The sequence below is a fragment of the Nitrospirota bacterium genome, assembly GCA_016207885.1.
Taxonomy (GTDB): domain Bacteria; phylum Nitrospirota; class Thermodesulfovibrionia; order UBA6902; family UBA6902; genus JACQZG01.
This window is the reverse complement of sequence record JACQZE010000005.1, coordinates 230,686-314,176: the sequence shown is the minus strand read 5'-3', so window position 1 is coordinate 314,176 and position 83,491 is coordinate 230,686. Positions and strand designations below refer to the sequence as shown.

The 83,491-nt window shown below is 46.3% G+C and carries 76 protein-coding genes and 2 pseudogenes; 29 read left to right on the top strand and 49 right to left on the bottom strand.

Features of this window, described 5'->3' with window-relative positions; all coding sequences use genetic code 11:
• Positions 1-94: 94 nt before the first annotated feature.
• Both HY807_05420 and HY807_05415 read left to right on the top strand, forming a co-directional pair.
• A pseudogene (locus HY807_05420) lies at positions 95-905 on the top strand (ThiF family adenylyltransferase).
• Positions 902-1,357, top strand: coding sequence for a hypothetical protein (locus tag HY807_05415; protein MBI4825844.1), 456 nt, complete (start codon positions 902-904; stop codon positions 1,355-1,357). Before HY807_05420 ends, HY807_05415 begins: the two are co-directional and overlap by 4 nt.
• Before the next feature lie 53 nt (positions 1,358-1,410).
• On the opposite strand, the gene HY807_05410 is transcribed toward HY807_05415, so the two are convergent.
• From HY807_05410 to rpmH, 8 genes are all read right to left on the bottom strand, one after another.
• Positions 1,411-2,232, bottom strand: coding sequence for a hypothetical protein (locus HY807_05410; protein ID MBI4825843.1), 822 nt, complete (start codon positions 2,230-2,232; stop codon positions 1,411-1,413).
• 3 nt (positions 2,233-2,235) lie between these two features.
• Positions 2,236-3,129, bottom strand: coding sequence for a DUF488 domain-containing protein (locus HY807_05405; GenBank protein ID MBI4825842.1), 894 nt, complete (start codon positions 3,127-3,129; stop codon positions 2,236-2,238).
• 73 nt (positions 3,130-3,202) lie between these two features.
• Positions 3,203-4,063 carry a cation transporter gene (locus HY807_05400; protein MBI4825841.1) on the bottom strand — a complete coding sequence of 287 codons (861 nt, stop codon included), beginning with the start codon at positions 4,061-4,063 and terminating at the stop codon, positions 3,203-3,205.
• Positions 4,064-4,093: 30 nt separating this feature from the next.
• Positions 4,094-5,467: a tRNA uridine-5-carboxymethylaminomethyl(34) synthesis GTPase MnmE gene (gene mnmE / locus HY807_05395; GenBank protein ID MBI4825840.1), complete on the bottom strand. Its 1,374-nt coding sequence runs from the start codon at positions 5,465-5,467 to the stop codon at positions 4,094-4,096.
• A gap of 31 nt (positions 5,468-5,498) precedes the next feature.
• Positions 5,499-5,702, bottom strand: a complete 204-nt coding sequence (locus HY807_05390; protein ID MBI4825839.1) for a hypothetical protein — start codon at positions 5,700-5,702, stop codon at positions 5,499-5,501.
• Between the two features lie 31 nt (positions 5,703-5,733).
• Positions 5,734-7,272: a membrane protein insertase YidC gene (gene yidC / locus HY807_05385; GenBank protein ID MBI4825838.1), complete on the bottom strand. Its 1,539-nt coding sequence runs from the start codon at positions 7,270-7,272 to the stop codon at positions 5,734-5,736.
• Between the two features lie 51 nt (positions 7,273-7,323).
• On the bottom strand, positions 7,324-7,533 hold the full coding sequence (gene yidD, locus HY807_05380) for a membrane protein insertion efficiency factor YidD (GenBank protein MBI4825837.1): 210 nt from the start codon (positions 7,531-7,533) through the stop codon (positions 7,324-7,326).
• Positions 7,533-7,676 carry a 50S ribosomal protein L34 gene (gene rpmH / locus HY807_05375; GenBank protein MBI4825836.1) on the bottom strand — a complete coding sequence of 48 codons (144 nt, stop codon included), beginning with the start codon at positions 7,674-7,676 and terminating at the stop codon, positions 7,533-7,535. The genes yidD and rpmH overlap by 1 nt, the downstream gene beginning before the upstream one ends.
• Before the next feature lie 108 nt (positions 7,677-7,784).
• Between rpmH and HY807_05370 the strand changes: the two genes are divergently transcribed.
• From HY807_05370 to HY807_05315, 12 genes and pseudogenes are all read left to right on the top strand, one after another.
• The gene (locus HY807_05370) at positions 7,785-8,264 is read left to right on the top strand and encodes a hypothetical protein (GenBank protein MBI4825835.1); all 480 of its coding nucleotides are present in this window, start codon (positions 7,785-7,787) and stop codon (positions 8,262-8,264) included.
• Positions 8,265-8,266: 2 nt separating this feature from the next.
• The gene (locus tag HY807_05365) at positions 8,267-8,962 is read left to right on the top strand and encodes a response regulator transcription factor (protein MBI4825834.1); all 696 of its coding nucleotides are present in this window, start codon (positions 8,267-8,269) and stop codon (positions 8,960-8,962) included.
• Entirely contained in the window at positions 8,959-10,695 is a 1,737-nt protein-coding gene (locus tag HY807_05360; GenBank protein MBI4825833.1) for a PAS domain-containing protein, read from the top strand. Before HY807_05365 ends, HY807_05360 begins: the two co-directional genes overlap by 4 nt.
• Positions 10,696-10,984: 289 nt before the next feature.
• Positions 10,985-12,043 carry a PstS family phosphate ABC transporter substrate-binding protein gene (locus tag HY807_05355; protein ID MBI4825832.1) on the top strand — a complete coding sequence of 353 codons (1,059 nt, stop codon included), beginning with the start codon at positions 10,985-10,987 and terminating at the stop codon, positions 12,041-12,043.
• Between the two features lie 149 nt (positions 12,044-12,192).
• Entirely contained in the window at positions 12,193-13,575 is a 1,383-nt protein-coding gene (gene pstC, locus HY807_05350) for a phosphate ABC transporter permease subunit PstC (protein MBI4825831.1), read from the top strand.
• Entirely contained in the window at positions 13,568-14,866 is a 1,299-nt protein-coding gene (gene pstA / locus HY807_05345; protein MBI4825830.1) for a phosphate ABC transporter permease PstA, read from the top strand. The genes pstC and pstA overlap by 8 nt, the downstream gene beginning before the upstream one ends.
• Positions 14,867-14,873: 7 nt before the next feature.
• Entirely contained in the window at positions 14,874-15,689 is an 816-nt protein-coding gene (locus HY807_05340) for a phosphate ABC transporter ATP-binding protein (GenBank protein ID MBI4825829.1), read from the top strand.
• Between the two features lie 27 nt (positions 15,690-15,716).
• Positions 15,717-16,379: a phosphate signaling complex protein PhoU gene (gene phoU / locus HY807_05335; protein MBI4825828.1), complete on the top strand. Its 663-nt coding sequence runs from the start codon at positions 15,717-15,719 to the stop codon at positions 16,377-16,379.
• Positions 16,376-17,680, top strand: coding sequence for a tetratricopeptide repeat protein (locus tag HY807_05330; GenBank protein ID MBI4825827.1), 1,305 nt, complete (start codon positions 16,376-16,378; stop codon positions 17,678-17,680). Before phoU ends, HY807_05330 begins: the two co-directional genes overlap by 4 nt.
• Before the next feature lie 176 nt (positions 17,681-17,856).
• Positions 17,857-18,120: pseudogene (locus HY807_05325) on the top strand (restriction endonuclease).
• A 32-nt stretch (positions 18,121-18,152) separates the two neighbouring features.
• A complete protein-coding gene (locus HY807_05320; protein ID MBI4825826.1) occupies positions 18,153-18,665 on the top strand; it encodes a hypothetical protein in 513 nt (170 codons plus the stop codon).
• A complete protein-coding gene (locus HY807_05315) occupies positions 18,662-19,504 on the top strand; it encodes a DUF3037 domain-containing protein (protein MBI4825825.1) in 843 nt (280 codons plus the stop codon). The genes HY807_05320 and HY807_05315 overlap by 4 nt, the downstream gene beginning before the upstream one ends.
• A gap of 51 nt (positions 19,505-19,555) precedes the next feature.
• On the opposite strand, the gene mnmG is transcribed toward HY807_05315, so the two are convergent.
• The 14 genes from mnmG to HY807_05245 form a co-directional block, all read right to left on the bottom strand.
• The gene (gene mnmG / locus HY807_05310) at positions 19,556-21,424 is read right to left on the bottom strand and encodes a tRNA uridine-5-carboxymethylaminomethyl(34) synthesis enzyme MnmG (protein MBI4825824.1); all 1,869 of its coding nucleotides are present in this window, start codon (positions 21,422-21,424) and stop codon (positions 19,556-19,558) included.
• 89 nt (positions 21,425-21,513) lie between these two features.
• Positions 21,514-22,410, bottom strand: coding sequence for a flippase-like domain-containing protein (locus HY807_05305; GenBank protein MBI4825823.1), 897 nt, complete (start codon positions 22,408-22,410; stop codon positions 21,514-21,516).
• Complete coding sequence (locus HY807_05300; GenBank protein ID MBI4825822.1) at positions 22,394-23,338, bottom strand: glycosyltransferase family 2 protein; 945 nt, start codon at positions 23,336-23,338, stop codon at positions 22,394-22,396. The genes HY807_05305 and HY807_05300 overlap by 17 nt, the downstream gene beginning before the upstream one ends.
• Before the next feature lie 111 nt (positions 23,339-23,449).
• Positions 23,450-25,534: a glycosyltransferase family 39 protein gene (locus HY807_05295; protein ID MBI4825821.1), complete on the bottom strand. Its 2,085-nt coding sequence runs from the start codon at positions 25,532-25,534 to the stop codon at positions 23,450-23,452.
• A 100-nt stretch (positions 25,535-25,634) separates the two neighbouring features.
• Positions 25,635-26,321: a porin family protein gene (locus tag HY807_05290; GenBank protein MBI4825820.1), complete on the bottom strand. Its 687-nt coding sequence runs from the start codon at positions 26,319-26,321 to the stop codon at positions 25,635-25,637.
• Between the two features lie 49 nt (positions 26,322-26,370).
• Complete coding sequence (locus tag HY807_05285) at positions 26,371-28,167, bottom strand: S8 family serine peptidase (GenBank protein MBI4825819.1); 1,797 nt, start codon at positions 28,165-28,167, stop codon at positions 26,371-26,373.
• Positions 28,168-28,376: 209 nt separating this feature from the next.
• Positions 28,377-30,653, bottom strand: a complete 2,277-nt coding sequence (locus tag HY807_05280; GenBank protein MBI4825818.1) for a S8 family serine peptidase — start codon at positions 30,651-30,653, stop codon at positions 28,377-28,379.
• Between the two features lie 40 nt (positions 30,654-30,693).
• Positions 30,694-31,452, bottom strand: a complete 759-nt coding sequence (gene rsmA, locus HY807_05275; GenBank protein ID MBI4825817.1) for a ribosomal RNA small subunit methyltransferase A — start codon at positions 31,450-31,452, stop codon at positions 30,694-30,696.
• Positions 31,449-32,324 (bottom strand): DNA damage-inducible protein D, encoded by an 876-nt coding sequence (gene dinD, locus HY807_05270; GenBank protein MBI4825816.1) that lies wholly within the window; start codon positions 32,322-32,324, stop codon positions 31,449-31,451. The genes rsmA and dinD overlap by 4 nt, the downstream gene beginning before the upstream one ends.
• A 95-nt stretch (positions 32,325-32,419) precedes the next feature.
• Complete coding sequence (locus tag HY807_05265) at positions 32,420-35,626, bottom strand: UvrD-helicase domain-containing protein (GenBank protein ID MBI4825815.1); 3,207 nt, start codon at positions 35,624-35,626, stop codon at positions 32,420-32,422.
• A 3-nt stretch (positions 35,627-35,629) separates the two neighbouring features.
• Positions 35,630-38,278, bottom strand: coding sequence for an exodeoxyribonuclease V subunit gamma (locus tag HY807_05260; protein ID MBI4825814.1), 2,649 nt, complete (start codon positions 38,276-38,278; stop codon positions 35,630-35,632).
• A 9-nt stretch (positions 38,279-38,287) separates the two neighbouring features.
• Complete coding sequence (gene trmB / locus HY807_05255) at positions 38,288-38,980, bottom strand: tRNA (guanosine(46)-N7)-methyltransferase TrmB (protein ID MBI4825813.1); 693 nt, start codon at positions 38,978-38,980, stop codon at positions 38,288-38,290.
• On the bottom strand, positions 38,977-39,603 hold the full coding sequence (locus HY807_05250) for an endonuclease III domain-containing protein (GenBank protein MBI4825812.1): 627 nt from the start codon (positions 39,601-39,603) through the stop codon (positions 38,977-38,979). The genes trmB and HY807_05250 overlap by 4 nt, the downstream gene beginning before the upstream one ends.
• A 3-nt stretch (positions 39,604-39,606) precedes the next feature.
• Positions 39,607-39,948 carry a histidine triad nucleotide-binding protein gene (locus HY807_05245; protein MBI4825811.1) on the bottom strand — a complete coding sequence of 114 codons (342 nt, stop codon included), beginning with the start codon at positions 39,946-39,948 and terminating at the stop codon, positions 39,607-39,609.
• 131 nt (positions 39,949-40,079) lie between these two features.
• On the opposite strand from HY807_05245, the gene HY807_05240 reads away from it, so the two are divergent.
• Positions 40,080-40,442, top strand: coding sequence for a hypothetical protein (locus HY807_05240; GenBank protein MBI4825810.1), 363 nt, complete (start codon positions 40,080-40,082; stop codon positions 40,440-40,442).
• On the opposite strand, the gene HY807_05235 is transcribed toward HY807_05240, so the two are convergent.
• Positions 40,439-40,909: an OsmC family protein gene (locus HY807_05235; protein ID MBI4825809.1), complete on the bottom strand. Its 471-nt coding sequence runs from the start codon at positions 40,907-40,909 to the stop codon at positions 40,439-40,441. The genes HY807_05240 and HY807_05235 overlap by 4 nt on opposite strands.
• A 23-nt stretch (positions 40,910-40,932) precedes the next feature.
• A complete protein-coding gene (locus HY807_05230) occupies positions 40,933-41,268 on the bottom strand; it encodes a divalent-cation tolerance protein CutA (GenBank protein MBI4825808.1) in 336 nt (111 codons plus the stop codon).
• A 465-nt stretch (positions 41,269-41,733) separates the two neighbouring features.
• Between HY807_05230 and rho the strand changes: the two genes are divergently transcribed.
• Positions 41,734-42,981 carry a transcription termination factor Rho gene (gene rho, locus HY807_05225; GenBank protein ID MBI4825807.1) on the top strand — a complete coding sequence of 416 codons (1,248 nt, stop codon included), beginning with the start codon at positions 41,734-41,736 and terminating at the stop codon, positions 42,979-42,981.
• Positions 42,982-43,101: 120 nt separating this feature from the next.
• On the opposite strand, the gene yrfG is transcribed toward rho, so the two are convergent.
• A complete protein-coding gene (gene yrfG / locus HY807_05220; GenBank protein ID MBI4825806.1) occupies positions 43,102-43,758 on the bottom strand; it encodes a GMP/IMP nucleotidase in 657 nt (218 codons plus the stop codon).
• Positions 43,759-43,888: 130 nt separating this feature from the next.
• On the opposite strand from yrfG, the gene HY807_05215 reads away from it, so the two are divergent.
• The 5 genes from HY807_05215 (at position 43,889) to HY807_05195 (ending at position 46,609) form a co-directional block, all read left to right on the top strand.
• On the top strand, positions 43,889-44,830 hold the full coding sequence (locus HY807_05215; GenBank protein MBI4825805.1) for a bifunctional 5,10-methylenetetrahydrofolate dehydrogenase/5,10-methenyltetrahydrofolate cyclohydrolase: 942 nt from the start codon (positions 43,889-43,891) through the stop codon (positions 44,828-44,830).
• A 155-nt stretch (positions 44,831-44,985) separates the two neighbouring features.
• Positions 44,986-45,279: a hypothetical protein gene (locus HY807_05210; protein ID MBI4825804.1), complete on the top strand. Its 294-nt coding sequence runs from the start codon at positions 44,986-44,988 to the stop codon at positions 45,277-45,279.
• Positions 45,280-45,308: 29 nt separating this feature from the next.
• Positions 45,309-45,491 carry a Rho termination factor N-terminal domain-containing protein gene (locus HY807_05205; GenBank protein MBI4825803.1) on the top strand — a complete coding sequence of 61 codons (183 nt, stop codon included), beginning with the start codon at positions 45,309-45,311 and terminating at the stop codon, positions 45,489-45,491.
• A gap of 107 nt (positions 45,492-45,598) precedes the next feature.
• Positions 45,599-46,129, top strand: a complete 531-nt coding sequence (locus HY807_05200; GenBank protein MBI4825802.1) for a Slp family lipoprotein — start codon at positions 45,599-45,601, stop codon at positions 46,127-46,129.
• A 162-nt stretch (positions 46,130-46,291) separates the two neighbouring features.
• On the top strand, positions 46,292-46,609 hold the full coding sequence (locus HY807_05195) for a hypothetical protein (GenBank protein MBI4825801.1): 318 nt from the start codon (positions 46,292-46,294) through the stop codon (positions 46,607-46,609).
• Positions 46,610-46,653: 44 nt separating this feature from the next.
• Here the strand turns inward: HY807_05195 and gyrA are convergent, their stop codons facing one another.
• The 4 genes from gyrA to dnaA all read right to left on the bottom strand — a co-directional run bounded on the left by gyrA (position 46,654) and on the right by dnaA (position 54,213).
• Positions 46,654-49,173, bottom strand: coding sequence for a DNA gyrase subunit A (gyrA, locus tag HY807_05190; GenBank protein MBI4825800.1), 2,520 nt, complete (start codon positions 49,171-49,173; stop codon positions 46,654-46,656).
• Between the two features lie 96 nt (positions 49,174-49,269).
• Positions 49,270-51,681 (bottom strand): DNA topoisomerase (ATP-hydrolyzing) subunit B, encoded by a 2,412-nt coding sequence (gene gyrB / locus HY807_05185; GenBank protein ID MBI4825799.1) that lies wholly within the window; start codon positions 51,679-51,681, stop codon positions 49,270-49,272.
• A 43-nt stretch (positions 51,682-51,724) separates the two neighbouring features.
• Entirely contained in the window at positions 51,725-52,834 is a 1,110-nt protein-coding gene (dnaN, locus tag HY807_05180) for a DNA polymerase III subunit beta (protein MBI4825798.1), read from the bottom strand.
• 41 nt (positions 52,835-52,875) lie between these two features.
• On the bottom strand, positions 52,876-54,213 hold the full coding sequence (gene dnaA, locus HY807_05175; GenBank protein ID MBI4825797.1) for a chromosomal replication initiator protein DnaA: 1,338 nt from the start codon (positions 54,211-54,213) through the stop codon (positions 52,876-52,878).
• A 239-nt stretch (positions 54,214-54,452) separates the two neighbouring features.
• On the opposite strand from dnaA, the gene HY807_05170 reads away from it, so the two are divergent.
• Positions 54,453-55,250 carry a segregation/condensation protein A gene (locus HY807_05170; protein MBI4825796.1) on the top strand — a complete coding sequence of 266 codons (798 nt, stop codon included), beginning with the start codon at positions 54,453-54,455 and terminating at the stop codon, positions 55,248-55,250.
• Between the two features lie 11 nt (positions 55,251-55,261).
• Here the strand turns inward: HY807_05170 and HY807_05165 are convergent, their stop codons facing one another.
• The 4 genes from HY807_05165 to selD form a co-directional block, all read right to left on the bottom strand.
• Positions 55,262-55,897: a hypothetical protein gene (locus HY807_05165; GenBank protein ID MBI4825795.1), complete on the bottom strand. Its 636-nt coding sequence runs from the start codon at positions 55,895-55,897 to the stop codon at positions 55,262-55,264.
• A gap of 91 nt (positions 55,898-55,988) precedes the next feature.
• On the bottom strand, positions 55,989-56,621 hold the full coding sequence (locus tag HY807_05160; protein ID MBI4825794.1) for a DUF4919 domain-containing protein: 633 nt from the start codon (positions 56,619-56,621) through the stop codon (positions 55,989-55,991).
• Positions 56,622-56,639: 18 nt separating this feature from the next.
• Positions 56,640-57,068, bottom strand: coding sequence for a HEAT repeat domain-containing protein (locus HY807_05155; protein MBI4825793.1), 429 nt, complete (start codon positions 57,066-57,068; stop codon positions 56,640-56,642).
• Entirely contained in the window at positions 57,058-58,005 is a 948-nt protein-coding gene (gene selD / locus HY807_05150) for a selenide, water dikinase SelD (GenBank protein MBI4825792.1), read from the bottom strand. The genes HY807_05155 and selD overlap by 11 nt, the downstream gene beginning before the upstream one ends.
• Before the next feature lie 184 nt (positions 58,006-58,189).
• On the opposite strand from selD, the gene HY807_05145 reads away from it, so the two are divergent.
• A complete protein-coding gene (locus HY807_05145; protein ID MBI4825791.1) occupies positions 58,190-59,407 on the top strand; it encodes an MFS transporter in 1,218 nt (405 codons plus the stop codon).
• Between the two features lie 49 nt (positions 59,408-59,456).
• On the opposite strand, the gene HY807_05140 is transcribed toward HY807_05145, so the two are convergent.
• The 16 genes from HY807_05140 to HY807_05065 all read right to left on the bottom strand — a co-directional run bounded on the left by HY807_05140 (position 59,457) and on the right by HY807_05065 (position 76,761).
• Entirely contained in the window at positions 59,457-60,275 is an 819-nt protein-coding gene (locus tag HY807_05140) for a cytochrome c (protein ID MBI4825790.1), read from the bottom strand.
• A gap of 750 nt (positions 60,276-61,025) precedes the next feature.
• Entirely contained in the window at positions 61,026-61,316 is a 291-nt protein-coding gene (cas2, locus tag HY807_05135; protein ID MBI4825789.1) for a CRISPR-associated endonuclease Cas2, read from the bottom strand.
• Positions 61,317-61,422: 106 nt separating this feature from the next.
• Positions 61,423-62,454, bottom strand: coding sequence for a type I-C CRISPR-associated endonuclease Cas1 (gene cas1c, locus HY807_05130; GenBank protein MBI4825788.1), 1,032 nt, complete (start codon positions 62,452-62,454; stop codon positions 61,423-61,425).
• Positions 62,451-63,071, bottom strand: a complete 621-nt coding sequence (gene cas4, locus HY807_05125) for a CRISPR-associated protein Cas4 (GenBank protein ID MBI4825787.1) — start codon at positions 63,069-63,071, stop codon at positions 62,451-62,453. Before cas4 ends, cas1c begins: the two co-directional genes overlap by 4 nt.
• Before the next feature lie 4 nt (positions 63,072-63,075).
• Complete coding sequence (gene cas7c / locus HY807_05120; protein MBI4825786.1) at positions 63,076-63,969, bottom strand: type I-C CRISPR-associated protein Cas7/Csd2; 894 nt, start codon at positions 63,967-63,969, stop codon at positions 63,076-63,078.
• A 49-nt stretch (positions 63,970-64,018) separates the two neighbouring features.
• On the bottom strand, positions 64,019-65,692 hold the full coding sequence (gene cas8c, locus HY807_05115; GenBank protein ID MBI4825785.1) for a type I-C CRISPR-associated protein Cas8c/Csd1: 1,674 nt from the start codon (positions 65,690-65,692) through the stop codon (positions 64,019-64,021).
• Complete coding sequence (cas5c, locus tag HY807_05110; protein ID MBI4825784.1) at positions 65,689-66,330, bottom strand: type I-C CRISPR-associated protein Cas5; 642 nt, start codon at positions 66,328-66,330, stop codon at positions 65,689-65,691. Before cas5c ends, cas8c begins: the two co-directional genes overlap by 4 nt.
• 31 nt (positions 66,331-66,361) lie before the next feature.
• A complete protein-coding gene (gene cas3 / locus HY807_05105) occupies positions 66,362-68,563 on the bottom strand; it encodes a CRISPR-associated helicase Cas3' (protein MBI4825783.1) in 2,202 nt (733 codons plus the stop codon).
• An 11-nt stretch (positions 68,564-68,574) separates the two neighbouring features.
• Positions 68,575-69,405 carry a Bro-N domain-containing protein gene (locus tag HY807_05100; protein MBI4825782.1) on the bottom strand — a complete coding sequence of 277 codons (831 nt, stop codon included), beginning with the start codon at positions 69,403-69,405 and terminating at the stop codon, positions 68,575-68,577.
• 159 nt (positions 69,406-69,564) lie between these two features.
• Positions 69,565-70,002 (bottom strand): hypothetical protein, encoded by a 438-nt coding sequence (locus HY807_05095; GenBank protein MBI4825781.1) that lies wholly within the window; start codon positions 70,000-70,002, stop codon positions 69,565-69,567.
• Between the two features lie 10 nt (positions 70,003-70,012).
• Complete coding sequence (locus HY807_05090) at positions 70,013-71,719, bottom strand: AarF/ABC1/UbiB kinase family protein (protein MBI4825780.1); 1,707 nt, start codon at positions 71,717-71,719, stop codon at positions 70,013-70,015.
• A 9-nt stretch (positions 71,720-71,728) separates the two neighbouring features.
• The gene (locus tag HY807_05085) at positions 71,729-72,043 is read right to left on the bottom strand and encodes a phasin family protein (protein ID MBI4825779.1); all 315 of its coding nucleotides are present in this window, start codon (positions 72,041-72,043) and stop codon (positions 71,729-71,731) included.
• A 126-nt stretch (positions 72,044-72,169) separates the two neighbouring features.
• Positions 72,170-74,806, bottom strand: a complete 2,637-nt coding sequence (gene alaS, locus HY807_05080) for an alanine--tRNA ligase (protein MBI4825778.1) — start codon at positions 74,804-74,806, stop codon at positions 72,170-72,172.
• A 171-nt stretch (positions 74,807-74,977) separates the two neighbouring features.
• Positions 74,978-76,330: a M48 family metalloprotease gene (locus HY807_05075; protein ID MBI4825777.1), complete on the bottom strand. Its 1,353-nt coding sequence runs from the start codon at positions 76,328-76,330 to the stop codon at positions 74,978-74,980.
• Positions 76,305-76,598, bottom strand: coding sequence for a multiubiquitin domain-containing protein (locus tag HY807_05070; GenBank protein MBI4825776.1), 294 nt, complete (start codon positions 76,596-76,598; stop codon positions 76,305-76,307). Before HY807_05070 ends, HY807_05075 begins: the two co-directional genes overlap by 26 nt.
• A 7-nt stretch (positions 76,599-76,605) precedes the next feature.
• Positions 76,606-76,761, bottom strand: a complete 156-nt coding sequence (locus HY807_05065; GenBank protein MBI4825775.1) for a hypothetical protein — start codon at positions 76,759-76,761, stop codon at positions 76,606-76,608.
• A gap of 197 nt (positions 76,762-76,958) precedes the next feature.
• Between HY807_05065 and HY807_05060 the strand changes: the two genes are divergently transcribed.
• The 6 genes from HY807_05060 to HY807_05035 all read left to right on the top strand — a co-directional run bounded on the left by HY807_05060 (position 76,959) and on the right by HY807_05035 (position 83,297).
• A complete protein-coding gene (locus HY807_05060; protein ID MBI4825774.1) occupies positions 76,959-77,294 on the top strand; it encodes a helix-turn-helix transcriptional regulator in 336 nt (111 codons plus the stop codon).
• Positions 77,295-77,299: 5 nt separating this feature from the next.
• The gene (locus HY807_05055) at positions 77,300-78,136 is read left to right on the top strand and encodes an ImmA/IrrE family metallo-endopeptidase (protein MBI4825773.1); all 837 of its coding nucleotides are present in this window, start codon (positions 77,300-77,302) and stop codon (positions 78,134-78,136) included.
• 121 nt (positions 78,137-78,257) lie between these two features.
• The gene (hemB, locus tag HY807_05050; GenBank protein MBI4825772.1) at positions 78,258-79,229 is read left to right on the top strand and encodes a porphobilinogen synthase; all 972 of its coding nucleotides are present in this window, start codon (positions 78,258-78,260) and stop codon (positions 79,227-79,229) included.
• Positions 79,230-79,473: 244 nt separating this feature from the next.
• The gene (locus HY807_05045; protein MBI4825771.1) at positions 79,474-81,348 is read left to right on the top strand and encodes a DUF4445 domain-containing protein; all 1,875 of its coding nucleotides are present in this window, start codon (positions 79,474-79,476) and stop codon (positions 81,346-81,348) included.
• 51 nt (positions 81,349-81,399) lie between these two features.
• Positions 81,400-82,611 (top strand): tyrosine--tRNA ligase, encoded by a 1,212-nt coding sequence (locus HY807_05040; protein MBI4825770.1) that lies wholly within the window; start codon positions 81,400-81,402, stop codon positions 82,609-82,611.
• A 143-nt stretch (positions 82,612-82,754) separates the two neighbouring features.
• Positions 82,755-83,297 carry a hypothetical protein gene (locus HY807_05035; protein ID MBI4825769.1) on the top strand — a complete coding sequence of 181 codons (543 nt, stop codon included), beginning with the start codon at positions 82,755-82,757 and terminating at the stop codon, positions 83,295-83,297.
• Positions 83,298-83,491 lie beyond the last annotated feature (194 nt).

The window sequence follows — 83,491 nt, the reverse complement described above, 5'->3', positions numbered from 1 at the left end:
ACAAGTCTTACTGCTTCTTCCTTGAACTGCTTGTCGTATTTCCTGTTCCCTTTTCTCTCTCCCATCTCACACCTCCTAAGGTTCTAAGGTTTATATTTTACCTAACCTTTCGGTGTGTACGCTGTTTCGGGGGAACTTCACCTTCCCAGTTATTGAATCAAAGGAAGACGAGTCGGTGTTCAACTATATCGATACAGCATCAAGTAGGGCTGAGATCAATGTGGTGACCAGAAAGCTTGAGATCATCAATAGGATTGGGATTGTGGGCTTGGGTGGTACAGGATCCTATGTGCTTGATCTTGTAGCCAAAACACCCGTCCGGGAAATTATTCTCTTTGACGGAGACAAATTTGCACAACACAATGCATTCAGATCACCGGGTGCCCCATCCGTAGAGGAATTGAGGGAAGAGTCCCTGAAAGTTGTCTATTTCAAAGACAAATATTCTAAGATGCATCGAAACATTGTAGCTAATGACTGCTATCTTGACGCTTCGAATATCAATCAGCTACATGGAATGGACTTTGTGTTCCTTTGTCTCGACAGAGGTGAATCGAAAAGACTGATCGTTGAAAAACTGGAGGAACTCGGTATCCCCTTCATTGACGTCGGGATGGGCGTGGAACTTGTCGATGGAACTCTGCACGGGGTACTGCGAATCACAACCAGCACAGTTAAAAAAACGTGAGCATGTAAAGGGGAAGAACAGAATTCCGTTCTCAGATGGTGACGGGAGTAATGACTATTCCAGAAACATCCAGATTGCAGATCTCAATGCGCTTAATGCGGCGTTGGCCGTCATCAAATGGAAAAAACTGTTTGGCTTTTACCAAGATTTCGAGAGTGAGCATTTCAGTGCGTATACCATAGATGGAAATGCGCTGATTAATGAGGATCAGCTGTGAAGAGGAAGATAAGTCTGAGACATGAATTTGTCGAATACATCCCTAATGAGTTAGTGGAAGGGACTATTTACGTTTCCATAGCATTTGCAATAGTGTCGCATAAGTGCTGCTGCGGGTGTGGGAATGAAGTTGTTACACCACTTTCACCGACAGATTGGAAAGTGACATTTGATGGTGAATCGATTTCACTTTATCCTTCGATTGGAAACTGGAATTTCGACTGTAACTCTCATTACTGGATAATAAAAAATAGGGTTGAATGGGATAGGAAATGGTCAGAAAAAGAAATTAATTCTGTGAGACATAAAGGCTATTTAAACAAAAGAAAATATTACGGCAAAAATAGTCTCTCACTTAACAAAGACATAACGGCAAACGACAGGGCGTCAAAAAGTGATAAATTAGAAGCTGAAAATAACTTTTTGTCGAGGCTGCGCAGTTGGTGGTCTTGAATTCATTGCAGCGCAATATGTAGGGACTCAGTTAATATTCGGTGATCATATTCTCAGAATAGTCCTATTTGCTTCTCATGCGGTATCGGAAACACACCGATTATGACCCATGGGTTGGCAGCCCAGCCGTGGAACTGCTGTGTTGTACCGAGGAAGAAATGCAAGTCCTTACTCGGGAAATCGGATAAGTACTTATCTTTCACTTTCGCCAATGCCTCGTCTTCATTGTTGCCGCTCTGTTTAAGGCAGTTCCAATAAAGCTGCCCTGTTTCCCAGTCTAAAATCTGCATTTCACTGATCTTGCCATCGGTATCTTCGAAGCGGTAAGAAAAACTGTAGGGAAGTTTAGTTATTAAGCTGAATGTCTGTCGCCATGAATCCTCTTCGAAGAGTACTCCTTGCTTGGTGCGGTTCCGCATCTCGTCTACTTTGGACTGATCCCATTCGCGGTCTTCTGCCTCCCAAATGAAATCCAGAATCCGTGTCGGCTTAAAGACAGCAAGCGACAGAGTGTTTGATTTGGCGCCGTCAATCAAGGGCTGAAGCCGCGTATATACAGGAGGAGTCTGTAGTATTAGCCTTCTACGCTCCCGCCAGTTATCTTTCGTATCCACGTGGCCAACAGGAAACAATTGATTTACATCTGCCAGGCGGAATGTCTCCGGGCGTGAATCGCTGGAGTTTTTTATCAGATCACATTCAAGCCAATCAAATTTCTGATATTTTCCATTGTCGTCCAACCTGCGGAAAGGCACGGGATATAAGCGTATCCATGAACCGTCTTCTCGCACCCCGGCTGTGCATACAGTTTCCCCGTATTTCCGTGAAAGAGTTGGATACGTTTTGACAGTGACGAGGAAGCGTTCTTTGGGCATTTATTACAGATGCCTGGAAGAGTATTTATTTCCGAACTGTTGTTCGAGAGCATCGGCAACGCAAGTCCTATGGCATTGCTCTGGCAGGCGCTCATAACATGTAAGCGCTACTCTGTCGCCTTTTTCGATCCAACTATTTATTTTACTCAAAGTGTTCGTTTGCCTTGGCAGATTCTCTTGTGTATACGCAGCAAACAATGCATCGTAATCTGCCTGTGTCTTAAGTTCCCGTCTGTCTTCGGATGCAATACCCAACTCAGGAAGGTGTTCATATCTGATGCCCACTCCCTCGCAACCTTTTGACAAGGTATTTTTTGAAAATCCATATTTCCGGCTTAACGGATTTCTGCGCACATCACATAGAAGCGTAACCCCGTCTCTAACAAGTGTGTTCAGGTAACCCTCCAATGACCTGCCTTCATACCCTATAGTACAAAGTCCGGACTCGCTGATTTTCGGACGCGCTGCATCAATAGCCACTATCGCCGTCACCTCACCGACAAGAACCCGATCTATAATTTCACTGCGAATTGCGTAGTAAGGATAACGCTTATATGTTTCAGCAACAAGGGCATCTCCCCGGAGTTCGGAATATCGTCTTGCGAACTCTTCCATAATCAATATTTTTGAGTTTGCAACCGTTGCCGATCTTCCTTCCGGTGTTAATTGCCATTCCCGATCCTCATCAACAAGCAGACCTTTTTTAATTAAATTCCGTTTGTCGGCATAGGACGTAAAGGAAAACGCGCCGTATTTATAAGGAATGAATTCATACGCCGGAGCCCCCTCAATTTCATGGCAATATAGGAGCAACAACTTCTGGAAATCCATATTACCAATCTCGCCCCCGAGTGCATTTACCAGCGCGAGCAGGAGTTTTTGACGATCAAAAAGCATAAATTATAATATCTTTTTTCCACTCATACTGCAATCTCTTTGTTCATCAGCCGCGGAGGCTGCCTTCTGATGTTCACTTCTTATAAGGCTCTATATGCACCACCACATCGATGACTGAAGGGAACGCCTTTTTTATCGCGTCTTCCACTGTGTGCGCGAGTTCATGGGCATCGCCTGTCTTCATCTCCGGGTCAACCTGTATATGCAGGTCTACATTGACGGCGCCTTCCTTGCCCCTTGTCCTTATGCCGTGACAAGCCTTGATGCCTTCAAGGCGGCATGCCACTTTTTCTATCTCATTCGGCTCAATGCAGACCGCGTCGGTAAGGACATCTGCGGCAGGCTTTAATATCTCGAATCCCATTTTTGCTATCAGAAAGGCGATAAAGAGCGAGGCGACGGTATCAATGAACTGGTATCCAACTGCTGCGGCGATAAGGCTTATGATTACTGAAAAGGATACAAAGATATCGGTCTTTGTGTGAGTCGCGTCTGCCAGCAAAAAGTCGCTCTTAAGCTCCCTGCCTTTTCTCGTCTCATAGATCATAACGCTTATATTTATGATCATGGTTACGAACATGATTAGGAAACTGACAGAGGTTACTTCTATCTCGTGCGGCACGGTGAAGCTGTGGTATGCCCTCTTTAATATCTCTATTCCTGCCATCATGATCAGGACTGCGATAGCGATGGTCGAGAGCGTCTCAAATTTTCTGTGGCCGTAGGGATGGCGTTTGTCAGGAGGGTGTGATGCGATCCATACGCCTACAAGGCCGATGATATTTGAAGTGCCGTCAAGAAAGGAATGAAGGCCGTCTGAGAGCATGCTCGTGGAGTTGGTCATGTAGCCGTAGAACATCTTTGCGCCGGCCACGAGCATGTTAAGGATTAATGTGTAATAAAGTACGCGCTGAACTTTTTTGAGCCTGTCCATGGTTATGATTATAAACTAAAAAAGAAAAACCTATTTCCCGATACAGAAGCTGCTGAATATCCTGTTGAGGATATCTTCTGTCGTTGTGATGCCGAGGATCTCTCCTATCGCGTCAAGCGCCTCTCTGAGTTCAATAGAGAGGAATTCAGGAGAGAGCCCTTTCTTCAGACCTGAATTAAATGACTTGATTGAGCCGGATGCCTTTTGCAGCGCCTTGATATGCCGGATGTTGGTTACGAGGGCGTCGCCGGAGATTGAGCCTCCCTGTAATGTCTTCTCAAGGATGCGCTCTTTTAATTCGGAAAGCCCAGCGCCTTTTATAGCTGATATCATTACTGCCGGATTATCTTTCGGCAGCATATCTGATTTTATTTTTAAAGGGCGGTCTGTCTTGTTTATAACTATTATCACATCTTTTGAAGCTGTCTCTTTTATCAGCCGCTTATCTGTATCGTGAAGCGGTTCGGTTCCGTCAAGGAGAAGGATGATGAGGTCAGCGTCCTTCATCGCCTTTAGGCTTCTCTTGACGCCCTCTTTTTCCGCGAGGTCATGCGACTCTCTTATGCCTGCCGTATCAAGCACCTTTACAGGCAGCCCTTTGATATTCAGGTATTCTTCAATTACATCCCTTGTTGTGCCGGGAATATCCGTGACAATGACACGGTCTTTTTCAAGCAAAGCGTTCAGCAGGGATGACTTGTCCACATTCGGCCTGCCTATGATGGCTGTCTTCAAACCTTCTCGCAGGATAACACCGTGCCTTGATGAATCAATAAGCGCTTTGAGGCTGTCGCCTATCTTTAACGCCTTATTTTTGAGTTCCTCTTTTGATGCGGGTTCGATATCATCCTCAGGAAAATCTATATACGCCTCTACATTTGCAGTAAGGTCAAGCATTTCCTCTCGTATTAATCCAATCTTTTGAGAAAGTCTGCCCTCAAGCTGATTGAGAGATGCTTTATGGCTCTGTTCGGTAAGCGAGTTGATAGTGTCGAGCACAGCCTCTGCCTGCGCAAGGTCTATCCTTCCGTTAAGGAACGCCCTTCGCGTGAACTCTCCGGGGTCGGCAAGCCGTGCGCCTGCGTTCAGGAGAAGCTCAAGTATTCTTTGCACAGATACCGGCCCGCCGTGACAGTTGATCTCAACGATATTTTCTTTAGTGTAAGTGTCTGGAGCCTTCATCACAGAGACAAGCACTTCGTCAACAGTCTCTTTTGTTGAAGGGCCAACAATATTGCCGTAGATGATCCTGTGCGACTTTATATTGGCGAGTTTCTTCTTTCGCGCAGAGACGAATATCTTGTCAGCTATCTTCAGCGCGTCCGTCCCGCTGAGCCTGACGATGCCGATCCCGCCGTGCCCTGTTGGAGTTGAAATAGCCGCTATTGTATCTTCAGGATGCATGCTGATAGTTTACAGAAAGAGAAGGGAGTTGTCAGGTCTGAGGTGGTGAAGCCGGAGAAATTAATGAAACAAATAAATTTACAATAATAAAAATAAGAACCATTACTGATAAAAGCAGAAGGATCCATGAATAGATATACGCCTTTCTCGCTTCATCGCCGGTGAATTCTCTTTTCTTCTTCTTAAGAAAGAGCCATCCGTAGAATTCTGCAAGAAAGTCTAAGAGGTCGTACATGTTAATTAAGGAAGTCGGACTTCCATAATTTCTATTCAGGTTGTTTGTTTACGAAATACTGCTGGCCGATGGCGAGGAGGTTGTTCACGAACCAGTAGATGACCAGCCCTGACGGGAAGTTCAGGAACATGACGGTAAAGACGATCGGCAGGAACATCATTATCTTTGCCTGTGTAGGATCCATGGTGGTCGGGGTCATCTTCTGCTGCACGACCATGCTGAGCCCCATTACTATCGGGAGTATGTAAAAAGGGTCTTTGAGTGAGAGGTCTGTGATCCAGAGCGTGAAGGGCGCGCCCCTAAGTTCTATTGTCTGAAGAAGCACATTGTAGAGCGCGATGAATACAGGTATCTGAAGCAGCATCGGCAGGCAGCCGCCAAGGGGATTGACCTTGTGTTTTTTGTACAGCTCCATCATCTCTTTCTGCTGCCTTTGAGGGTCTTTTTTGAACTGCTCCTTTATCTCTGCCATCATCGGCTGTATCTTCTGCATCTTCTTCATGGACTGCTGGCTCTTCTGAAGAAGCGGGATGAAAGGTATCCTGATGATGATCGTCATGATAATGATCGTCCATCCGTAATTGCCGACATACTTATGCAGGAACTTGAGAGCCCAGAAGAGCGGCTGTGCGACGATGGAGAACCAGCCGAAATCTATAATATGCTCAAGGCCCATGTTCAGGTTCTTGAGCCTGTCATGCTCTTTCGGGCCTGCATAAAGGACAAGGTTCTGTCTTCCTGAGGCAAGCTTGAATCCTATCTCGGATCTGTCAGCCTCTTTCCAGAAACTTGCGCCGGTTACAGGTGTTTGAGGCATGATGGCGGCAGTGAAGTACTTATCTTCCTGCGCTATCCATCTGACAGGCCCTGTCAGGTATTTGTTTGAATCTTTATCTGTGAACTTTTCGAGTTTCGCGTCAATAAGCAGTGTGGAGCCCGCATGTGTCCGCATCCCGCTCTCCATGTCAAAGATGCCGAATCCTGTGCCGACAGGCACTGTGTAATCAGGGGTGTTAGCTGTCTCGATCGATACATCGACCTTGTAGTCGTCATTATGGAATATAAGGCGTTTGCTTATGGATACGCCCTGGTTTTCATATCTGAAGGTTATCTCACCATCTTTTATGCCTCCTTCGGAAAGCACGAGTCTGTCACCGGTTGAGCTGTAGATCAGGCCTTGGGGAAGGTCGCGGTTTGAACTCTCAAAAAGGATGCTGAGGGGTGATATAGCGCCCGGCTTTTTCAAAAGAACCACGGGCATGTCTTTATCATCGTTGTACTTCTTGAGCTCCCAATATTTGATAACAGCGCCTTTGGTTGAAAGAACAGCTTTATAAAGGTCTGTTTCAACAATGACATCACTCCCCGTAGAAGCGGTCTCAGCAACAATATCAGTTGGAAGAGGAACCGGAGAAGGCGTCTCTGCCTTATTCTCATCTATCTTTGTCTCTGCCTGTGTCTGAACCTGCTCAACCGGCACAGTTACAGGAGGCTTAGGCGGGAATAGTGCATACCAGGCTAACAAAAAAAATGCGGACAGGACAACAGCTATCAGGGTGCGTTTTTCCATTATATTATTGTTTCCGGCCTTTCGTTATGCGGTAATTTGTCAGGCTTGTCATTATCTTACAGGGTCAAATCCACCCGGATGAAACGGATGGCACTTCAGGATACGCTTAAGAAAAAGCCACAGCCCTTTCATAACACCGTAATTTTCTACCGCTTCAATGCAATATGCTGAACAGCTGGGATAAAACCTGCACGAACCGGGAAGGAACGGCGAGATGCATCTCTGATACCCTTTAATTGCAAGGACTGTGATTCTCTTCACTATATAGATACAGATAGTCTCTTGCGGCCTTTGGCCCGCCTGCTTTTGATAACGTTACGGCCCGCCCTGGTGCTCATTCTCTCCAGAAAGCCGTGTTTTCTTCTGCGTTTCTTTACAGAAGGATGATATGTTGTATATGTCATGATTTGCTCCCTTTACTTATTTTTCACGATATCTTATTGAATCTAATCTTTGGAATTAGTATTCTACAATTACACCGTAAAAAAATCAAATACATATTAATAACAGGGATTATTGTTAAGTTGAGGGAACATTTCAGTAAATATGAGCCGGCAGTTGATCCAAGGCTGCTGATTCTACTTTCAGGCCTGGTTTGGGGCATAGTCGGGGTGATGCTCTGCCATCTTGCCATCGGCTGGCTGTCACAGACAACAGGCGACATAGCCGGCTATTTCGCTGTGTCAGGAGCTGTTATCTCTCTCTTGATCCACCACTTCGGTTTTCTGAAGCTTGCTGATAAGAATATTGAACGCATCGCGGCATATAAGGGGAAGGTGTGCATCTTTGCCTTTCAGGAGCGGAAGAGCTACATGATCATCCTTGTCATGGTCTGTATGGGAATAATCCTCAGGCATTCGCCCATGCCGAAGGCATATCTATCTATTATATATATAGGGTTCGGAGGAGCCATGATGCTGTCGAGCGTCAGATACTTCCATGTATTTTTCAAACTGCTTTTTAAGAAAAACAATTCTATTGGAAATTTATAACCATGAAAGAGAAGATCCTTGTTGTTGAAGATGAAAAAGACATTCAGGAGCTCATTGCGTATTATTTAAAGAAAGAGGGCTTTGACGTTACAGCTTCTTCTGACGGAGAGGACGCTTTAAGGCTTATCAGGCAGAACAAATACGATCTTATCATTCTTGACCTGATGCTCCCGAAGATACACGGAATGGAACTCTGCCGGATACTGAAATCCGGGGAGAAGACATTGTCACTCCCGATAATTATGCTTACCGCAAAGAGCGATGATTTTGACAAGGTACTCGGCCTTGAATCAGGCGCTGATGACTATATCACAAAGCCCTTTAATCCGAAGGAATTCATCGCGCGGGTAAAGGCTGTGCTGAGAAGGGCCGGGGGAACTCCGTTAAAAGAGAGGCTGATAATCGCGGGCGGCCTTGAGATAGATACCGAGACTTATCACGTGACAAAAAAGGGCAAAGAAATAATCCTCAGCGCCACGGAGTTCAGGCTTCTTCAGTATCTTATCCGGAGAAAAGGGAAGATCCTGAGCAGGGATATGCTTCTTGACGGGGTATGGAAAGACACGGCATTTGTTGAACCGAGGACGGTTGATGTTCATATAAGAAGGCTCAGGGAGCAGATAGAGGATGACCCTGCGAATCCGGTGTATATAAAGACGAGAAGGGGTATCGGCTACTATTTTGAGAAAGACCTATGAAAAGCATCTTTAAAAGAATATTCATTATTTATCTCGCAGTTTTTTTGCTCTCCCTTGTATTTATTGAGCTGTACGTTACCGATGTTGTCCGCACCGATTATATATCCAACCTTACAGAAAGCCTTTCCACGCAGGCAGGCCTTATAGCGGAAGGCTCTCTTTTTGACGAGGCGCGCCTTCCTGATGAATTCTGTATAAATGCAAAGGAGAAGACCGGGGCGAGGGTAACGGCCGTAGATAATGCGGGGAATGTCCTCTGTGATTCTGACAAAGATGCCTCTTCAATGGAGAATCACGGCAGCCGGCCGGAGATAATGCAGGCGCTTGCTTCAGGCACAGGTTCAGCAAGGCGTTATAGTGATACGCTTGGATATGACCTCCTCTATGTCGCTAAAAGGATAATAACAGAAGATAATGTGAAAGGGTTCATCAGGATGTCTGTCAACCTCAATGACGTGGATGCTGCGGTGAACGGCCTGAGGTTCAAGATCAATCTCGCGGTGCTATTCATCTTTCTGCTCTCCGGGCTGGTCATCGTATGGCAGACCGAAAAGATAAGGAAATTTGTCGGACAGATCACGGAATATGCAGGCGCTCTTGAACAGGGCCTCTTCAGGAAGAAACTTTACATGAAAGACGCCGGAGAATTTACTGAGATAGCTGAGAGCCTGAATGAGATGGCCTCTGAACTAAAGCTCAATATAGAGAAGAAGGAGAAGGAAGCCAACAGGCTTAATGTGGTGCTTAAAAGCATCCCTGATGCGCTTCTTCTGATAAATCCCCTTGGGAATATTGATCTTTCAAACAATGCCGCTGTCAAAATGTTCGGGATGTCAGGCCGTAACAAAAGGCCTTTCATGGAGGTTGTCAGGAATCCGGCCCTGATTAATCTGATAGATGGCGTCAAGAAGAACCGTCTCCCTGCATCTGCAGAGATAGTCATGGATTTTCCTGAAGAGAGGCATCTTTCAGTGAGCGCCTCCCCGCTGTTTTATAATGAGGGAGAACTGGCCGGCATAGTCGCAATATTCCATGACACAACAGCGCTAAGGAGGCTTGAAGAGGTGAGGAAAGACTTTATCGCTAACGTTTCGCATGAGATAAAGACACCGGTAACAGCGATAAGCGGGTTCGCTGACGCGCTTCTTGACGGAGCGCTTCAGGAGAAGGAGAACGCGGAGAAATTCATAAGGACGATAAGGGCGAACAGCGGCAGGCTGAACAGGCTGGTTGATGACCTGCTTACTCTCTCAAAGATCGAATCGGGAGCGATAAAGATCAGCAGGGCAGAGGTTGATATCAATCAAATCATTGACAGTGTGATCGAAACACTTAAGGCGAGGGCTGACGCAAAGGGGCTTTTCCTGGCCAGGCCTGCCGGAGCAGCGCAGGTTTCACTTAATGCCGACCGGGGCAGGCTTGAGCAGATACTTCTTAACCTTGCGGACAACGCACTGAAGTTCACTGAAAAGGGCGGGGTTGAGATCGGCGTTTCTTCAGAAGACGGGAAAAATTATATATTTGTCAGGGATACCGGCATCGGGATTCCTGAAAATTCTCTCTCCCGCCTGGGCGAGAGGTTCTTCAGGGTCGACCCTTCACGCTCAAGAGAGATGGGCGGCACAGGCCTCGGCCTCGCGATCGTCAAACACCTTGTAAAGGCGCATGGATGGGAGATGAAGATAGAGAGCGAAGCCGGCAAAGGCACAGCCGTAAAGATATATCATTCATAAAATCTCACCAAACCCTCTTGCCAGGAAGGTAATATCTTCTTCAAAGCTTAACACCCCTTTAATACTGCTGTAACATTGCCCTGTTATCCTGAATCATGAACATAATTTTCTTCAGCCGCACCGCCTGCATGGCCGCTATGGCAGTTTGCTTGTCAGTCATGTCAGCTGGAAGCACAGTAAAGGAGGTGATATGATTAGCGTAACAAGATCTTAACCTGTTTGTAACATTATTGTAACAATCAAGATGGTTACAGTATGTATACTAAAAGTACTATAAAAAGGAGACAATATGAAAACAGTTTTTGGCAAGGCTCTCACAGCAATATCCGCAGCAGTGGCCCTGCTTTTGTCCGCGCTCGGAACTTCGAGCGCCGCAGGCCGTGACTACATCAGCGTAGTCGGATCATCAACCGTATACCCTTTTTCAACTGTGGTTGCCGAGCAGTTCGGTAAAACAACCAGGTATAAAACGCCCAAAATAGAATCAACAGGTTCCGGCGGAGGATTGAAGCTTTTCTGCGCAGGAGTCGGTGTTGAATATCCGGACATTGCCAATTCATCCCGCCGCATTAAATCATCGGAAGTTGAGCTGTGCGCAAAAAACGGGGTAAAAGAAATAACGGAAGTAAAGATAGGTTATGACGGCATCGTCTTTGCCAACTCAAAAAAAGCGCAAAGGATAAAGGTGAGCCGCAAGGACATCTTTCTTGCATTAGCCAAGGACATCCCGTCGGGCGTCGGCGAATCACTTATCCCTAATCCCAACAAGACATGGAAAGACGTTAATCCTTCCCTGCCGAACATCAAGATAGAAGTGCTCGGCCCTCCGCCGACATCCGGCACAAGGGATGCCTTTGCAGAGCTTGCCATGGAAGGCGGGTGCACGGCCTTCGGATGGATAAAGGATTTGGGAAAGAAGGATGAAAAGAGATACAAGGCGATCTGCCATGGAATCCGTGAGGACGGGGCATATGTAGAAGCAGGCGAAAACGATGTGCTGATAGTCAGAAAGCTTGAGGCCAACCCCAATACCTTCGGCGTATTCGGTTTTTCATTCCTTGACCAGAATGCCGACAAGATACAGGGCAGTATAGTAGACGGCGTAGAGCCGGCATTTGAAAACATCGCAGACGGCAAGTACCCTGTTTCAAGGCCGCTTTACTTTTATGTTAAAAAAGCCCATGTCGGCATGATCCCCGGGATCAAGGAATACATCAATGAATTTACCAGCGATAAGGCCTGCGGCGAAAACGGATATCTCATTGACAAGGGGCTTATTCCCATGCCGGACAAAGAAAAAGAGAAATTCAGAAAGGACGGCAAAGACCTGACAGACCTGTCTTTGTAAGTTTAAAGAAGCGATCTGTAATTTCGTTATAAAAGATCAGGTGTTCCGGCAGAGGCGCAGAGTAAAATAAAACTTTGCGCCTCTGCCGCGCCTTTTGTCATTCAGGATCGATTGTTTTTATATTTCATAAATTATAATGGTTATAGCCGATGAATAATTTATCACTTCTATCAGTTGTCGTTGTCCTGTCGGTCTTCGGTTATTTTCTGGGGCGTAAACGTTCTGTTGTTGCAGTAAGCGGTGAGATCAGGAAACTCCATTCCCTGCCCGGATATTACGGCATGTTTGTGGCACTGTGGTGCGGCCTGCCGGCTCTTTTGGTCCTTGCTGTATGGACAGCCTCACAGGCATCGGTTATAACATCACTGGTTGTATCCGGCCTGCCCCATGAATTTCAGTCACTGCCTGCCCAACAACTCTCTCTTGTTATCAACGATATCAGAAATATTGCAGACGGGATCATCGTCAGCGGGACACAGGATCAGGCCCTTTATGCCGCGGCAAAGCATTATAACCGCCTCAAGGTCACAGGGTTTCTGGCCGCCCTGGCAGTGATCTTGTCAGTGTGTATAGCAGGATTGGGGCTTAGTAAAAGACATATCGTCCCCTCGATGCGGGCGCGTGTCAAGGTTGAGCGGACGATCACCGTTCTGATGGTGCTGTGTTCCATGGTTGCCATATTTACAACAGTCGGCATTGTGCTATCTGTTTTATTTGAGTCCATGCGATTTTTCAATCAGATATCTGTTGCCGATTTTCTGTTCGGCCTGAAATGGAGCCCCCAGATGGCAATTCGTTCTGACCAGGTGGGGGCGGCAGGCTCCTTCGGGATAGCGCCGCTTTTGACAGGCACTTTGATGATATCCGGGATCGCCATGTTTGTTGCCGTACCCATAGGGCTTATGTCCGCGATCTATATGTCGGAGTATGCGACCGACAGGGTAAGGACGGTTGCGAAACCTGTCCTGGAGATACTTGCCGGCGTCCCTACCGTTGTGTATGGTTTTTTTGCCGCTTTGACCGTAGCGCCGTTTTTAAGGGATATCGGTGCCGGCATGGGACTGGATGTTTCATCCGAAAGCGCATTGGCTGCCGGCTTGGTCATGGGGATCATGATCATACCTTTTATATCTTCTCTTTCAGACGACGTGATCAATGCCGTGCCCCAAAGCCTGCGTGACGGGTCCATGGGAATAGGCGCAACCAAATCGGAGACGGTCCTGAAGGTCGTCCTTCCCGCAGCTTTGCCGGGGATCGTCGGGAGTATACTGCTCGGGGTATCGCGCGCCATCGGAGAGACAATGATCGTTGTAATGGCTGCCGGCCTCACAGCCAATATGACAGCTAATCCTCTTAATGCGGTGACGACCTTTACCGTTCAGATCGTGACCCTCCTGATAGGCGACCAGGAATTCGACAGCCCGAAGACCCTGGCGGCATTTGCCCTCGGACTGATACTTTTCATCATAACGCTATGCCTGAATATTATCGCTTTATATGTAGTAAGGAGATACAGGGAGCAGTATGAGTAGAGCGGAGCTGAACAGCCACGAAGCCAGGCTGCAATTAATAAAATCAAAGCTGAAATGGCGTTATGCCAAAGAGAATATATTCAGGGCATCAGGGGTCATTGCGATACTATCGGCATTAGCGATGCTGGCAATACTTTTCATATCGATCATCGGGAGCGGATATTCAGCCTTTCAGCAGACATTTATCAGGCTTGAGATCACGTTTGCTCAGGACGTGATCGACCCTGGCCATGGGAAAGACCCGGAGATACTCTCTCAGGCTGATTACGGCGCACTGGTCAAGACAGCCCTGGGCAGCATATTTCCCGACGTATCGGAGAGGCGCGAAAAGCGTGATCTCAACTCCATCGTCAGCTCCGGAGCTGCCTTTCAGTTACGTGAAATGGTCATGGAAGATCCCGGGCTTATCGGGACAACTCAACAGGTATGGCTTCCCGCGGACGACGATGTTGATATGTATATCAAGGGGCATATCAAGATCGAAGCAGAGGGTTCAGGCCGCATTAACGAAAACACGGTGAGGTGGATCAATGCTCTGGCAGAACAGAAATCGCTCAGGAAGAAATTCAATACGGCGTTTTTTACAGGCGGCGACTCCCGCGAACCCGAGCTTGCAGGGATATGGGGCGCGGTGGTGGGCTCATTTTATACAATGATTGTGACCCTGCTGTTGTCATTTCCGCTGGGGGTTGCAACAGCCGTTTACCTTGAGGAGTTCGCGCCCAAGAATATCTGGACGGACATCATCGAGGTGAATATCAATAACCTTGCAGCCGTGCCTTCCATCGTATTCGGCCTGCTCGGGCTTGCGGTATTCCTGAATTTTTTCGGATTGCCCCGTTCTGCGCCACTTGTCGGCGGGCTCGTTCTCACTCTTATGACGCTTCCCACTATAATCATTGCTTCACGCGCATCCCTTCTCGCGGTCCCGCCTTCCATAAGGGCCGGGGCTCTCGGTGTCGGCGCCTCAAGGATGCAGGCGGTTCTGCATCATGTGCTGCCGCTTGCGCTTCCGGGAATGCTGACAGGCACGATCATCGGCATGGCCCGCGCCCTGGGTGAAACAGCGCCGCTGCTTATGATCGGCATGGTGGCCTTCATTGTCGACATCCCTGCGGGCGCATTTGACAAGGCAACCGTACTTCCTGTACAAATATACCTCTGGGCCGACAGTCCGGAAAGGGCCTTTGTCGAGCGCACATCAGCCACAATAATGGTGCTGCTTGCCTTCCTTTTGATAATGAATGCCATAGCGGTTATTCTTCGGAAAAAGTTCGAGCGGAGGTGGTAGAAAAAGCATGGTAATGTCACATGATGATATTTTTGAAACAGTCGGCAGTCCCCTGCTCAACGACGGGAGAATAAAGATCTCCTGCAGAAACGTGAATGTGTATTACGGCGAGAAACGCGCGATCAAGGACGTCAGCGTTGATATAGCGGAAAAAGAGGTCACATCATTTATCGGTCCCTCCGGCTGCGGGAAATCCACCTTCCTCCGCTGCATTAACCGTATGAACGATACGATCAAAGACTGCAGGGTTGAAGGTGAAATTACAATCGACCGGGAAAATATTTATGACAGGAACATGGACCCGGTGCTGCTTCGGGCGCGCATAGGGATGGTCTTTCAGAAACCCAACCCTTTTCCCAAGTCAATTTACAAGAACGTGGCATACGGGCCGAGCATTCACGGGCTGGCACGGAACAAGTCCGAACTCGATGAAATAGTCATTACGAGCCTTGAGAGGGCAGGCCTTTTCAAAGAAGTGAAAGACCAGCTTGACCATCCCGGCACAAGCCTCTCAGGCGGGCAGCAGCAGAGGCTTTGCATCGCGCGCGCCATATCGGTGCATCCGGAGATAATCCTGATGGACGAGCCCTGCTCGGCGCTTGACCCGATCGCTACGGCGAAGATTGAGGAATTGATCAATGAACTGCGCCGGAATTATACGATCATAATAGTGACCCATTCGATGCAGCAGGCTGCGCGCGTGTCCCAGAGGACCGCGTTCTTTCATTTAGGCAGCCTTGTTGAGGTCGATGACACGAACGCGATATTTGTTAATCCCGAACACCGGCTTACGCAGGATTATATTACCGGCCGTTATGGATAATTACTTTTTAACCGGGAGGTTTGGATAATGACCGTCAGAATACAGGAGTTGGAACATCTCAAAGATATGCTGCTGAAGATGGCATCGCTCGTTGAAGCAGCCATCGGGGACTCTGTCAGATCGCTTGTAGACAGGGATTCAGGGCTTGCGTATCAGGTAATAGAGAAGGACAGGGATATCAACCGGTATGACGTTGCGATCGACGAGGAGTGTATAAGGCTTCTCGCGCTCAAGCAGCCGATGGGCAAGGATCTCCGCTTCATAACAACAGCGATGAAGATAACCACGGATATGGAGAGGATAGCTGATAACGCGGTCAATGTCGCCGAGAGGGCGGTTGAACTGAACAAAGAGCCGGTGCTGAAGCCCTATATAGACATACCGCGCATGTCACGAATAGCGCAGCGCATGGTGATTGATACGATCAACGCCTTTGTGAGCGAGAACACATCTCTTGCAAAGGATGTCATCATGCGTGATGACGAGGTGGATGACCTTAACAGCGCGGTATGTGAAGAGCTTATGGAGATGATGATCCGCGACCCTTCCACAATAACGCGGGTGGTCAAGGTGACCTATGTTTCAAAATATCTTGAGAGGATCGCTGACCACGCGACAAACATCGCCGAGGATGTCATATACATGGTTGAAGGCAAGATCATACGGCATATGGAGCCGGGCAAACTGTGATCTTCAGATGTGTTATTCTGTTGCTGCTGCTCCTGCCTTCTCTCTCTTTTGCCGACAGCAAAAAGGTCTTCAGCGAGAACAGCAGGTCTATCGTGCTGGTCAAGGCATACAGCGATAAAGGCGAAGACCTCACCGAAGGCACTGGATTTTTTGCAAGCGCTGACGGCGCGATAGTTACGAATTATCATGTGATAGGCATCGCTGATAAGGTCAGGGTTTGGTCGGGCAGCAGGGAGCTTCAGGTTGAAGGCGTAATTTATGCTGACAAGGAGAATGACCTCGTTATTCTCAAGGCAAAAGGCAGCAGCTTTCCGGCGGTCAGATTTGCGGATGCCGGAAAAATAAATAGCAAAGATCAGGTCTATCTTATCAGCGCTTCAACCGAAGCCGGGAACACGATCCATGAAGGTGTTTTTGATGGATATAGGACAACGCCGTCCGGGACAAAGGCCATTCATATCACCGCGCCTGCTTCGCACGGAGAGAGCGGCAGCCCTGTATTCACTAAAGACGGAGCGGTCATCGGCATCGTAACCTTTCTCATTAAAAGGGCAGAGCGTATCATCCTTGCGATGCCTGCGTCTCTCATAACAGAAAAGATATCAGACAGGAATATCGCTTCTCTCGACAAGACGATCAAAAACTATAAGAAGACCGCGGACTACTGGTTTTACTTAGGCTATTTTCTTATTCAGGTAAAGGCGGACAAAGAGGCTGCACAGGTCTTAAGAGAGGCGATACGCCTGAAGCCCGGTTTTGCCGAGGCGCATTATTATTTAGGCATAGCCTGTGAAAAGTTAGACAGAAATAAAGAGGCGATCAAAGCATACAAAGAGGCTGTCAGATTGTCGCCTGATTTTACTGACGCGCACTTCAGCCTCGGTGTCATATACGGCAAGAAGGGCATGTACAAAGAATCGCTGGACGCGCTGAAGCAGGCGATAAGGCTGGATAATGATTTCCCTGATGCATATTATTACATGGGCATCGCATACGCTAATCTTGGGATGTTCAAGGAAGGTATCGAGGCCAACAAGCAGGCAGTCAAGCTGAAGCCGGATTTTGCGGATGCCTATTACAACCTCGGAATCGCCAATCAAAAAACAGGGAACTATAAAGATGCGATATCTTCACTGCAGCAGGCTGTGAAGCTTAAACCGGGTTTTGCCGAGGCGCATTACTATCTCGGAATATTATATTTGACCTCGAACAACAAGACCGCAGCAATTGAAAGTCATAATATCCTGAAGGTGCTGAACAAGGAATTGGCAGGGAAGTTATTTAAGTTGATATACGGATAAATTCTGCGCAATTAGCAACAATTTTCAGTTGTCCGATTTTTTCGGACATCTCAAACGAACATTCTGAAATCAACGATTCATCGATTTTATCTTTTAACTTTCTGCTTATAGTTTTATAATAGCGGGAACTTACAGGGAATAACATAATTATGGCAGTTGAACTCACATAAATTAATATGAGTAAAAAAGACCTTTCTGAAAGAGATATCTGCACAAAATATATCACTCCAGCTATTACCAAGTCTGGCTGGGATGTTCAGAAACAGATACATGAAGAGGTGTCTTTTACTGATGGCCGTATTTATGTCAGGGGGCATTTGACCGCTCGTGGCAAAAAGAAGCGTGCTGGTTATATTCTGTACTATAAACCCAATATCCCGATAGCTATTATTGATGAGGCTAAAGATAATACTCACACAGTCGGCGCTGGGATGCAGCAGACGGTTTTGCAGGGGGCATTTGGGAAGAGTTAATGGATAATATGGCTATCCCATACCTACATGCCAGTTCTTATCAAAGACGAATGACATCAGGCCGGACTCGTCCATGCCTTTTCTTTTGTGAAGATGCAGATGGTGAAATAATCGGTGAATATGTCGTCAAGCTGAGAGCCGGGGTAGTCAATACGGAGGTAGGGCTTTTTTCTGAACTAATGGCATCTCAACTTGCAGGATTCCTTAATATTCCAACGCCTGAACCTGCGATAATTATTGTAAATCCAGAGCTGGCAGATATAATCAAAGACCCACAGCTTGAAAGCGATATCAGGAGTAGCTCAGGTCATAATTTTGGCAGCAAAGTCATTACTGGAGGTTTGTTTACATGGCCTATTGGAGAAGCAATTCCTCAATCACTCAAGCAGGTAGCAAGTGAAGTATTTGCTTTCGATGCCATGATTCAGATGCCTAAAATAACTAATCACCTGATTGGCATCTCAAACCATGTTAATGAATTCATTGATGAAGTAAGGAGGATATTGCAATGAAAACACCTTATACTTTTTCGATATTAAGATATGTTCATGATATTGTGACTGGAGAATTTGTCAACGTAGGTGTCATATTGTTTGCACCCAAGGCAAAGTATCTGAGCGCTTCATGTACTACACGATACAGCCGTATATCGAAGATTTTCTCGAACTTTGATAGTGAGCACTTCCGCAAGAGCGTCAGATATATTCAGGCAACAATTGAAGAAGAAGGGGAAAGGCTGATAAACGAGCTTCCATTTAATGAATCACCAACCAGTGCCAAAGGTTTTGCTGCGCAGATATTGCCAATAGATGATAGCTCATTACAGTTTTCACCTGAAGGATACGGATTAACAGATAAGCCAGAAAAAACATTGGAACAAATCTTCACCCGTTACGTTGATAAATATTATGAAAAAGCCGAACGTGCCAGCAGAACTGATGATGATGTCTGGAGAGTCTATAAAAAGCCTTTTGAAGAAAAGAGAATCCTGCACTATTTAGAGTCGCATAAAATTATTGGCAGCAATTATGAACATGAATTCCATTATTCGTGGAAGAATGAAAAATGGCATATAAATGAACCTATTTCTTTTGATTTAATAGATTCAAATGAGGTAATTGATAAGGCTCACAAGTGGTTGGGCAGGCTTGAAAGCCTTTATGATGGTGGAGAACCTTTTGCGTTTAATGTACTGCTTGGAAGTCCGCGTGATTCAATGGTTAGATCAGCATATGATAAGGCACAAAACATATTGCACAAAATGCCGTGCAACCACTCTTTTATCAAAGAAGAAGAAGCAGATGATTTTGCTGAAAATCTGAGAAAAGAAATAGAAGCTCACACTCAATAATAAATTACGATAAATTCAGCAAGTAACATTGGAAGTCGGACTTCCATAATTTTACCTATTTCGCCTCATATCCCTCTCAACCGCCACCATCAAAAGCGATATCGCAGCAGGTGTGACGCCGGGGATCCTGCCTGCCTGTCCGAGGTTGAGCGGTTTTATCTCTTCGAGCTTGCCGACTACTTCGTTTGACAGCCCTGGTATTCCTCTATATACAAAACCTTCAGGTATCTTTACCATCTCTATCTTCTTTAATCTTTCAGCAAGTTCGGCCTGGCGTTTTATATAACCTATGTATTTTGTCTGTATCTCTACCTGATTGATAATGTCAGGAGAGAGCTCATCTTTCCGCGGAGATATTTTTTCGATATCAGAATACTCCACCTCCGGCCTCTTGAGAAGTTGGTAAAGGCTGACATCCTCTTTTATCTCTGTGCTTTTGAGACTGTTCAGAACCGGATTTGCTTCCTGCGGTTTGACTCTTGTGTGCTTCAATCTTTTTATCTCAGCCTTTGTCGCTTCCTTTTTGTAATGAAGCAGGTCAAGGCTCTCTTTGTTTATAAGCCCGATGTCATGCCCCTTTTCCATGAGGCGCAGGTCTGCGTTGTCCTGTCTTAAGAGCAGCCGGTATTCAGCCCTTGAGGTGAACATCCTGTATGGCTCTTTTGTCCCTTTTGTAACAAGGTCATCTATCAGCACGCCGATGTACGCCTCATCCCTGCTGAGGATCATCGGGTCTTTGCCCTTTATCTTGAGCGCGGCGTTTATGCCTGCCATCAGTCCCTGTGCCGCAGCCTCTTCATAGCCTGATGTGCCGTTTATCTGTCCGGCTAAAAAGAGGCCATCTATCAACTTTGTCTCAAGCGATGGAAGGAGCTGTGTGGGATAAACATAATCGTATTCGATCGCGTATCCGAATTTGGTTATCTTTGCGTTCTCAAGCCCGGCGATGCTCTTAACGAACTTTGTCTGAGCATCTTCTGAAAGGCTCGTTGATATGCCGTTTGCGTAATACTCATCCACATCCAGTCCCTCAGGCTCAAGAAAGACCTGATGCCTCTCTCTCTCTTTGAACCGCACAACCTTGTCTTCAATAGAAGGGCAGTATCTCGGGCCGACCCCTTTTATAACACCGCTGTATAGAGGCGAGTCATGGAGGTTGTTGAGGATGATCTCATGTGTCTCTTTATTTGTGTATGTCATATAGCACGGAAGCTGCGGGTTGGTTATCTCTTTTGTAAATATCGAGATGCGCGGCAGAGGCCTATCGCCGTCCTGTATTGTCATGACCGAGAGGTCAACGCCTTTATGCGCGAGGCGCGGCGGTGTGCCTGTCTTGAGCCGCCCAAGTTTTAATCCCATATCAGCAAGGCTCTCTGAAACCCCTAATGAAGGCGGCTCTCCAACTCTGCCTGCAGGATAATTCTTCAGCCCGATATGTATGAGGCCGTTAAGAAATGTGCCGGTCGTGATGATAACTGCCTTTGCAAGGTATTCGCCGAAAGGGGTCTTGATGCCGAGGATCTTTCCGTCTTCAGAGAGGATTTTATCAACCGTCTCTTCTATTATCTCAAGCCTTTCTTGTGTTGCTACAGCTTCCAAAGCATATTTTCTATAGAGCGCGCGGTCGCACTGAACTCTTGTTGCCCAGACAGCAGGGCCTTTGCTCTTATTAAGTATCTTAAATTGTATGCCAGCCTTGTCGGTTATCTTTGCCATCTCGCCGCCTAACGCGTCTATCTCCCGGACAAGATGGCTTTTTGCCAATCCGCCTATTGCAGGGTTGCATGACATCTGGCCGATCGTCTTTGCGCTCATTGTAAAGAGGGCGACGCTCAGGCCCATCCTTGCTGAAGCAAGCGACGCCTCAATGCCGGCATGTCCTCCGCCGATGACTATGATGTCGAAGTTAGTTTTTTTCATTAAAATTATTTATTAGAAACACACCCCTCAATCCTGCTTAAGGCACCTACTGTTGGCTCTTGATAGAGGGGAAGAAGTCATTTAACCCTTCACTTAATTTTCGGCTTACTGAGCCTGAAGAATTCTAGCCCGCCTAACAGGCTGACTATGCTCATATTAATGAAGATAAGGAGCGAAAGGCTGAGCGCCTCAACCTCTGTCAGTCCTGCCTTTGTGAATAGGATGAGGAAGCCTGCCTCCCTGATACCCAATCCGGCTACCGACAAAGGTACGGCGGTGGCAACGGTTATAAGCGGGATGAATAAAAAGAAGTATATGATATGCAGGTCAAATCCAAGCGACAGGGATAATATGTAGAAGGAAGTTATTACGACAGATTGAATTATCAATCCTAAAAAAAGCCCTTTGAAGATGACATCACTTTTTTTCTTGAACTCCATAAGCGGCTTGTGAAATGTGCTGAGGAATTTTATCTTTCCCCAGTTGATATTCCAGAAGAAGAAGCTTGCGGATATAAAGGTTCCGCAGAAGATGGGGACAAGCCAGAATAATTTAGTCCCTTCCAGATAATTATGCCCGAAGATGAATGCTATGAAGCCGATGATAGCAAGCGCAGTAAGCCCCATATACCTGTCCATGAATACGGATGCAAGTGAGGCTCCGACCTCGCATCTTTCCTTATAAAGATAATACGCTTTCACCGCGTCTCCTCCTACAAGGCCGGGCAGAAATGTATTAAAGAAAGCGCCGATGAAATAGAGTGACGCAAGCCGGGAGTATTTTACAAAAGGAGGGAGGAAGAGCGACCATCTCTTTGCTGATATGAAAATTGAGCTTGTATATACCGCAAATCCCGCAAAAAATATAGCAAGGTTTGTCTGCTTCAGTGCAGCGAGGATATTTTGGATATCAACTTTTGAAAAGAAGAGATAGAGAAGCGTTAAGCTGACAAGGAGTTTAAGCCCGAAACTAAGAACCTTCTTCAATTTCAGAGTTCCTCAGTGTGTATATCGGCTTCTTCTGGCTCTCATGATAGACCCTTACGAGCAGTTCGCCGAGAAGCCCCATGCCTATCAGTTGTATCCCGACAATGATGAGCAGTATTCCGAGGAGAAGGAGCGGCCTGCCGCCTATGGCCTGTCCTGACAGCTTTATGATCGTGAGGTAAAGAGAGATTATCACGCCTGTGGCGCAGGACAAAAGTCCCCACGGCCCGAACGCCTGAAGCGGTTTTGTTGAGAAGCTCTGGAGGAATTTAACGGTGATGAGGTCGAGGATGACATTCATCGTCCTTCCTATCCCGTATTTGGATGTGCCGTATTTCCTCGGGTGATGCGTGGTCTCAACCTCGGCTATCTTCACACCGTACCAGCTTGCAACCGCAGGGATAAACCTGTGCATCTCTCCATAGAGGTTTATATTCTTCACAACATCCGCCTTATATGCTTTAAGACTGCATCCGTAATCATGGAGCTTAACGCCAGTCACCCAGCTTATAAGCCGGTTTGCCATGACAGAGGGAAGCCTTCGTGATATGAGCTTGTCTTTTCTGTTGCGCCTCCATCCGCTCACTATGTCATATTCGCCGATGAGGGATAGGAGCTTTGGAATATCTTTCGGGTCGTTCTGAAGGTCGCCGTCTATAGTGACTATCACGTCGCCTTTTGCATAGTCAAACCCTGCGGCGAACGCGGCTGTCTGGCCGAAGTTGCGGCGAAAGCTTAACGGTTTAACATTGCCGTCTTTTTTGGCGAGCTCTTTTATCAGGCTCATCGTCCTGTCAGTGCTTCCGTCATCAATGAATATCAGCTCATACGCCTTACCGCCGGCGTCCATGGCAGACTTGAGCGATGAGTAAAGATGCGGTATGCTCTCTTCTTCGTTGTAAAGCGGAACAACTATTGATACGAACAAAATATCTCCTTGATAGACTATCTGTCATTCCGGCTTGTCCGGAATCTGTTTTTTCACTTATATAAAGATAGATTCCGGACAAGCCGGAATGACGTATGGTGAAACAGAATCTTAATAGCTCTCAAAATCATTCTTCTGTAATCCTCTGAAATTATAACATTTGAAAATAACATATTTTCTCAGGACGTTTTTATCTTTTCTGTAAACCGTGAATATCTCTTTCTCAAAATGGCCAAAGGCATCTTTCAGTTCATGAGGGAAGTTCTCATCTCCATCTCTGACAAATACTGCGTCATACCCTGTAAGGCTTTCAAATCCCTCCCACATGTCATACTGGTTCATCCTCCTGCCGAGGTTTGCATTATACGTAACGGGGTGTGATTTCATGTAGAAGGCAAGTTCGCCTGAGACCTGGTACTTGTCGGAAAAGATAAAGACCCCTCTCTCTGCTGAAGAGCGCATATCATCATATATCTCATCTGTCTTGACGCCGAGTTCTTTCCATCCCTGAAGCCTTGAGGCCGGATCCTGCTTGACAGGCAGTTTTATAAGAGACGGATAATATGTGACAACAGCAAAGATGAGCAGAATCAATAGTGAGCTTGCCATTAATATTTTGAGCCCTTTATCGCGCATATCTTTATTTAAGAAATAATCCGCAGATGCGATGAATGCGGTTATGTAAGCGTGCATAGCCCAGTTCGCCTGCACCTTTCCCTGTAGGCTCTTTATTAAAAAGAAGGCGAGAACAGGGAACCAGAACCAGAAGAGGAAGCGCAGGTTCTGGACAGCCTTAAATGACCACCTGTTCTTTACAGCCCCATACATCATCATAAGGAATACAAGAGGGCTTATCACGCCTAACTGTGAACCGATAAAATCAAAAAAGTATTTGAGTGATATTTTAAAGCCTTCTGAAATATGCGCCTGTCCGGCTGTATGTTTTAATGTGACCCAATCATGTCCCGCATTCCAGATAATGACGGGGCTGAAGACAAGAAGGCTGACAATCAAGGCGATATACGGTTCTTTTCTGCTGAACCATCTCCGCTCTTCTTTTGAGAAGATGAGAAAGAAGAAGCCGCAGATATAGAAGAATGCCATTGTATATTTTGTAAGCAGGCCGAGGCCGATACTGATGCCGAGAAGGATCCAGACCCATCCGGAACTTTCTTCAAATCCCCCCTTGCCCCCCTTTTCTAAAGGGGGGGTGGGGGGATTATTCCCTATGCCTTGTCCACTTACAGCCTTCCAGAAGAGATAGAGCGAGAGCGTCCAGAAGAAGATGAAAGGAGAATCAATCGTCATCAATATGCCGTAGGCTGAAAATAACGGAGTTAACTGGATCAGCAGAGCTGTTACGCATGCCTTGATCTCTTTCTTCTCATCATTATGAAAGAGATCCATCGTCAGGAGATAAACGAAGATGGAGCTGAAGCCCAGAAATAACGGAGCAAAGAACCTCACGCCGAGAAGACTGTCCCCCATCATCCATGTAGTAGCGCCGATGAGCCAGGCTATCATCGGGCCTTTTGAGTAATAGCTCATGTCAAGCCTTCTTGCCCACTCCCAGTAGTGCGCCTCGTCAGGGCTCAGGTCAAGCGGGCCTGTCACTATATAGTAATAACGGAAGAAGGTCAGGGCGATCAGGGATGCAATGAATATCGTTAGGGCAGGTTTTTCTTTATAACCTTTGGCAAACCATTGTTGAAGGTCGATTATCACCCATGCTGTCACGCCTCCCCATATCGCCCCGGCTAATACATCGGAAGGATAATGAGCGCCGATATAAATTCTGGAGAAGGCGACGAGTATGGCTAACGTAAAAGTTAAGAAAGCCGTCCGCCTGAAGAAATGCGAAAACACGGCCGCTATCGCAAATGAGTTGACCGCGTGGCCGGAGGGAAATGAGAAGGAACTGCCGCAGGCGGTCAGGAGCCTGACGCCTTCAAGGGCATGGCACGGCCTCGGCCTTTCAAAAAGATGTTTGAGTATGTTTGCGCTCGAATCGCCAAGTGCAAATGCCAGAACGCAGAGAGAGAGGACAAAGAGCGTTCTCTTCCTCTCTTTGGAAAATTCATAACCGACTATCAGAAGGAAAGGCAGATAAGACCTGTTAGAGATAAAGGGCATTATAAGGTCAAAGAAGCCGTTCTGCAGGGCCTTGTTTATAAAGAAGAAGAGGGATGTATCCATCGGATAATTTTATATGGAAAGAGAGACAATGTAAACAAAGCGGGGCTGCCGTCATTTATAACGGCAGCCCCGCTAAATAGTCAGAGTAAATGGAGCTGTTTTAGTAATGCCACCTCATACCGGCAAAGAATATGCTTCCGCCGACATCAAGGTCGTGCTTTGAATCGGAAGAGGACATTGCGTCAAGAACCTTCTTGTCAGCGTTATCTACCGTAACCCAGGTGTGCCTGTATTCGGCAAAGATACTTACAGGGGTGCCTGTGTCGCCATTGTCAAAGAACCAGTCGATACCGGCAAGGCCGTGGAACCCTAAGGAGTTGGCGGTCTCACTCTCATTAAAGACAGCCGGGCTTGTGTCTGCGTAATCAAAGTCTACCCATGTGTGGTAAAGGTCGAAACCGCCGCCTGCGTAAGCCTCGAAAGCGCTGTTGAGAGGGATATGGAATTTCAAGCCCGGAGCGATGTAAAGGTTATCGATGCTGATCTTGGAGTCATCTCCGGCAGAGAAAACGTCGCTGTATGTGGATTTTGAGCTGTTGAAGCCCACGGGGATCTCTATTCCTATATTAGGCGTGATCATTCTTTCATATGAAAGCTCGAACGCAGGGCTGTTATAGTCAGAGGCTTCAGCTTTCCAGTAATCCATAAAGTCGCTGTCAGGATAAACATGCCCTCCGATCTTTAAGGCGATGTTGTTATCCCTGGATGATTGGCCCGCCTGCTGCGCGTAACCCTGGCTGCAGATAAGAAGTAAAGCTGACAATGCAATAAAAATAGTCTTTTTCATGATACTGAACTCTCCTTTTTTTAGATTTTAGGTTTAATGGCCTGATCGATTAACCGGCAACAGGCCTTGTTTTTCTATTCCATATCATAACAGCCAGAACAACCAGCGCCAGAAGGAACGCAAAAGGATATTTAACGCAGTAAACAACAGGCGTAAGTATCATCCTTGAAACAAACATTAAAGACCTGTGGCGTGATATGAAATCAGCTGCCGGAGGCGAATACGTGTAATACACCTTGACAAATCTTCTTCCTAATGAATTTGTCAGCAGGTGCATGTCCCTGAACTTCTTCAGCACCTCAACTTCAGGCGCGAGGTAGCTGCCGTACGCTGCGGTTGCTATGAAGCATCCGCCGCTCCCGCCGCCGCTTGAATTCAGTGAAGGTTCAAGCGAATCTATACCTAACGCGTCTCCAATCTGTATCCTTCTCTCTTCAGTCATCGGGCCTGAACAGACAGGGTCTTTATCGCTGGTGGTGACAAATGCGCCTGTGGATGAGAGGGTATTCAGTACCGCGTCCACTGTTGCGGCAGGGTTCTCCTCCTTAAAAACAGCCCATGTGCCCGCGACATGCGGCGCTGCCATTGATGTGCCGCTCCATTGGGCGTAGCTGCTGTCAGACGCTCCTGTTGAGGAATTTACATCAACGCCCGGCGCCCAGAGGTCCATAAGGCCGGGATGCCAGTTTGAGAACCATGCCTCAGCATTATTATCGGTAACAGCGCCTACTGCGATGGCGGATGAGACACATGCCGGCGCGGAAACTGCGTCGCAGAAGCCGTCATTCCCTGAAGCGATGATGGTTGCTATATCAGCGCTGCGGAGGTTGTCTATTGCCATTTTGAATTCAGCATTTTCAGTGTCACATGCGGTCTGATCAGAGTAAGCCTCACCCCCGAGGCTCATATTTACGGCAGCTATGCTGTAGCTGCTTCTGAGAGTGTACACATATTCGAGCCCTTTGATGACATCGGAATTAAAAGCCAGGACACAGTAGTCAAATCCCAGGCATATGTCCTGCCCGGAAAAGCGTGAGAAGACCTGTATATCAATTATGTCAGAGTCTTTGGCAACTCCCTTAAGAATGGGGGAATTTCCCGTGGCGATGCCTGCTACATGTGTGCCGTGGTCATAGCCGTAGAAATTGTCTGGTTGATGCACTGCCGCGCCTGAGGCGATCATCTCATTCAGGCCGTTAGGGCAGTGCCCTCTGGTATCAGAGAGTTCCTGGCCGTTGGCAAAACATGCCTCTACAATATTCTTGCCTGCGAACATCTGATGGCTCGACCTGATCCCTGTATCAAGAATAGCAACATACCATCCCTCACCTGTATATCCGGCTGCCCATGCCGCGTCTGCTCCTATTATGTTGACCGTGTTGTTAAGCGTTGTTTTTACAATACGATCCTCAGATATCCTTGTCACATTCGGGTCAGCCTCCAATGCTATAAGCCCGTCCAGTGAGACGCTCATCGCAAGCAGGGGAAGGGTTGAATATGTATGGGTCACATTGTATGCGGCAGAATAACCGCCCAATTGGGAAAAGACCTTATCGGCAGTGGCGTTTATCTGGGCGGACAGTGCGATGTCTTCATCAGGAACACCGAAAGTGCTCTGCCCCGGCCTGATCGTCTTGATGCCGGTTGAGGATCTTGTCAGGGAATTGATACCGGGAACATCGAGCGTCACAAGGATCTTTGCATAACCCTGGCTCTGGATGGTTGATACAATCGCGTTCCTGTTCAGGGTCTTTCCCGCGTCCGCGCTGCTCTCGCTGGCCGCGTAACTTGCAGAGATAAAAAAGCATAACAGTATGGCCTGTAATATTTTGCTCTTATTAAACATGACGGTTCTCCTCTGTTTATGTTTTTTAATTATCTTAATTTAAGGGCATGCTTTTACCTAAGATTATACTCGAAATGTCTTCAGAATGCGCAAGTTTTTTTATCGCCGCAAAAGCATTGAGAGGCGGTCTTTGTTCGTCACTTACCCATGGATTTACCCTGACATTTTCATAAATCTTATCAGCTTATCGGGGTGACTGCAAGTTCTGGTCAGGAAAGAGGCTCTTTTCCGGCTTTACGCAGAAGAATTGTTATTAGCAGCAGAATTGAAAAAAAGAATATGGATGAGGCAAGAGGGTGTTTTACGGTCAATATGACAGGAAGCAGGAAGGCCCTTGTAATCAACTTCAACCCTTCGTTTTCTTTAATATAATCAGCCAGAGTAGGCGAGTATCTGTAGTAGAGTTTTACAAAGTTCCTACCTAAAGCATTTGTAAGCAGATGCCTGTCCCTGAACTGTTTTAAGACCTCGACCTCAGGCGCGAGATAACTTCCATATGCAGCGGTTGCTATGAAGCATCCGCCGCCACCACCGCCGCCGCTCCCGCCGCCTGTGCCCACGGTTACCTCAGCAGCCTGAACAGCTTTAAATGCATTCAATCTCCCATCTGTCAGGACTTTGTTGTTAAGGCCTGCAACAACATCCACATTATTCAGGATAATATCCTTCACCTGAAGATTCGTCAGGTTAGGATTGACCGCGAGTATAAGCCCTGCAACTCCTGAGACATGAGGCGTTGCCATTGATGTTCCGCTGTAATTATAGTAATCATGCCCGCTTATCGTTATATCTCTGATCTCAAGCTTCACATTGTCGATATTTACACCGGTACAACTGGGACATAAAATATTATCTTCATCTGTGTCCATTCCAAAACCAAAGCAGAATTTATCATAAGTTTCGGCAACTGGCGTGAGATCGACAGCATCGGATGTAAAATTAACAGGCGCGGAAGTCCTGTAATCTATCCAGTCCCAATGATTGTTGTCACAGACTCCGCTGCTGTCAGCAAAGGTGTATTTTATATCGAGGAAATCATATCCATACTCCAGAGTTCCCTTCCAGTCAAAAGAGAGCGTGTAGCGCTTCTCTTTCTGTGAGGTTATCGAGGTCATGTACCCTGCTGTTGAGATGGTGTTGCTCTGATAAACAGCTCCGGGGCTGTCATCAAGGCTGTTGCTTCCGCTGACACCTGTTCCGGCAGTCACTGCCCAGGTGGAATTTGTGCCGAATCTGTTCCATCCTAAAAGGGGAAGGGATCCTGTTGAACCCTCAAAACCCTCCTGCCCTCCTACGGTTGGATATATCGTGACAGGATTTTCGTCGGTGTATAAAGGTATTGTGCTGTATATGCTTACGCCAGGCGCTCCGAGGTCAACAGTTGTGGGGCCGTAACTCGAAAAGGACGCGAGTGCGTCTTTATTGTCTGTGGCTGCTACAGCTATTATGTTATCGCTGTTGTAACTCGCAGGATATGTAGGGCTTGTGTCATTGCTTCTGCTTGTGTTTCCGGCTGCAAAGACAAATAAAACATCTGACCCATATATCTCTATCGTATCTTCAAGAGAATGAGAAAAACCGCCGCCGCCCCAGCTGTTGTTGATTATTCTTGCGCCGTTGTCAACTGCATACTGGATAGCGAGTATCGCGTCGGAAGTTGTGCCGCTTCCGCTTAAGCCCAGGAAACGGAGAGGCATTATCTTCGCGTTCCACATAACGCCGGTTACTCCTTGAGTGTTATTGCCCTGCGCAGCTATCGTGCCGGCGACATGTGTGCCATGCTCATTAAGGTCAAAAGGAGAGCCGTCATTATCAACAAAGTCCCAGCCGCGGCAATCATCTGTATAGTTGTTGCTGTCATTGTCAATACCATCTCCGCATTCACCGCAATCATCTATAAAACCGTCGCTGTTATTGTCAATACCGTCAGTGCAGTTGTTGTTCGCCATTTCAGCATTATTTGTCCAGATATTATTAGAGAAATCAGGATGATTATACGCAACGCCTGTATCCACTACAGCGATGATAATGCTGTCTGAGCCTTTAGTTACATCCCATGCCTCAGGAGCGTCAATGTCAGCGTCAGGCGTTCCAACCACTCCGCCGACAGTCTGTCCCGTATTATTCAGCCCCCATTGCTGGTTGAATGATGTGTCATTCGGAGTAACTGCAAGCGCATGCACAATATAGTTCGGCTCTGCGTACTCGACATTCGGGTCTTCTTTATATTTCTTCACCGCGTCTTCAACAGATATTCCAGCAGGAAGTTTCATGTGATGTATCTTGAGCTTGGTGAATTCTCTTTTTTGGGTAGCTTTCAGTACAGAGTGAACATTCTGCATACTCCTGACATCTGCGCTGTCTCTGAATTTTACGAGCACTTCTCCGGGAGCATACTCAGGTTCAGCAGCAAAGACATTATTATATGTAAGGCTGGTGATAGCAAGGATAATTAAGGCAAGGAGAGACAGCACGGATTTTTTCATTATTTTATTATAGCATTGCATCTTCTAATGAAGAAACAGCTTATGCCAAAGCATCAGAAAGCCGTGCAAAGTCTTCAATGCCGAGGACTTCAGGCCTGAGCTTCGCGCCTATGCCGGACTTATCAAGCGCATCCTTTATCCCTTCAAACTTCTTAAGGCCGTTAAGTATAGTCTTTCTCCTCTGTGAAAATGCGGCACGGACTACCTTCAAAAAGAGTTCTTCATCCTTCATCATGAATCTGGGCTTTGATGACACATTGAAATGAAGCACTGCTGAATCAACCTTTGGCGGAGGGGAGAAGGCCTTTTTTGAGACACTGAATTTCAATACAGGTTCTGTATACAGCTGAGTTGTAATAGAGAGAACGCCGTAGTCTTTTGTGCCCGGTGCTGCTGTTATCCTCTTTGCGACCTCTTTCTGCATCAGCAGCGTCATGGACGGCATCTTATCTTTATACTCAAGCAGTTTAAAGATAATAGGGGTGGTGATGTAGTACGGGATATTGGCAACGACCTTGAAATTTCCCTTGATATCTTCATACGGGAATTTAAGCGCGTCACCCTGAACTATCTCTACGTTCTTTCTATCTGCAAGTTCGTCTGTGAGCCTCTCGATCAGCCTCTTGTCAAACTCTATGGCTATTACCTTCTTAGCCCTATCCGAAAGTATCCCTGTCAGCCTGCCAAGCCCCGGGCCTATCTCAACGACCGTATCTTCATCCGTAACGCCGCTGCAGTCAACTATCTTGTTCAAGATATTCGGGTCGAATAAAAAATGCTGTCCAAAGGGGCGTTTCATACCTCTTCCGATTTGCCTATCAATCCTTTTGCATCTTTTTCTTCCAATTCCAGTTTAGGGATAGCGCTTTTTACACGTTTTTTGACCTGCTTAATATGTTCAGCAGGGGGAAGATGTTCAGGTGGTGTTCCGCCGATTCGTTTGATTGCTTCTCTAACTTCTTTGCCGACATTTTCATGTGTTCTTATAGCTGTCTGTTGTTCCTTTATCCGTTCACGTGCAAGCTTATCGCGCGTCTGCGTCATACGGAATTGGTTTGCCGCTAACTCGGTGCTATCCATGCGGTCCATGAGATTTTCTTTTTCAGGTATTCTCTTTTGTTTCTTTATCGCATCCCTGCCAAGCCCTCCATACATGCCTTTATATCCGGCATCATGGAAAATCCCGAACATTCTGTCATGCACTCCTGCATCACGCGCCGCGCCTGACAGTGCCTTGAATTCTTCGGCAGTCTGTTTGCGAAGTTCCAAGCGCTCAATATCTGCGGCAATTGCATCTGATATTTCCTGCTTGCGGGCTTGTATAGCAAAATACTTCTGAGCATTAGCAATTTCGATCTTGCGCGGATCACCATTCTGAGCAATAAGATAACAGGCAAAACGTGAAAGATTATAGTCGGGTACTTCCCTGCTCCCACCTTTCCCGATATCGATCATTTTGCCAACGCCGGCAAAATGATACAAAGATTCATTTCCTGATTGTTTACAAGACGTTATGGCTCTGTTTATGGCGTTCTCAAAGCGCCGCCACTGACTGTACCCTAAAAGAGGCTGAAGATCCCTTGCACTCCAATATTCAGCTCCATGTTCATTTGCTTTCTTCAGGTCTTCAAAAGACTTACTTCCCATTGGCACTAATTTTTTATTTGACATGCTCACCTCCTAAAACAAAGGGTCAATATCATTCACCAAAACCCCGGAGTGCTCCATTGTACCTATAAGGCAACCGGTTGGGCAAGGAGGAGGCATCATACCTCTCTCACTTCTCCCGTATGCGTAAAAACAATAAACGACTTTACCGTGTCTGTATCGAATATCTTCTTCACTGCCTTTTTGTAGATATCGAGCTGGAAAGAGAATTTATTAAGGGTATCCGCTATCTCATCATCAGTGACCGGGAATGTCTTGTAATCATAAATATTGTAAACATCGCCATCTTTTATTACTCTGTCTATTCTGCCTCTGTATACAGAACTTCCTGACTCAAAGATAAAGGGCAGTTCGGCAAATGAATCCTTTACAGGCTGAATGATGCTCTGCCATATGCCTTTCTCTTTAAGAAGCGCGACTGTCTTATTGATCTCGGCTATGCCGTCTTCAGCATCAGCCTCATCCATTCCTCTGGATATGAAGAGACTTGCCGCTGTTTCTGCTATCCCGTCATCCGTTATATCGCCTATGGATATCTTCTCGAATATCTCATGCAGTATCTCACCGGGAACCGCCGTCTTCATGCCCTTTCCCTTTGCCATAATACCGCCTGTGACGGTCTTCCATTCCTTCTCTGCTCGCACAGGAGTTGAAATGAACTCAGCATGAGGATGCCTTATCTTCTTGCTCGCCGCCGCTTCAGCAGAAGGGGCTGTTATTTCTGCTCCGTCAACAATTGAGAGCCCCGGAATATCTTCTTTAACACTGTAGATGTCATCTATCTTCTCAAGCCCTATCCCATCTTTCAGATAGCTGAGAAAGCTCTTGCCTTTCTCTTTCCATGTTGCGACAAGAAAGAGCGCCTCCTCGGCCCTTGTAACGGCAACGTAAAATAGCCTCTTCTGCTCCTCTTCCTCTTTCATCAGATGGAGCCGGAAGTCTTCATCGCCCCTTCTCAACGCGGCATCAGTTACAGACTTAAAGAAGAACTTCCCCTCTTTTTCATACACAAGGTTCTCATTATTCCTTAAAGTGAACTGGTCTTCGATCGCCGGAAGAAAGACAACAGGGAACTCCAGTCCCTTTGCCGTATGAATCGTCAGTATCTTTACGGCATTCATGCCTGCTGTATTAACATTCGCCTTCGCCTCATCTTCACGGCCTATCGTTCTTTCAAGGAACGCCCTGATCTTTATAAGCGGCCTGCCGCCTGACTCTGTCTCTTCCATGATCCTGATGAACTTCTTTATATTGGCGCGCTGCTGAGGCTCGTGATAATGACGCCACGCGCCTGTCTCAACAAGAGCGCGCTCTATCAATTCGGCAAGCGGCGTATGCGCTGATTGTATGAGCCAGTTTTGGAGAAGGGCAAAGGCTTTGTCAATTAATTCAGAAAATCCCCCTTCATCCTGCTTAAGGCACCTACTGTTGGCCTTTTTCAAAGGGGGGGATCCCTCTCTACAAAGAGAGTCAGGAGTTGTCCCCCCCCCTTTAGCAAAGGGGGGCAAGGGGGGATTATTCTTTAAGATATTCTTCATCCTTCCAAACAGGCTGTCTCCTTCATTGCTTATAAATTGAAGGATACTGCCTTCATCAATATTGAACAACGGGCTTTTAAGAAGCACATAGAGGCTGTAATCATCCTTTGTATTTGAGAGAAAATATACCAACGCCCTAAGTACCGCAACCTCAGGCTCCTGATAAAAGCCGATCCCTTTTACCGCGATAAACGGGATGCCATGCCTGGCCAGCGCCTCCTCATACTTTTTCAGATGTGTTCTCTTCCTGAGGAGTATGGCGATGTCAGCATGCGTGCATTCTCTTTGAATCCCTGTCTTTCTCTCTGTGATGCGGAGGCTGCCGACAAGTCCATTTATCTTCTTTGCCATGACATCCGCCTCTCTCTCTCTCTGAAGCGATATGCCCTCATCAGCATCTTCGAGCATTATTATCTCTACGCTTCCATTGCCTGAGAGGTTCTTTCTGCGGGCTTCGAATTCACCGTATTCTGTCATCCACGCGGGCGAGGCGTTATCAGCGGACATTATCTTTGAGAAGATGGCGTTTGTGAATTCTATGATAGCTGGCGCGCTTCTGTAATTCTCCTTCACCTCTTCATAATAGAATTCATCTCCAAGCCATTCTGAGAGCTTCTCCTTTGCCCTGCGGAATATCTCGACATTGGCACCTCTGAAATAATATATGGACTGCTTCCTGTCGCCTACGAGGAATACCGTCGGCTTTATTCCCTCGTCCCTCTTTGCGCCCAGGCCTGAGCGCCACTCTTCCGTAAGCCTGTCTATCACAGCCCACTGAAAATTATTAGTATCCTGAAATTCATCCACCAGGATGTGGTCTGTCTTCTCGTCAAACGCGTAAAGGATGTTCGCCCATTCAGGCTCTTCAGTGAGCATGCGGTAGGCGATATATTCAAGGTCGCTGAAGTCAAGAAGCGCTCTTGAGCTCTTGAGAAGCTCATGCCTCTTAAGGCAGCTTTTGAATATCTCCCTTATCCTCAGCGCCCTGTTTGCGTACTCTTCAAACTTTTTCTGTTTCCAGACGGCGTGCATCTTCACTGCCCACTCTTTATAGTCAGCTATTCCGCCCAGCCCTTTCGGAGTTTTTTTGCGCGGCTCCTTCTCTTTTGTCAGAAAGTGATCTTCAAAGCCGGGCATCTTTTCAACTTCTGTGAAATAATCACGATAGCCGTCAATAGCTTCTTCCGCTCCCTCCCATGAGAGGAGTTCCTCGATCAATTGCGGCATGTCAGTTGATTCATGCACGGGGACAGCAGCCTCAAGAGAGAAGGGCCTCTTTTCATAAAGATAATTGACCGTTTCGCTGAGGTTTGCCAGCCCTCTGAAGCCTTTCTCGCCTATCGTTTGGAGAAAGAGTTCATGATTGCCGTCTCCTGCACCTGCCTCCATGAGGAGTTCGTATATTATCTCTTCCCACATTATTCTTGCGTCTATCGCATTCTCGACCCTGTAGTTCGCGTCTATGCCAGCCTCGAATGAGAAACGCCTCAAAAGCGTTCCGCAGAAGGAATGAATTGTCGAGACGCGCATGAGCGGCATCTTCTCAAGCAGGGAATCGAACAGGCGGCTGTCCTCTGTCTTCAGTATCGTCAAGATCCTCTGCTTCATCTCAGCTGCGGCCTTGTCAGTGAATGTGACGGCGAGTATCCTCTCAACGCCTGCCCCGCTCTTTAAGAGCGCGATATATCTTCTCGCGAGCTTTTCGGTCTTGCCTGAGCCTGCAGGAGATGAGATGATGACGCTTTTGTCTGTATTGAGGTAGCTCATGACCTACCTTGTCCCTTCGCATAACGGGCTGTGATAACAGTATCCGCACTCCTGCGCATCATGCGGTTCTGGATGAAATATGCCTCTCTTTATATTGCTGACGATCTCTTCAGCCTTTATGAGCGCGGCTTCGGTATATTCCGCCATCTCACCCTTCGACGGATACCAGGTGATACGGCCGTCTCTTAAAGAGTAGACGCCTGTCCTTTCAACAATGCCAGGGTTCTCCTTCTGCCACATGGAGACATAAAGAGGAAGTTGAAGGTTCTCCTTATCAGGCACGCCAGTCTTGTAATCAATTATCCTCACCTGACCGCTGACTGCTGACTGCTGACTGCTTTTTATGTCTATCCTGTCTATCTTGCCTCTAAGTTTCAGGCTGCCGATCTCCGCAGTCACCTTCTTTTCAACCTCAAAAGGGGTGAAGCCGTCAGCTCTTATATCTTTTTCGCGCGCCTTGAGTTCAGGGAGGAGCCTCCTGAAGATATCATGAGCAACCTTTGACCAGAAGTCTCCCACCGGGAACCTCTTGAGCGCAAGCCCAAGCCCGTCAAAGAGCCGCTTATCCATGCTGTCAATATCAATGTCACCCTCTTTGAAAAGATGCTCCATCGTCTTGTGCGCGAGGCTTCCCCACAGCCTTGCCTCGACCTCAAACTTGGGCGGCTCTTCAGCGGTCATGTTCAGTACCTTCTCAATGTAAAACCTGCGGGGGCATCTCCTGTATGAATCAATATCAGTCACGCTTATGTATCCCTTAAAGTAAGAGCCGATATCCGGGTTCTTTCCCAAAGATGATCCTGAACTGACCTTATGATCCCCGCGCATCCCTTCCATTACATGTATCTCTTCCTCGGAAAATATATTCAAAGTAGCAGAAGGTATCTCTGAATCCCAGTCAAGAAACGGCGAAGCGAGAAGCAGGTTATCCCCTTCAGCGGAAGGGCAGGAGATGTAAGGCTCTCTCCTTGAGGAATGAAGTATCATATTGAAATAACGCTTCTGCCTGCTGATGTAGTATTCAAGATACGGCAGGCCGAGTTCCTTCTTCACCTTCTCAGGCAGTATCGGGTCTATCACAGGCCTTGAAGGAAGGTCTGCCTCAACCGTTCCGCCGAAGAAGAGGGCTTCAGGCTCAACTCCAGCGGCAAGTTCAAACGGTATGAGGCGCACTCCGCCGTCTCTTTTCGAGAACGCCTTCATATCTCTTAATAGATTTCTAAGCAGAGCGACAGGCTGGCTTTCAAAGTTCGGGGTCTTGCCGCATATTTTATGGAACTGCCTGAGTTCATCAAACTGCGCCTCTATCATATCCGTGATCTCAGTATGCTCCGGGCTGCCGGAGAAGCCGAGCTTATTCAGCGCATCTTCAAGAGCGTCAAGAAATCCGGGCAGCGTCTTCTTTCTCTTCACATTCTCAATAAGGCTGATAATATCTTTGATCCCGTTCTGAATGCTCTCTATCCTTGCGCGCTCTTCATCTTCCATCTTTCCTGTCATGGAGTTAAGGAGAGTCTCCTTTATTGAAAGCCATGACTTTTTGCCCTTGATAATGCCTGCCCTGTATGAATAGGCGACCGTCCACTCTTTTGTGAGCGGATGGATCTCAGGGAATGAAGGCGAGGTGAGGAGCGCGAGAAAGTCATAGGACGGAAAATCTTCCTCAATACAGGTCAGCAGGCTCTCAATAGCGATAACAGGGCTTGCGCTTGAGAGGTCATGCTCTTCTATGCTCAGCGGAACGCCGTGCTTTGCAAAGACCCTCTTCATTATGGGGGCGTATTTCCTGATCTCAGGGAATGAAACAACTATATCCCACGGATCTGTTCCTTCAAGGATCATCGCCTTTGAAGCCTTTGCTATTGATTCAACCTCCTCCTCGATCGAGGGATAAGAGGAATAGTGAGGGCTTTCCCTGTGGAATTTTGAGTCAAGTTTTATGACAGATAAACCTTTGAAGTCCGACAGCGATTGGCATATGCCGCTGCTGCTTTCAGCAAGCAAAAAAGCATCTTCCGCTTTCTCCACAAGCGCCGTGATCACCTCAAGTTCAAGAGGTGTCGGGTCAAAGAATCCGTCTATCACAACGATAGGCATAGCATTGGATTCCTGAATGATCGGGATGCTCATCTTAAGGACTTTTTCAGGGTCAGCCATGCCTTTCTTAATAATACAGTCTTCGTACTTGATAAGATTCTCTATCGCATCCGCCGCTCTCTTTGCAGCCTTCTCCTCAAATATCAATGAGACTGTTTTATCCCTGATCCCAGAAAGCTCTTTCCCCGGCATATAGTTTTTCAGCTTCCTCAAAAGGTCGGACAAAAGCCGTGTGTAGCCCGCGTTCTTTTCAGAGATGATCTCAGAGATAATGAGAGGCCTTATGCGTTCAGAGATGATACTTCCGCCGTAATTCTCATTGAAGACACGCTCTGCAAATTGTTTTAACGCAGCGGCCTGAAACGGTATATACGCGGGCCTCTTCAGATAATCATGAAAATCCCTTTCAGCCTCTGTGATGATAAAGCTGTTCGGACAGATATAAAGCACAGAGGAGAAATCGTTTTCAGGGCAAAGCTCTACTATCTCCTTAAAAATGTGTTCTCTTTTATTTCTCGCACCGGAGGGGGCTATGAAAAGGATCTTGTTGCTCATATTAATATTTTATTTTGCTGAATTAGTATCAGCCTTAACAAACCGGTATCTTTGAAATTGTCTGTTGTCTTTAGCGGCCTTTAACGCAAAAGCGGTTCTGCTTATATCAGAGAGGTCTTCACCTTCGATCACGAATCCGGCAGAGGCAAAAGAGCTTTCTATCTCTGCCGCGTATTCATCTGAGTCTGTGGCGACGACTATTGATCCTTGCGCCTTAAGCCTGTGGAAAAGGATGGAGGTGAATTCAGGAGTTATAAGCCTTCTCTTGTTATGCCGCTTCTTGGGCCACGGGTCAGGGAATAGAATATATACGCCGTCTAAAGAATCGGGCGGTATATTATTTTCAAGCACGCTCCTCGCGTCTTTATTGAATATCTTGACGTTGGTAATGGAAAGGGCGGTGGGATCTTCCGGGCTCATAAGATTGAGCAGCAGTTTTGCTATGCCGGTCACATATATTTCAATACCGATAAAATCGTGATGAGGGAATGTTGCCGCCTTATCAGACAGGAAGGCGCCGGTTCCGAACCCGATCTCCAGATAGAGGGGAGCTTCTCTTCCAAATACATCGGCCTTATCCATAACAGACTCTGTGCTGAGCTGGATAAGAGGGAGTATTGTGGAAAGAGCGTTACGCCCTCTCTTGCTCATCCTCCCGGATTTTCTGCCGGTTGTGCGGAGTTTCCTTACATTGATAGTCATATCTTTTCGAGCGGGCATCCTTCACATTTCGGTTTTGGTTTGCAGTAATGCTTGCCGGCCATTACGAACAGTGCGTGATACTCATTAAATAGCTTTACATCATGCGGCAGGTTGTTATGAAAGAGCTCCTGCATCTCATGATATGTTGCATCTTCCCTGACGATCCCGTGCCTGTGCAGAACCCTTTTTGTATAGGCGTCGATCACGAAGGTGGGTTTTCCCAGCGCATATAAAAGTATAGAGTCTGCTGTCTCCGGGCCGATGCCGTTCACCTCAAGGAGTTCCTTCCTGAGCATGGGCAGGACTCTTTTACGCATCCTTGCCATACTTCCCCCGTAATTAGAAGTAAGGTATGACAAAAAGCCTCTAAGCCTTTTTGCTTTTACATTAAAGTAGCCTGAAGGTTTTATTAATGAGGCAAGCTCTTCATGCGGCATCTCGTGAAGTTTTTTTGCGTTTAACGCCTTTTGTCTTTTTATATTGCTGATCGCCTTCTCAACATTTCCCCAGTTCGTATTCTGAGTCAGTATTGCGCCTACAGCTATCTCAAAAGGCGTGTCACCCGGCCACCAGTGCTGCGGGCCGAAGGATTTGTAGAGAGTGCGGTAGATTTTCTTAAGCACTTCTTACCCCGGCGGCCAGTGCATAGGCCTGCCTCCAAGCATGTGAAGATGTATGTGAAAGACGGTCTGGCCTGACTCCCGGTTGCAGTTCATGACGAGCCTGAAGCCTCTTTCGTCAATGCCCTTCTCCCTCGCTATCCTGTTTGCAGCCTGGAACATCTTTCCTATCAGCTCATTATCCTCTGGCCCTGCCTCAAGTATCGTTGAGATATGTTTTTTCGGCACTACCAAAATATGCACAGGCGCCTGCGGCGTTATATCTTCAAATACAAATATATCTTTATCTTCATAGACCTTTTTTGAAGGGATCAAGCCTTTGATAATCTTGCAGAAAAGACAATCCATTTCCATCGCCTCCTTTGATTTGTTTAGAAAACCGGCTCATCCATTTTAGCACAGCACTAATATAAATTGACCCAGAAACATGCTGAAGCGCGTTCCTTTAATTATTCAAAGGATTGGTATATAGTAGACACATGGAAGATATCAGCATCAATGACCTTAAGGACAAAAAAGAGAGTTTTATTGATGAGATCAGGTGGGATGTAACGCCGAAGGTCTTTATGCGGCAGGGGCAATATTCAGGGAAAAAGGCAGACGGTGCGCCTGATAACATCAATGGTTTTATGCTTTATATTGATCTTATAGAAGACAAGCCGGCACTTTTTATTATGAAGAACCAGTATTCGCAGAGCAAAACCGTCGGATTTATAAAAGATATTCCGGAAAAGCTTCTGAACGACGCGCTGAAGCTGAAAGAAGCTGAGTGCGTAGCAGGCATGTATCCTCTTTCCGAAGAGCTTGAAGCCTGGCTGAGGAAAGAGCTGGGAGTCTCCTAACCCTCGTTTATCGTGTAGCGCGTTGTGACCTCGATCTCTTTTCTTAAGGCGTTATAGACCGAACAGTATTTATCGTGCGAAAGTGAGATCGCCCGGTCCATCTTTTTAGGCGTGATGCCTTCACCTTTGACCTTTATGAAGAGGTCCATTGATCTGTAATACTGGGGAGGTTCCTGCCTTCTTACCCCGGTAAAATCTATCCTGAAGTCTTTGATCTCTGCCCTCATCTTTTTAAGGAAAAAGAGCACATCGATAGCCATGCATCCGGCAACGCTTGCCAATAGCGTTTCCGTGGGAGCGCAGCCCCACTGGAGATTCGCGTCATAATCTATCTCATATCCCATCTGCGTCCTGACCCTAAATATCAAATCTTTGTCCCATTCAAGGAAGCCCTTGTTCACCTCAAGTATCTTTCCCTTATAACCTTCCAGGGATTCTTCTAATTTATCAGCGCTGTTATCTTCCATTTATCTCTTTCTCCCGGCTTGTATTATTTGCCTGTTGATTCCCTGATCCATCTCAGATAATCTCCCGAACCATCTACGATCGGCAGGGCGATTATCTCCGGCACTTTATAACTGTGAAGTTCCTTTACCCTGTCTTTCAGGCTGTCAAAAAGGCTTTTCTGCGTTTTAGCTATCATAAGCACTTCAGCGTCATCGCACACCTTTCCCTGCCATGCGTAGATTGAGCGGATGTTTCTGATGATATTAACGCATGCCGCCAGTCTTTCCTCTATAAGAAGACCAGCGATACGAGCTGCCTCTTCTTCACTCGATGATGTAATCAAGACCGCTATCTCTTCCGAAGACGCGTTATCTGCCATGGTCAAATATTTTTACAGAGACCTTGTAAAAATGCAACCTGCGGATGATAAATAATAATAATAATAATATGAAAACAAAAGGTGTATTGACAAAAAAAATGTTCTGCTATATAGTTGTAATAGTTCTTCAACCTGTTCCCGATATATAATCATTCAGGTTAATGTTTCCAATAAAATAAATTTCACGATCATAAGAAATTCTGTTAAAAACGCTATTTATCTGCTTTATGCAAACTGAAGTCCTTCTTTATATCCGGTTTTAGCTTATAGGGCAAAACTTTCAATAGATATTTTATCAATAATTCATATTAAGAAACCCCACAAATAAAAACCTCAAATTAAAAACCTCGCAAAAAAGGAGTAATTCCCGTGGTAAGAAAAGCAAATGACACAAAGACAGAGAGTAAGCCGGCAGTTAAAGCAGAGAGCAAAACAGAAAACAAACCGGTAATGAAATCCGAAGGAATGAACATAACTAAATTAAAAGAACTTCCGATCTCCGAGCTGACCCAGTTAGCCAAAGAGATGAACATCGAAGGCGCCAGGGGGCTTAGGAAGCAGGACCTTATATTCGCCATTTTGCAGGCGCAGACGGAAAAGACCGGGCTCATATTCGGTGAGGGCGTGCTTGAGATACTTCCTGACGGATTCGGTTTTCTCCGTTCTCCTGATTACAGCTACCTTCCCGGGCCTGATGATATTTATGTGTCGCCTTCCCAGATCCGGAGATTCAATCTGAGAACAGGCGACCTTGTCACAGGGCAGATACGCCCTCCGAAAGAGAGCGAAAGATACTTCGCCCTGCTCAAAGTTGAGGCGATAACACATGAGCCGCCTGATGAGAACGTAAAACGGCAGCTCTTTGACAACCTTATCCCGTATTATCCGACCCAGCGCATAAATCTTGAGTATGATAAAACTGACTACTCTACACGCGTTATGGAGCTTGTCACCCCGATAGGAATGGGGCAGAGGGGCATGATAGTCGCGGCGCCGAGAACAGGAAAGACAGTTCTCCTTCAATCCATAGCAAAGGCTATAAAACATAACCATCCTGAAGTCCACCTTATCATCCTTCTTATAGATGAGAGGCCTGAAGAGGTCACCGACTGGAAGAGGCAGGTTGACACCGAGATAATCGGATCGACATTCGATGAGCCGCCGCAGAGGCATATACAGGTCGCGGAGATGGTAATGGAGAGGGCGAAGAGGCTTGTTGAGAGCAAAAAGAATGTGGTCATACTTTTGGATTCCATAACAAGGCTCGCAAGGGCCTACAACGCTGTGATACCCGCAAGCGGCAAGGTGCTTTCAGGAGGCCTTGATTCAAACGCGCTTCAGAAACCAAAGAGATTCTTCGGAACCGCGAGAAATATAGAGGACGGCGGCAGTCTTACGATTATCGCGACAGCTCTTGTTGATACAGGCAGCAGGATGGACGATGTCATATTTGAAGAGTTCAAAGGCACCGGCAATATGGAGCTTCACCTCGACAGAAAACTCGTTGAGAAACGCGTATTCCCGAGCATTAATATCAATGCCTCAGGCACAAGGAAAGAGGAGCTTCTTGTTGAAAGGGATGTACTTCAGAGGATGTGGATACTTAGAAAGGTACTGCACTCGCTCAGTCCTGTTGAGAGCATGGAATTCCTGCTTGATAAGCTTAACGGGACAAAGAGCAACAAGGATTTCCTGGAGATGATGAATAAGTAGAGTAGGTTAATAAGTACCCGTTGCGTCATTCCGGCTTGTCCGGAATCCTTACGGGAAAAGATTCCGGACAAGCCGGAATGACAGAAGAAATGGAGTTTATAAGAAGGTTGTTTTCTGCTTCTACATCAACTGCCTGAAGTCGGTGATGGACTGGAAGTGCTCTGACTTGCCATGCTCAATTTTTGAGTTAGCATGCGCCTTGAAGAGGAGGTATTTTATCCCGTAATCCCTTGCCGTCTTCAGCACATCTTCAGTGTCATCGATGAAGAGGGAATGCTCTTTTGTAAATCCGAGCTTCTTCTCGGCCTTTTCCCAGAACTCCAGGTATTCTTTCGGATGCCCTACATCAAAAGAGCAGAGCACAGAGTCGAAATATTCTCCTATGGCGGTCTTCTTGAACTTTATATTGACCGTCTTATAATGCGCGTTTGTAAGAAGGAATACCTTCTTCTTCTCTTTCCTGAGCATCTTGAGAAAATCAATGACATGAGGATGCACTTCAATGAGATGCCTTATCTGCTCCTTCAGCGCCGGGATGTCAAGCTTCAGCTCTTTTGACCAGAAGTCGATATCGCACCAGTTCAGGGTTCTCTCATGATGCTTGTAGGTTTTGTATAGATACTCCTGCGCCGCTCCGAATGTCATGTCATGCTTCTCAGCATACTTTTCAGGTACGAGGTGTCTCCAGAAATAATCATCGAAATAAAGGTCAAGCAGAGTTCCGTCCATGTCAAGCAGGACGTATTTTATATCTTTTAACGGTATGTTTTTCAGCATCTGTGCTCCTTTGATTTTCTACGGGTATTTAAGTTTAACATTTTCCATGGTATGGATTAAGACGCAGTTCAATGATAAAATTAGCATAACAAACAATAAGACGGTTATTGATAATCGGAAGGCGGACAACATGGCAGAGATAATGAAGGGGCAAAGCCTCTCGGAAAAGATAAAAGAGAGGGTAAAAAAGGATGTGGAAGGACTTAGAGAACATGGCATTGATGTCGGGCTCGGGATGCTTATGTTTGATGACAATCCCGCGGCAAAGCAGTATTTTCTCGCGACATTAAAGGCATGCAAAAAGGCCGGGATAAAGGCGCATGAGTATATCCTGCCTGCGGACGCTTCAGTGAATGAGATGCTCAATGAGGTTCATGCAATTAATAATGATGAGAGGATAAACGGGCTTCTCGTGCTCTTTCCTCTCCCAAAAAAGATCAACCCGCGCAGGATAGTGAACGAGATACTTCCTGAAAAGGATATTGACGGGCTCGGCTCCCTCTCTGTCGGAAGGCTCGCGGCGGACGAGTCCACATTTCAGATATTCAAGAACGGCGATTACGACAGCCTCTATCAAGGTATGGCGATGCATGCCGCCTCAAGCTATCTGCCCTGCACGCCGTTCGGCGTCATCAGGCTTATAGAGAGCTACGGCATTGATATAAAGGGCAAACATGCCGTTGTCATCGGCAAGAGCCTCGCGGTCGGAAAGCCGCTGTCGCTCATGTTCCTTGCAAAGGAAGCCACAGTCACAGTCTGCCACAGAGAGACAAAGGATCTTGGCAATTTCACAAGACAGGCTGATATACTCTGCTCAGCCACGGGAGTGAAAGGCCTGATCAAAGGAGACATGGTCAAGGAAGGCGTTGTGGTTGTGGACATCGGCATCAATGTCCTGAAGGACGGCAGCATCGTCGGCGATGTTGATTTTGAATCGGTTGAAAAGAAGGCATCTTTTATTACTCCTGTTCCAGGCGGAGTAGGGCCTGTGACCATAGCGATGCTTCTTGAGAATACGGTGCGCTCGGCTCAGAGAAACCAGCTCATGAAACACCCGCTGATCGTCAGTTGATTTTCTTTTATTGTCCTCTTATTACAGCCTTATTCTGCGCTCAGGCATTTAGCATAACAGAGTAGGGTTCTCCCCCGATTTTCATTCTTGTCAGAATGTAATATGATTGTGATATACGTTATTAACGTAAAATCCCTCACTGCGTTTTGGCTCACATGAATGACAATAAAAAACTAAATTGCTGGGAATTTAAAAAATGCGGCAGAGAGCCGGGCGGCAGCAAGGCGGCTGAGCTTGGCGTCTGTCCTTCAAGCATTGATGATAATTATCACGGGGTGCATGGCGGTTTTAACGCAGGCAGGGGATGCTGGGCAGTTGCCGGAACATTTTGTAACGGCGAAAGGCAGGGCACATTTGCACAGAAGATAGCAAATTGCGTGGAATGTGATTTTCTGAGGAAGGTGCTTGCGGAAGAATTTGGTTCTCGAAAGAACCATCCGGCTTATTAATTTAATTTCAGTTTAATACGGGGGATCAAATGAAACTCAAAGACATAAAGAAAATTGCAAAGGAGTTAGGCATAAACGATACAAACATGAAGAAAGAGGATCTTATCCGCGCGATACAGGTAGCGGAAGGCAACTTTGATTGTTTCGGGACCAATCTGTCAAATGACTGTTCTCAGGCCGATTGTCTATGGAAAAAAAACTGCTCAGCATGAGTTAATAGGCCCGCCCGACAGCATCTCGCCCCAATCCTGTATTTCTGACATAAGCGTTTACCACCCATACATTTTACTCTCATTATAAAATCAAGTAAGATGTAGATATGAGAAGGACGGCCTTCATAATAATAGCCTCAATGATCCTTATATCCTGCGCGCCTGTCCTCAGGCAGGGCCTTGTCGGGCAATCTGTTTACAACTTCACATTGTCAGATGTGGCCCAAAACCCGGGTTTCTATCAGGGCAAGACCCTTATGTTCGGAGGGGTCATAGCTAAAACCACTTTGACAAAGGAAGGCTCGCTTATCGAGGCGCTGTACGTTCCTGTTGATTCAAGGGGATACCATCAGGGCATTGATAATTCCGCAGGCAGGTTTCTGGCGCTCTTCCCCGGCAGCGCCAGGATACTTGACCCTATGATCTTTCAGGAAAAGAGGGAGGTCACGATCGCCGGTGAATATATCGGGACGCGCAAAGGCATGATCGATGAGATCGAATACACTTATCCTCTTTTTAAGATAATAGAGCTTTATCTCTGGGAAGAGGGGAAGGAAGACTATTACAGATATCCCCGGCACCGCTTTGAAATGGGTTATCCCTGGCATTACGGGTATGGGCTCTGGTGGGAAGACTGACGAACCGTTCGCAGCATTTAGTTGCGCAATCATACCAATAAGCCATAATTATCCGTCTATGACAACTTTAAATTTGCAGGCAAGGGGTTTTTAATGATATAAACAGAATAAGAACCTGATTTTAAACTTCGCAATCCCTGAAAAACATAAAGGAGTTCAGACATGATATGCCTTACAAAGAAGATGGTCAATATTAAGGCCAGGCTGTTATACGGGGACTCAGCGTTCCAGGGCTTTACAAGCAGCATTTGTGAGGATGGCTTATACATGAGAACGCTTCCCATGGATGAGGAGATGGGAATTTCTACAGGCTCGGAAGTTCAGGTCAGGCTTGAACCCCAAGGCAAAGAACCTGTCTGCCTGAACTGCAGGGTAAAGTGGCTGTACAAGACCCCTCCGCATAAACTGACCAACAGCATAGGTGTTGAGATCGTTGATGCCCTTCCAAACTACAAAGAGCTGTTGAAGGAACTGCTGTAGAGTTCATCCAACAGCTCTTTAAGCTGTTTTATTTTCAAAAGGCTTTATTTCTTCTCAGCCATATCCTCATTAATATCTTCTTCATCTTTCTCAGCAACAAGCGCGATCCCGACGACCTTGTCGTTTTCCGCGAGCTTTATGAGGGTGACACCCTGGGTTGCCCTGCCGATAAGGGATATGCTTGATGCCTTCATGCGGATGAGCTTGCCGCTGTTGGCTATGATTATTATCTCGTCATCTTTTGTGACCTTGAGTACGCCGACCACCTTGCCGTTCTTGGGCGTGACCTTGATAGTGAAGACTCCCTTGCCGCCCCTGCTCTGAAGCCTGTATTCACTTGCCCTGGTTCTCTTGCCGAACCCGTTCTGTGTAACAGTGAGTAGTGTGGTCTCTTCATCCAGAACATCCACAGAGACGACCTCATCATCAGCTTTGAGCCTGATGCCTCTCACTCCCTTTGCGGTGCGCCCCATGGACCTGACATCTTTTTCATTGAAGCGTATCGAGAGGCCGTTCTTTGTGCTGAGGTTAATGTCCTCATTCCCGCCGGTTATCCTCACGCCTACGAGTTCGTCTCCCTCTTCAAGCGATATGGCGTTAATGCCGTTTGCCCTCGGATGGCTGTATGCCTCAAGCGCCGTCTTCTTGACGGTGCCCTTTCTTGTTGCCATGACCAGATACTGGTCTTCCCGGAACTCTTTGACAGGGAATACCGCTGTTATCCTTTCATGCGGGGATATTTTCAGGAGGTTTACGATGGCCCTGCCCTTTGTTGCCCTGTCGCCCTCCGGGATTTCGTAGACCTTGAGCCAGTAGAGCCTGCCGAAATTCGTAAAGAATAGGGCGTAGTCATGTGTCGAGGCCTTAAAGAGGGTCTCGACCATATCCTCCTCTCTCTCAATTACAGGAGATTGCGCGTCAGCTGATGTAACGGCTGTTCCATCCGTGCCTTTCTTTCCGGCGCCGCCCCTTAGAGACATGCCCTTCTTTCCGGTGCCGCCCCTCTTCTGGCTCTTGTAGAGGTCTGCCGCTGTCCGTTTTACAAAACCAAGGCGGGAGATCGTGACAACCATATCTTCTTCAGTGATGAGATCTTCTATGGTTATATCCTCTGCCTCGCCTGTGATCGTCGTGCGCCTCTTGTCAGCGTACTTTTCCTTTATCTCGGCCAGCTCTTCCTTGATTATGTTATTGATGAGTTCAGGGCTCGCCAGGATCGATATAAGCCTCTCTATCTCCTTGATAAGCGCTTCATAGTCCTCGATGATCTTGTCGCGCTCAAGCCCCGTAAGCCTCTGGAGCTTCATATCGAGTATCGCCTGCGCCTGTATCTTTGTAAGAGGGAATTTATTCATCAGCCCCTCAAGCGCCTCGGAAGGGGTCTTTGACGCCCTGATGAGCTTGATTATCGCGTCAAGATTATCAAGAGCTATCTTGAGACCTTCAAGTATGTGGGCCCTTTCCCTGGCCTTTCTCAGCTCGAACTCGGTCTTTCTTCTGATGATAATACGCCTGTGGTCCAGAAAGAGAGAGAGCATCTGCGCAAGGTTAAGCACCTTCGGCTGTCCGTTGACTATGGCAAGGAGTATGACACCGAATGTGGTTGCCATCGGCGTATGTTTGTAAAGCTGGTTGAGCACGACCTGGAGGAAAGCGCCTTTCTTCAGTTCGATCACAACCCTTATCCCTTTGCGGTCTGATTCATCCCGCAGATCGGAGATGCCCTCGATCTTCTTTTCGCGCACAAGCTCGGCTATCTTCTCCACGAGCCTTGATTTATTCACCTGATAAGGCAGTTCCGTGATGATGATGCGCGTGCCTTTTGAGTACTCTTCTTCAACCGTCTTTGCCCTGATCCTTATCAGTCCCCTGCCTGTCATGTAGGCGTCAGCTATGCCTTTTTTCCCGTATATGGCGCTGCCTGTCGGGAAGTCAGGCCCCTTGATCTTCTTCATCAGTGCGGATATCTCGACATCAGGGTCGGCTATCATCATAAGAAGGCCGTCCACTATCTCGCCGAGATTGTGCGGCGGGATATTTGTCGCCATGCCGACCGCTATTCCTGCTGAGCCGTTGATGATAAGGTTCGGAACCTTTGAAGGCAGCACAGTAGGCTCGGTAGTTGTCTCGTCATAGTTGGGGATGAAGTCAACTGTCTCCTTGTCTATGTCAGTGAGCATCTCTTCTGCTATCTTTGTAAGTTTTGCCTCTGTATAACGGTACGCGGCAGCAGGGTCGCCGTCAACAGAGCCGAAGTTGCCCTGCCCGTCGACAAGGATATTCCGCATATTAAAGTCCTGCGCAAGCCTGACAAGCGCGTCATAGACCGCTGAGTCGCCGTGCGGGTGGTACTTCTTGAGCACCTCTCCGACAACGCCGGCGCATTTGGAGTATCGCTTGCCCGGAAGCAATCCTTCCCTGAGCATCGCGTAGAGTATTCTGCGCTGGACAGGCTTGAGCCCGTCCCTTACATCAGGAAGCGCCCTGCCTATAATTACGCTCATCGCGTAATTAAGGTAGGATGTCTTCATCTCTTCTTCAATATTTATCACTGAACGTTCCATGTAATCTCCTTTATAAAAGCTGTCAGCTATCAGTTGTCAGGAATTAATGAGTGAAATAATAACTGACTGCTGACAGCTAATCGCTGAAAGCTGTCTTTAAATATCTAAATTGCTTACCTCAAGCGCGTGCTGTTCGATAAACGCCTTTCTCGGCTCGACATTGTCGCCCATAAGCGTTGTGAATATATGTTCGCACTTTACCGCGTCTTCAATGCTTACCTGAAGGAGAGTTCTCTTCTTCGGGTCCATGGTCGTCTCCCATAGCTGCTGGGGGTTCATCTCGCCGAGGCCTTTGTACCTCTGTATGTTTATGCCATGTTTTGCTATCGATAATATATGGTCAAGCAGGTCCCTTATCTTTTCAAACTCGATTGCCTCTTCTTCATGGATGATCTTGAACGGCGGCCGCCCGAGTTCTTTCAGTCCTGAGCGCAGGGCCTGAAATTCCCTGAAATCAGGGGAGGCGAAGAGTTCGTTGTCAATAACAAGGGTCATGCCGTCTCTTTCTGTCCGTGCCCGGAACGCCTGATGCTCCTCATCTTCTTCTATCGTTTCTGACAGCCCGGGGAATTTCGGCTTAAGCTGTTTGAGCAGGCCTTTTATGCTTGCGTTATCTTTTATGCTCTCTTTGTTCCCGCCAAGGTCAATGATAGCGTTAATGATCTTTGTATCGATCTTTCTTCTTGCGTACCATTCGGTGAGCTTGGCAAGTTTTGACATTTTTTTGATAAACGGGATGATGGCCTTGCCGGTAAGCAGGCTGCCGTCAGCCTGTATCTTTATTTCATCTGAGGCAAGTTCAAAGAGCATATCCTCCAGCTCCCGCTCATTCTGTATGTATTTTTCAGTCTTGCCCTTCTTCACCTTGAAGAGCGGTGGCTGGGCGATGTAAAGGTATCCCCTTTCGATCATCTCATGCATCTGCCTGAAGAAGAATGTCAAAAGAAGCGTCCTTATATGCGCGCCGTCCACGTCAGCGTCAGTCATGATTATGACCTTGTGGTAACGCGCCTTTGCGATATTGAAATCATCAGAGCCGATACCCGTGCCCAAAGCTGTTATCAATATCTTTATCTCATCGGAGTTAAGCATCTTGTCAAAACGCGCCTTCTCGACATTGAGTATCTTTCCTTTAAGCGGGAGGATCGCCTGGTTCTGCCTGTCCCGGCCCTGTTTCGCGGAGCCGCCGGCGGAATCTCCCTCTACTATGAATATCTCGCTAAGCTCGGGGCTCTTCTCAGCGCAGTCAGCCAGCTTGCCCGGCAGGCCGGTGTCTTCAAGCGCGCCTTTGCGCCTCGTAAGGTCTCTTGCTTTTCTCGCGGCGTCCCTTGCCCTTGATGCCTGGATAGCCTTTTCGATTATCTTCTTCGCGACAGAGGGGTTCTGCTCAAAATAATAGCCGAGCGTGTCATTGACAAGGGTCTCCACGATCCCTTTCATCTCGCTGTTCCCGAGCTTTGTCTTGGTCTGTCCCTCAAACTGAGGGTTAGGGAGTTTTACACTTATTATCGCTGTCAGGCCTTCCCGTATGTCATCACCGGTAAGGCTCTCTTTCTGGTTCTTGATTATGCCGTTTGCGGCCGCGTAAGTATTGGCCGTTCTTGTAAGCGCTGATTTAAAGCCGACGAGATGCGTGCCGCCTTCTTTTGTATTGATGTTATTTGCAAAAGAGTAGAGCGTCTCAGAGTATCCGTCATTGTACTGGAGCGCCACCTCAACAGATGTCCCGTCCTTCTCTTTCTCAACGTATATCGGGTTGGGGTGAAGCGGGGTCTTGTTCTTGTTAAGGTGTTCAACGAACGAGACTATGCCGCCTTCGTAATGGTATTCATCTTCTTTGCCCGACCTCTCGTCAGCAACCTTGATAGTAATGCCTTTATTTAAATATGCGATCTCTCTGAACCTGTTGCTCAGGGTGTCATAACTGAATTCAACGCTCTCGAATATCTCTGTATCAGGCTTGAAGGTGACCTTTGTGCCCCTCTTCTTTGTCTTGCCCACCTTTGTGAGCGGGCCTGCCGGGATTCCCCTTTTATAGTGCTGTTCCCATACCTCGCCGTTCTGCTTGATCTCAAGGTCAAGCCATTCTGAAAGGGCATTTACCACAGATACGCCCACGCCGTGGAGCCCGCCGGATATGGCGTACGCCTTGTTCTCGAACTTGCCCCCAGCGTGAAGCTCGGTAAGCGCTATCTCAGCGGCCGTTCTCTTTTCAGGGTCTGTCGGATGCACGCCGGTCGGGATACCCCTGCCGTTGTCAACAACGGTTATGCTGCCGTCAAGATGTATGGTGATATTTATCTCGTTGCAGTAGCCGGCAAGCGCCTCATCAACGCTGTTGTCTGCTATCTCATAAACGAGGTGGTGAAGTCCGTCAAAACCCGTGCTTCCTATGTACATCGCCGGCCTCTTTCTTACTGCGTCCAGGCCCTTAAGAACTTTGATATCCCCTGCACCGTAGCTGTCTTCTTTTACTTCTTTAGTATTTTCGTTCGTATTTTCGTTCATCTATGTCCCCTTAATTTTCGCTTTCCGTTTTTAAACTTTTTTCTCAGACCCTCATCGGCATGATTACGCATCTGGCGCCTTCTCCGCCTGTCTCTACAAGCAGAGTGGGGCTCAAAGGTTCCTGTATCTCGAACCTTATTGATTCACCGTCCATCGCCTGAATGGCATCCATAAGGTAGCGCGCGTTGTATCCGATGGATACCGGATCTCCCTTGTACTGGGCTGCTATCTCCTCTCTTGCCTCGCCGATATCCGGGTTTATTGAGATGAGGGTGATCTTGCCGGCCTCTATGTCAAACCTGACCGCGTTTGTCCTCTCCCTGCTCATTATCGAGGTCCTTCTCAGCGCCTTCAGGCAGGTGGCCTTATCTATCACTACTTCTCTTTCATTGCCCTTCGGTATCACCTGGTCATAGTTGGGATAGTTTCCCTCAATGAGCCTTGATGTCAGGACTATATCCCCTATCGTAAAGAAGATATGGTTCTTGTCGAGGTGCAGTGTTATCTCGCCTGAACTTGTTTCAAGTATCCTCCTGAGTTCCAGGGCGGCCTTTTTAGGCAGGATGAGCTTCATCTCTCCGGAGATATCTCCAGCAATCTTGTTTGCGATGATGGCAAGCCTGTGCCCGTCGGTTCCCACCATAATTATCTCTGTGGCCTTCTTTCCCGGCACGAGGTGTATCAGCAGGCCGTTCAGGGTGTACCTTGTGTCGCTCTCGCCTGTGGCATAGACGGTCTTTTCTATCATATTTTTGAATGCGCCGGCATCCAGGCTGATATCCTCTGCCTTTGTCATTGCAGGCAGTGTCGGATACTCTTCCTCAGGCAGGCCCATCAGCTTAAAAGTGCTTTTGCCGGATGTGACCCTCAGCCAGTTATTCTCCTGTGATTCAAGAAGGATATCTCCATCTGCCTCTTTTACTATCTCAAAGAGTTTTCTTGCCGGGATACAGATGCTGCCTTTCTCTATTATCTCTCCATCCACAGGGCCTTTCAGCGCTATCTCCAGGTCAGTGGCCATTATGGATGATGCGGCCTTTTCGACCTTCAGCATGAAATGGCTTAGAATAGGCATTGTCGTCTTCTTGTCCACGATCCCCTGGATATTCTGTAACGCCTTCTGCAGTTCTTCTTTTTCTATCCTGAGCTTCATTTTCCCCTCCTGAAATTTCAGACTATGAATTTATTATGTTATTAGATCTCGCGTAATTTTTTTATCAGGTATTCAACCTTGGCGTTGAAGTCTTTATCGTTCTTTCTCTGCTCTTCAATAAGCTTGCAGGCGTGTATGACTGTAGAGTGGTCTTTGCCCCCGAACTTCCTGCCGATATCGCTGAGGGACGAGTGGGTCATGGTCTTGCACAGATGCATAGCTATCTGCCTCGGGAAGGCGATGTCCCTTGTCCTCTTTTTAGCCTTGATATCCGGCAGCTTTAAACCGTAATATTCGCAGACTATCTTCTGGATATGCTCGACTGTCAGCGCCTTTTCTTCATCATGGATCATGTCCTTGAGTATGGCCCTTGCCATCTCCACTGTTATCTCCCTGCCTGACAGCGACGAGTGTGCCCCGAGCCTTATCATCGCGGCCTCAAGATCCCTGACATTGGATTTTATCCTGGTCGCAAGCAGCACTGAGACGTCTTCCGGAAGATGTATGCCTTCAAGTTCGGACTTCTTTCCGAGTATCGCCATCTTTGTCTCTACCTCAGGGGGCTGGATATCCGCGATAAGCCCCATGCCGAACCTTGACCTGAGCCTCTCGGTGATCTCTGATATGTCTCTCGGAGACCTGTCGCTTGAGAATATGATCTGCTTATGCCTGTCGTACAGTGAATTAAATGTATGAAAGAGTTCGTCCTGTGTGGCGGTCTTTCCGGCTATGAACTGGATATCATCAATGAGAAGGACATCGAAAGTTCTGAACTTCTCCTTGAAGCTCTCCATCTTTTTGTTCCGTATGGAGTTCATGAATTCATTGGTGAATTGTTCAGCCCGCGCGTACATGAGCTTTATGTCCGGGTTCTTGTCTATGATGTTATTGCCGATAGCGTTCATCAGATGGGTCTTGCCGAGGCCGACGCCTCCGTATATGAAGAGGGGGTTATACGCATTGCCCGGCGAATCGGCTACAGCATGGGCAGCGGCATGGGCAAACTGGTTGCTCGGCCCTACAACATAAGATTCAAAAGTGAACTTCGGGTTAAGAAAGATGCCGCGTTTTGCCAGCTTGACCCTTCTGTTCTCCTGTTTTATCTCCACCTTTTTCAGCACAATGCTCTCTTTTTTTTCAGTGACTTTGTACTTGACAGAGACGTTCTCTTTCAGCAGTCCTGAAAAAGTTGTTGAGATAAGCATGGGGAAGTGGTCTTCTATCCATTCCTTAAAGAACTTGTTAGGGACCTCAAGGGCCAGCTGCTGGTCTTTCAGTGATAAGAATTTGATCGGCCTGAACCACAGGTCAAAGGTCTGGCTGCCGATCTTTTCCTGAATAGTTTCAAGGGTTTTGTCCCAGGTTTCCTGTATGTCCATCTCTTTTTCTAAATGCAATGAAAGGGTTCCTTAACGCAATTAAAATAATAGTTATCAACAATTGTGAATAACTTGTTGATAAAGCCCGAAGAAAGGTTAAGTATTATATACGATAACAACATGCATAGGCAAGCATTTTTTATTAAGATTTCTCTATGAAAATTAATCTTTGATCTGAACAGAAAATCGGCCAAAAAAGTCAAGAAAAAAATATATTCCGTGTTATAATAACCTCCGAAATGAGCGAAGATATTTTACAAGCAGAAGAGCAGGAAAATTTCCTCTTTAAGATGCCTGATTTTGAGGGGCCGCTTGACCTCCTTCTCCATATGATAAGAGAGGAGAAGATCGATATCTATGATATACCCATAGTTCATATTACCAAACAGTATCTCGAGTATATTGACCTCATGAAGGAGCTGAACCTTGAGATCGCAGGCGAGTTCCTGGTAATGGCAGCCACGCTCATCCATATCAAGACAAAGATGCTGCTGCCTCCTGATGAAGTGGCAGCTGACGAAGCGCCTGAAGACCCGAGGTCAGAGCTTGTCATGAGGCTTTTGGAGTATCAGGCGTTCAAAGACTCTTCATTGTATCTGAGAACGAGAGAAGAGACATGGAAGAATGTCTTTCACAGGCCGCTTCCGCAAAAAGAAGATTTTGATTTTGAGCCTGAGCCGCTATTTGATGAGATGAGCGTCTTTGACCTGATCTCCGCGTTCAAGGAGCTGCTTAAGACCGCGCCTATGGAGATGCGCGAGATAACCAGAGAGACGCTCACGATCTCCGACAAGATAAACTTCATCGTTGAAAGGCTTGAGAAGGAGGACGGCATAAGGTTTCAGGACCTCTTTGAAGGCGACTATACAAAGGTCTCGATCATAGTGACCTTCCTCGCGCTGCTTGAGATATCAAGGCTCGGACTCGCGAGGATCTACCAGGAGAAGGGCTTCGGTATCATATGGATCATCAATCCTGACAAGATGGGCGCGGCTCCGGCTGTGGAAATTTCTACATCAAGTGAGACGAGTCAGTAAGTATCAGTAATTTATTCTTCTCTCTTATAACCATAATTAGGCTGTTTTAGGAATTTCTCATCTTTACCTATTAACTCTTCAATTTTCTCTCTATTTATTTTCCAATTATTAACCTCGTTTTTAATCTTACTTACAGCAGATTTGCTTAATCCCTCGCAAAAATTCTTAAAATCTTCACAGCCATTAACATAAGAAAGAGCGCACAATGCTTCATCGACAGAAGAAGATTTAAAATAATCACTCATTAAAAATTCCCCCTTCAAATCATATACATCTGTCCAGTGAAAAAAGCCACAACGACCATTACCTCCCGTATCATAAGTAATAGCAATGTATTTAGTTTTATTTCCTTCCACGCATCCCCATGACCAAATTCTTCCTTCTATATATGTTTTTAATTTTTGTTCATTTGTTATAAACAGATTTTGTTCGCATTCATAACTATTAAAAAAATCCACTGAATCTATTTCAGCAGGACATATAAGCTCTGATACAATCCTCGTATCCCCGCATACCAACTCATCTTGTTTTGCCTGTGTATCTTTCTGCGCCTCCGCCCATCCACTCCCACCCCGGACAACCATCATCAACATCAATAAAATAAAAATCAGTTTATTTTGTCGTTGGTTAAATATCTTCATTGCCATCTCTACACCGCCTTTCTTAATGTTATCTTCCCTTCGTTGTTTATACCGTAGCATCGCATTAGTCATTTACCCGCATGAAATGAGAAAGAGTTTAAATCTTCTTCTCCAACCAGCCCAAGGGAATGTCCACGTTAAAATACAATACTGAACTCTGCCCGGTCTTGAGGTCTGTGACTTTGAATACATCATAGCTGTGGCCGTCTTGATTGACCAGTCTCTGTTCATCTGCCTGAAGGCCGAGGAGATTCAGGATGGCGTATTCTTCTTTTACGCTGATGACCACATAGGCGGTCTTAGCGGACTCACCGTCTCCTGAAGCAAGTATGGAATTCAGCAAACCATTAACTACAAAGTCATGAAAACCTGACCTCTCCGCGTTGCCGATCTCCTGATAGGCGAATGTCAATAATATATGAGCATCAAGATCGACATAATTTTTGTCTAAGATCAGGTTGGCATAGCTGACGGCTTCTTCAAACTTCCCTTCATTGAACGACTGGTACATCGCTTCGCTTTTTTCACGGTCAGAAGCATATGGATTATATTTGGATGTCTTTGAATATAAGAGCCTCAGTTTGGTGAAATCAGATGACTCATCGCATGCCTTGACCTTTGCCAGTTCAGAATCGTAAAGGCCGTTCTCATTTGCTTGAGAGGAGGCGCAGAATGCCATTGAAAATAATATGCAGATTATTGCGATTGACTGTTTGAGGGCTTTTTTCATATTGGCAATATGAATTATCTATTCGCCGTTTATTATCTTTTCAGAAAGCGCGTTCTGTCTGATCGCCTCTATGGATTCATCGATCACTTCTTTGACATGGGCGTGCCCTTCATCCTGCGCTTTCAACAAATAAGGAAGGGCATCTTTGTGGCCTATGATGCCGAGCAGGTGTGCTGCGTCGCCGCGTATGGTAGGGATTGGATTATTAAGCTGCGCTGCAATCCCTGGTATGGCGGCATGGAGGTGGACATAATCTTCATCTATCAGGGCCTCAACCAGCGCGGTCATTCCTATCCTTACACGCAGCCTCTCATCTCCGAGTATATCGCCGATGGTGATGTACAGGCTTTTGTCCTGCCTGAACATCGCAATGATATTATCAAGAAAACCGCTCTCCATATAGTCGGCGATCATCTTTTTGATCTCATCCAGCCCGTTATCTGACAATAACCGCACCTTTGCCTTTAACAACCTCTCCGATTATCCAGTAAGGGGCATTCTCTTTCTTCATAAGCCTCTTGAATGTTGCGAGCCCTTTCTGCGGCAGGGCTATGAGCATGCCGCCTGAGGTCTGCGGGTCAGAGAGCGCTATCTTGTCGATATCTGAAAGCCTGTCAGAGAACTTTGTATTCCTGCTGCAGAACTCCAGCGTCTTTTTCGCGCCTTTAGGTATCACGCCCGCCGCGATAAATTCTTTCACTCTATTCATAAACGGGATATCATCATATGAGATGACAAGATTCTTTTTAGAGCTTGCCGCCATATTCAAAGCATGCCCGAGCAGACCGAATCCTGTCACATCGGTAGCAGCCTGAGACCCTGCGGCAACAGCAGCCTTTGCAGCGGTTTTGTTGAGCGTTAGCATAGAGTCAATAACATCTTTTAATCCGGCTTCTTTCATCTTCCTGAGTTTCACCGCTGAGGTCAGTATGCCTGTGCCGAGCTTTTTTGTGAGGATGAGTATCTCGCCTTCAGACGCTCCGTCTACTCTCAATAGTTTATTTTTTTCAACGACTCCTGAAACAGCAAAGCCGAACTTTATCTCATTGTCCTCAATACTATGGCCTCCGATAAGGCAGACATCTGCTTCGTGAAGTTTGTCCATGGCGCCCTTCATGAGGCTTCTTATGACATCAGGGCCGAAATCGCATGATGCGTATCCCAGTATGGCAAGAGCGGTGAGTGGTTTGCCTCCCATGGCGTAAACATCGCTCACAGAGTTTGCGGCGCAGATCGCCCCGAAGGTGTACGGGTCGTCAACTATCGGCGTGATGACATCAACCGTCTCCACCATAAGTGTGTCCTTATAGCGGAATACGCCTGCGTCATCCCCCGGGCCCACGACAACGCTCCGGTCCTTGCATTTATGCAGGTCTGTCAGTATTTCGGATAGGTCCGCCGGACCTAATTTGGCTGCTCAGCCTGCTGCTTTTACTTTTTCTGTAAGCCTTATCTTCTTCATCACGTTATGATACTGCATGGAGTTTTTCATGTCAAAAGATAATGACGAAGTTACACCGGCATAAAGGCACAAGGCAACGAGAGGGTTGTGTTATATTAATTTGACCATGTCCTCTAAAGTTTTTTCATCGCTCTACAACAGGAACTTCCGCCTTTACTGGTTCGGGCAGGTGATATCCCTTACCGGCACGTGGATGCATTCTGCCGCACAGGGGTGGCTTGTGCTGAAGCTGACTGACTCGCCTTTTTATCTCGGCCTTGTGGGCGCTGCCGCATCACTGCCTTCGGTTGTCTTTTCATTGGCAGGCGGCGTTGCGGCTGACAGGCTGTCAAAGAGGAAGATACTTATTGCTGCGCAGGTTGCACTCATGCTCCTTGCGTTACTTCTTGCTTTTCTGGTCATGGCAGATGTGGTGACGGTCTGGCATGTCGTTGTCATCGCTTTTTTTGTCGGGACGACGCGCGCCTTTGATATGCCGGCGAGGCAGGCATTTTTTATTGAGATGGTCGGCAAGGATAAGCTTATGAATGCCATCGCCCTTAACTCGGCCGCCTTTAACGGTTCAAGGGTCATCGGCCCTTCTGTCGCAGGATTATTAATAAGCTTCATGGGCATAGCGGCCTGTTTTTTCATGAACTCATTGAGCTTTCTGGCCGCTATCATAGGGCTTATGCTGATCAGAATTCCGGTATCCCAAAAGAAGGAAGAGGAGAGAAAGGGAGTGGTCGAAGAGTTCAAGGAGGGGATACGCTTTATCTTCAGCGAGCCGGGCGTCTATACACTTTTGATGTTCATAGCCATAACCGGGTTCTTCGGACTTCCTTATATAAGTTTTTTACCTGTATACGCGAGGGATATCCTTAATACCGGAGCGGCAGGTTATGGCATCCTGATGAGCGTTGCAGGCGCGGGCGCTTTTGCCGGAGCTATCAGCCTTGTCCTTAAAGGTGACCATTCAAAAAAAGGGCTGCTGCTTGCCGTATCAGGGATTGTATTTTCGATAAGCCTGCTAATATTCTCTTTTTCAACTGCCGCCTGGCTTTCCAATGCCATGCTCTTCTTTGTCGGCTGGGGAGCGGTCAGCCATATAGCAACTGCGAACAGCATGCTTCAGCTTGCAGTCCCTGACAGGCTGAGGGGCAGGGTCATGAGCGCATTTACGCTCGTCTTTCTCGGCACGGCAACTCTCGGGAATTTGGCGATTGGAAGCCTGGCGCATTATGTAGGCACGCAGCGCGCGCTTGAGGCAGTTGCAGGTGCATGCCTGGCAGGCACATTGATTCTTCTAAAGCAAAAAGCCGATATCATAAAAAATATGGGATGAGGGGCTGTTAATCTCCTCATCCCATATATGAACTCTTTTTCAGAAAACCTTATTTGGGCAGTGTCTGTGAGTATCTTACAATATCCATTACATCTTGCATGGTATATCCTGTCTCTATTCCGGACGGCATCTTGTTCTCTTTCTCAGAAAGCTTCAGCCTGAGCCTGAGGGCCGGCATAATACTGCCGGGCTGGCCGAACCTTATCTTGTGAACAAGTTCCCATGGGTTTGATACAGCGATAGTCCCGACATACTCAGGGCTCTGGTCTGTGCCGAAGTTAAGCTCAGTGCCGTCAGAGCCGTGGCATTTGAGGCACATTTTTTCATACAGTACCTTGCCGTTCTTGGGATCGGCATTAAAAGGGGCCTTTGTCTTGGAGTCAATATATACCCTGTCGTCGATCAGCCCTTCTTTTAAAAAGAGGGCAAGGTTATTAATGGCGTCATAGTCCATGACATAGCTGAAATTATGAAACGGGTTATTTGACCCCAGCAGGATCGCCTCTATATCCTTTACAGACATCTTCGAAATCTGGAGCACGCCGGCAAATCCTGTTTTATGAGAACCTGAGCTGTACGCTCCCTCATTCCCAAGGTAATCCCAACCGTGGCATTCTTTGCATCTCCAGGTATCGCTGCCGCTTCTTTTGTTCATGCTCTGCAGCGACCATAACGGATGATTGAGTTTCGGCTCTTCAGCCCCTTTGACAACCACCCACCATTGATCATACAGCTTGCCGCCTTCTATGATCTTTAATGTATTGTCAACAGGAGCTTCTTCAGCCTGCTTGATGCCGGTTGCGCAGGAAGATATGAAGAATGAGACTGAAACAACTAGGGCAAGGATTACAAAGGAATATCTTTTCATCGGATGCTCTCCTTATGGAAATATATTATATGATCTGTTCAATTCAGGCGTGTCTCTTAATTGAATTTTATACTAATTCCATAAAAATTCAAAGGAAAAAAATTGGTTGATGAACGATAGTAAATTTGGCTCTTACAAAAGAAATGTCGGACTGATTGCTCCACTGACCCGTGGAACTGATAAGTTTCAATCCACGCGCCCCGTGCGGGGCGCGACGATACACTAGGAGTAGATGCCGTTGTCTGTGGGGGTTTCAATCCACGCGCCCCGTGCGGGGCGCGACGAGCTGTCTGAAATCCAAGCTGAGGGTTAATTGGTTGATGAACGATAGTAAATTTGGCTCTTACAAAAGAAATGTCGGACTGATTGCTCCACTGACCCGTGGAACTGATAAGTTTCAATCCACGCGCCCCGTGCGGGGCGCGACGACATCTCCGGTGAGGTTGTAGTCCTCGTCATGCGCGTTTCAATCCACGCGCCCCGTGCGGGGCGCGACCTATGCCGGGGAGAGGTTCTTGTGTATTTTTTTCTGTTTCAATCCACGCGCCCCGTGCGGGGCGCGACAGTCTAATTCTAAGTCAAAATATTATAAAGAAAAATTTGTTGCTTTTTGCGAACGTCCTTCTTTTACTCCTGTAAACCTTAAAGTTATCAAAGAACATTTTACATACTCCTTTGTTTTATAAACTTTTTTCATCTCTTGCGAATGGTATGCGTAAACCATGTGTTCTGCAGGTTCGCAAAATCGTTTCATACGATTAACGGGCCGTCCTGCTCTATTCCGGCTTTTGCGCCGACGTGCTCAACACGATGCTTCCAGTTAGAGCCGAGATAATAAAATCTCAGGCTGTCTTTATCAGGATCGATCTCTGAAATCAATCTCTCTTTCAACATCGTCCATTGCGCAGGATCAACAATACATTCAAAGACAGAGTTCTGAACCCTCTGTCCGTAGTCCTGACAGGCTTTTGCTACTCTGCGAAGGCGGCGCTGTCCGCCCTTTTCAACTGTCGAGACATCATAACTTACAAGTACAAACATAATTCAATCCTTATTTTCATAACCCCTCCTAACCTTCCCTTATCTTATGAGGAGGAATTTCGCCCACTCTTAGATTAAGAGGGGGATGGGGGTGTTAATTAAACCATCACTTCCATACAAACGGCGGATATGCATCCATGTCGCCGCGTAAATATCTTGCCATCAATAATGCCTGTGTGTGAAACAGTAATCCTATAGTAACCTTCTCGTTCAGAAACGGATGCATTATCTCATCCTGTTTGCGCTTCTGATATGAAACCAAAACCGTTTTCCTCGTATCATCATCCATCAACACAGCTCCCGACTCTTTCCTGTCAAATCCTTTGCCCTGCACCTGACAAAGATTTATCAATGAGAGAGTGAGACGGTCTGCAAGAAACGGCCTGAACTCCTCCATCATATCCAGAGCCAGCCCATACCTGCCCGGACGGTCTCTATGTAAAAATCCAACTGCCGGATCAAGCCCGACGGTTTCAAGTGCCGAACGCACATCATGCATTACCATAGTGTAAAGAAATGACAACAAACAGTTTACATTATCAAGAGGCGGCCTTCTGTTTCTCTCGCTAAAGTTAAATTCGTCTTTCCGGCTTGTAATGAGATGATCGAAGACGCTGAAATAAGTATGAGCGGAATCACCTTCTATCCCTCTTATTGCGTCTAAGGATTCTTCATTTTGTAATCGCCTCAATGATGAATCAATAAGTTTTGATGCAAAATCTACTCTATCAGCGTTTGGCTTGTCGTTATGATCTCTGACAAATCGCTGCAACACAGCCCTGTTATTCAGCAGCTTTCCGCTTAAGAAATATTTTGCAATATCGGCAGATATAGAAAGATCATCAGCTTTTCTATATTGCTCACGTCTCAAAAGAACATTACCTGATACCGGCCCCTGAACTTTTGCGAGGAATCTTCCATTCTCTGTCAGGAAGCTGATTGCCACGCCGCTTTCAGCGCAAAATCCCATTAAGTAAGGGCTGCACGAGACTTGGCCGAAGCAGACAATTCCGCCTAATGTATGAATCGGGATACGCAGGCAGATTGTCCCGTCAACTTTGACAGCAACCGTCTCGCCTTCTTTAGAGAGATATGCGCCCTGTGTTGTGACAAATAATGTATTAAGATGTTTTTTCATTCCTCCACCATCTTCGCCAAATAATGACTTGCTTTCCTGCTCACCTTTGGCATACACAACTCAAGTAGAGAACATTTGTCACACTTCTTCGAATATTCAGCCTTCGGAGTAATGCCATATTCAATAAGCTCATGAACCTTTCTTGCCGTATCTTCTGTCTCAATTCTTAAGGCATTATCGAAAACTACATCTTCCCTGTGACGAGTCTGTCCGTAAAAAAGCGCACCCTCCGGTATTTGAACATTGAGCATCTCTTCAAGGCATATTGCCTGAGCGCAAAGCTGAACCTTATCACAATCATCAAGCTTCGGTTTGCCGCGCTTGTATTCAACGGGAAAAGGCTGCCACGTCCCATCGTCTTTTTTGTGAAACTCCACCACATCCGCCTTGCCAATGAGACCGAGCCTGAGCGAGCGCAGAGGAACGCTGTAGTCGATACGGACATTTCCCCGCGATTCGTATTTATTACTATCGGCTTTCTCATGCATGATTTTGCCTTCGGCGGTGAAGACATTCTCGCTCCAAATCTGTTCGATATGGATTAGAGCGCACTGCCTTATGCAGTACATAAAGTGCTGCAACGCTGAAAGCTGAATGAGATCGTCTTCGCTGTGCATTGGATTACAGCTTCACCTCTAATGTTACACCCTGTGGCATATCGGCCTGAGTCGGAATAGTAATTTCATACTCGCTGAAATCACGCACAGGATTAGCATTTGTTTTTGTTGTCACCATGTCAAAGAGTTCATGCGCCGGAGCGCTGCCCAAGCTTGAGTCATGCTTGAATACAATGAGCTTGCGTGTTGCCATTTGACCGCGTGCCGCTGAATGGTCATGCTCAAACATTTCAAGAAGCCCTTTCCAAAAAAGAGTCAAATCATCTTCGCTAAATCCTGTCTGCGCTGCAAACGAAGCAGAAATAAATCCGTGACAGCGATAGAGTCCATAGGGAATGGTGAACTTACGTCCCATAGTCCTGTTATCGCCTTGCTGTTTTTCCGCTTCTGCCTCAGTGGCAACCGCCATTCTGGTAATGCTGTGTTCAAGCGGGACAACCTGATTAACACTGCGCGCAAAGGTTAACTGAACAGGACCACGAACTTGACCACAATTAACACCCAACGACATAACGGCTCCGAATGTTCTAACATCATAGAAGTTCTGGCACATCCAAACACGAGCGTCTTCTACTTTATCTCCTCCTTTACGCTTAGTTGTTTCAGATGTCAAATCAACTCCAAGAGCATCATAGGCTCGTTTGTTTTGAAGATTTAAAATAGCTTTTTCTTTGACATAAATGTCAAAGCCCTTCTTGTCTTTAAACTCATCGGTCGCAGACTTAAGCTGCACATAATTTCTCACCTTCCTTTTCAAACACACATCTGTCACAAGGCCATGTCCTGTTTCAGGATCAACGCGCGGGAGATTGCCTGCATCCGGGTCGCCGTTAGGGTTGCCGTCCTTTACGTCAAAGAATAGTACGAAGTCATAGCGATTGTTGATTGTGTTGCTCATTTTTTATTCCTCCTTTAGAATTTATTTATTCGGCTACATTTGTATCTTTCTATTTGAAAAAATCCTGTCTCTGGTGATAATAGCCAACTGCAAAGCATCCCTGATCGTCCAGACTCAGATGACCAGGAAACGCTGGACAGGCTGAAATATCATCAACGATCTCCCCGATAATTTTTTCAAAGTTGACCGCACGCCCTCTGTTCTCAAGTTTTGCAATATGATGATTCTTAAGTTTCATAAGATGTGGGAAGACAGTAACGGGAACGCTTGAGGCCGAACTATAAAACCTGTCACGTATGGTTGCATTGATGCCGGGGCTTGCCTCTTCCTGAATTTTTTCAAGAACGGCAAATAACCGTCCAAGTCGGTAGCCTGTGTTAGTGTTGTCTGTGTCTAATGCCATGCCAATTTCCTCCTTTGTATTTTTATATCGTGCTTTTCTGACCAGTACAGCTTTTATCAAAGATGCTCGCGGATAAGTTACTTCCTGTTCAGCCTTTACCCTGCGTATAGCAGAAGACAAAAGCGTATCGGGATACGGTGTTCCGGCAAGTATCGCCCTCATGAAATCACCAGCGAGATTAGGCTGGATATTGTCTGACTTTCCTTGTAACGCAGTTGAGACAAGCAGTCGGAAGAGAGAAAGATAAGAAGGATAATGTGGAGCGTGTTCAATTGCAATATCCTTAAAGTGCTGTCTGATATTTTCTTCAACCTCTGCTACTGTCCCTGCATACCAGAAACGGATAGCAATACGAGATGCATTTGGCGATAAACCGAGCACATAAAATTTTGTGCTGTCGTTAAGCACAGGTTTTGCTCCTGTCTCAGGGGCTTTGAACAAAGCCTTTATTGCGGCATTATCCTGTTCGGAGTCTCCTTTAGCAGGCTCTCCAAATATATCCGCAAACCAGTCTTCAAGCTCATGCTTCTTTTCTGCCCAGAAGACGGTACTTGCATCACCTACCTGAATCCTTTGCCTTGAACCTCTCTCAAGTAAATAGTTCAACATAGTAATGTAAGCAAATTCAGCCTTTTTCCCGACGGGAGCATTATAGCCCTGTTCTTTGCCAAATGATGTAAAGGCGTCGAGGTTGAAAGATACAATATTTGCTCCCGATGTTTGCGCTCCCCATACGCCTTTTATAGCAATATGCAGGTCTACAGGAATATCCGAGCTACCAGTCACGAGGCATATCTGAGTATCAGCCGGATCATTTAGAAAATCAGATATAATTTTATCTCTAACGGTTTTGCGACAGCAGATCAATTCATTGTCATTTTCAAGCTGAAAGCTAATATTGCCACCTTTCTTTTCTATTTCGTGCCACATCGGGTGTGAAAGCGCTTCCTTCTGATTGCCTTTCTCATAAAAATTACAGACTGCCGCAATCCCGTCATCGACGAATGGTTCATGGAATATCTTCTTCAGTTCTGAAATAAAGCTTTGATTTTGTTTCTGCCCCTTGTCATCATCTTTTTTTGAATAGCCAAGAACATAGCCTTCATTATCCCAAAGAAGATTTGCGCTCATCCATGCATTTTTACCTGATCGTTTAACTTCACGAGGAACAAGAAATACACGATCTGATGTATTCAAGCTTTTAAAGTTTCCTTCACGATCAACAACAATGATGAATGGAATTTCTTTTCGTTGAAAGCCATAAGGGACAAAATCATCTGGCATCCTTTCATAGTATTTAGCCAACGCTTGCAGTATCACGGCCTCACCTCCTTTTCATCAATCTTCATGCGTCCGTTGTCGAGGCTTGCCCTGAAGAAACGAGCAGTAGGTTCTTTACCTTTATAGTCCATGTCATAGAGCATCCAGCCCAAATCCTGACTGACAGGAATCGGCTCCGGCAGGGTCTCACCGTTAAGGAACGGTTTAAAATCAGCAGAGAATTCCCGGCATCCGAGATACGGCATATTAAAACATTGTCCTCTTTCCGCTCTTCTCAGGAACATCTCAGTAAACTTAACAACTGTATCCTCGCTCCCTGCCTTGTCCGTCATCTCGAAATACGCATGAATTGTGTATGCAACATTCCTCAAGAACAACCCCGCCCGTTGCTGCCTCTGCTCTTCAATGAATATTCCGCTTGTACGTGAAGACATAACAGCGCCTACTTCGTTTCTCCTCACCGATTCCCATTTGATCGGTTGCAGAACATCAATTTGCGTTACCTTCCAGCGGATAGCTGGCTTCCAAAGTATCGCCTCAAGTACTCCTCGCGCGGCAGATGGTGTCATTACATCATATGAAACGCGTTCGACCTTCATCTCCGGTCTTGTGAAACAAGCATTCCTTCCCCAGACCTTCAGGCGGAAGGGCAGGCTTTTGATAAGTGGATCACTCATCCTGATACCTCCTTTCTATCTGTATCTTTCCCTAACACATCAAATCATCCGGCTCATAGATCATTGATTTATCAGCGCAGAAACCAAGATCATTATGATACATTGCGCCGTATTCCTGAACGAAAATCCCCGGGTGAACTTCCATGATAGCGCCTTCGTTACGAAGTTTCGTGTGAACATATCTCGGCAAATTCACAACATATCTTTGTAGCTTCCTCATCAGCCACCGCTCGGTACCAAGTTTCTTTAACATCCCTATCAATCGCTCTCCTTCCTCATAGCGTACAATTACTGGAGCGTACTGTGAATCATCAATCAACTTAAACTTCTGAGCGGCAGTATAAAAGCTAAACCGAAGTTCTCCATCAGGAGCAAGGTCTTTCAGGATACCGTATTTATCAAGATTTTCCCCTTGCAGCCAGTAGAGTGATTTGAAAAACTTCTCAAACATAGCTGGTAAAAGCAGATCGTTTGTTTTATCGGATAGCATCATCATACTGGTATTTGCCGCTTGCCTTAGATAACCAATAGGTATTTTGCTCGGCGGAACAAAAACTACAACACTTCCTTTATCAAGAAGTCCTTCCCTGTTGCATCTTCCCGAAGCCTGTGCAATGGAATCAAGCCCGGCAATAGCCCGGTATACAACGGGGAAATCGAGATCAACGCCTGCCTCCACAAGCTGGGTACTGATTACGCGCGTAGGTAGTTTATCCTTGAGACGCTGTTTTATTTGTGAAATGACTTTTGACCGATGCGCTCCGCACATGAGAGCAGAGAGGTGAAATGTCCCTTCCGGCATTAGCTCATAAAGCGTCCGGCAGTCGTCGCGTCTGTTGACGATACACAGGACAGACGAATGTTGAGTAAGTTCTTTTGCAAGGTCTTCCCATGAGCGGGAAGTCAGAAGATTGTCAGGCACATGGATTTCAACGCGTTTGAATGCCTTATGTAAAGCAACGGGACTTTCCATAATCTCAACTGTTGACCCCAGCCCCTCAAAGTTAAAATCAAATGATTTGTGTTCACCAAAGGCAGGCTGAGTAGCCGTGCTCAGGACAAAAGTTACATCATAATTTTTGTGAAGCTCTTTCATCGTATGGAGAATAGGATTGAGATATTCAGGCGGGAAAAGCTGCACCTCATCAAGAACCACAATGCTATTTGCAATGTTGTGGAGCTTACGGCAACGGCTTGAGCGATTGGCAAAAAGTGATTCAAAGAATTGAACCGACGTTGTCACGATAACCGGAGCGTCCCAGTTTTCACAGGCAAGCCTGCTTTTTGTTGTCTCGTGGCCTTCATCCGATATGTCAACGTTGCTGTGATGCTCTACAATTGCATCTTTGAAAATGTCTCTGAATTGGTCGGCTGTCTGTTCAATAATACTCGTGTAGGGGATGACATAAATAATGCGCCTCTTACCGTGTTCCCCTGCATGACGCAAGGCAAACGCCATTGACGAAAGAGTCTTCCCGCCGCCCGTTGGAACTGTCAATGTAAACATTGCAGGCGCGTGAGTTGCCTTCATAGTACATTGCCGTAATATCTCTGTCCGTTGTTTGTTTACAGCGGTATCATCAGCATTAGCCTGTTTCCTCTCCATATAAGTTTCAAAAAGAGGCTGAAGTTTATTCAGTGAAGGGTAACCTTTGCGTGCCTTTGATTTATCAGGATCAAGAAACGCCTCTGTATCAAGAAAGTCAGCGTCCACAAGGCAGGAGTATAGCATCCTGATCCATAGCGCATGCCCGTCGCTGGTTCTGAACTTTTGCTTGGGAAGAGATTGGTCCGTGATTTCCTGCGGGATATTTGATTCGAGGGCTTTCTTGAGTAGATCTTCATTTTGAAGACGGTGAATTAAACTCCTGTTGCCAGCTTCAGCAGTTTGCCAGTCAGCAAGGCCGGCATGGTGTCCAGCGATAAGATAGCTGAATATTCTTCCTGGTGTATTAAATTTTACAACAGAGTGAATTGCCCCCGCGGTGGAATGATCTACCCTGCCAGATTTTGTTTCAATATGAGCATCGATAGAGGCAAGAAGCATTTTCTGGAAATTCTCCGAATACTTCCCCACATCATGCCACAACCCCGCCAGATACCCCCATTCCCCCGACCCGAACGCATCCGCAAATGATTTCGCAAGTTCCGCCGTCCCCTTCAGATGCTCCTCAAGCAGATGCCATTCATCAACCGGCTTCCCGTCAACACTGTGGGCGTAGAATTGTTTCACAAAATCTCCCTCTACTTCTTCCTTTCCAGTTTTTTCACACTTTCAGAAGTCGAAAGATAATTTTCATTTGAGACAACCCTCTTGCCCGTCTTTTTCTCAAGGTCTTTTCGCGCCTTACCTGCCACAACCCCGCCCTTGCGTGCTGAACGTTTGCTCTCATGAAAACCCTTTGCATCATCAACCCGCGTTATCTCAGTTGTTGCAGCTTCACCTAACATAGAGAAAATAAGTTCAAGGTCGTTCATATGGTCTCTCAGGTTTTCACGTTTCAACCCTTTTAATTTCTTATGCTGACTTGGGTTTACGCCGAATGCTGCTTTTGCAATCTCTGCGGTGAGGATCTCATATTCCTTTTTCTCTTTCACTTCCCGCTTTTTCCATTCGTCCGTCAACTCTTCTCTAATAGCAATGCCGCGCATCCGTTTCTCTATCCAGTCATCAGAGTAGCCCTTTGCCTTGTATAAAGCCCTTGTCCGCTTTGTACCCAATTCCGGGTCTTCTATCTCTTGCACGCGTTCATAGCCGACCTTTGCCAGCCAGCGCTTGAAAGGCTCTGCCTTGGGTGAAGGAATGGATTGGATAAGGCGGAAGATGCCCTCGGTGTTGGCGCAATCGGTTTCGTATTTTTTTCCGTCAGCGGCAGGCAATTTCAGTCCGTGACAAAATGTCACGACCTCGCCTCCTTCCTTCTTGAGCCTTTGTTTCAATTTTCTCCAGTAGGCTCCCGCATCGACGCTTTCAGTAAGCGCAGCACATATGTCAATGATCGAAAACCACCATTCATTCTTATGAATTGTTTTCCTTATTTCTTTGCCTCTAAAAACTGCGATGTTTGTTTCCATCTGCCTCCTCATGACCGAAAGGATAATGCCTTATTCTATTCCTCTAAATGGTTTTTGCCAAGATAATTATTTAATTGCAGAACTGACGGTATAGGATGGGGAAGTACAGCGGCTTTCCGCTGCACTTCAAGACGACAAAAAGCGATTCATATACAGATGTTATATCGTCTGTATATACTCCTCAACCTCGGTTTTTGTTTTTGTTATCAATTCACTTACGGCATCCGTCAGCGCCTTCAGGTCATCCCATTTGATGTTGAAGATATAGTTGTAGATGAAGTAATTGCGGAATGCAAGGTATCTCGACAGGTCCTGGTAGAGAGCCGGGGGGAGTATGCCGATCTCGTTCGCTTTTTTTAAGACTATTTCATGCCATCCCGGGGCGTCTTTTATATCGAGCTTGTCGTAGACAAGCATCTGCTTCAGGATTGTTTCAACACCGCTGTAGATGTTTATGATAAAGGTGGCTATTGACGCCTGTTCGGCAATCGTATGTTCTAATTTGCCTTTGTCATAAACAGAGTGCAGGTGCTGAAGGATAATGTCTATATTCTTAAATTCATCTTCACAGCTTTGTTTCAGTTCATCGATAGTCATGGTTTGTCTCCTATAATCTTCCTGATTTTAGAATGGATATCAGAAGCCACAAGCCGAGCAGGAATGCGATAAAGAATCCGATCGCTCCTATCGCAGGCAGCCCGAATATCGTCGTGCCTATGCCTGACTGGATCAGGAGCGACGAGCCGATAATGATAGCTGCCACTATCACGCTGAAGGCGAGCCGGTTGCTTGAACGGTCGATATCTCTAATAAGCCTGTCTATTCCAATGGGGTCGACCTTCAGGCTTAACTCGTTCTTTAACGCCTTTGCCAATAGCCTGTTGATCTGTCTCGGCGTCTCTATGAGAAGGCTGCTGATCTCCGAGATGTTCCCTTTAGCCTTATCAAAGATCCTCTGAGGATTGATCCGGCTCTTTACAAGTTTTGCAGCATACGGCTCTGCAGCGGCTATGAAATTAAAGTTAGGGTCAAGCTGCCGGCCTATATTATCAAGCATCAAAATGGTTTTATTGACGAGTATGAGATCGGACGGTATCGTCAGCCCGTGTTTTATGGCAAGCCGTGTGACCTTTTCAATGTAATCAATAAAATTTATCTCTGAGATTGTGAGGCCGTAGACAGGTTCCAGAAGGTCCACAAGGTCGCTCTTGAACTTTCTTCTGAAGATATCCTGGTCTATACCGTCGCTTAAAAGGCCGAGCTCGATATACTCATCTATCAGCCTGTCGAAGTCCTTATTAAAGAATGCCAGAAATGTATTGGCTATGCTCTCCATCATCTCAGGTGTCAGCCTGCCGGCCATGCCGAAGTCCATGAGCCCCAGCCTGCCGTCCGGGAATACGAACATATTCCCGGGATGCGGGTCAGCGTGAAAGAAGCCGTCCTCAAATATCATCTTAAAATAGGCATCGAGCCCGTCTTTCGCAAGTTTGCGCCTGTCAACGCCCAGAGTGTCGATAGCCTTGATGTCATCTATCTTTACGCCTTCAAGCCTCTCCATTACCATGACCTTTTCAGTTACAAAATCAGTATAGACAAGCGGGATATAGACGGCCTCGCTGTCAGCAAAATTCCTTCTGAAACGCTGCGCGTTCCTTGTCTCTCCGATAAAGTCGAGCTCTTTTGTGACGGTCTTCGCGAATTCATCGACAATGCCTTCGGGGTTGAATACCGATGCTTCGGGAATGTGCCTGACCATAAGGCTTGCTATAAATCTCAATATCGATATATCGGTCTCTATGACTTTATGGATGTTCGGCCTCTGGACCTTTACAACGACCTTCTCCCCGGTTATTAAGGTTGCGTTATGAACCTGGGCTATGGATGCGGCGGCAAACGGCCTGTCTTCAAAATCCGCGAATATCTTTCCGACGGATCTCTTGAGCTCGGACTCTATCATGGCCCTCGCTTCTTCAGCAGGGAAGGGGGGCACATCATCCTGAAGTTTTCTGAACTCGTCAGCAAACTCGCTGGTTATAATGTCAGGCCTTGATGAGAGGATCTGGGCGAGCTTTATGAAGGAGGGGCCGAGCTCGCTAAAGGCTATCCTGAGCCTTGCTGGGATAGATATTTTTTCAGGCTCCTTCCACTGGCCGAATACCCTGATCCTCTTTCTGATAGGGATAAATCTTTGAAGGTTTATCTGTTCGATGAACTGCCCGAAGCCGTGTTTAAGAAATACATTTACTATCTGTCTTATGCGGGCTATATTCCTGTATCCCCGCCAGAACCTTAGCAATCCTGAGAATGCCATATCTTATACTCAGTTTTTGTCGAGCGATCTTTCGAGTTTGTCAACTTTCTTTGAAAGAGCCTGGAGCTTTTTATTAAGTTCCTCGACTTCCGATTTCTTAGGTATGTTGACCGTATCGAGTGATTTATTAATAAGGTCGGTTATGTTCTTTTCAAAGTCTTCTTTGGTCTTGCCGGCCTTTATAGACCATTCGTCAAAGAGCTTCTTGCCCTGCGCCTCGCTGAGCTCGCCTTTATCGATAAGCTCGTCTACAAACTCCTTGAACTTCTCCTGCATCCCAAGCCCTGCCATGAACGTCTTTTGAAAGATATCTGATAATGACATAACAAACCTCCTGAATTATTATTTAAAGTCAGTTTAAAATCTGTCATTCCGGCTTGTCCGGAATCTTTTCCCAGAAGGATTCCGGACAAGCCGGAATGACGCAACTGGTGCATAATAAACAACCCTTTATTTTGTCTCTCCCTTGATTATATCAGGTACTGAGGAGATTGCCATATCAATTCCATCGATATCTTTTGTCCCGCCCTGAGCCATATCAGCCCTGCCGCCGCCCTTGCCGCCGGTGACGCTCTTTAATATGTTCCCCGCGTGGAAACGCGAGGCGAGGTCTTTTGTTACGAGGGATACATATGATGCCTGGCCGTTCAGTATGGAGCCGAGGACTATGACACCTGAGTTCATCTTATCTTTCAGCTTGTCCGCCAGGTCTCTGAGCGTCTTCATATCAAGCCCGTCGATCTTGTGCGCAAGCACCTTTATGCCGTCTATCTCAACCGTCTTTCCAAGGATGCTCTCTATATCATTAGAGGCTGAACTGCTCCTCAGCTTTTCCATCTCTTTTTCAAGCAGCTTGAGGTCGCTTAAGGCCTTGCGCACTTTATCTGCTACATTAAGAGGGGTTGCCTTAAGAAGCCCTGCCGTCTTTTTAAGCTCGTCTTCCTCGTCATTAATGAACTTATGCGCGGAAAATCCTGTCAGCGCCTCTATTCTTCTTATGCCTGCTGCCGCGCTTCCTTCAGAGATTATCTTGAACGGGCCGATATCACCTGTCGCGCTGCAGTGCGTTCCCCCGCACAGTTCGGCAGAGTAATTTCCCGCCTTTACGACCCTGACAGTCTCTCCGTATTTTTCACCAAAGAGCGCCACCACTCCGTGTGCTATCGCATTGTTAAGCGATGTCTCAGAGACATGGACAGGCATATTCCTGATTATCTTTTCATTCACTATCCGCTCGACCTCTTTGATCTCCCTTTCATCCATGGCAAAGAAGTGGTTGAAGTCAAACCTCAGCCGGTCAGGCGCTACAAACGAGCCTGCCTGTTTTATATGGTCGCCTAACACTTCCTTCAGAGCCGCATGCAGAATATGCGTGGCTGTATGATTGCGTTTGACAGATGCTCTTCTCTCTTCATCTATAACAGGCTTCACATACATGTCAGGCCTTAACGTGCCTTTGATTATTCTTACTGAATGCAGGATAAGGTTGTGGGTTCTTTTTGCATTAATCACCTCAAGTTTCAATAGCCCTTCGCCATGCTCCATCATGCCGGTATCGCCCACCTGTCCGCCTGATTCGCCGTAGAACGGTGTCCTGTCTAAAACTACCTCAACCTCTTCACCTTCTTTTGCTTCTTTGATGAGGGCGCCGTTCTTTATCATCGCCTTGACCACGCTCTCTGTTTTATCAGGAGCGTCATAGCCTGTGAATTCAGTGGCTCCGACAAGAGTTTCTATCTCTTTGTATATGCCTGAAACTTCCTCTCCGCCGCCGACCCATGATGCGCGCGCCTTTGTCTTCTGAAGCTCCATCTCCTCATTAAAACCTTTTTCATCTATCTTCAGTCCGTTGTCTTCAGCAATGTCCTTCGCAAGGTCAAGCGGAAATCCGAATGTGTCATAAAGTTTAAAGAGTTCGGTGCCCGGTATCGTCTCTTTGCCCGATGCCCTTACCTCATTAATTACCTTGTCCAGCAGATCCATGCCTGAAGAGAGTGTGTGCGCGAATCTCTCTTCTTCAAACTTAAGGACCTTTTTGCTCATCCCGATATTTTCATTCAGTTCAGAATACGGGCCGGACATCATCTTATATACCGCGTCAAGCACATCATGCAGGAACGGCCCCTTGATGCCTAACATGAGCCCGTGCCTTGCAGCCCTTCTTATGATCCTTCTTAAGACATAACCTCTTCCTTCATTTGAAGGCACAAGCCCCTCTGAAAGCACGAATGCCGATGACCTTATATGGTCGGCTATGACCCTCATAGAGACATCGTTTGCTTTATCTTTCCCGTATTTTTTACCTGAAATACCTTCAACATATTTTATGATCGGCATGAATAGGTCAGAGTCAAAGTTATTCGTCTTTCCCTGCAGCACAGCGGCAAGCCTCTCAAGCCCCATGCCTGTGTCAATGCTCGGCTTGGGCAGCGGGTGAAGTTTGCCTGCCGTATCCCTGTTGTACTGCATAAATACGAGGTTCCATATCTCAAGGTATCTGTCGCAGTCGCATCCAACCATGCAGCCGGGCTTTCCGCATCCCATCTCCGGCCCCTGGTCTATCAGTATCTCAGAGCACGGCCCGCACGGCCCTGTGTCGCCCATCTGCCAGAAGTTGTCCTTCTCTCCGAGCCTGAATATCTGGTTGGCAGGTATTCCTATATGCTTCTGCCATATCTCCGCAGCCTCGTCGTCATCATTGAAAACGGTTATCATCAGCTTGTCAGCAGGGAGATGAACCTTTTCAGTTAGAAATTCCCAAGCCCATTCACACGCCTCTCTCTTGAAATAATCGCCGAATGAGAAGTTGCCTAACATCTCAAAGAAGGTATGGTGCCTTGCCGTCCTTCCGACATTCTCAAGGTCATTGTGCTTGCCGCCCGCCCTCAGGCACTTCTGAACGGTCACAGCCCGTTTGTGCTGGCTCTCCACATCGCCCAGAAAGATGGATTTGAACTGGACCATACCTGCGTTGGTGAATAAAAGTGTAGGGTCATCAACAGGCAAAAGAGGGGAGCTTGGAAGCGCCTTATGCCCTTTCTCCTTAAAGAAATCGATGAAGAGTTTTCTTATATCGCTGCTATTCATTCCGGGATTTTTCTCCTGCTGGTTTTTTGATACCGTATTATACAAAAAACTGTATATATTTATGGTTCTTGTATTGTTGGTTATGCCTCAGTTCCGTGTTTGCGTCATTCCGGCTTGTCCGGAATCTATCTTGTGGAGGGACTTTTTACTCGGGAGGGTGAAATAAATCTATTAATGAATACACAAACAATGTCCACCTTTCTTTTCTGCTTCTATATGGCACTCGTAATCAATACTACCTTTACTGAAGTCGATTACTTCCATTTTGTTTCTCATCATATCCTCATCTTTTGTCTCAATAATTATAGAAATATTGTTTAAATTCTTGATGGTCGTTGCGTTGTTGATGTTTAAAACTAAATAAACACCCCACATATCCCTTACTTGGTCAAGCAAACTAAGTGCATATTTTTGCTTTCCGTTATCATCTTCTAATGTTAAATATATTTTTTCTGCTTCTTTACTCTGGTATTTATCAAAGAAACTGTAATCATTAATATAGAAGAAAATATTTGAAGTATCATTGAAAGTGCTTTGATAAAGAAGATCAATTTGCACGGGTGGTTGTGAAGGATGTCCTTTATATAAAAAATGTTCGTTATTAAATTTCTTAAACTTTGTTTGTTTAACCCGTGCAATTCTCTCTTCGAGCAAGGGGTGTGAATTAGATGCAGGGTCAGGATTATCAACAGTTGCAAGACTATAAAATTTTAACTTCTTAAACACATTCTCAAGAATTTGTTTATCCATATTATTTTGATCAAAATATAGAATTGCAAGTTCATCAGCTTCTCTTTCTTGCTCTACAGGATACCCCTTGTAAAAAATGTCTACGGCAACCCTTGCAGCAACAGATATCCCAACTGCAATAGCTGCGACATCTCTATTACCATCTCTTGCAGCCGCGCCTGCTATTCCAGTAGCCATGGCAGCAATCATGTCATTAGCAGCTTGTTGGTTTAACAATGCATAATATTGTTTTAATACATGCCTCTTTTCAACGTGTGCTATTTCATGAACCAATATACCTTCTAATTCCTCCTCACTTTCAATAGAACTCAGCAAACCTTTATTAACAAGAATATGTCCGGCAGCTAAGGTATTTGCTGTCACGCTTGGGTCGATCGAATGAGCAGGACTAGAAATGATGGCGACATATGTCGCCATCTTCTCATAATGGTCCTTGTAACAGCCACTCGAAGGCTTGCTTGAGAAATAATGGTGAACAATAAGATCATGACCAAGTGATTTTTGAACACTTTGATTTATGATCTTGGTCATCGCTACCCCGTTCTTATCGCAAGGATGTTCTCCCGAAAAATAAACCGTATGATCCTTAGGCGTAGTTGTCATGTCACCAGCCACATTCAACTCGGACACGAGTATACCAAACTTAATCTCTTTGATAGAGTTCACATACGGAACTTGCTTGACCAGTAGATGGTTCGACCTAACCTCTACATCATAGCCTTCGTCTCGCAGACGCTTTAGATCACTGTTACGATTTATCAGTTGCTGTGACATTAAAGATTATTCCCTCTTTGATTTTGACTTTTCCCCCCTCGACCAAGGTTCCCTCGGGCTTATTGCCTTCGCCCCGTCTATATGTCACAGTGAAAACGATATTCTGGCCAGTCGGAGGATTGTCAAAAGCTAAAGCGACAACTTCGTCAAACGAAAGCTCTTTTGTGGTCACGACCTTTTGCCGACCATTCACAATGATCGCATATTCTTTGTTTTGACCGGGTGCTTCATTTTTGTGGTCTTCCTTGTGCTCTTTTTCTTTTTCCATTTCCTTACTACCTCCTATTTTTCCTTGCGAACTCCCTTAAACGGAGTTCCGTCTGATTTAACATCCTTGAAGCGACCAGTCTCAGTGTCGCGCTTCGTCCATCTTTCTGTTTTGGAATTTTGCACCTGTGAGCGATCTCTGACTGCTCCATGTCTATGTCCATCTCCTATTGGTGGATTCTTTGCCATTTTCACCTCCTTTTTAATATTATCTATAACCCACTAAAACTCTCTAACGTGATTTACATTATCACAGTTGTGACAATAAAGTCAAGCCACTGTGATTTAATATTTCACAGCCGTGATTATTTATTGTTAATTCTGTTATCATATCAATATATTTTAAGAAGGGAGAATGAGTATGTCTGAAACTGTAGGGGATAGAATAAAAGCGGAAAGGATTAAAACTGGCTGGAACCAAACGAAGTTGGCAGAAATCGCAGGTGTTCGCCCCTCTACAATCAGTCAAATTGAAAATGGAGATAGATATCCATCAACTGAGGTATTAGAAAAGCTTGCTAAAGCTCTGAAGACTACTGTCAGTCGCCTTTTGGGACAAACATCTAAAGATGAACTCGAAGACATTCTCCAAGATCCCGATGTGCAGCTACTTTTCAGGGATTTCAAAAACCTGTCGGCAAAAGACAGAGAAATGATTTTACGACAGATCAAATTTTTGAAATCCGAAAGGAAATGATTGCCTTGAATCCTGAATATTACGCCTCTACGCTTCTAAACGACTTGAATGTAATTAGTTTGCCCGTCAATCCTTTTACTATTGCCTGCTCTTTAAAACTCAACGTTGTAGAAGTTGATGCAGATAGTTTTGATGGGTTGTATCTTCGCGTGGGTGACAAAGTTGTAATCAACATAAATAAGAATATTACAAATATAGGTAGAAAGCATTTTACCTTAGCGCATGAAATTGCTCATCATTGTATCCCCTCTCATGATCAAAATAACTATCAATGTATACCTAATCCCTTTAAGAACAAGGATATAAAAGAAGTAGAGGCTGATCAGTTTGCGTCAGAATTTCTCTTACCTGAAAGGCTATTTAAGCCATTGCTTTATCAATACAAGCCAGATTTCGAAAGTATTCAAGAACTTGCCGATGACTGTGGGACAAGTCTGACAGCAACCGCGATCAAATTCGCAAAACATACTGAAGATTGTTGTGTCTTGATTGCAACTTCAGAGAATAAAATAAAATGGTTTCAAAAATCATCTTCTTTTCCATACTGGATTGAACATGGCAAACAAGTTTCTCCAGGTACTTTAACAGCATCATATTCCCTAAAAGGTGTCGTTCAAGAAGCCGAGTCACAAGAAGTACATGCTACGTTCTGGTTTAATGGGAAGGGGATAGATAATGCCACTACTCTTTTCGAAAGCTGCGTGCCAATGATAGATTATGGGGTAGTGCTTACAATGCTCTGGTTTCCAGAGCCACCATATGATAACTCTGGTTATTGTGATGAAGACAAAGAGCATAGATATGAGGAAAGCTCTTGGAAATGGCAAGATCCAAAAGAATAATTAATGAACAATCAAAAGAAAACAGCCCTGAAATACAGGGGATTCAAACTATCAAATCTGGTATACTTTATCAATCAAGACAAGCAGTTTTTAACCTATTTCATATATAAAAGGAGCGGATATGTCTTTACTAAACAGGCCGAGAAGGCTCAGGGCAAATGAAAGCATAAGAAGGCTGGTTCGTGAAACACATCTCAGTACGGATGACCTCGTATATCCATTGTTCGTGACCTTTGGCAAGAACGTAAAGAAGAAGATAAACGCGATGCCCGGATGTTTTCAGATGTCTGTGGATCTCATCGTCAAGGAAGCGCAGGCAGCATACAAGCTCGGCATACCTGCTGTTCTGCTCTTTGGCATTCCTGAGCATAAGGATGCCCATGCGTCAGAGGCATATAAAAAGAACGGCGTGGTTCAGACTGCTGTAAAGGCGATAAAGAATAAGGTTCCCGGCCTTCTTGTCATAACGGATGTCTGCCTGTGCGAATATACTGACCACGGCCACTGCGGAATTATAAAGGGAGAAAAGGTGCTGAATGACCCGACGCTTGAGGTGCTTGCGAAAGAGGCGCTCTCGCATGCAGAGGCAGGCGCGGATATCATCGCCCCTTCAGACATGATGGACGGCAGGATAGGTTATATAAGAGACGCGCTTGATGAGCACGGTTTTGATGATACACCGATAATGAGCTATGCCGCGAAATACGCTTCTGCTTTTTACGGCCCGTTCAGGGATGCGGCAGAATCAGTGCCGCAGTTCGGTGACAGGAAGAGCTACCAGATGGACCCTCCTAACAGGATCGAGGCGCTTAGGGAAGTTGCGCTTGATATAGAAGAAGGCGCTGACATCGTAATGGTCAAGCCTGCGCTGTCATATCTTGACATCATATCGGATATTAAAAATACCTTTGACCTGCCTGTTGCCGCATACAATGTCAGCGGCGAATACTCAATGGTCAAGGCGGCAGCCAAGCTCGGCTGGATAGATGAGAATAAGGTCATGATGGAGATTCTCACCTCCATAAAAAGGGCAGGCGCTGACATCATAATCACATACCACGCGATGGAAGCAGCCAAAGAGCTTAGAAAATAATTATCAGGCAAGTCTCTTATAAAATCCCCACTTTAACAACCAAAAGTAGGTGCTTTAGGCAAGGGGGGCACGGGGGGATTTTATAATAATGCTTTATTATAATCAGAAAATTAATACATCAATAAAGAAATAATGGAATGATCTACAATTGCAAAATCTCCCCTAACCCTGCCTACCGGCAGGCAGGCCCTCTTTGCCTACCAAAAGTAGGTGCTTTAGGCAAGAGGGGAACAGAAGAAATAAAATGAAGATAACACTCGCATCCGGCAAGGTCATTCCTGCATCCGCTGATTCATCGCTCCTTGAAAGCCTCAACCGAGAGGGCGTGTTCCTTACATCTTCATGCGCGGGCAAAGGCACCTGTGGCAAGTGCAAGGTTATCGTAAAGTCAGGCTCTGCAGATTCTAAAGCAAAGACAAAGCTTTCACACGAAGAGATAGGCCGCGGCTATGCGCTTGCCTGCAAGACCTTTCCGCAAAGCGACCTTACAATAGATATTCCCAAAGAGTCTGTCCTCACGATTGAAGGCAAGATAGCGACTGAAAAGTCCAAAGACCTTCAGGCCCTCTTCGCAGCCTCAGGCGCAGAGCTCGACCCGCTTACTGAGAGGACACTGCTTCAGCTTCCTCCTGCGTCACTTGATGACAATATCAGCGACCTTGCGAGGCTCAAGAGAGGGCTGGATGCATACGGACTCTCCTGTTTAAAGGTGCCTTTCAGATTGTTGAAGAACCTTTCCGCGACATTGAGAAAAGATAAATGGGAGGTGACGATATCCTCGATACATACCGATGACTGCCATGAGGTCATTAATATCTTTCCGGGAGATAAAGAGTCGCCGCGCTACGGCGTTGCTGTTGATATCGGTACCACAACGCTTGCGCTCTATCTGATCGACCTGACAGACGGCAAGGTAGTTGATATCGCATCAACATATAATTCGCAGATAAGGTTCGGGGATGATGTCATCACAAGGATCGTGCATGCGACAGAGCACGGCGAGCTCGCCAATATCAATGAGGCTGTCATAAATGACATCAACATCATGCTGGCGCTGCTGATGAAGGCGCACGCTACAGACCCTGATACGATAGACCAGCTCGTTATCGCGGGCAACCCGACAATGACACAGCTCTTCTTCAGCCTCGACCCTTCATCAATAAGAGAGGAACCTTATATTCCGACTGCAAATACTTTCCCGATCTCTTTCACAGGCGAGCTCGGAATAAATCTAAACCCGAATACGCCTGTATACACCTTCCCTTCAGTCTCAAGTTATGTAGGCGGGGACATCGTCTCAGGCGTTCTTGCGTCAGGGATGTATAAACGGGAGGAACTCTCTCTATTTATGGATATCGGCACCAACGGCGAGATAGTGCTCGGCAACTCTGAGTTGCTTGTGGCTGCCGCATGTTCAGCAGGCCCGTGCTTTGAAGGAAGCGGCATGAAGCACGGCATGCGCGCGACAGAGGGAGCGATAGAGGATGTGAAGATAAACCGCAGCACGCTTGAGCCTGAGATCGAGGTGATAGGCGAATCTCAGCCGCTCGGCATCTGCGGCTCGGGAATGATCGACGCGATATCTGAGATGTTCTTCACAGGCATCATTGACCAGAGGGGCAAGCTGCAGAAAGATGTTTCAAAGAGAGTGAGGATGGGCGAGGACGGACTTGAGTTCGTGATCCATTACGGAAAGGACAGGGATATCGTTCTGACCGAGCCTGACATAGAGAATATACTCAGGGCAAAAGCCGCCATCTACGCGGGCATTTCGATACTTCTCAGCGAAGTTGGTTTTACATTTGATGATATTCAAAAGGTCTATATAGCAGGCGGATTCGGAAAGTTCCTTGATATTGAAAAAGCGATAATACTTGGAATGCTTCCTGACATGCCGAGAGAGAAGTTTAAATTCTTAGGCAATACCTCTGTCACAGGCGCATACCTCTGCTCGCTCTCCAGAAAACTGCGGAAAGAAGGCGAGAAGATAGCAGAGAGGATGACATATCTCGAACTCTCTGTCTCACGCTCATTTATGGATGAGTATGTCTCAGGATTGTTCATCCCGCACACGAACATGGATGCGTTCCCAAGCGTTAAGGCGCTGATGAAGAAGTAGCTGTTATTGAATCTTCATACATAAATCCTGTATTCTTTTCTAACCATGTCTATGCTTAAACCTGAAGAACAGCTGAAGATATTTAAGAGGGGAACGTTTGAGATCCTGCTCGAAAAGGAGCTTCTCAAGAAGCTTGAACGCTCTTACAAAGAGAAGAAGCCTTTAAAGCTGAAGGTCGGTTTTGACCCCACCGCTCCTGACATCCACCTCGGACATACTGTGCTCCTTCAGAAGATGCGCCAGCTACAGGATATCGGGCACCAGCTCACCCTCATAATCGGAGACCTCACAGGCATGATAGGCGACCCTACAGGAAGAAATGAGATAAGAAAGCCGCTTACAAAGGAAGAGGTCTTGAAGAATGCGGAGACATACAAGACCCAGGTCTTTAAGGTTCTTGACCCTGAGAAAACAGAAATACGCTTCAACAGCGAGTGGCTTGATAAGCTCTCAACCATAGAGATCATAAAGCTTCAGGCAAAACAGACCGTTGCCCGCATGCTTGAGCGGGACGACTTTAAAAAGAGGTTTGCAAATAATAACTCCATCGGCATACATGAGTTCATGTACCCGCTCCTTCAGGGATATGATTCAGTCGTGCTTCAATCTGATGTCGAGCTTGGAGGCACAGACCAGAGGTTCAACCTCCTGATGGGTAGGGAGCTTCAGGAGAAGGACGGACAGGAGCCGCAGGTGCTTGTCATCATGCCGCTTCTTGAAGGAACGGACGGCATAAAGAAGATGTCAAAGAGCCTCGGCAACTACATCGGCATCTCAGAACCTGCAAAAGATATCTACGGAAAGATCCTCTCCATCAGCGATGAGCTAATGGTCAAGTACTATGAACTTTTAAGCCATATATCTATTGATGAACTTGCTAAATTAAAAGAAGGACTGAAAGACGGTTCTGTCCATCCTAAAAAAGCAAAAGAAGAACTTGCCCTTGAGATAACTGAGAGGTATCACAGCAAAGACGAGGCGCTCAAGGCGAAGGAAGAGTTTGACAGCATCTTTAAAGATCATGGCGTGCCCGATGACGTTCCTGTTTACATACTGGAAGATGAGAATGACTTCTGGCTTCCCAAAGTTTTAAAAGATTCCAGCTCAGTCAAAAGCACCGGAGAGGCCATAAGGCTCATGCAGCAGGGCGGTGTGAAGGTTGATGATGAGAAGTTTGATGACCCTGATAAAAAACTTACTGCCGGTGAATACCTTCTGAAAGTTGGGAAGAGACGGTTTTTGAAGATAGTGGCTAAGAAGTAATATCCATCCTTGCAAAGAAATATTATATGTTAGGGAATCAAGAAGAGATAAAGTAATTAATAACTTTCTATTATCAATGATTGATAGTTTCTTCTCAAAATAGTAGATGACAAGCAACAATTACTTATGGATATAGTGTTTCGGTGTTAAAGAATCAAAAAAAATATTTTTTAATTATCTTGCCATTATTTTTAACAGGATGTGTTACACCTGATAATGCTACTTCACAGGTGTTATCAAGTGGAACATGGGGGATTTTTATTGCGTCTGTATTTGTAACTCGATGTTTTGCACGTGACTACATTTTTAATAAGCCTTCAACTTACTCAATCTTTACTGTCTTTATGCTAATGAGTATAGTAGGCATTTTTAAGTATAGTGGAGAAGGGGCTTTAGTTACTACAGCATTTATTGATTCAGCATCAGGAATGACTTGGTTTTTACTTTTATGTGTCATAATATTTTTTGGTTTTATTGTTATATTTTTTAGTGGGTTATTAGTTGGAATAATTTTTTTGCCAATGGTTGCTTTATATACAATAGGCCCTCTTTATATATTACGAGAACTGGATTTTGAATTTTATGAGACAATAGCATCGTTAATCACTTTTATTTATGCAATCTCATTTATATTTAATTTGCCAACGATTAATATTTGGTTATGGCTTTATGCACTATTTACATAACTTCCTATTATCAACGATCTCGTAACTCTTTTTTCTCGGTTCATGGACTTAACATTGAAGGGGTTACGGTAGACAATTTTTTGCCATATAAAATGATGCAAGACAGATAGCATGATGAGATCATCAATGTTTCAGTTCCCCCGCTTCTTTCTCTGCGTTCAATAACCAATTCAATCTCTTTAAGTGTTAATTCA

What these genes read in the sequence shown, in the direction of transcription:
- HY807_05285 (MBI4825819.1), bottom strand. Translation starts at nt 28,167, where the DNA reads ATGTTTAATAAGAGCAAAATATTACAGGCCATACTGTTATGCTTTTTT.
- yidC (MBI4825838.1), bottom strand. Translation starts at nt 7,272, where the DNA reads ATGGAAAAACGCACCCTGATAGCTGTTGTCCTGTCCGCATTTTTTTTG.
- HY807_05290 (MBI4825820.1), bottom strand. Translation starts at nt 26,321, where the DNA reads ATGAAAAAGACTATTTTTATTGCATTGTCAGCTTTACTTCTTATCTGC.
- HY807_05230 (MBI4825808.1), bottom strand. Translation starts at nt 41,268, where the DNA reads ATGGCAGATAACGCGTCTTCGGAAGAGATAGCGGTCTTGATTACATCA.
- alaS (MBI4825778.1), bottom strand. Translation starts at nt 74,806, where the DNA reads ATGAATAGCAGCGATATAAGAAAACTCTTCATCGATTTCTTTAAGGAG.
- HY807_05240 (MBI4825810.1), top strand. Translation starts at nt 40,080, where the DNA reads ATGGAAGATATCAGCATCAATGACCTTAAGGACAAAAAAGAGAGTTTT.
- HY807_05070 (MBI4825776.1), bottom strand. Translation starts at nt 76,598, where the DNA reads ATGGAAAAAGAAAAAGAGCACAAGGAAGACCACAAAAATGAAGCACCC.
- rpmH (MBI4825836.1), bottom strand. Translation starts at nt 7,676, where the DNA reads ATGACATATACAACATATCATCCTTCTGTAAAGAAACGCAGAAGAAAA.
- HY807_05060 (MBI4825774.1), top strand. Translation starts at nt 76,959, where the DNA reads ATGTCTGAAACTGTAGGGGATAGAATAAAAGCGGAAAGGATTAAAACT.
- rsmA (MBI4825817.1), bottom strand. Translation starts at nt 31,452, where the DNA reads ATGAAACGCCCCTTTGGACAGCATTTTTTATTCGACCCGAATATCTTG.
- phoU (MBI4825828.1), top strand. Translation starts at nt 15,717, where the DNA reads ATGACCGTCAGAATACAGGAGTTGGAACATCTCAAAGATATGCTGCTG.
- HY807_05295 (MBI4825821.1), bottom strand. Translation starts at nt 25,534, where the DNA reads ATGGATACATCCCTCTTCTTCTTTATAAACAAGGCCCTGCAGAACGGC.
- HY807_05090 (MBI4825780.1), bottom strand. Translation starts at nt 71,719, where the DNA reads ATGGCATTCTCAGGATTGCTAAGGTTCTGGCGGGGATACAGGAATATA.
- HY807_05040 (MBI4825770.1), top strand. Translation starts at nt 81,400, where the DNA reads ATGCTTAAACCTGAAGAACAGCTGAAGATATTTAAGAGGGGAACGTTT.
- HY807_05360 (MBI4825833.1), top strand. Translation starts at nt 8,959, where the DNA reads ATGAAAAGCATCTTTAAAAGAATATTCATTATTTATCTCGCAGTTTTT.
- mnmE (MBI4825840.1), bottom strand. Translation starts at nt 5,467, where the DNA reads ATGCATCCTGAAGATACAATAGCGGCTATTTCAACTCCAACAGGGCAC.
- cas7c (MBI4825786.1), bottom strand. Translation starts at nt 63,969, where the DNA reads ATGAGCAACACAATCAACAATCGCTATGACTTCGTACTATTCTTTGAC.
- HY807_05405 (MBI4825842.1), bottom strand. Translation starts at nt 3,129, where the DNA reads ATGCTTTTTGATCGTCAAAAACTCCTGCTCGCGCTGGTAAATGCACTC.
- cas2 (MBI4825789.1), bottom strand. Translation starts at nt 61,316, where the DNA reads ATGTTTGTACTTGTAAGTTATGATGTCTCGACAGTTGAAAAGGGCGGA.
- cas5c (MBI4825784.1), bottom strand. Translation starts at nt 66,330, where the DNA reads ATGAGTGATCCACTTATCAAAAGCCTGCCCTTCCGCCTGAAGGTCTGG.
- HY807_05315 (MBI4825825.1), top strand. Translation starts at nt 18,662, where the DNA reads ATGAAAACACCTTATACTTTTTCGATATTAAGATATGTTCATGATATT.
- rho (MBI4825807.1), top strand. Translation starts at nt 41,734, where the DNA reads ATGAACATAACTAAATTAAAAGAACTTCCGATCTCCGAGCTGACCCAG.
- HY807_05410 (MBI4825843.1), bottom strand. Translation starts at nt 2,232, where the DNA reads ATGCCCAAAGAACGCTTCCTCGTCACTGTCAAAACGTATCCAACTCTT.
- pstC (MBI4825831.1), top strand. Translation starts at nt 12,193, where the DNA reads ATGAATAATTTATCACTTCTATCAGTTGTCGTTGTCCTGTCGGTCTTC.
- HY807_05170 (MBI4825796.1), top strand. Translation starts at nt 54,453, where the DNA reads ATGAGCGAAGATATTTTACAAGCAGAAGAGCAGGAAAATTTCCTCTTT.
- HY807_05075 (MBI4825777.1), bottom strand. Translation starts at nt 76,330, where the DNA reads ATGTCACAGCAACTGATAAATCGTAACAGTGATCTAAAGCGTCTGCGA.
- HY807_05280 (MBI4825818.1), bottom strand. Translation starts at nt 30,653, where the DNA reads ATGAAAAAATCCGTGCTGTCTCTCCTTGCCTTAATTATCCTTGCTATC.
- cas4 (MBI4825787.1), bottom strand. Translation starts at nt 63,071, where the DNA reads ATGCACAGCGAAGACGATCTCATTCAGCTTTCAGCGTTGCAGCACTTT.
- HY807_05320 (MBI4825826.1), top strand. Translation starts at nt 18,153, where the DNA reads ATGGATAATATGGCTATCCCATACCTACATGCCAGTTCTTATCAAAGA.
- HY807_05355 (MBI4825832.1), top strand. Translation starts at nt 10,985, where the DNA reads ATGAAAACAGTTTTTGGCAAGGCTCTCACAGCAATATCCGCAGCAGTG.
- HY807_05085 (MBI4825779.1), bottom strand. Translation starts at nt 72,043, where the DNA reads ATGTCATTATCAGATATCTTTCAAAAGACGTTCATGGCAGGGCTTGGG.
- HY807_05140 (MBI4825790.1), bottom strand. Translation starts at nt 60,275, where the DNA reads ATGAAAAGATATTCCTTTGTAATCCTTGCCCTAGTTGTTTCAGTCTCA.
- HY807_05195 (MBI4825801.1), top strand. Translation starts at nt 46,292, where the DNA reads ATGATATGCCTTACAAAGAAGATGGTCAATATTAAGGCCAGGCTGTTA.
- dinD (MBI4825816.1), bottom strand. Translation starts at nt 32,324, where the DNA reads ATGTCAAATAAAAAATTAGTGCCAATGGGAAGTAAGTCTTTTGAAGAC.
- cas1c (MBI4825788.1), bottom strand. Translation starts at nt 62,454, where the DNA reads ATGAAAAAACATCTTAATACATTATTTGTCACAACACAGGGCGCATAT.
- HY807_05365 (MBI4825834.1), top strand. Translation starts at nt 8,267, where the DNA reads ATGAAAGAGAAGATCCTTGTTGTTGAAGATGAAAAAGACATTCAGGAG.
- HY807_05265 (MBI4825815.1), bottom strand. Translation starts at nt 35,626, where the DNA reads ATGAGCTACCTCAATACAGACAAAAGCGTCATCATCTCATCTCCTGCA.
- trmB (MBI4825813.1), bottom strand. Translation starts at nt 38,980, where the DNA reads ATGACTATCAATGTAAGGAAACTCCGCACAACCGGCAGAAAATCCGGG.
- HY807_05260 (MBI4825814.1), bottom strand. Translation starts at nt 38,278, where the DNA reads ATGAGCAACAAGATCCTTTTCATAGCCCCCTCCGGTGCGAGAAATAAA.
- HY807_05245 (MBI4825811.1), bottom strand. Translation starts at nt 39,948, where the DNA reads ATGGATTGTCTTTTCTGCAAGATTATCAAAGGCTTGATCCCTTCAAAA.
- HY807_05215 (MBI4825805.1), top strand. Translation starts at nt 43,889, where the DNA reads ATGGCAGAGATAATGAAGGGGCAAAGCCTCTCGGAAAAGATAAAAGAG.
- mnmG (MBI4825824.1), bottom strand. Translation starts at nt 21,424, where the DNA reads ATGAAAAAAACTAACTTCGACATCATAGTCATCGGCGGAGGACATGCC.
- HY807_05165 (MBI4825795.1), bottom strand. Translation starts at nt 55,897, where the DNA reads ATGGCAATGAAGATATTTAACCAACGACAAAATAAACTGATTTTTATT.
- HY807_05095 (MBI4825781.1), bottom strand. Translation starts at nt 70,002, where the DNA reads ATGACTATCGATGAACTGAAACAAAGCTGTGAAGATGAATTTAAGAAT.
- HY807_05210 (MBI4825804.1), top strand. Translation starts at nt 44,986, where the DNA reads ATGAATGACAATAAAAAACTAAATTGCTGGGAATTTAAAAAATGCGGC.
- dnaN (MBI4825798.1), bottom strand. Translation starts at nt 52,834, where the DNA reads ATGAAGCTCAGGATAGAAAAAGAAGAACTGCAGAAGGCGTTACAGAAT.
- gyrA (MBI4825800.1), bottom strand. Translation starts at nt 49,173, where the DNA reads ATGGAACGTTCAGTGATAAATATTGAAGAAGAGATGAAGACATCCTAC.
- HY807_05390 (MBI4825839.1), bottom strand. Translation starts at nt 5,702, where the DNA reads ATGTACGACCTCTTAGACTTTCTTGCAGAATTCTACGGATGGCTCTTT.
- HY807_05045 (MBI4825771.1), top strand. Translation starts at nt 79,474, where the DNA reads ATGAAGATAACACTCGCATCCGGCAAGGTCATTCCTGCATCCGCTGAT.
- HY807_05200 (MBI4825802.1), top strand. Translation starts at nt 45,599, where the DNA reads ATGAGAAGGACGGCCTTCATAATAATAGCCTCAATGATCCTTATATCC.
- HY807_05100 (MBI4825782.1), bottom strand. Translation starts at nt 69,405, where the DNA reads ATGGAAACAAACATCGCAGTTTTTAGAGGCAAAGAAATAAGGAAAACA.
- HY807_05235 (MBI4825809.1), bottom strand. Translation starts at nt 40,909, where the DNA reads ATGGAAGATAACAGCGCTGATAAATTAGAAGAATCCCTGGAAGGTTAT.
- gyrB (MBI4825799.1), bottom strand. Translation starts at nt 51,681, where the DNA reads ATGAACGAAAATACGAACGAAAATACTAAAGAAGTAAAAGAAGACAGC.
- HY807_05145 (MBI4825791.1), top strand. Translation starts at nt 58,190, where the DNA reads ATGTCCTCTAAAGTTTTTTCATCGCTCTACAACAGGAACTTCCGCCTT.
- yrfG (MBI4825806.1), bottom strand. Translation starts at nt 43,758, where the DNA reads ATGCTGAAAAACATACCGTTAAAAGATATAAAATACGTCCTGCTTGAC.
- HY807_05160 (MBI4825794.1), bottom strand. Translation starts at nt 56,621, where the DNA reads ATGAAAAAAGCCCTCAAACAGTCAATCGCAATAATCTGCATATTATTT.
- HY807_05400 (MBI4825841.1), bottom strand. Translation starts at nt 4,063, where the DNA reads ATGGACAGGCTCAAAAAAGTTCAGCGCGTACTTTATTACACATTAATC.
- pstA (MBI4825830.1), top strand. Translation starts at nt 13,568, where the DNA reads ATGAGTAGAGCGGAGCTGAACAGCCACGAAGCCAGGCTGCAATTAATA.
- HY807_05340 (MBI4825829.1), top strand. Translation starts at nt 14,874, where the DNA reads ATGGTAATGTCACATGATGATATTTTTGAAACAGTCGGCAGTCCCCTG.
- hemB (MBI4825772.1), top strand. Translation starts at nt 78,258, where the DNA reads ATGTCTTTACTAAACAGGCCGAGAAGGCTCAGGGCAAATGAAAGCATA.
- dnaA (MBI4825797.1), bottom strand. Translation starts at nt 54,213, where the DNA reads ATGGACATACAGGAAACCTGGGACAAAACCCTTGAAACTATTCAGGAA.
- HY807_05065 (MBI4825775.1), bottom strand. Translation starts at nt 76,761, where the DNA reads ATGGACATAGACATGGAGCAGTCAGAGATCGCTCACAGGTGCAAAATT.
- HY807_05205 (MBI4825803.1), top strand. Translation starts at nt 45,309, where the DNA reads ATGAAACTCAAAGACATAAAGAAAATTGCAAAGGAGTTAGGCATAAAC.